General features: G+C 63.7%; 116 protein-coding genes and 4 tRNA genes (3 of these 120 only partly in view). 53 read left to right on the forward strand and 67 right to left on the reverse strand.

The window, feature by feature from the left end:
* The 4 genes in view from BG60_RS16135 to tsaB are tightly spaced (each overlapping or abutting the next) and all read right to left on the reverse strand, a layout consistent with a single transcriptional unit that may run on beyond the window.
* Positions 1-920 carry the 5' portion of a DUF1853 family protein gene (locus BG60_RS16135; RefSeq protein WP_034472011.1) on the reverse strand. 64 nt of this gene lie to the left of the window's left edge, so the window shows 920 of its 984 coding nt (coding positions 1-920); its start codon is at positions 918-920; its stop codon lies beyond the left edge, outside the window.
* The gene (locus tag BG60_RS16140) at positions 920-1,813 is read right to left on the reverse strand and encodes a uracil-DNA glycosylase (protein ID WP_034472013.1); all 894 of its coding nucleotides are present in this window, start codon (positions 1,811-1,813) and stop codon (positions 920-922) included. The genes BG60_RS16135 and BG60_RS16140 overlap by 1 nt, the downstream gene beginning before the upstream one ends.
* Positions 1,800-2,294, reverse strand: coding sequence for a ribosomal protein S18-alanine N-acetyltransferase (rimI, locus tag BG60_RS16145; RefSeq protein WP_008350138.1), 495 nt, complete (start codon positions 2,292-2,294; stop codon positions 1,800-1,802). Before rimI ends, BG60_RS16140 begins: the two co-directional genes overlap by 14 nt.
* A complete protein-coding gene (gene tsaB / locus BG60_RS16150) occupies positions 2,291-3,070 on the reverse strand; it encodes a tRNA (adenosine(37)-N6)-threonylcarbamoyltransferase complex dimerization subunit type 1 TsaB (protein ID WP_174447729.1) in 780 nt (259 codons plus the stop codon). Before tsaB ends, rimI begins: the two co-directional genes overlap by 4 nt.
* A 178-nt stretch (positions 3,071-3,248) precedes the next feature.
* On the opposite strand from tsaB, the gene BG60_RS16155 reads away from it, so the two are divergent.
* From BG60_RS16155 to aceA, 3 genes are all read left to right on the forward strand, one after another.
* Positions 3,249-3,518 (forward strand): acyl-CoA-binding protein, encoded by a 270-nt coding sequence (locus tag BG60_RS16155; RefSeq protein ID WP_008350142.1) that lies wholly within the window; start codon positions 3,249-3,251, stop codon positions 3,516-3,518.
* 474 nt (positions 3,519-3,992) lie between these two features.
* The gene (locus tag BG60_RS16160; protein WP_034472015.1) at positions 3,993-5,639 is read left to right on the forward strand and encodes a DEAD/DEAH box helicase; all 1,647 of its coding nucleotides are present in this window, start codon (positions 3,993-3,995) and stop codon (positions 5,637-5,639) included.
* Between the two features lie 372 nt (positions 5,640-6,011).
* Positions 6,012-7,319, forward strand: coding sequence for an isocitrate lyase (gene aceA / locus BG60_RS16165; RefSeq protein ID WP_034472017.1), 1,308 nt, complete (start codon positions 6,012-6,014; stop codon positions 7,317-7,319).
* Between the two features lie 86 nt (positions 7,320-7,405).
* Here aceA and BG60_RS16170 read toward each other — a convergent pair whose 3' ends face one another.
* Positions 7,406-7,840 carry a universal stress protein gene (locus BG60_RS16170; protein WP_008350148.1) on the reverse strand — a complete coding sequence of 145 codons (435 nt, stop codon included), beginning with the start codon at positions 7,838-7,840 and terminating at the stop codon, positions 7,406-7,408.
* Positions 7,841-7,972: 132 nt separating this feature from the next.
* A complete protein-coding gene (locus tag BG60_RS16175; RefSeq protein WP_034472020.1) occupies positions 7,973-8,875 on the reverse strand; it encodes a LysR family transcriptional regulator in 903 nt (300 codons plus the stop codon).
* A 137-nt stretch (positions 8,876-9,012) separates the two neighbouring features.
* Here BG60_RS16175 and BG60_RS16180 point away from each other — a divergent pair, with 137 nt between their 5' ends.
* From BG60_RS16180 to BG60_RS16190, 3 genes are all read left to right on the forward strand, one after another.
* Positions 9,013-9,852 (forward strand): haloacid dehalogenase type II, encoded by an 840-nt coding sequence (locus BG60_RS16180; RefSeq protein ID WP_051996521.1) that lies wholly within the window; start codon positions 9,013-9,015, stop codon positions 9,850-9,852.
* Between the two features lie 18 nt (positions 9,853-9,870).
* A complete protein-coding gene (gene aceB, locus BG60_RS16185) occupies positions 9,871-11,481 on the forward strand; it encodes a malate synthase A (RefSeq protein WP_034472023.1) in 1,611 nt (536 codons plus the stop codon).
* A 153-nt stretch (positions 11,482-11,634) separates the two neighbouring features.
* Complete coding sequence (locus BG60_RS16190; RefSeq protein WP_008350156.1) at positions 11,635-11,895, forward strand: hypothetical protein; 261 nt, start codon at positions 11,635-11,637, stop codon at positions 11,893-11,895.
* 17 nt (positions 11,896-11,912) lie between these two features.
* Here BG60_RS16190 and BG60_RS16195 read toward each other — a convergent pair whose 3' ends face one another.
* Entirely contained in the window at positions 11,913-12,203 is a 291-nt protein-coding gene (locus BG60_RS16195; protein WP_008350158.1) for a putative quinol monooxygenase, read from the reverse strand.
* Between the two features lie 460 nt (positions 12,204-12,663).
* Positions 12,664-13,872, reverse strand: a complete 1,209-nt coding sequence (gene bamC, locus BG60_RS16200; protein ID WP_034472024.1) for an outer membrane protein assembly factor BamC — start codon at positions 13,870-13,872, stop codon at positions 12,664-12,666.
* Between the two features lie 415 nt (positions 13,873-14,287).
* Between bamC and BG60_RS16205 the strand changes: the two genes are divergently transcribed.
* On the forward strand, positions 14,288-14,749 hold the full coding sequence (locus BG60_RS16205; protein ID WP_008350161.1) for a DUF2844 domain-containing protein: 462 nt from the start codon (positions 14,288-14,290) through the stop codon (positions 14,747-14,749).
* A gap of 10 nt (positions 14,750-14,759) precedes the next feature.
* Positions 14,760-16,046: a DUF3443 domain-containing protein gene (locus tag BG60_RS16210; protein ID WP_034472026.1), complete on the forward strand. Its 1,287-nt coding sequence runs from the start codon at positions 14,760-14,762 to the stop codon at positions 16,044-16,046.
* Between the two features lie 63 nt (positions 16,047-16,109).
* Here the strand turns inward: BG60_RS16210 and pcaC are convergent, their stop codons facing one another.
* From pcaC to BG60_RS16240, 6 genes are read right to left on the reverse strand one after another with little or no spacing between them, the layout of a single operon-like run.
* Positions 16,110-16,493: a 4-carboxymuconolactone decarboxylase gene (gene pcaC / locus BG60_RS16215; RefSeq protein WP_008350165.1), complete on the reverse strand. Its 384-nt coding sequence runs from the start codon at positions 16,491-16,493 to the stop codon at positions 16,110-16,112.
* Positions 16,494-16,495: 2 nt separating this feature from the next.
* A complete protein-coding gene (gene pcaD, locus BG60_RS16220) occupies positions 16,496-17,284 on the reverse strand; it encodes a 3-oxoadipate enol-lactonase (RefSeq protein ID WP_034472027.1) in 789 nt (262 codons plus the stop codon).
* Positions 17,285-17,311: 27 nt separating this feature from the next.
* Positions 17,312-18,667: a 3-carboxy-cis,cis-muconate cycloisomerase gene (locus tag BG60_RS16225; RefSeq protein WP_034472029.1), complete on the reverse strand. Its 1,356-nt coding sequence runs from the start codon at positions 18,665-18,667 to the stop codon at positions 17,312-17,314.
* Between the two features lie 4 nt (positions 18,668-18,671).
* Positions 18,672-19,874, reverse strand: a complete 1,203-nt coding sequence (gene pcaF / locus BG60_RS16230) for a 3-oxoadipyl-CoA thiolase (protein WP_034472032.1) — start codon at positions 19,872-19,874, stop codon at positions 18,672-18,674.
* Positions 19,875-19,896: 22 nt separating this feature from the next.
* On the reverse strand, positions 19,897-20,553 hold the full coding sequence (locus BG60_RS16235) for a 3-oxoacid CoA-transferase subunit B (protein ID WP_034472035.1): 657 nt from the start codon (positions 20,551-20,553) through the stop codon (positions 19,897-19,899).
* A gap of 16 nt (positions 20,554-20,569) precedes the next feature.
* Positions 20,570-21,262, reverse strand: coding sequence for a 3-oxoacid CoA-transferase subunit A (locus BG60_RS16240; protein WP_034472038.1), 693 nt, complete (start codon positions 21,260-21,262; stop codon positions 20,570-20,572).
* 211 nt (positions 21,263-21,473) lie between these two features.
* On the opposite strand from BG60_RS16240, the gene BG60_RS16245 reads away from it, so the two are divergent.
* Together BG60_RS16245 and BG60_RS16250 are read left to right on the forward strand one after the other, a co-directional pair.
* Positions 21,474-22,292: an IclR family transcriptional regulator gene (locus BG60_RS16245; RefSeq protein WP_008350176.1), complete on the forward strand. Its 819-nt coding sequence runs from the start codon at positions 21,474-21,476 to the stop codon at positions 22,290-22,292.
* A 34-nt stretch (positions 22,293-22,326) separates the two neighbouring features.
* Complete coding sequence (locus tag BG60_RS16250) at positions 22,327-23,250, forward strand: LysR family transcriptional regulator (protein ID WP_008350178.1); 924 nt, start codon at positions 22,327-22,329, stop codon at positions 23,248-23,250.
* Here the strand turns inward: BG60_RS16250 and BG60_RS16255 are convergent.
* On the reverse strand, positions 23,230-23,670 hold the full coding sequence (locus BG60_RS16255) for a DoxX family protein (protein ID WP_034472040.1): 441 nt from the start codon (positions 23,668-23,670) through the stop codon (positions 23,230-23,232). The two genes, BG60_RS16250 and BG60_RS16255, sit on opposite strands and share 21 nt — an antisense overlap.
* Positions 23,671-23,773: 103 nt before the next feature.
* Here BG60_RS16255 and BG60_RS16260 point away from each other — a divergent pair, with 103 nt between their 5' ends.
* The 4 genes from BG60_RS16260 to BG60_RS16275 all read left to right on the forward strand — a co-directional run bounded on the left by BG60_RS16260 (position 23,774) and on the right by BG60_RS16275 (position 26,073).
* Positions 23,774-24,664: a LysR family transcriptional regulator gene (locus BG60_RS16260; RefSeq protein WP_034472042.1), complete on the forward strand. Its 891-nt coding sequence runs from the start codon at positions 23,774-23,776 to the stop codon at positions 24,662-24,664.
* Between the two features lie 141 nt (positions 24,665-24,805).
* Complete coding sequence (locus tag BG60_RS16265) at positions 24,806-25,216, forward strand: hypothetical protein (RefSeq protein ID WP_008350183.1); 411 nt, start codon at positions 24,806-24,808, stop codon at positions 25,214-25,216.
* Between the two features lie 89 nt (positions 25,217-25,305).
* Positions 25,306-25,382, forward strand: a tRNA-Pro gene (locus BG60_RS16270).
* Between the two features lie 343 nt (positions 25,383-25,725).
* A complete protein-coding gene (locus tag BG60_RS16275) occupies positions 25,726-26,073 on the forward strand; it encodes a hypothetical protein (RefSeq protein WP_034472044.1) in 348 nt (115 codons plus the stop codon).
* Positions 26,074-26,239: 166 nt separating this feature from the next.
* On the opposite strand, the gene BG60_RS16280 is transcribed toward BG60_RS16275, so the two are convergent.
* From BG60_RS16280 to BG60_RS16345, 14 genes are all read right to left on the reverse strand, one after another.
* Positions 26,240-26,620: a MerR family transcriptional regulator gene (locus BG60_RS16280; RefSeq protein ID WP_008350188.1), complete on the reverse strand. Its 381-nt coding sequence runs from the start codon at positions 26,618-26,620 to the stop codon at positions 26,240-26,242.
* A gap of 89 nt (positions 26,621-26,709) precedes the next feature.
* Positions 26,710-27,114 carry an integration host factor subunit alpha gene (locus BG60_RS16285; RefSeq protein ID WP_008350190.1) on the reverse strand — a complete coding sequence of 135 codons (405 nt, stop codon included), beginning with the start codon at positions 27,112-27,114 and terminating at the stop codon, positions 26,710-26,712.
* Positions 27,115-27,179: 65 nt separating this feature from the next.
* Complete coding sequence (gene pheT, locus BG60_RS16290; RefSeq protein WP_034472046.1) at positions 27,180-29,612, reverse strand: phenylalanine--tRNA ligase subunit beta; 2,433 nt, start codon at positions 29,610-29,612, stop codon at positions 27,180-27,182.
* A gap of 77 nt (positions 29,613-29,689) precedes the next feature.
* Positions 29,690-30,703: a phenylalanine--tRNA ligase subunit alpha gene (gene pheS, locus BG60_RS16295; protein WP_034472047.1), complete on the reverse strand. Its 1,014-nt coding sequence runs from the start codon at positions 30,701-30,703 to the stop codon at positions 29,690-29,692.
* A 203-nt stretch (positions 30,704-30,906) separates the two neighbouring features.
* Positions 30,907-31,266 (reverse strand): 50S ribosomal protein L20, encoded by a 360-nt coding sequence (gene rplT, locus BG60_RS16300; protein WP_008350196.1) that lies wholly within the window; start codon positions 31,264-31,266, stop codon positions 30,907-30,909.
* 25 nt (positions 31,267-31,291) lie between these two features.
* Entirely contained in the window at positions 31,292-31,489 is a 198-nt protein-coding gene (gene rpmI, locus BG60_RS16305) for a 50S ribosomal protein L35 (protein WP_004191477.1), read from the reverse strand.
* 234 nt (positions 31,490-31,723) lie between these two features.
* Positions 31,724-32,251, reverse strand: coding sequence for a translation initiation factor IF-3 (infC, locus tag BG60_RS16310; protein ID WP_075583511.1), 528 nt, complete (start codon positions 32,249-32,251; stop codon positions 31,724-31,726).
* Between the two features lie 47 nt (positions 32,252-32,298).
* Entirely contained in the window at positions 32,299-34,206 is a 1,908-nt protein-coding gene (thrS, locus tag BG60_RS16315; RefSeq protein ID WP_008350308.1) for a threonine--tRNA ligase, read from the reverse strand.
* 293 nt (positions 34,207-34,499) lie between these two features.
* Positions 34,500-34,576, reverse strand: a tRNA-Val gene (locus BG60_RS16320).
* A gap of 99 nt (positions 34,577-34,675) precedes the next feature.
* A complete protein-coding gene (locus BG60_RS16325; RefSeq protein WP_034472050.1) occupies positions 34,676-36,898 on the reverse strand; it encodes a RelA/SpoT family protein in 2,223 nt (740 codons plus the stop codon).
* 32 nt (positions 36,899-36,930) lie between these two features.
* Positions 36,931-37,284: a RidA family protein gene (locus BG60_RS16330; RefSeq protein ID WP_008350311.1), complete on the reverse strand. Its 354-nt coding sequence runs from the start codon at positions 37,282-37,284 to the stop codon at positions 36,931-36,933.
* 73 nt (positions 37,285-37,357) lie between these two features.
* On the reverse strand, positions 37,358-38,278 hold the full coding sequence (locus tag BG60_RS16335) for an alpha/beta fold hydrolase (RefSeq protein WP_034472053.1): 921 nt from the start codon (positions 38,276-38,278) through the stop codon (positions 37,358-37,360).
* A gap of 201 nt (positions 38,279-38,479) precedes the next feature.
* Positions 38,480-39,121 carry a CoA transferase subunit B gene (locus tag BG60_RS16340; RefSeq protein WP_008350316.1) on the reverse strand — a complete coding sequence of 214 codons (642 nt, stop codon included), beginning with the start codon at positions 39,119-39,121 and terminating at the stop codon, positions 38,480-38,482.
* A gap of 2 nt (positions 39,122-39,123) precedes the next feature.
* Positions 39,124-39,828, reverse strand: a complete 705-nt coding sequence (locus BG60_RS16345; RefSeq protein WP_008350318.1) for a CoA transferase subunit A — start codon at positions 39,826-39,828, stop codon at positions 39,124-39,126.
* A gap of 217 nt (positions 39,829-40,045) precedes the next feature.
* Between BG60_RS16345 and BG60_RS16350 the strand changes: the two genes are divergently transcribed.
* Entirely contained in the window at positions 40,046-40,591 is a 546-nt protein-coding gene (locus BG60_RS16350) for a LuxR C-terminal-related transcriptional regulator (protein WP_008350321.1), read from the forward strand.
* A 10-nt stretch (positions 40,592-40,601) separates the two neighbouring features.
* Here BG60_RS16350 and BG60_RS16355 read toward each other — a convergent pair whose 3' ends face one another.
* Together BG60_RS16355 and BG60_RS16360 are read right to left on the reverse strand one after the other, a co-directional pair.
* Positions 40,602-41,039, reverse strand: coding sequence for an acyl-CoA thioesterase (locus BG60_RS16355; RefSeq protein ID WP_008350323.1), 438 nt, complete (start codon positions 41,037-41,039; stop codon positions 40,602-40,604).
* Positions 41,040-41,056: 17 nt separating this feature from the next.
* The gene (locus BG60_RS16360) at positions 41,057-41,836 is read right to left on the reverse strand and encodes an SDR family oxidoreductase (RefSeq protein WP_008350325.1); all 780 of its coding nucleotides are present in this window, start codon (positions 41,834-41,836) and stop codon (positions 41,057-41,059) included.
* A 203-nt stretch (positions 41,837-42,039) separates the two neighbouring features.
* Here BG60_RS16360 and BG60_RS16365 point away from each other — a divergent pair, with 203 nt between their 5' ends.
* Complete coding sequence (locus BG60_RS16365; protein WP_008350326.1) at positions 42,040-43,713, forward strand: electron transfer flavoprotein-ubiquinone oxidoreductase; 1,674 nt, start codon at positions 42,040-42,042, stop codon at positions 43,711-43,713.
* 42 nt (positions 43,714-43,755) lie between these two features.
* Here the strand turns inward: BG60_RS16365 and aroC are convergent, their stop codons facing one another.
* From aroC to BG60_RS16380, 3 genes are all read right to left on the reverse strand, one after another.
* Positions 43,756-44,862 (reverse strand): chorismate synthase, encoded by a 1,107-nt coding sequence (gene aroC / locus BG60_RS16370; protein ID WP_034472056.1) that lies wholly within the window; start codon positions 44,860-44,862, stop codon positions 43,756-43,758.
* A 53-nt stretch (positions 44,863-44,915) separates the two neighbouring features.
* Positions 44,916-46,856 (reverse strand): MFS transporter, encoded by a 1,941-nt coding sequence (locus BG60_RS16375; RefSeq protein ID WP_034472059.1) that lies wholly within the window; start codon positions 46,854-46,856, stop codon positions 44,916-44,918.
* A gap of 183 nt (positions 46,857-47,039) precedes the next feature.
* Positions 47,040-47,492: a CBS domain-containing protein gene (locus BG60_RS16380; RefSeq protein ID WP_008350333.1), complete on the reverse strand. Its 453-nt coding sequence runs from the start codon at positions 47,490-47,492 to the stop codon at positions 47,040-47,042.
* Positions 47,493-47,741: 249 nt separating this feature from the next.
* Between BG60_RS16380 and BG60_RS16385 the strand changes: the two genes are divergently transcribed.
* From BG60_RS16385 to BG60_RS16395, 3 genes are all read left to right on the forward strand, one after another.
* Entirely contained in the window at positions 47,742-49,079 is a 1,338-nt protein-coding gene (locus BG60_RS16385) for an O-acetylhomoserine aminocarboxypropyltransferase (protein WP_034472162.1), read from the forward strand.
* The gene (locus BG60_RS16390; RefSeq protein WP_034472062.1) at positions 49,076-49,918 is read left to right on the forward strand and encodes an alpha/beta fold hydrolase; all 843 of its coding nucleotides are present in this window, start codon (positions 49,076-49,078) and stop codon (positions 49,916-49,918) included. The genes BG60_RS16385 and BG60_RS16390 overlap by 4 nt, the downstream gene beginning before the upstream one ends.
* Before the next feature lie 123 nt (positions 49,919-50,041).
* Entirely contained in the window at positions 50,042-50,362 is a 321-nt protein-coding gene (locus tag BG60_RS16395) for an Mpo1-like protein (RefSeq protein WP_008350338.1), read from the forward strand.
* Between the two features lie 18 nt (positions 50,363-50,380).
* On the opposite strand, the gene BG60_RS16400 is transcribed toward BG60_RS16395, so the two are convergent.
* A complete protein-coding gene (locus BG60_RS16400; protein WP_034472065.1) occupies positions 50,381-51,688 on the reverse strand; it encodes a YihY family inner membrane protein in 1,308 nt (435 codons plus the stop codon).
* A gap of 94 nt (positions 51,689-51,782) precedes the next feature.
* Here BG60_RS16400 and wrbA point away from each other — a divergent pair, with 94 nt between their 5' ends.
* From wrbA to BG60_RS16425, 5 genes are all read left to right on the forward strand, one after another.
* Positions 51,783-52,403: an NAD(P)H:quinone oxidoreductase gene (gene wrbA / locus BG60_RS16405; RefSeq protein WP_034472067.1), complete on the forward strand. Its 621-nt coding sequence runs from the start codon at positions 51,783-51,785 to the stop codon at positions 52,401-52,403.
* Positions 52,400-52,795, forward strand: coding sequence for a DUF2069 domain-containing protein (locus BG60_RS16410; protein WP_034472069.1), 396 nt, complete (start codon positions 52,400-52,402; stop codon positions 52,793-52,795). Before wrbA ends, BG60_RS16410 begins: the two co-directional genes overlap by 4 nt.
* Positions 52,796-52,955: 160 nt before the next feature.
* Complete coding sequence (locus BG60_RS16415) at positions 52,956-54,410, forward strand: FAD-binding oxidoreductase (RefSeq protein ID WP_034472071.1); 1,455 nt, start codon at positions 52,956-52,958, stop codon at positions 54,408-54,410.
* Positions 54,407-55,210: a metallophosphoesterase gene (locus BG60_RS16420; RefSeq protein ID WP_008350349.1), complete on the forward strand. Its 804-nt coding sequence runs from the start codon at positions 54,407-54,409 to the stop codon at positions 55,208-55,210. The genes BG60_RS16415 and BG60_RS16420 overlap by 4 nt, the downstream gene beginning before the upstream one ends.
* A gap of 28 nt (positions 55,211-55,238) precedes the next feature.
* Positions 55,239-55,949 carry an SOS response-associated peptidase gene (locus BG60_RS16425; RefSeq protein WP_034472073.1) on the forward strand — a complete coding sequence of 237 codons (711 nt, stop codon included), beginning with the start codon at positions 55,239-55,241 and terminating at the stop codon, positions 55,947-55,949.
* A gap of 18 nt (positions 55,950-55,967) precedes the next feature.
* Here BG60_RS16425 and BG60_RS38750 read toward each other — a convergent pair whose 3' ends face one another.
* Complete coding sequence (locus tag BG60_RS38750; RefSeq protein ID WP_160172895.1) at positions 55,968-56,126, reverse strand: hypothetical protein; 159 nt, start codon at positions 56,124-56,126, stop codon at positions 55,968-55,970.
* A gap of 124 nt (positions 56,127-56,250) precedes the next feature.
* Positions 56,251-57,189 (reverse strand): LysR family transcriptional regulator, encoded by a 939-nt coding sequence (locus tag BG60_RS16430; protein ID WP_034472075.1) that lies wholly within the window; start codon positions 57,187-57,189, stop codon positions 56,251-56,253.
* A 167-nt stretch (positions 57,190-57,356) separates the two neighbouring features.
* On the opposite strand from BG60_RS16430, the gene BG60_RS16435 reads away from it, so the two are divergent.
* From BG60_RS16435 to BG60_RS16450, 4 genes are read left to right on the forward strand one after another with little or no spacing between them, the layout of a single operon-like run.
* Positions 57,357-58,868: an efflux transporter outer membrane subunit gene (locus BG60_RS16435; protein WP_034472078.1), complete on the forward strand. Its 1,512-nt coding sequence runs from the start codon at positions 57,357-57,359 to the stop codon at positions 58,866-58,868.
* 2 nt (positions 58,869-58,870) lie between these two features.
* Positions 58,871-61,072: an FUSC family protein gene (locus BG60_RS16440; protein WP_051996523.1), complete on the forward strand. Its 2,202-nt coding sequence runs from the start codon at positions 58,871-58,873 to the stop codon at positions 61,070-61,072.
* A complete protein-coding gene (locus BG60_RS16445) occupies positions 61,059-61,262 on the forward strand; it encodes a DUF1656 domain-containing protein (protein ID WP_008350357.1) in 204 nt (67 codons plus the stop codon). Before BG60_RS16440 ends, BG60_RS16445 begins: the two co-directional genes overlap by 14 nt.
* Positions 61,263-61,303: 41 nt before the next feature.
* Positions 61,304-62,167 (forward strand): efflux RND transporter periplasmic adaptor subunit, encoded by an 864-nt coding sequence (locus BG60_RS16450; protein ID WP_034472081.1) that lies wholly within the window; start codon positions 61,304-61,306, stop codon positions 62,165-62,167.
* A gap of 66 nt (positions 62,168-62,233) precedes the next feature.
* Here BG60_RS16450 and BG60_RS16455 read toward each other — a convergent pair whose 3' ends face one another.
* From BG60_RS16455 to BG60_RS16515, 13 genes are all read right to left on the reverse strand, one after another.
* Complete coding sequence (locus tag BG60_RS16455; RefSeq protein WP_034472083.1) at positions 62,234-63,037, reverse strand: ABC transporter substrate-binding protein; 804 nt, start codon at positions 63,035-63,037, stop codon at positions 62,234-62,236.
* A gap of 123 nt (positions 63,038-63,160) precedes the next feature.
* A complete protein-coding gene (gene astE, locus BG60_RS16460) occupies positions 63,161-64,177 on the reverse strand; it encodes a succinylglutamate desuccinylase (protein ID WP_034472085.1) in 1,017 nt (338 codons plus the stop codon).
* The gene (gene astB / locus BG60_RS16465) at positions 64,161-65,501 is read right to left on the reverse strand and encodes an N-succinylarginine dihydrolase (RefSeq protein ID WP_008350361.1); all 1,341 of its coding nucleotides are present in this window, start codon (positions 65,499-65,501) and stop codon (positions 64,161-64,163) included. The genes astE and astB overlap by 17 nt, the downstream gene beginning before the upstream one ends.
* Positions 65,502-65,516: 15 nt before the next feature.
* Positions 65,517-66,989, reverse strand: coding sequence for a succinylglutamate-semialdehyde dehydrogenase (gene astD, locus BG60_RS16470; RefSeq protein ID WP_034472087.1), 1,473 nt, complete (start codon positions 66,987-66,989; stop codon positions 65,517-65,519).
* Between the two features lie 12 nt (positions 66,990-67,001).
* Positions 67,002-68,033 (reverse strand): arginine N-succinyltransferase, encoded by a 1,032-nt coding sequence (gene astA, locus BG60_RS16475; RefSeq protein WP_034472088.1) that lies wholly within the window; start codon positions 68,031-68,033, stop codon positions 67,002-67,004.
* The gene (aruF, locus tag BG60_RS16480) at positions 68,030-69,076 is read right to left on the reverse strand and encodes an arginine/ornithine succinyltransferase subunit alpha (protein WP_033537219.1); all 1,047 of its coding nucleotides are present in this window, start codon (positions 69,074-69,076) and stop codon (positions 68,030-68,032) included. The genes astA and aruF overlap by 4 nt, the downstream gene beginning before the upstream one ends.
* Before the next feature lie 16 nt (positions 69,077-69,092).
* Entirely contained in the window at positions 69,093-70,319 is a 1,227-nt protein-coding gene (locus tag BG60_RS16485; RefSeq protein ID WP_034472090.1) for an aspartate aminotransferase family protein, read from the reverse strand.
* Between the two features lie 110 nt (positions 70,320-70,429).
* Positions 70,430-71,401 carry a GlxA family transcriptional regulator gene (locus tag BG60_RS16490; protein ID WP_235366349.1) on the reverse strand — a complete coding sequence of 324 codons (972 nt, stop codon included), beginning with the start codon at positions 71,399-71,401 and terminating at the stop codon, positions 70,430-70,432.
* A 43-nt stretch (positions 71,402-71,444) separates the two neighbouring features.
* Complete coding sequence (locus BG60_RS16495; RefSeq protein ID WP_051996525.1) at positions 71,445-72,272, reverse strand: ABC transporter ATP-binding protein; 828 nt, start codon at positions 72,270-72,272, stop codon at positions 71,445-71,447.
* A gap of 21 nt (positions 72,273-72,293) precedes the next feature.
* Positions 72,294-73,025 carry an ABC transporter permease gene (locus BG60_RS16500; RefSeq protein WP_008350370.1) on the reverse strand — a complete coding sequence of 244 codons (732 nt, stop codon included), beginning with the start codon at positions 73,023-73,025 and terminating at the stop codon, positions 72,294-72,296.
* Positions 73,026-73,048: 23 nt separating this feature from the next.
* Positions 73,049-73,738: an ABC transporter permease gene (locus BG60_RS16505; RefSeq protein WP_008350371.1), complete on the reverse strand. Its 690-nt coding sequence runs from the start codon at positions 73,736-73,738 to the stop codon at positions 73,049-73,051.
* A gap of 281 nt (positions 73,739-74,019) precedes the next feature.
* Entirely contained in the window at positions 74,020-74,418 is a 399-nt protein-coding gene (locus BG60_RS16510) for a hypothetical protein (RefSeq protein WP_033537211.1), read from the reverse strand.
* Between the two features lie 61 nt (positions 74,419-74,479).
* Positions 74,480-76,066 (reverse strand): EAL domain-containing protein, encoded by a 1,587-nt coding sequence (locus BG60_RS16515; protein ID WP_008350376.1) that lies wholly within the window; start codon positions 76,064-76,066, stop codon positions 74,480-74,482.
* 270 nt (positions 76,067-76,336) lie between these two features.
* On the opposite strand from BG60_RS16515, the gene BG60_RS16520 reads away from it, so the two are divergent.
* The 4 genes from BG60_RS16520 to rpsU all read left to right on the forward strand — a co-directional run bounded on the left by BG60_RS16520 (position 76,337) and on the right by rpsU (position 78,236).
* Positions 76,337-76,876 carry a GNAT family N-acetyltransferase gene (locus tag BG60_RS16520; RefSeq protein ID WP_034472093.1) on the forward strand — a complete coding sequence of 180 codons (540 nt, stop codon included), beginning with the start codon at positions 76,337-76,339 and terminating at the stop codon, positions 76,874-76,876.
* Between the two features lie 54 nt (positions 76,877-76,930).
* Positions 76,931-77,524, forward strand: a complete 594-nt coding sequence (locus BG60_RS16525) for an IMPACT family protein (protein ID WP_051996529.1) — start codon at positions 76,931-76,933, stop codon at positions 77,522-77,524.
* 26 nt (positions 77,525-77,550) lie between these two features.
* Entirely contained in the window at positions 77,551-77,859 is a 309-nt protein-coding gene (locus BG60_RS16530) for a 2Fe-2S iron-sulfur cluster-binding protein (protein ID WP_034472170.1), read from the forward strand.
* Positions 77,860-78,023: 164 nt separating this feature from the next.
* Complete coding sequence (rpsU, locus tag BG60_RS16535) at positions 78,024-78,236, forward strand: 30S ribosomal protein S21 (RefSeq protein ID WP_006999077.1); 213 nt, start codon at positions 78,024-78,026, stop codon at positions 78,234-78,236.
* 329 nt (positions 78,237-78,565) lie between these two features.
* Here rpsU and BG60_RS16540 read toward each other — a convergent pair.
* The 4 genes from BG60_RS16540 to BG60_RS16555 all read right to left on the reverse strand — a co-directional run bounded on the left by BG60_RS16540 (position 78,566) and on the right by BG60_RS16555 (position 82,516).
* Positions 78,566-78,642: transfer RNA gene (locus tag BG60_RS16540), tRNA-Met, on the reverse strand.
* Positions 78,643-78,681: 39 nt separating this feature from the next.
* On the reverse strand, positions 78,682-80,226 hold the full coding sequence (locus tag BG60_RS16545; RefSeq protein ID WP_034472099.1) for a peptide MFS transporter: 1,545 nt from the start codon (positions 80,224-80,226) through the stop codon (positions 78,682-78,684).
* A gap of 421 nt (positions 80,227-80,647) precedes the next feature.
* Positions 80,648-81,280 carry a LysE family translocator gene (locus BG60_RS16550; RefSeq protein WP_034472102.1) on the reverse strand — a complete coding sequence of 211 codons (633 nt, stop codon included), beginning with the start codon at positions 81,278-81,280 and terminating at the stop codon, positions 80,648-80,650.
* A 66-nt stretch (positions 81,281-81,346) separates the two neighbouring features.
* The gene (locus tag BG60_RS16555; RefSeq protein WP_241484860.1) at positions 81,347-82,516 is read right to left on the reverse strand and encodes a porin; all 1,170 of its coding nucleotides are present in this window, start codon (positions 82,514-82,516) and stop codon (positions 81,347-81,349) included.
* Positions 82,517-82,733: 217 nt separating this feature from the next.
* On the opposite strand from BG60_RS16555, the gene BG60_RS16560 reads away from it, so the two are divergent.
* On the forward strand, positions 82,734-83,474 hold the full coding sequence (locus BG60_RS16560) for an SDR family oxidoreductase (protein WP_034472105.1): 741 nt from the start codon (positions 82,734-82,736) through the stop codon (positions 83,472-83,474).
* A gap of 12 nt (positions 83,475-83,486) precedes the next feature.
* On the opposite strand, the gene BG60_RS16565 is transcribed toward BG60_RS16560, so the two are convergent.
* Complete coding sequence (locus tag BG60_RS16565) at positions 83,487-84,158, reverse strand: ribonuclease HI family protein (protein WP_008350393.1); 672 nt, start codon at positions 84,156-84,158, stop codon at positions 83,487-83,489.
* A gap of 110 nt (positions 84,159-84,268) precedes the next feature.
* Here BG60_RS16565 and BG60_RS16570 point away from each other — a divergent pair, with 110 nt between their 5' ends.
* Positions 84,269-84,775 (forward strand): PRC-barrel domain-containing protein, encoded by a 507-nt coding sequence (locus tag BG60_RS16570; RefSeq protein ID WP_008350394.1) that lies wholly within the window; start codon positions 84,269-84,271, stop codon positions 84,773-84,775.
* Positions 84,776-84,825: 50 nt separating this feature from the next.
* On the opposite strand, the gene BG60_RS16575 is transcribed toward BG60_RS16570, so the two are convergent.
* On the reverse strand, positions 84,826-85,068 hold the full coding sequence (locus BG60_RS16575) for a hypothetical protein (protein WP_008350396.1): 243 nt from the start codon (positions 85,066-85,068) through the stop codon (positions 84,826-84,828).
* Between BG60_RS16575 and BG60_RS16580 the strand changes: the two genes are divergently transcribed.
* Entirely contained in the window at positions 85,067-85,378 is a 312-nt protein-coding gene (locus BG60_RS16580) for a hypothetical protein (RefSeq protein WP_372492530.1), read from the forward strand. The genes BG60_RS16575 and BG60_RS16580 overlap by 2 nt on opposite strands.
* Positions 85,379-85,440: 62 nt before the next feature.
* Here the strand turns inward: BG60_RS16580 and BG60_RS16585 are convergent, their stop codons facing one another.
* Positions 85,441-86,178 (reverse strand): DUF2968 domain-containing protein, encoded by a 738-nt coding sequence (locus BG60_RS16585; protein ID WP_034472174.1) that lies wholly within the window; start codon positions 86,176-86,178, stop codon positions 85,441-85,443.
* Positions 86,179-86,476: 298 nt separating this feature from the next.
* Positions 86,477-87,052, reverse strand: a complete 576-nt coding sequence (locus BG60_RS16590) for a hypothetical protein (RefSeq protein ID WP_034472111.1) — start codon at positions 87,050-87,052, stop codon at positions 86,477-86,479.
* Positions 87,053-87,289: 237 nt separating this feature from the next.
* On the opposite strand from BG60_RS16590, the gene BG60_RS16595 reads away from it, so the two are divergent.
* From BG60_RS16595 to BG60_RS16605, 3 genes are all read left to right on the forward strand, one after another.
* Entirely contained in the window at positions 87,290-87,565 is a 276-nt protein-coding gene (locus BG60_RS16595; protein WP_034472113.1) for a hypothetical protein, read from the forward strand.
* 169 nt (positions 87,566-87,734) lie between these two features.
* The gene (locus BG60_RS16600) at positions 87,735-89,192 is read left to right on the forward strand and encodes an esterase-like activity of phytase family protein (protein WP_051996532.1); all 1,458 of its coding nucleotides are present in this window, start codon (positions 87,735-87,737) and stop codon (positions 89,190-89,192) included.
* A 172-nt stretch (positions 89,193-89,364) separates the two neighbouring features.
* On the forward strand, positions 89,365-89,883 hold the full coding sequence (locus BG60_RS16605) for a hypothetical protein (protein ID WP_008350407.1): 519 nt from the start codon (positions 89,365-89,367) through the stop codon (positions 89,881-89,883).
* 11 nt (positions 89,884-89,894) lie between these two features.
* Here the strand turns inward: BG60_RS16605 and BG60_RS16610 are convergent, their stop codons facing one another.
* Positions 89,895-91,481 carry an inorganic phosphate transporter gene (locus BG60_RS16610; RefSeq protein ID WP_034472177.1) on the reverse strand — a complete coding sequence of 529 codons (1,587 nt, stop codon included), beginning with the start codon at positions 91,479-91,481 and terminating at the stop codon, positions 89,895-89,897.
* A gap of 262 nt (positions 91,482-91,743) precedes the next feature.
* On the opposite strand from BG60_RS16610, the gene BG60_RS38755 reads away from it, so the two are divergent.
* Both BG60_RS38755 and BG60_RS16615 read left to right on the forward strand, forming a co-directional pair.
* Entirely contained in the window at positions 91,744-91,884 is a 141-nt protein-coding gene (locus tag BG60_RS38755; RefSeq protein ID WP_160172896.1) for a hypothetical protein, read from the forward strand.
* 85 nt (positions 91,885-91,969) lie between these two features.
* Entirely contained in the window at positions 91,970-92,380 is a 411-nt protein-coding gene (locus tag BG60_RS16615) for a hypothetical protein (RefSeq protein WP_008350411.1), read from the forward strand.
* 635 nt (positions 92,381-93,015) lie between these two features.
* On the opposite strand, the gene BG60_RS16625 is transcribed toward BG60_RS16615, so the two are convergent.
* The 4 genes from BG60_RS16625 to acs form a co-directional block, all read right to left on the reverse strand.
* Positions 93,016-93,105: transfer RNA gene (locus BG60_RS16625), tRNA-Ser, on the reverse strand.
* Between the two features lie 43 nt (positions 93,106-93,148).
* Positions 93,149-95,173: a sodium:solute symporter family protein gene (locus BG60_RS16630; protein WP_034472117.1), complete on the reverse strand. Its 2,025-nt coding sequence runs from the start codon at positions 95,171-95,173 to the stop codon at positions 93,149-93,151.
* Positions 95,170-95,496, reverse strand: coding sequence for a DUF4212 domain-containing protein (locus BG60_RS16635; protein WP_008350418.1), 327 nt, complete (start codon positions 95,494-95,496; stop codon positions 95,170-95,172). The genes BG60_RS16630 and BG60_RS16635 overlap by 4 nt, the downstream gene beginning before the upstream one ends.
* 76 nt (positions 95,497-95,572) lie before the next feature.
* Entirely contained in the window at positions 95,573-97,555 is a 1,983-nt protein-coding gene (gene acs, locus BG60_RS16640) for an acetate--CoA ligase (RefSeq protein ID WP_008350420.1), read from the reverse strand.
* Positions 97,556-97,888: 333 nt separating this feature from the next.
* Here acs and BG60_RS16645 point away from each other — a divergent pair, with 333 nt between their 5' ends.
* The 9 genes from BG60_RS16645 (at position 97,889) to BG60_RS16685 (ending at position 105,416) form a co-directional block, all read left to right on the forward strand.
* Positions 97,889-98,788, forward strand: a complete 900-nt coding sequence (locus tag BG60_RS16645) for a DMT family transporter (protein ID WP_033537208.1) — start codon at positions 97,889-97,891, stop codon at positions 98,786-98,788.
* Positions 98,789-98,991: 203 nt separating this feature from the next.
* Complete coding sequence (locus BG60_RS16650; protein WP_034472119.1) at positions 98,992-99,582, forward strand: TIGR00645 family protein; 591 nt, start codon at positions 98,992-98,994, stop codon at positions 99,580-99,582.
* A 54-nt stretch (positions 99,583-99,636) separates the two neighbouring features.
* Positions 99,637-101,160: a fumarate hydratase gene (locus BG60_RS16655; RefSeq protein ID WP_008350426.1), complete on the forward strand. Its 1,524-nt coding sequence runs from the start codon at positions 99,637-99,639 to the stop codon at positions 101,158-101,160.
* Positions 101,161-101,365: 205 nt separating this feature from the next.
* Positions 101,366-101,842, forward strand: coding sequence for a bacterioferritin (bfr, locus tag BG60_RS16660; RefSeq protein WP_008350427.1), 477 nt, complete (start codon positions 101,366-101,368; stop codon positions 101,840-101,842).
* Positions 101,843-101,846: 4 nt separating this feature from the next.
* Positions 101,847-102,728 carry a glutamate racemase gene (gene murI / locus BG60_RS16665; protein WP_034472121.1) on the forward strand — a complete coding sequence of 294 codons (882 nt, stop codon included), beginning with the start codon at positions 101,847-101,849 and terminating at the stop codon, positions 102,726-102,728.
* Positions 102,729-102,905: 177 nt separating this feature from the next.
* On the forward strand, positions 102,906-103,142 hold the full coding sequence (locus tag BG60_RS36905) for a (2Fe-2S)-binding protein (protein ID WP_008350432.1): 237 nt from the start codon (positions 102,906-102,908) through the stop codon (positions 103,140-103,142).
* Positions 103,143-103,462: 320 nt separating this feature from the next.
* Entirely contained in the window at positions 103,463-104,194 is a 732-nt protein-coding gene (locus BG60_RS16675; RefSeq protein WP_034472124.1) for an energy transducer TonB, read from the forward strand.
* A gap of 34 nt (positions 104,195-104,228) precedes the next feature.
* Positions 104,229-104,975: a MotA/TolQ/ExbB proton channel family protein gene (locus tag BG60_RS16680; RefSeq protein WP_008350435.1), complete on the forward strand. Its 747-nt coding sequence runs from the start codon at positions 104,229-104,231 to the stop codon at positions 104,973-104,975.
* An 18-nt stretch (positions 104,976-104,993) separates the two neighbouring features.
* The gene (locus BG60_RS16685) at positions 104,994-105,416 is read left to right on the forward strand and encodes an ExbD/TolR family protein (RefSeq protein ID WP_008350436.1); all 423 of its coding nucleotides are present in this window, start codon (positions 104,994-104,996) and stop codon (positions 105,414-105,416) included.
* 338 nt (positions 105,417-105,754) lie between these two features.
* Here BG60_RS16685 and BG60_RS16690 read toward each other — a convergent pair whose 3' ends face one another.
* On the reverse strand, positions 105,755-106,717 hold the full coding sequence (locus BG60_RS16690) for a LysR family transcriptional regulator (RefSeq protein WP_008350437.1): 963 nt from the start codon (positions 106,715-106,717) through the stop codon (positions 105,755-105,757).
* 172 nt (positions 106,718-106,889) lie between these two features.
* On the opposite strand from BG60_RS16690, the gene BG60_RS16695 reads away from it, so the two are divergent.
* From BG60_RS16695 to hemP, 4 genes are all read left to right on the forward strand, one after another.
* Positions 106,890-107,762, forward strand: coding sequence for a pirin family protein (locus tag BG60_RS16695; protein WP_034472126.1), 873 nt, complete (start codon positions 106,890-106,892; stop codon positions 107,760-107,762).
* 128 nt (positions 107,763-107,890) lie between these two features.
* The gene (locus tag BG60_RS16700) at positions 107,891-108,289 is read left to right on the forward strand and encodes an OsmC family protein (protein WP_034472128.1); all 399 of its coding nucleotides are present in this window, start codon (positions 107,891-107,893) and stop codon (positions 108,287-108,289) included.
* 40 nt (positions 108,290-108,329) lie between these two features.
* Complete coding sequence (locus BG60_RS16705) at positions 108,330-108,818, forward strand: SRPBCC family protein (RefSeq protein WP_008350440.1); 489 nt, start codon at positions 108,330-108,332, stop codon at positions 108,816-108,818.
* 148 nt (positions 108,819-108,966) lie between these two features.
* Positions 108,967-109,215 (forward strand): hemin uptake protein HemP, encoded by a 249-nt coding sequence (hemP, locus tag BG60_RS16710; protein WP_008350441.1) that lies wholly within the window; start codon positions 108,967-108,969, stop codon positions 109,213-109,215.
* A 260-nt stretch (positions 109,216-109,475) separates the two neighbouring features.
* On the opposite strand, the gene BG60_RS16715 is transcribed toward hemP, so the two are convergent.
* The gene (locus BG60_RS16715) at positions 109,476-109,889 is read right to left on the reverse strand and encodes a GlcG/HbpS family heme-binding protein (RefSeq protein ID WP_008350442.1); all 414 of its coding nucleotides are present in this window, start codon (positions 109,887-109,889) and stop codon (positions 109,476-109,478) included.
* Positions 109,890-109,927: 38 nt separating this feature from the next.
* A protein-coding gene (locus BG60_RS16720) for a 4Fe-4S binding protein (protein ID WP_174447730.1) crosses the window boundary here: on the reverse strand, positions 109,928-111,330 show its 3' portion. It continues 1 nt past the right edge of the window; the window shows 1,403 of its 1,404 coding nt (coding positions 2-1,404); its start codon straddles the right edge of the window (only 2 of its three bases are visible, at positions 111,329-111,330); its stop codon occupies positions 109,928-109,930.
* Positions 111,328-111,330, reverse strand: partial view of an FTR1 family iron permease gene (locus tag BG60_RS16725; protein ID WP_008350446.1) — the end only. It continues 849 nt past the right edge of the window; the window shows 3 of its 852 coding nt (coding positions 850-852); the start codon falls outside the window, past its right edge; the stop codon is at positions 111,328-111,330. Before BG60_RS16725 ends, BG60_RS16720 begins: the two co-directional genes overlap by 4 nt.

Below are 111,330 nucleotides of genomic sequence, written 5' to 3' on the forward strand. Positions count from 1 at the left end.
CGCGATTCCTCCACGAAATTTCCCGCTTCGTCGCGCGCGTAGGCGGCAACCATCGTCGGCGCGATCGTGCCTTCGAGACGCGCGCGAATCGCCTCCGATTCCGCGATCAGCGTTTCGGCGGAATCCGCATCGAGCCGCCGCGACGCGAGCCACGCCATGCGCGGCTGCACGACCCACGCGCGCTCATCGTCCGACGCATTCGAGCGCGCGTCGCGCCATTCCGACGCCGTCAGCCACCATCCGCGCAGATGGTGCTCCCCTATTTCGCGCGCGGGCACGACCTCGTCGCCGCCGTGCCCGTGATAGAAAAGCCGGCCTTTGATGAACAACTGCGCCTGCCACGGACCGTCGAAGCCGAGCAACGCGAACTCGGCGCGCCGCGTCAGCGCCAGTTGATGCGTGAGAAGCCGCTCGTGCTTGATATCGAAGCGATCCTGCAGATTCGGCCCGACGTAGTTCGACAGACGCGCCGCGCGCGCCGCATCGCCGTCGCTATCGTCGATATGCAGGTAGAACTTCACCGCCAGCTCCCAGTGCAGCCGCGCGCCATCCGCCGATTCGAGCAGGAAATCGCATTCGCCGATGGTGCGCCGCTGTTGCCGCAACGGCACGTTCGCCGCGATGAGGCGCGCCGCCGGACCGTGCGCGAGAAAAAAGCGGATGAGGCTCTCGGCGTAGATGCCGAGGCGCGTGAACTTCGGATCGCGCGCGTGATCGTGCAGCGGCTGCGGCGCGGCATCGAGCGCCTTCAGCCACACGAGCGTCGCGTCGCGCTCCGCTGTCGACGCGAACGGATGCGCGAGCGCGGCGTCGCCTTCGCGCAGCAGATCGGGAGCGAACAGAAGCCAGGCGAGATCGCGAACCGTGACGTCGCCGAAACGATCGACGAGACGCGTGAGATCGCTCGCCCGGGCCGTCATCAGACGCCGCCCTTCTCTGCTCCTTGCTCGACGCCGAGCGCGGCGAGCGCCTCGCGATACGTATTGCGCGCGAGGCAGAGATCGGCCCACGCCTTCGACTTGTCCTGCAGGCTGCGCAGCAGATAAGCCGGGTGATACGTGACGACCACCGGCACGCCACGATACTCGTGCACGCGTCCGCGCATCGATGCGATGCTCGCCTCGTTCTTCAGCAGACTCTGCGCGGCGAAGCGTCCCATCGCGACGATGACCTTCGGCTTCACGAGTTCGACCTGCCGTTGCAGATACGGCTCGCAGCGCGCGACTTCGTCGAGCTCGGGATTGCGGTTGCCGGGCGGCCGGCACTTGATGACATTCGCGATATAGACGTTCGTCTGCCGCGACAGCGTGAGCGCGCGCAGCATGTTGTCGAGCAGCTTGCCCGCCTGGCCGACGAACGGCTCGCCTTGCTTGTCCTCGTTCTCGCCCGGCGCTTCGCCGATCAGCATCCAGTCGGCTTCGCGATCGCCGACGCCGAAGACCGTGTTCGTGCGGCGCTCGCACAAACGGCAGCGCTCGCAGTTCGCGACGCGTTCGGCGAGCGCATCCCAGCCGAGCGTGTGGATGTCGCTCGGGGCTTCCGCGGTGGCGGGCTCGACATGGAGCGGCGTTTCGTCGGTCCAGGGGAGATCGTCGTAGGCGTCGAGCGGCGGCGCGTCGGATTCGGGCTGTGCGGACTGGAGCGGCTTCGGCTCCGGCCGCATGTCGACGACGACGGGCGCGGGTGCTTCCGCCATCGTGGCGATCGCTTCAGGCGTGCGCTCTTCCTCGACCTGCGGCGCGGGCGCAAGCCCACGCCGTACCCAGACCGGCCCGATTCCCAACTCTTCGATCAGCATTTCATCGAGCGCCATGCGCAGTCTCCTCCGTAAACGACAGACGCATGACGATTGCGTCCTCGCGCGAGCGATGCCGCGCGGGGTAATAGTTCTTGCGGCGTCCGATGGCCGCGAAGCCGAAACGCTCGTAGAGCTGGATCGCGCGCGGATTGGACGGCCGCACTTCGAGCAGCACGCCTTCGAGCTTCTCCGCGCGCGTGATGCGGACCGCTTCGCGCAGAAGCGTCAGACCCGCCCCCGCCCGCTGCGCAGACGGTGCGACGCACAGATTGAGCAGATGCATCTCGTCGACGACGGGCATCAGCACGCAATAGCCGATCAGCGTGCCGGTCACATGGCGCAGACACACGCCGAAATAGCCATTGCGCAGCGAATCCTGAAAATTGCCGCGGCTCCACGGAAACTCGTAGGCGAGCTTTTCGACCGCGGCGACTTCGTCGAGGTCCGCTTCCGTCATCGGTGTGAGATACCGATCGGCCAGCAGCACGCCGCTCACCGAAGCGCCTCCTCGCGAGCCTGCATGCGTTCGGCCGTCGTCTGGGCGACCTTGTCGCGCACATATTCGGGCGCGGCGTGTTCGGGTGCGACCGCGCGCCCAGCCCGCCAGTCCCGCAAGCCGATGAGCGCGACCGGCAGCGCGTGCGGCAGCGCCTCGCGATCGACACGCGCGGCGGCGGCGAGCGCCGGCAGACGATCGCCGAATGCGGACGCGGCGTTGCCCGCGAGCGCGAACGGCACGTCGGGCAGAGGCAGCGCGCCGGGCGCATCGAGCGCGGCCGGATGCAGCGTGCGCCAGTCGCCGGCGGCGGCATCGAATTCGAAATCGGCCCAGTACGCTTCATCCATGCGGGCGTCCAGCGCCGCTAGCACGCGCGCCGGGATCGACGGATCGTTCAGGCGCGCGTGCTCCGCGCAGGCGAGCAGCGTGCTCACCGGCACGACCGGCACGTTCAAACCGAACGCCAGGCCTTGCGCCACGCCTGTCGCCGTGCGCAAGCCGGTGAACGAGCCCGGGCCCGCGCCGAATGCGATCGCCGCGCAGTCGGCGAGCGCGAGCCCGGCGTCGGCGAAAAGCTCGCGCACGGCCGGCAAAAGGCGCGTGCTCGACACGGCGCCGGTCGCCTCGTGGCGAAACCACACGCGCGTGTCGCCGTTCACGTATTGAGGCGCGGCGGAGTTCGGAGTGGCGGCGAAAGCGCTGTCGGCGAGCAGGAGCGCGACGGAGCAAAATTCCGTCGAGGTGTCGAGGGCGAGCAAAACGGTGCGTGTCATAGCCGGTATTGTAATGCGGGACATGCGCCGGATTCGCGTGATCGGCGATACGCGGTCGACCCAATTCGCGTCCGCAAGGCGTCTGGAAGGCGTCCTCGGTTGGAGGAAAGCCTCGACCGGGCTCGCGCGTCTCGCTTGCTAAGATCGTCCGGTCCATCTCGATAACAACGGAGAACGCATGACCGACATCGATCAGCAATTCGCCCAAGCCCAGTCCGACGTCACTCAACTGCCCGAGCGTCCCGGCAATCTCACGCTGTTGCGGCTTTATGCGCTTTTCAAGCAGGCGAGCATCGGCGACGTGCAAGGCGAAAAGCCGGGCTTCACGGATATCGCCGGCAAATACAAATACGAAGCGTGGGCCGCGCTGCAAGGCACGCCCGCCGACGACGCCAAGGCACGCTACGTCGAACTCGTCGAATCGCTCAAGCGGGGCGAGGCGGCCTGAGGTTCCGGCCGGCGTCGGCCAGTTCCAGCGGACCGGCCGCGCCGTCCGATGCCCGAAGATGGCGCGGCGATGCGTCAAAATGTGGCGCAGTGCAGCAAATTCCGATATACTAGCGGTCAGCGCTCGATTGCGGGTGGCGAGCCTTCCGGCAAGTCCCACGCAGCAAGGCGCTTCGTAGCGTTTCGCTCCAATCCAGTTTAGAAACTGTCCCCTTCCTGCCAGGCCTTTGCGTCGCATTTGCGCGCAGCACGTTTCTCGGCCCGTCATGCATCAGGCTGACGTCAGCGCCCGTCGTTCGCTTCGGAACGATCGAGCCTGCCGTATCCGATACAGCTTCTAACAAAGATACTCGCCGCACGTTCGTGCGAGTAGCCTACGTTTTTCGATTTGCTCGCTGTTTCTTCGCTCGCTGAATCCAACGACCTGGGTATGCCGATTGGCGCCGACGCCTTATTCCTCGTTTCAAGGATCGACATGACTTCGAGCTTCACCGCTAGCCCGTTGGACAATCTCGCAGCAAACATTGGCATCACCCCCTCGGCCGATACCCCGGCCACCGACGCACCCGCCGACAAGCCCGCCGGCCCCACTTTCGAATCGCTCGGCCTTTCCGCCGATATCGTGTCCGCGCTGACCGCTGCGGGCTACGAATCCCCGACGCCCGTGCAGCAGCGCGCGATTCCCGCCGCGCTCGCCGGCCGCGATCTGCTCGTCTCCAGCCCGACCGGTTCGGGCAAGACGGCCGCGTTCATGCTGCCCGCCATCGAAAAATTCGCGCAACTGCAAAAGCTGGAAGCGCAACAGCCGCGCGCGCCGCGCGACCCGAACGCAGCGCGTGGCCGCCGTCCGCAGCCGATCGCGCGCCCGAAGCTGCTCGTGCTCACGCCGACGCGCGAACTCGCGATGCAGGTTTCCACCGCCGCGACCACGTACGGCAAGCATCTGCGCCGCCTGCGCACCGTCAGCATTCTGGGCGGTGTCGCGTACGGCCAGCAGCTCATGCTCCTCGCGAAGAACCCTGAGATTCTCGTCGCGACGCCGGGCCGCCTGATCGACCATCTGGAACGCGGCCGCATCGACCTGTCGGAACTCAACATGCTCGTGCTCGACGAAGCCGATCGCATGCTCGACATGGGCTTCATCGAAGACATCGAGACGATCGTCGACGCGACGCCCGCCTCGCGTCAGACGCTGCTCTTCTCGGCGACCATCGATAGCAAGATCACGTCGCTGACCGGCCGGCTGCTGAAGGATCCGGAGCGCATCGAGATCGTCCAGAAGCTCGAAGCGAAGAGCAACATCGCGCAGACCGTGCATTACGTCGATGACCGCGATCACAAGGACCGCTTGCTCGATCATCTGCTGCGCGGCGAAGGCCTGGATCAGGCGATCGTATTCACGGCGACGAAGAGCGACGCGGATCTCATCGCCAACCGTCTCGCCGACGCGGGCTTCGAGTCCGCCGCGCTGCACGGCGATCTGCCGCAAGGCGCGCGCAACCGGACGATCCGCGCGCTGCGCGAGCGCCGCGTGCGCGTGCTGGTCGCGACCGACGTCGCCGCGCGCGGCATCGACATTCCGGGTATCACGCACGTCTTCAACTATGACCTGCCGAAGTTCGCGGAAGACTACGTGCACCGTATCGGCCGTACCGGCCGTGCTGGCCGCAGCGGCACGGCGGTGAGCCTCGTGCACTACGCCGAAATGGGCGCGTTGAAGCGCATCGAGCGTTTCGTGCGCGCGCCGCTGCCGGTGAACGTCGTCGCAGGCTTCGAACCGCGCAAGGCGCCGCCGAAGGGTGGTTTCGGCGGCGGCCGTGGCCGTCCGGGCGGTAACGGCGGTGGCCGTCGCTTCGGTGGCAATGGCGGCGGCAGCAGCAGTGGCCGTGGTTACGGTCCGGGCAACGCCGGCGGTTATGGCAACAAGTCGAATGCAGGTTCTCGCGAAGGCGGTTATCGCGATGGCGGCGGTTATCGCGGCGGCAACAGCGATGGCGGCTACCGTGGCGGCAACAGCGACGGCGGCTATCGCGGTGGCAATCGCGAAGGCGGCTACGGCTCGCGCGACGGCTACAGCGCACGCCGTAACGACGGCCCGCGCGCCCCGCGCCGCGGCAGCTAAGCTGCTTGCGGGAAGCGGTTCCTGATACCGCTTCCCGTTGCGAAAAGAAAAACCGATGCCTCGTGCATCGGTTTTTTTTCGCCCCGTCGGCATATTTCACCATGCGCAATGCTCTTTTGCGTCGCAAAAGCCGTGCTGCGCGGCACAAAACCTGCGGTTGCAAGATAGAAAACGTCGTTCCGCAATACGATATTCGGATCGTATCTCGTTGATTTTGAACAAGGAAAATAAACCAGAATTCTCTGCCAGAGAGGTGTTTCGGAAAATCGCATTAGCCTACACTCTTATATAAGAGTTGAGCAAACGCAGAACGCCGATTCGGCGCCGCTCATGCGATTCAGGAACATCAGTCCAGTCTCAGGGAGATTCGCCATGACCTCACGTCAACAACAAGCCCAGCAACTCCAGCAGCAATGGGAAACCGATCCGCGCTGGAAGGGCATCAAGCGCGGCTACTCGGCGGATGACGTCGTCCGTCTGCGCGGCTCGGTGCAGCCGGAGCACACGCTCGCGCGACGCGGCGCCGAACGGCTGTGGGCATCGATCAACGACGAGCCGTTCGTCAACGCGCTCGGCGCGCTGACCGGCAATCAGGCGATGCAGCAGGTCAAGGCCGGCCTCAAGGCGATCTATCTGTCGGGCTGGCAAGTGGCGGGAGATGCCAACGTCGCGGGTGAAATGTATCCCGACCAGTCGCTGTATCCGGCGAATTCGGTGCCGCTCGTCGTGAAGCGCATCAACAACACGCTCACCCGCGCCGATCAGATTCAATGGTCGGAAGGCAAGAATCCAGGCGATGAAGGCTATATCGATTACTTCGCGCCGATCGTCGCCGATGCCGAAGCGGGTTTCGGCGGCGTGCTGAACGCGTTCGAACTCATGAAGGCGATGATCGAAGCCGGCGCCGCGGGCGTGCACTTCGAGGACCAACTGGCGTCGGTCAAGAAATGCGGTCACATGGGCGGCAAGGTGCTCGTGCCGACGCGCGAGAATGTGGCGAAGCTGTCGGCCGCGCGGCTGGCCGCGGACGTGTGCGGCGTGCCGACGGTGCTCATCGCCCGCACGGACGCCGAAGCCGCCGATCTCGTCACGTCCGACATCGACGACAACGACAAGCCGTTCCTCACCGGCGAGCGCACGGTGGAAGGCTTCTTCCGCACGAAGCCGGGTCTCGCGCAGGCAGTTTCGCGCGGCCTCGCCTACGCGCCCTACGCCGATCTCGTCTGGTGCGAAACGGGCAAGCCGGATCTCGAATACGCGAAGAAGTTCGCCGAGGCGATCCACAAGGCATTCCCCGGCAAGATGCTGTCGTACAACTGCTCGCCGTCGTTCAACTGGAAGAAGAATCTGGACGACGCGACCATCGCCAAGTTTCAGCGCGAACTGGGCGCGATGGGCTACAAGTTCCAGTTCATCACGCTGGCCGGCTTCCACGCGCTGAACTATTCGATGTTCAACCTCGCGCACGGCTACGCCCGTTCGCAGATGAGCGCGTTCGTCGAATTGCAGCAGGCCGAATTCGCCGCCGCCGACAAGGGCTTCACGGCCGTCAAGCACCAGCGCGAAGTGGGCACCGGCTACTTCGACGCGGTCACGCAGACGGTCGAGAAGGAAGCATCGACGACCGCTCTGCACGGCTCGACCGAAGACGAGCAGTTCTTCGACAAGAAGGTCGCGTAATACGGCTTCAGCAGGCGAATCAGGGAGAGTGGTGAAAAGAAGCGGCGTCCCGGCGCGCGCAGCCACGCGCCGGGGAACGCCGCTCGCTAGCGATACACGATTACCGGAATCTTCGTATGCGTCAGGACGCGCTGCGTTTCGCTGCCGATCAGCAGACTGCCGAGACCGCGCCGTCCGTGCGACGCCATCAGGATCACGTCGCAACCGTTTTGCTCCGCCGCCTCGATGATGCCGATATACGGCGCGGCATCGATGCTCGTCACGCTCGTGCAGGGCACGCCGGCGCTTTCCGCGGCGCGCTCGACCGCGCGCAGATGTTCGCGGGCTTCGTTCTCGGCGCGGGCGTGAAAATCGTCGGGCGGCTCGACGGCGACATCGGCGAATGGCGAATACGGATACTGAGGCAGGCACGCGTAAGCCGTGATGCGCGCACCGACGGATTGCGCAAGATCGATCGCGCCGTCGATGGCCTTTTGCGATAGCTCCGAGCCGTCGGTCGGCACGAGGATGTGTTTGAACATGGCGTCCTCCCCCGTCAGTTGATGGTGCGTGATTCCATTGTAGTAACGGGCGCCGGCGCAGAGCAATTTCGATGTACCCGCGCGGCGATGCGACGCCGCGCATAGGATTCCGAAGCTTTCACCGGCTCGCAGTCAACCCCAATATCCCGTCGCGTTATAGGTATGTTTGAGCAAATCGAGAAACAATCGCACGCGCAACGGCAGATGCCGCCTTTGCGGAAACACCGCGTGAATGCCGATCGGCGGCGCGGCGTACGCATCGAGCACGCTGACGAGGCGGCCAGCGTCGATGTCATCGCCGACTTCCCACCACGAGCGCCACGCGAGACCGCGGCCTTCGAGACACCATTCGTGCAGCACGGCGCCGTCGGAGCATTCCATCGTGCCGGAAACCTTGATCGTGACAACCTTGCCGTCCTGCTCGAACACCCAGCCACGCTGCTGATTCGCCGACGCGCCGAGTGCCAGGCAATTGTGATGCGCGAGCGCGGCGAGATCGGCGGGCTCGCCACGTTTTTCCAGATACTCCGGCGACGCGACGCACACGCGCCGGTTCTCTCCGAGCTTCAAGGAGACCAGCGACGAATCCGGCAGTTCGCCGAGACGCACGGCGCAGTCGAAGCCTTCGTTGACGAGATCGACCATGCGGTCGGTCAGGTCGAGACTCACGGAAACGTCCGGATGCAAGGTCGTGAACTTCGGCACGAGCGGCGCGACGTGACGCCGTCCGAAGCCCGCCGGCGCCGAGACGCGCAAATGCCCGCTCGCCTTCACGCCGCCCGCCGACACGCTCGCCTCCGCGTTCTGCATGTCGTTGATGATGCGCTGGCAGTCCTCGAGAAACGCGGAGCCTTCGAAGGTCAGCGTGATTCGGCGCGTCGTACGCACGAGCAGCTTCACGCCGAGCCGCTCTTCGAGCGCATCCAGCCTGCGTCCGATGACGGCCGGCGCGATGCCCTCCGCCTGTGCCGCCGCCGACAGGCTGCCCTTCGCCGCGACCGAAGCGAAGGTTTCTATCTGCTTGAATCGATCCATGCGCGTTCGTCGTCAATATCGGTGTTGAACGACAGATTAGGTAAGTAAAAGTAAAAGATCAAGTGATGCTGCGGTGCTTTTTCCATCACTTAGATCACGAATACAATCGATCCGACCTCTAAACGGAGCGCAAGGCTATGTCGGCCATAACGACACACGCATCGTCCAGCGAATTTTCCCGCGAGTTGTCCAAGCTCCCCCGCGCAGTCATCTTCGACGCTTACGGCACGCTTTTCGACGTCCACTCGGTCGTCGCGGCGGCCGAGCAGCTCTTTCCCGGCCACGGCGACGCACTCTCGAAGCTCTGGCGCCGCAAGCAGATCGAGTACACGCAACTGCGCACGCTCGCCGATCCGTCGGGCGCGCACTACGAGCCGTTCTGGACAGTCACGATCGATGCGCTGCGCCACGCGGCTGCACGCCTGAACCTCGCCGATGCGCTCACGAGCGCCGCCGAGAAGCGCCTGATGGACGAATACGCGTGCCTTTCCGCGTTCCCCGACACGCTGCCCGCGCTCAGATCGTTGCGCGACGGCCTCGCCATTCCGCTCGCGATTTTGTCGAACGGCAATCCGCCGATGCTCGACATCGCCGTGAAAAGCGCCGGCATGAGCGGCCTCTTCGATTACGTTCTGTCGGTCGATGCAGCGCGCGCCTACCAGCCCGCGCCCGCCGCCTACGCGCTCGGCACCCGAGCCTTCGATGCCAGCGCGCGCGACATCGTATTCGCGTCGAGCAACGGCTGGAATGTCGCCGGCGCAACATGGTTCGGCTACACGACTTTCTGGATCAACCGCGCCGCGCTGCCGCCCGAGGAACTGGGCGTCGCGCCGCACGGCAGCGGCCGCGGCATGGCCGATCTCATCGCTTTCATCGAAGGCGGCGCGACGCGCGCCGTCGCCAACTCTCGCCGGATCACGCAGCCGAAAAGCAGGCAGCGCAACGCTTCACGCACAACCACCAGCAAAACCGTCTGACCGACCAAGGAGAAAACCATGACGCATCCATCGAATCCGCTTTCGCTTCCGAAAGGCATGGCCATCTCAGCCGATATCAAGCCCGGCTACGAGACCATCCTGACGCCCGAAGCGCTCGCGTTCGTCGCGTCGCTGCATCGCCAGTTCGAGCCGCGCCGCAAGCAATTGCTCGCGGCGCGCGTCGAGCGCACGAAGCGTCTCGATGCGGGCGAGCGCCCGAGCTTCCTCGAAGAAACGAAATCGATCCGCGAAGGCGACTGGAAGGTCGCGCCGCTGCCGGCAGATCTTCAATGCCGTCGCGTCGAGATCACCGGTCCGGTCGAGCGCAAGATGATCATCAACGCGCTCAACTCCGGCGCGGATTCCTACATGACCGACTTCGAGGATTCGAATGCGCCGAACTGGGACAACCAGATCGTCGGCCAGGTCAATCTGAAGGAAGCCGTGCGCCGTACGATTTCGCTCGAACAGAACGGCAAGTCGTACAAGCTCAACGACAAGATCGCGACGCTGATCGTGCGTCCGCGCGGCTGGCATCTCGACGAAAAGCACGTCACCGTCGATGGCGAGCGCGTGTCGGGCGGCATCTTCGATTTCGCGCTCTTCCTGTTTCACAACGCGAAGGAGTTGATCGCGCGCGGCAGCGGTCCGTACTTCTATCTGCCGAAGATGGAAAGCCATCTCGAAGCGCGTCTGTGGAACGACATTTTCGTCGCGGCGCAGGAGGCCATCGGCATCCCGCGCGGCACGATTCGCGCGACGGTGCTCGTCGAAACGATTCTCGCCGCGTTCGAGATGGACGAAATCCTGTACGAGCTGCGCGAGCATAGCTCGGGGCTCAACGCGGGCCGCTGGGATTACATCTTCTCGGCGATCAAGAAGTTCAAGAACGACACGGACTTCTGCCTCGCCGACCGCGCGAAGATCACGATGACGTCGCCCTTCATGCGCGCCTATGCACTCGAACTTTTGAAGACATGCCACAAACGCAATGCGCCGGCGATCGGCGGCATGTCGGCGCTGATTCCGATCAAGAACGATCCGGCCGCGAACGACAAAGCGATGGGCGGCGTGCGCTCCGACAAGGCGCGCGACGCCTCTGACGGCTACGACGGTGGCTGGGTCGCGCATCCGGGCCTCGTGCCGGTCGCGATGGAAGAGTTCGTGAAGGTGCTCGGCGACAAGCCCAACCAGATCGATAAGCAGCGCACCGACGTGCAGGTGACGGCGCACGATCTGCTCGACTTCCGTCCGGAAGAGCCGATCACCGAAGCGGGCTTGCGCAACAACGTGAACGTCGGCGTCCACTATCTCGGTTCGTGGCTCGCGGGCAATGGCTGCGTGCCGATCCACAATCTGATGGAAGACGCCGCGACCGCCGAAATCTCGCGCTCGCAGGTGTGGCAATGGATCCGCTCGCCGAAGGGCAAGCTCGACGACGGCCGCAAGGTCACGGCATCGATGGTGCGCGAGATCACCATCGACGAACTGGAGAAGGTGAAGCAGGCGGTCAGCGCGTCGGGCGCGGACACGAAACCCTACGAACGCGCGGCGAAAATCTTCGAGGAAATGTCGACTTCGGCGCACTTCACCGAGTTTCTGACGCTGCCGCTGTACGAGGAAATTTGAGCGTTTCGTGCCGTCTCGCGCACGAACGGAAAACGGCCTTCGGGCCGTTTTTTCGTCTGGCACGCCGCATGGATCGCGCACGGCGTGTGCTACATTGCGCATCGTCTTTTCAACGATTCAACCGTGGAGCGCACTCATCGTGCGAACGACAGCATGAGCAATATCCAGCTCGATATCGAATGGACCGAAGCGGCATCGCGCAAGATCGAAAAACTGATGCCGCGCAACGCGAACAAGGACTCGTATCTGGCGCTGCCGCCCGTCGAATGCCTGCCGATGGAAGGCGACGTGCTGTTCCTCGGACCGTCCGGCAAGCAGCAGCCGTTCATCGTCGCGGAGCGCCAGTATCATCACGACGGCGACGCCGACTGGACCATCATCCTGATCCTCGACGTCCCGCAAGAAACGCATTAAAAGCGCTGTCCGGTCCGTCAGAGAATCTTGCTCGCGACACGGACTTCACCGTGCTCGCACAAGTCCGGCGATTTGGCGCGGAACGTCTGGATGTGCGCCGTTTCGCCGTGCTTCGCGAGCGCGGCCTCGCTCTCCCAGCGCTCGACGAAGATAAAGCGCCGCGGCTCCTTCAGGTCGCGGTGCAAGTCGTATTGCAGCGCACCCGCCTCCTTGCGCGTCGGCTCGACGTTCGCTTCCAGCACTTCCCTCAGTTCCTCTTCCTTGCCCGGTTTGGCAACAAAGATCGCGACGACGGCAACTTCCGACATGAGCTTCTCCTTTCTTACTTGAACGATGGAAGCACGAGCATAACCGCGCATCGCGCATGTCGCCGAAAACGCCCGATCTGCAAGCCAAAGAAAAAGCCCGCGTTCCAAGAGAAACGCGGGCAAAAACCGTCGCCCTACGAGGATAGGCGACGGGGCCATCGGGGTTCGCGCGGGGCGAACCAATCGTCTGTTTGTCAGGTACAACGTGCGTGATACGCGCGCTTCGTGGAACTTCCGGCGGGTGATTTACGCCACTGATGCAATGTACTGTCCGGGCGTTCATTTCTATAAGCTTTTGCGCACATTTCCCGATAGAAAGAATTGTCTGCGCAATATTTACGCGTCGCTCGCATTTCCGTGCGCGCTGAAAAAATCGTTTGCGCGCCCGGCGGCGGCATCGACGGCGCAAAAAAACCGCCTCGCGAAGGAGGCGGTTTCTGCGGATCGGCGCGGAAAACGATCAGCTGATCTGGTCGGCGAGCAGCGCCATGATCTGGCGAGCTTGCGGCGACGAATCGACTTCGCCCTTGTCGTCGACGATCGCCACGCGCGTTTGCTGCTCGGTGACGGCGCGCACGTTGACCTGATACTGCTTCGCCTTCATTTCCTTGCGGCCGTGGAACACCTGGCTCCAGAAGCCTTGTTCCGCCGACGACTTGTCCGTCGGATCGACGTAGCGCACGTAATAGACGCCCTTGCTGCGGTCGCGGTCGTCCACCGTGAAGTTGGCGCGATCGAGCGCGATGCCCACGCGCAACCACGCGCGGTCGTACGCTTCCGGCAAGGTCAGTTGCGACGATGCGGCCTCGGGCACGACTTCGTTGCGGATCGGCGAATTGCCCGCGTACGCGGCGTTCTGCGCCGCGACCGACGCCGCCTTCGCATCGCCGCCCTTCGCGGCTTGCGCGCCCGCAGCACCGGCGGCCGGGGCGTCGAGCGGCGTTGCGCCGCCGGAAGCCGCCCGCTGGTCGGCCAGCGAGAGCGAGGACATCAGGCGCTTGAGGTATTCGTTCTCGAGCGCGGGATCGTTCGGGCGGGCCTGCCACTGGCTCGTGTCATTGTTCACGCCGGTCAGCGCCTCGCGCATGCCCTTCTGGCTGATGAACACATACGTGCCGCCGTTCGGCGCCGCTTCGAGACGCGTGCGGTACTTGTTGCGCTCGGCCGTGACATACGAGTTGCCGGTTGCCTTGGCGAGCGTGTCGCGGATCAGGCCGTCGGAAATCTGCGGATGGGTTTCGTTCCAGTCCGTTTCCATCACGCCCTTGTCGCGCTGATCGACGACGAGCAGAAAGCCCTGCTCCTGCCAGAAACGGCGGACCTGCGGCCACACCTGATCGGGCGTCTTGCCATCGACGACGAGCCAGCGCTCGGTGCCGTCGCGCTGAACGCGCATGCCCGACACCGGCGGAACCACCGTGGGCGCGTTCGGTGCGACTTTCTGAATCTGCTGCAGATCGGACAGCGATGCCTGCCCGCCTTGCGGCGGCAATGAACGCTGATCGGCCGCTTCGTCGAGCAGGTTCGGCGGCACGGCGAGAGACACCTGTTTCGAACGCTGATCGCTCTTGTAGTTGAACGCGTTGGGATTGGACGAGCCACATCCCGCCACGATTCCGGCCACCGCGAAAAGCGCAGCCATCCGCTTCGTTACACGAAAATCTGTCATTTGGAGAAGTCCTTCCGCTACGCCACGGGCGTTCTTCCGTGGATCAACCCGTTATTTTACCGGTCCGCCGTGCGCCGTGACAAAAAAGAGGTCACGACGGCTTCCGGCAAGGCTGCGCAGCGCGCCCATTAAACGTTGCCTTTCAATGACGAAAGCAGACTACGCGCAGCCAAAAGGCGCGCCTCAAACTTCCATTTAAGCCGCTCCGCATCGAATTGACAATTTATGACAATCGCGAAAAGCGGCAATTCGGCTTTTCGATCTGCGTAACCTTTTGATTCATAGAGACTTCTTTTTCTCCTACGCGCATCCGCCCGTTTCGCGCGGAAACATCGACGTGTATCAGTTTTTTCTGACTTCCTCCTAAAATCGCATCTCGAAAATAAGAAGAGTCCTAATTAACGGAGAGAACGTCATGAGAAAAATCAGAATTCCTCACTACGCGACCGCGTGCCTGACCATTCTGGCGATCGGCGCGTCGGCTAATGCCCACGCGCAGCTCGGTGCCGCCGGGCGCGCGTCGAGCGCATCGCAGGGCGATGTCGTGCATCAGGCGCAGAGCGGCCTCGTGAAATTCCACGAAACGACCGATGCCGACGGCATCGTCGTGCGTGAGTATGTCGATTCGAGCGGCACGGTGTACGCGGTGTCCTGGCGCGGCCCGGCGATGCCGGACGTCCGCACGCTGCTCGGCAGCCATTTCGAGACGTTCAGGCAAGGCGCGAGCGCGTCGGTCGGCGATGCGGGCCTGCATGCGGCGCACGTCGCCGCGGGCGATCTCGTCGTCGAAAATCGCATGCGGCTGCGCGAATTCATCGGCCGCGCATGGCTTGCGAGCGCCCTGCCGCCGGGCGTGAGCGCAACGGACATTCAGTAAGAGGCCCGCCATGAACCCACGCGCCCTTCTCTCGATCGCCGCACTCGGCACTTGCGTTCTGCTTCACGCCTGCGGCGGCGGCGGAGGTTCGGACGGCGGCTCGAACGGCAGCGCCGCCGCGTCGCCTCACCAGGCCAGCGCGCCCCAGACGGCCAGCGCCGCGACGCCCGCGAGCGCGGCGTCGTCCCCATCCACCGGCACGACCGTCGCGCAATCGACGACGCCCAACGTCCAGATCATCCATGTTTCCAGCACGCCGACCAACACGCGCAACATGCTGCAAACCAGCGTGACGATCTGCGTGCCGGGCACGGACACATGCCAGACCATCGACGACATTCAGGTCGATACCGGCTCGCACGGCTTGAGAGTGCTGGCGTCCGCACTCAGTCCGTCGATCGCGTTGCCGCTCGTCGCGGGCGGCAGCCAGAGCGCGATCATCGCGGAATGCGCCGTGTTCGGCTCAGGCTATACGTGGGGCGCGGTCCGCACGGCCGATATCCGGCTCGCGAGCCAGGTCGCGCGCTCGACTTCCGTGCAACTGATCGCCGACTCCGCCGCAGGCAACGCGGCGCAGGACTGCAGCCAGTCCGGCCTGCCGATGCTCTCCGCGTCGAGCCTGCGCGGCAACGGCATCCTCGGCGTCGGACCGTTCACCGCCGACTGCGGCGCGGGATGCGCGACCTCGGCGATGCCGCGCTGGTACTACAGCTGCATCTCGGGCAACTGCACCGCGAGCAAGCTGGCGGTCGCGCAGCAGGTGACCAATCCGGTCGCGAACTTCGCGTCGGACAACAACGGCGTGCTGATCGAGCTGCCCGACGTGCCGGATAGCGGCGCATCGGCGGTCACGGGGACGATGACCTTCGGCATCGGCTCGCAGTCGAACAATCTGCTCGGCTCGGCCACGGTGCTCAAGGCGAGTTCGCTGTCCGGCTACGTCACGACGGATTTCGGCGGCAGCCAGTACGGTTCGAGCTTCATCGATAGCGGATCAAACGGCGTCTTCTTCCCGTCGGCGACGCTCGCGAAGTGCGGCGCGTGGTATTGCCCGTCGACGCCGACGACGATCGCCGCGACGATCCGTTCGTCGAGCGGCGCGCAGAGCGCGGTGAGCTTCACCATCGCGCAATCGACGACCTTGTTCGGCACCGGCCACTTCGCCTTCGACAATCTCGCCGGCTCCGCGAGCGGCTTCTTCGACTGGGGCTTGCCTTTCTTCTACGGACGGCGCGTGTTCACGGCGCTCGCAGGACGCCCGACGCCCGCAGGACCGGGACCGTTCTACGCGTTCTGAGTCCGCAAACGAAAAACCGTCTCCGGTTTCCCGGAGACGGTTTTTATCGGTTCCGCGTCGCGACTACGCCTTGCTCTCTTCGTCGAAGATTTTCTGCGCGAGGTGGAACGCCGAATTCGCCGCCGGCACGCCGCAGTAGACCGCCGTTTGCAACAGCACTTCCTTGATCTCGTCTTGCGTGACGCCGTTGTTCTTCGCGGCGCGCAAGTGCAGTGCGAGTTCTTCGCTGCGATTGAGCGCGACCATCATCGCGATCGTGATGAGGCTGCGCGTGTGACGCGGCAGGCCGTCGCGCGTCCAGATTTCGCCCCACGCATAGCGCGTGATGAAGTTCTGGAATTCGGTCGTCAGCTCGGTGCGGTTTGCAAGCGAGCGGTCGACGTGCGCGTCGGACAGCACCGCGCGGCGCACTTTCATCCCGGCTTCGTAACGTTCGTCGTCGGTCATCTTTATTCTCCGAGGAAGTCGAGGACGGCGCGCGTGTAGTCGTCGCGCTTTTCGATGTTCGACAGATGCGCCGCGTCCAGTTCGACGTAGCGCGAGCCGCCGATATAACCCGCGAGCTCGCGGCCCTGCTCGGCCGTCGTCGACAGATCGTGCGTGCCCGCAATCACAAGCACGGGCAATGCGATGGTCTTCGCTTCGTCGCGCAGGTCGGCGTCGCGGATCGCCTCGCAGTTCGACGCGTAGCCTTCGCCGTTGGTGTGGCGAAACACGTCGCGGATATTCGCGAGTTCGAGCTGCTCACGCTCGATGAAGGGCGCGGTAAACCAGCGCGCGATCACGGCGTCGGTCAGCGCGGGCATGCCGCCCGGCTCGCGCGCTTTCGCGGCGCGCGGCGTCCACACGGCGTCCGAGCCGATCAGCGCGGCGGTGTTCGACAACACCACGCGCGAGAAGCGCTCCGGATGACGCGCCGCCAGCCCGATGCCGGTCAGCCCGCCCATCGACAGGCCGCAGTAGTTCGCGCGCTCGATTTTCAGATGATCCATCAGGCCGATCACGTCGCCGATCAGCTGATCGATCGTGTACGGGCCCGGCGGCACGTCCGAATGACCGTGGCCGCGCGTGTCGTAGCGCACGACGCGATAGCGCGCGGCGAACGCCTCGATGTTCGGCGTCCACATCGAGACATCGGCGCCGAGCGAATTCGACAGCACGAGCCACGGCGCGTTGTCGCCCGCCGTCGCGTCGATGCGATAGTGAATCCGTGTTCCGTTGACTTCGGCAAGAGGCATGTTTTTACCGCTCCTGTGTGTTCCTGCTTATTTCGAGTGAGCGTTCGCGATGGCGGCATCGACGAACGCCTGCGCCTGTCCGACGTAATTCGCCGGATCAAGCAGCGATTTCAGTTGATCCTGCGAAACATGACGCGTGACGGTTTCGTTCGAGCAGAGTTCGTCGAAGAGCGACGTGCCGTTCGCCACCGACGCCTTCGACGCGCCTTCGACGAGCTTGTGCGCGTCGAGCCTGCCGATTGCGTCGCCGAGCGCGAGCATCACCGCTTCGCCGAGAATCAGTCCGTTGGTCACGTCGAGATTGCGTGCGAGCCGTTCGACATTGACTTCCATCGACGGAACGATGCCCACGATGTTCGACAACGCGCCCGCCGTCAGACGCGCGAGATCGGGCAGCGCTTCCCATTCGGCCTGCCAGCCGCCGAGCGCGCGCTCGTTCTCCTGGACCATGCCCGCGAAGATCGTCGCGACGAGATTCGGCGCGCGCGTCGCGGCGGTCAGAACGGCCGCGCAGCCGACTGGATTGCGCTTGTGCGGCATCGTCGACGATCCGCCCTTGCCTGCGGCCGCCGGTTCGGCGACTTCTCCGAGCTCGGTCTGCATCATCAGCGAGACATCGCGCGCGATCTTGCCCAGCGTGCCCGTCAGCATGCCGAGAAACGACGCGGTTTCCGCGATGCGATCGCGCTGCGTGTGCCACGGCAACGCGGGAAGCGCCAGCTTCAGGTCCTGCGCAAGCGATGCCGCGACCGGCAAGGCCTTGTCGCGCAGACTCGCGAGCGTGCCCGCCGCGCCGCCGAATTGCAGCACGAGCGCGCGCGACCTCAGTTCGCCGAGGCGCTCGCGATGACGCGTCACTGCATCGAGCCATTGCGCGAACTTCAGGCCGAGCGTGATCGGCAGCGCCTGCTGAAGCCAGGTGCGGCCGATCATCGGCGTGTTTTTGTGGGCTTGCGCCTGCGTGGCGAGCGCATCGGAGAGCGAGCGCAGATCCGCATCGATCAGATCGAGAAACGCGCGCAATTGCAGCACGACGCCCGTATCGATGATGTCCTGACTCGTCGCGCCCCAATGCACGTACTTGGCTGCTTCGGCGTCGCGCGCCTTCACGACGGCCGTCAGTTGCTTGACGAGCGGAATCGCGAGATTGCCGCCCGCCGCGGCGCCGGTCATCAGCGCATCGGCGTCGATGTTATCGGCATCGCAGGCGGCGACGATCGCATCCACCGCGCCCGACGGAATCACGCCATGCCGCGCGGATGCGCGCGCGAGCGCGGCTTCGACATCGAGCATGGCCTGCACGGTCGCGCGCGGCGACCAGATCTCGTTCGCGGCTGCGTTGCCGCAAATGAGATCGGTCAAACGTCCGGTCGATGAAAACATGTGATCAGACGCGCTCGATGATCATCGCGATGCCTTGGCCGACGCCAATGCACATCGTGCAAAGCGCGTAACGTCCGCCCGTGCGATGCAACTGGTAGCTCGCGGTCGTGACGAGCCGCGCGCCGGACGCGCCCAGCGGATGGCCGAGCGCGATCGCACCGCCGTTCGGATTGACGCGGGGATCGTCATCGGCGACGCCGAGCATGCGCAGCGTCGCCAAACCTTGGGACGCGAACGCTTCGTTCAGCTCGATCACGTCCATCTGGTCGATGGTCATGCCGAGACGCGCAAGCAGCTTCTGCGAGGCCGGACCTGGACCGATGCCCATCACGCGCGGCGGCACGCCGGCCGTGGCCAAGCCCAGAATGCGCGCGCGCGGCGTGAGGCCGTTGCGCTTCGCGCTTTCCTCGTCGGCTATCAGCATCGCGACCGCGCCGTCGTTCACGCCCGACGCGTTGCCCGCCGTCACCGAGCCGTCCGGACGCACGACGCCCTTCAGTTTCGCGAGCGCTTCGAGGCTCGTTTCGCGCGGATGCTCGTCGTTGTCGACGACGAGCGCATCGCCCTTTTTCTGCGGAATCGTCACCGCGACGATTTCCTGCGCCAGCGTGCCGTCCTTTTGCGCGCGCGCCGCCTTCTGCTGCGAGCGCAGCGCGAACGCGTCCTGATCGGCGCGGCTGATCTTGTAGTCGTCCGCGACGTTTTCGGCGGTTTCCGGCATCGAATCGACGCCGTACTGCTTCTTCATCAGCGGATTGATGAAGCGCCAGCCGATGGTCGTATCGTGGATTTCTGCGGAACGCGAGAACGCGCTCGTCGCCTTGCCCATCACGAACGGCGCGCGGCTCATGCTTTCGACGCCGCCCGCGATCATCAGGCTCGTCTCGCCCGCCTTGATCGCGCGGGCCGCGACGCCGATCGCGTCCATGCCCGAGCCGCACAGGCGATTGACCGTCGAGCCCGGCGTGCCGACCGGCAAACCGGCCAGCAGCGCCGACATGCGCGCGACGTTGCGGTTGTCTTCGCCCGCCTGATTCGCGCAGCCGTAGATCACTTCGTCGATGGCTTCCCAGTCCACTTCCTTGTTGCGCTCGACCAGCGCGCGCAGCGGCACGGCGCCGAGATCGTCGGCGCGCACGGAGGACAGCGAACCGCCGTAACGACCGATCGGCGTGCGGATGGCATCACATACGAAAGCTTGTTTCATCTTCAATGTCTCCAGAATTCTCTCAGGCTGCTTCGGTCAGCGGCGCGAATTGCAGCGGCACCTGGGCCAGCTTCCGCAACTCTTCGAACGACAGGCCGTCGACGATTTCGCGCACGACGAAGCCTTCCGGCGTCACGTCGAACACGGCGAGATCCGTGTACACGCGATTCACGCATGCGACGCCCGTCACCGGATACGTGCAGGCGTCGACCAGCTTGCTCTCGCCCTGCTTGGTGAGCAGTTCCATCATCACGTAGACCTGCTTCGCGCCGATCGCGAGATCCATCGCGCCGCCGACAGCTGGAATCGCGTCGGGCGCGCCGGTGTGCCAGTTCGCGAGATCGCCCGTCGCGGAAACCTGGAAGGCGCCGAGCACGCAGAAGTCGAGATGGCCGCCGCGCATCATCGCGAACGAATCGGCGTGATGGAAAAACGCGCCGCCGGTCAGCAACGTGACGTGCTGCTTGCCTGCGTTGATGAGTTCGTCGTCTTCCTCGCCTTTGGCGGGCGCCGGTCCCATGCCGAGCAGGCCGTTTTCGCTGTGCAGGAAGATCTCGCGGTCCGCCGCGAGATGATTGGCGACGAGCGTCGGCACGCCGATGCCCAGGTTCACGTACGCGCCTTCGGGAATGTCCGCGGCCACGCGCTTGGCCATTTCGTCACGAGTGAGTTTCTTCATGGCTTTTCGTCCTTCCTTAAGCGGCGAGTTCGGCTTGATGCACGGCTTGCGGTACTTCGACGACGCGCTGCACGAAAATGCCCTGCGTCACGATGTTTTCGGGGTCCAGCTCGCCGAGCGCGACGACCTTCGAGACCTGCACGATGGCCGTTTTCGCGGCGCTCGCCATGATCGGACCGAAGTTGCGCGCAGTTTTACGATAGACCAGATTGCCCCAGCGATCGCCCTTATATGCCTTCACGAGCGCGAAATCCGCGTGCAGCGGCGCTTCGAGCACGTAGTGCCGGCCGTCGATCACGCGCGTTTCCTTGCCTTCGGCGAGCTTCGTGCCGTAGCCCGTCGGCGTGAAAAATCCGCCGATGCCCGCGCCCGCCGCGCGGATGCGTTCCGCCAGATTGCCCTGCGGCACGAGTTCCAGCTCGATTTCGCCCGCGCGATAGAGCGCGTCGAACACATGCGAGTCCGTCTGACGCGGGAACGAGCAGATGATCTTGCGCACGCGCTTCGCCTTCAGCAGCGCGGCCAGTCCCGTGTCGCCGTTGCCGGCGTTGTTGTTGACGATCGTGAGCCCGCGCGCGCCCTGCTCGATGAGCGCGTCGATCAGCTCGGACGGCATGCCCGCCGTGCCGAAACCGCCGATCATGATGGTCGCGCCGTCGTGGACGTCGGCGACGGCCGAGGCGAGCGAATCGAAAATCTTGTTGATCATTGCCGTTCCTGTCTGTCTCGAACTGGGGTTTACCTGCTCGTCAGCACACTTGCGCTGAAATGTTCGTCATGCGAACATGGATTCGTTTAGCGAACATCGGCATGTTAGTCCCGCATTCGTTGTCGTGTCAACGAAGCATGCGCGAAGTGGGGGTTTTCACCGAGCTCGAACTTCGCGTCGACCGTCCGTTCGCGCTTTCATCACACGCCTTATGAAGAATTCAGCCACGCTCAATCCGGATGCCGAGCCGCAAGACGCGCAGGCGCGCCCCGGCGATGCCTACGTGCAGTCGTTCGCGCGCGGGCTCGCTGTCATCCGCTCGTTCGATGCGAACCGCCCCGCGCAGACGCTGACGGATGTCGCGGCGGCTACCGGCCTCACGCGCGCCGGCGCGCGCCGCATCCTTCTGACGCTGCAGGCGCTCGGGTATGTCGAGGCCGACGGGCGTCTCTTTCAGTTGACGCCGAAGATTCTCGACCTCGGCTTCGCCTATCTGACGTCGATGCCCTTCTGGAATCTGGCCGAACCGGTAATGGAAGATCTCGTCGAGCAAGTGCACGAAAGCTGCTCGGCGGCCGTGCTGAACGGCGCGGAAATCGTCTATGTGCTGCGCGTGCCGACGCACAAGATCATCACGCAGAATCTGTCGATCGGCAGCCGTCTGCCTGCGTTCTGCACGTCGATGGGCCGCGTCCTGCTCGCCGCGCTCGACGAAGCGCGCCTCGACGAAGCGCTCGATGCGAGTTCGCTCGTCGCGCGCACGCCGCGCACGATCGTCGACAAGGGCGCGCTCAAGGAAGCCATCGCCGCGGTGCGCCGCCAGGGCTGGGCGATCGTCGATCAGGAACTGGAGGAAGGACTGATTTCGATGTCCGCGCCGATCCGCGACCGGCAAGGCCGCGTGATCGCGGCGCTGAACATCAGCGGCAACGCGCAGCGCAAGAACGCAAAGCAGATGGTGAAGGCGTTTCTCGAACCGCTGCAGGAAGCGGCGCAGCGCGTGTCGGACATGGTCGCGCGGCGCGGATGACGCCGTATCGACGCGAGGAGACGGCGGTTCCGAAATGAACGATCTCGATCTCAACCTGATTCCGTACCTCGTCGCCATCGAGGAGACGCGCAACGTGAGCCGCGCCGCCGAGCGGCTCGGGGTGAGTCAGCCGCGCGTGTCGACCGCGCTCGCACGTCTGCGCGAGTACTTCAACGATCCGCTCTTCGTGCGCACCTCGCGCGGCATGGAGCCGACGCCGCGCACCATCGCGCTCGTGCCCGCGGCGCGCGAGGCGCTGGCGCGCATCGAACGCGGCCTGCTCGACCGGCAGCACTTCGATCCTTCGACGAGCGCGGAGACGTTTTCGATCGCGCTTTCCGATGTCGGCGAGATCGTCTTTCTGCCGCGCCTCTTGCAGGCCTTCGCGAAGGAAGCGCCGAACGCGAATCTGCGCTCGGTGTCGGCGTCGCATGGCGATGTGGAGCGCGGGCTTGAAGCCGGCGATATCGATCTGGCGGTCGGCTACTTTCCGGACTTGCGCGGCAACAACTTCTTTCAGCAGCGGCTTTTCTCGCACCGGTTCATCTGTCTGATGCGGCGCGATCATCCGTTCGCGAACCAGCCGCTCACGCTCGAACGCTTCATGGAATGCGGCCACGCGGTCGTGCGCGCGGAAGGCCGCAGCCAGGAAGTGCTGGAGAATTATCTCGACAAGGAACGCGTGCGCCGGCGCGCGGTGCTCGAAACGCCGCACTTCATGAGCCTGCCGTTCATCCTGTCGCGCACCGATCTGATCGCGACGGTGCCGCATGCGATCGGCTTCGCGTATGTCGCCGAGCATGCGTCGATCACGCTCGCCGAGCCGCCGCTCGCGTTGCCCCGCTTCGATCTGAAGCAGCACTGGCATCGCAAGTTTCACAACGATGCGCGCACGATGTGGCTGCGCGGCATCGTCGCTTCGCTCTTCAACGACGAGCTAGACGAGTGGCCGAAGTAATGCTCGACGTCGCCGGTCGATGCTCCACGCGCCCGGCCCCGCCGCCGCGATGAACAAATAGATGAACGACAGCAGCACGGCCGGCTCGCCCTGATTCAATAGCGGCAGCAGGAAGTTTCCTTTCGGCGCGTGCCCGATGAAGTACGCGAACGCCAGTTCGCCCGACAACACGAACGCCGCCGCCCGCGTGAACAGGCCGATCAGCACGAGCACGCCGCCGATCAATTCGATGACGCCCGCCACGCCGAGCAGCGAGACGAGCGGCAGACCGTCGAACATCGCGATGTGCGGAACATGGAACAGCTTCGCGCTCGCATGCGTGAGCAGCAGATACGAAGCGACGATGCGCAGCAGCGCGTGAGCGTAGCCGGCGAGCGCCGACGCGTTGGCCGCGGATGGTCGAGTGTGTGTCGCAGACATCGCAAAACTCCAGTGAAGGTAGGTTGCCTGCAGTTTAGGCAGACATCGTCGGTCGATAAATCCGGCTAACATTAGCGTTTTGTTTCCCGGCAGGAAATGATCGATGGATGCTCTCACCAGCTTGCGCGTGTTCCGCGAAGTCGTCGAGGCCGGCAGCTTCGTGAAGGCTGCTGAACGGCTCGACATTTCGACCGCGATGACGAGCAAGCACGTCGCCAATCTGGAGCGCCAGCTCGGCGTGCGTCTCCTGAACCGCACGACGCGTCACCTGAGTCTCACGGAAGCCGGCAACGTCTACTACGAGCAATGCAGCGAGGCGCTCGACATCCTGCAGGCCGCGCAAGCTGCCGTCGGCGTGCAGACGGCGGAGCCGCAAGGCGTGCTCAAGGTCACGGCGCCAGGCTGGTTCGCCAATCGCACCTTCGCGGATCTGCTTGTCGCGTATCAGGCGCGCTATCCGGGCGTGCTCGTCGATCTGCGGCTGGAGAATCGCTTCGTCGATCTCGTCGAGGAAGGCTACGACATGGCGATTCGCGCCACGTCGGAGCCTTCGCCCTCGCTGATCGTCAGGCCGCTGTGCAAGATGCCGTTCGTGCTCGCGGGTTCGCGCGCGTATCTCGAACAGCACGGCAAGCTGCGTCATCCGGATGATGTCGCGCGTCATCGCTTCGTGTTGCCGACCTACACGAATATCGATTCCGTCACGTTGACGGGCCCGGACGGCGCGTTTACCGTGAAGAACCAGGCGGTGCTCAAGACCAACGATACGTCGATGGCGCTACAGCTCGTGCGCGCCGGACTCGGGCTCGCATACATTCCGGCGTGGATCGTCGAGTCGGAATTGGCGTCGGGCTCGCTCGTGCGCGTGCTGCCGAGCTATTCGGCGTTCGCGCCGTCCGTGTATGCGGTGTACACGAGCCGCAAATACATGACGACGAAGGTGCGGACGTTCATCGATTTCCTGTCGGAGTCGCTGGCCGATCGGCCAATCTGATTAGGATTACTCTTATTTTTGCGTCGAGACTTGCGTGTAATCATCGCGCTCGCTTCCGGAAGCGGGCGCTCCAGACGCAACATAAATCCATCTTGCGCGCCGCCGGGATCGTCCCTTCTACCCATACGCGAGGCGCGCGACATGCATTTTCCGTGGCTTCCCTTGATTTTTATCCTGAGTTTGCTGGGCGTGACGCTCTTCGTCTGCCGCACGTTGAATGCGAGCGAACGCGCTCTGAAGTGGAACGGCGCCTTGATCTTTCTGTGTCTGTGCGGCGCGGCCATGGTGCTGGACTTCACGTTGACGATGATCTTTGCGTCCGCCGGCTTCGATGAGCGCACGCCGTACGACAGTTTCGGATCGCGCATCGCGTGGACGGAGCGCATCGCCACCTATCTGATTCCATGCGCGATTTCGTTGCTTCTGGCTTTGAGGTTCCGCAGGCGTCAGCGCTTCGCGCTGGAAGTCTCGCCTGAGCGGGCGTCGGCCGAGCGCGAGGATTCGGTGAAGATCCAGACGTCGCCGTACACGCAGTCGGAACTGACGCTCTGACGCATTGCGAGTGAATTTTGTGAGTGCAACAGCGAAATTGTTGGAAGCAGTTCTACTATTCGTTTCTCTCTGATATACTTTCGCTCTTTCGGGGCGTAGCGCAGCCTGGTAGCGTACCTGCATGGGGTGCAGGTGGTCGGAGGTTCAAATCCTCTCGCCCCGACCAGAAATTGAAGGCTCTCCGGCTTCTGCCGGAGAGCCTTTTTTCTTTGGCCCCTCGCGGGTCGTCGATCGAATTCCCGACGACGCATCGCCCGCGTTTCTCCAAGGGCGTGCGCAGCTCGACTACCACCTCGCCGATGCAATGCTTAAAGTCGGCGCCGATGAAGAAGCGCTGACCAAAACGGCCGCGACGATGGGCATGACCGTCCGAAGCCATTCGTCATGGACGACACGCGCGCAAAAACGCGGCGCCGTCCGCCAATATTCAGACGTAAAAGCCTAAAAAACACTTGTGTGTCAGTAATTTAAGCCCTAATCTTAAGGTGACACATAAGGAACGGCGCCCCATGCCTTTGTCTGTCCCAGCGTCCGCCAGAGCGCGGCGCAGCCGATGCGGCCAAACCTGCTCCGCCCTGCGCGCGGAAGTCGCGAGATGGTTCGGTCCGGGAAGCGGCGCGCGCGTCACGCGCTTCGGGCGCATCTATCCCGGCGGCAGCCGCTATGTCTCCGTTCGCGCGTCGAGACCAGGCCGATGCTTCGCGCTTTACTTCTTCCACCATGGCGTCGATGACTGGCGCATCTATCCGCCATGGGGCGTCGGACCGAGCATCGTCTATTGGTCGGTCAAGACCAAGTTGCCGGCCTCGCAAGCAGCCGGTCCGAAAAAACGCTTCCGCGTAGGCGTCAAGTCTTAACCGCGGGCAGGGTCTGTCCGGTCATCGACTCCTCGACGGCGGCTGGTACACCTTCGCTACATCGGCGGCCACGATGCCTTGCGACGCATCCGGTAATTACAGCGTGGGACGGACAAAAAAAATGCCGCGAGAACTCGCGGCATCGGGACTTTGAATCGGACGGCGTTCATCCGCCGAGAAGATCGATCACCTGAAGAATATCCTTGCGCAACTGCTCGACATCGACGCCCGGTTGCGCTTGCGCCGACACTTGCGTCTCGGCCATGTCCGCATCGTCGTCGATTGCACGTCCCTGCGAATCGAGCCGGTTACGCGCACCGTTGATCGTGAAGCCCTGCTCGTACAACAACTCGCGGATGCGCCGAATCAACAAGACTTCGTGATGCTGATAGTAGCGGCGATTGCCACGCCGCTTCACCGGCCTCAGCTGCGTGAACTCCTGCTCCCAATAGCGCAGCACGTGAGGCTTGACGCCGCACAACTCGCTGACTTCGCCAATCGTGAAGTATCGCTTGGCGGGGATCGGAGGCAAGACGACTTTTTCCATCGTCGATCAACCATCGTTATAAGTGATGTCGATTGAAGCGCGGTGGCCAAGCAACGCGACGCGCGAGTCATTCGCGCGCCACCGGGAAATCAGCGAGTGAGATCGGTCTCCGCTCCCGTTTCGACCAGCGCCTTCAGCTTCTGACTTGCATGAAACGTGACGACCCGCCGCGCGGCGATAGGAATGGCCTCGCCCGTCTTCGGATTGCGGCCGGGACGCTGAGGCTTGTCGCGCAACTGGAAATTGCCGAAGCCGGAAAGCTTGACGCTCTCGCCGCTCTCCAGCGCATCGCGGATGACTTCGAAGAAGGCTTCGACCATGTCCTTGGCTTCGCGCTTGTTCAGACCGACATGGTCGAACAGCATCTCCGCCAACTCGGCTTTGGTGAGCGTCGGCGTATCGCCGGGCGCGCTCGAGGTCGGAATATCTCGGGTCATGGCGCTACGCTGCGCCGAAAGAAGGGCTTCGAAATCACTCGAGTTCATTTGGTTCATATCGGTAAAACGGCGCTTGCCATATTTAAGACTTGGCGATTAAGACGGAAAGGGCCAACTGAAGGCTATCCGCGCAACCGCGCGCCGTGTACTCGAGCCAGGCGATCCACCAGCGTTTTGATAGCCGTATCGACCGTTTCGTCCTGAAGCGTGCCGCCAGTATCTTGCAACGTTACACGGAAGGCAAGACTTTTCTCATGCGCTCCCAAGCCACCGGAAGTATTTGATTTTGGACGAAATTCATCGAAAAGGGCAACCTTCGTGACGTACCTGCACGCCGCTTCCGCGCGCGCGCTTTCGAGCTCGTCGAGCAGCGCCTGAACCGCCACGTTTTGATCCACGACAATCGCGATATCGCGACGCACCGGCGGAAATTTCGACACTTCGGACGGCGCCGGCAATGCGCGATCCATCAACGCGTCGGCGTCGATTTCGAAGAGGATCGGCGCGTTCGGCAAGTCGTACTTTTGCAGCCAGCGCGGATGCAGTTCGCCGATCCAGCCGACCGCGCGCCCCGCCACCTCGATGCGCGCGCTGCGTCCCGGATGCAACGCCGGATGCTCCGCCTTAACGAAGCGCGGCACGACGGGCGCGAAGAGCGCTTCGACATCGCCCTTCACGTCGAAGAAGTCGACGTTGCGCGTGGCCACGCCCCACTGTTCCTCGACCACCGGACCATACGCGAGCCCGCCGATCATCTTCGGTTGCGCGAAGCCTTCGACCGTCAGTTCGCCCGCTTTAACCGTTGCGTCGCGATGGAACACGCGCCCCGCTTCGAACACGCGCACGCGGTCTGCGCGGCGATTCAGGTTATGACGCAGCACTTCGATCAGGCTGCCGAACATGGTCGAACGCATGACCGAGAGCTGGCTCGCGATCGGGTTCAGCAGCTTGATCGGATTATCGTTGCCGGCGAAGTCCTTCTCCCACTCGGCGTCGACGAAGCTGAAGTTCACCGTCTCCGAGTAGTCGCGCGCGGCGACTTCGTGGCGCAGCGTATGGATCGAGCGCTTCGTTTCGTTCGTGATGCGCATCTCGCTGCGCGCGACCGGCGGGCGCGCCGGAATCTTCTCGAAACCGTAGATGCGCGCGACTTCCTCGATCAGGTCTTCCTCGATCTCGATATCGAAGCGATACGGCGGCGGCGTGACCTTGAAGGTGTCGCCGTCGCGCTCGAACGCGAGGTTCAGACGCGTGAAGATCTGCGCGATCTCTTCCGCGCCGATCTCTACGCCGATGATCCGATGCGCGCGCGACACGCGCATCGACACCGGATTGCGATCCGGCACGTTGACGATCTGATCGTCGACCGGACCCGCTTCGCCGCCGCAGATGTCGAGGATCAGGCGCGAGATGCGTTCGATATGCTCGACGGTCGTCGAATAATCGACGCCGCGCTCGAAGCGATGCGCCGCATCGGTCGAGAAGTTGTACTTGCGCGCGCGGCCGCGGATCGCGTCCGGCCACCAGAACGCGGCTTCGAGATAGATGTTGGTGGTGTCGAGCGAGACGGCCGTGCTGTCGCCGCCCATGATGCCCGCGAGACTTTCGACGTGACGATCGTCGGCGATCACGCCGACGGTTTCATCGAGCTCGACGGTGTTGCCGTTCAGGAGCTTCAGCGACTCGCCCTTCTTGCCCCAGCGCACTTCGATCGCGCCGTGAATCTTATCGAGATCGAACACGTGCGTCGGACGGCCGAGTTCGAGCATCACGTAATTGGAGATGTCGACGAGCGCGGAGATGCTGCGCTGGCCCGCACGTTCCAGACGCTCGACCATCCATTGCGGCGTCTTCGCGCGGGCGTTCACGCCGCGAATCACGCGGCCCGAGAAGCGCCCGCACAGATCGGGCGCGAGCACCTTGACCGGCAGCTTTTCGTCGAGCTTCGTTTCGACGGCCGGCATGTCCGGTTGCTTGAGCGGCGCGCCGGTGATCGCTGCCGTCTCGCGCGCAACGCCGAACACCGACAGGCAGTCTGCCTTGTTCGGCGTGAGCTTGATTTCGAAGACGGTGTCGTCGAGATTGAGCGCCTCGCGGATGTCCTGGCCGACCTTCGCATCGGTCGGCAGGATCAAGAGACCGCTGTGATCTTCCGACAGCTTGAGCTCACGTGCGGAGCACAGCATGCCTTGACTGTCGACGCCGCGCAGCTTCGTCGGCTTGATCGCGAAGGGCTCGCCGCCCGCTTCGGCCGGCGGCAGCACGGCGCCGATCAGCGCGACCGGCACCTTGATGCCCGGCGACACGTTCGGCGCGCCGCACACGATATTGAGCGTCTCGCCCGTGCCCGCATCGACCTGACAGACGTTGAGCTTGTCGGCGTTCGGATGCTTGGCGACTTCGAGCACTTGGCCCACGACGATCTTCGTGGTCGGCGGCGCGACCGGGCGCAGGTCTTCGACTTCGAGGCCGGCCATCGTCAGCGCGTGCGCGAGTTCGTCGGTGGAGAGCTTGGGATCGACGAAACTGCGGAGCCAGGATTCTGGGAATTGCATGTGTGTCTACGTTCGAAATGTTTGGAGTCTCACGATCGCCGCTTATCGAGAAGCGATCGCCGCGGGCGCTAAGTGCTTTACGCGAACTGGCGCAGGAAACGCAGATCGTTCTCGAAGAACAGACGCAGATCCTGCACGCCGTAGCGCAGCATCGTCAGGCGCTCGAGGCCGCTGCCGAACGCGAAGCCGATATAGCGCTCCGGATCGAGGCCCATGTTGCGGATGACGGTCGGATGCACCTGCCCCGAGCCTGAGATTTCCAGCCATCTGCCCGCGTTCTTGCCGTGTTCGAACATCATGTCGATCTCGGCGGACGGCTCCGTGAACGGAAAATACGACGGACGGAAGCGCACGAGAATGTCGTCGCGCTCGAAGAACTTCTTCAGAAAATCGGTGTAGACGCCCTTCAGATCCGCAAAGCTGATGTTCTCTTCGATCCACAGGCCTTCGACCTGGTTGAACATCGGCGAATGAGTGGCGTCGCTGTCCACGCGATACGTGCGGCCCGGCACGATCACCTTGATCGGCGGCTTGTTCATGCGCGCGTAGCGCACCTGCATCGGGCTCGTATGCGTGCGAAGCAAAAGCGGACGGCCATCCGCGTCCTTGCCGTCGACGTAGAACGTGTCCTGCATCGAGCGCGCCGGATGGTTCTCCGGGCTGTTCAGCGCCGTGAAGTTGTACCAGTCGGTCTCGATTTCCGGACCGTCGGCGACATCGAAACCGATCGTGCGGAAGATTTGTTCGACGCGCTCCCACGTACGCATCACCGGATGCAGCGTGCCCGCACCCGCGCCGCGTCCCGGTAGCGTGACGTCGATGGCTTCCGACGCGAGACGCTGATTCAGCAGCGCGTCGGCCAGCGCCTGACGGCGCGCGTTCAGCGCGGCTTCAACCTGCTGCTTTGCCTGATTGATGCGCGCGCCTTCTGTCTTCTTCGCTTCCGGATCGAGCTTGCCCAATCCCTTCAGCAATTCGGTCAGCGCGCCGGACTTGCCCAGGAACCGTGCCTTCTCGTTTTCGAGCGTGGTGGTATCGGCGGCGTGTTCAAAGGCGCTTTTCGCGTCGGCGACAATCTGGTCCAGATCCATTGATCCCATCTTTTAGCGTCGAAATTCAATCTGAGGTTCGGTTTTGCTCATCCACGCTCCACGATGGGCATGAGATGCGCAAAACCGTCCGACCAACAAAAACGGGGCTCGGTGAGAGCCCCGTTTTCTGCCTTCGCGCCGCCGTCAACGTATTTCTACGATGCGGCGACGAGGAGGCGAACCACGCAGTACTAATTTCGCAATTAGGCTGCAACGGCGGCTTTCACCTGCTTCACGATCGCAGCAAAAGCAGCCTTGTCGAACACAGCCATGTCAGCCAGAACCTTGCGGTCGAGTTCGATCGAAGCCTTCTTCAGGCCGTTGATGAACACGCTGTAGGTCATGTCGTGCTGACGCACCGCCGCGTTGATACGCGTGATCCACAGTGCGCGGAACACACGCTTCTTGTTGCGGCGATCGCGGTAGGCGTACTGGCCTGCGCGCATGACCGCCTGCTTGGCGATGCGATAGACGTTATTGCGACGGCCGCGGTAACCCTTGGCCAGACGGATGATCTTCTTGTGACGGGCCCGTGCGGTAACCCCACGTTTTACTCGAGGCATGTTGCTCTCCTTAAGTTAGATGAGGTTAGGCGAACGGCAGCATTGCGCGGACGGAGTTCAGATCGGAATCATGAACGGCCGTGGCGCCACGCAGATGGCGTTTGTTCTTGGTGGTTTTCTTGGTAAGAATGTGGCGCTTGAAGGCCTGACCGCGCTTGACGGTACCGCCCGGACGCACCACGAAGCGCTTTGCAGCACTCTTCTTGGTCTTCATCTTCGGCATGAAACAACTCCAGTTTATTAGATGGTCATGGGTGTGCGGATGATCCGCCGATACTGCCCGCGAACCCCTTCCCGCCCTTCGAAACCCACGCTCCACTTGTGTGCGAACGGTTCGGTGAGGAACCGCCGCTTTTCATGACCGGCGTCACCGAAATGACGCCGGCCTGAAACCGCCGGCAATGCCGCGCCGACCGCCTTTCGACGGCGCGCGATCCATCGCCCTACTGCTGTTCGGTTACTTGCCCTTCTTCTTCGGGGCAAGCACCATGATCATCTGACGCCCTTCCATCTTCGGCATCTGCTCGACCTGGCCATATTCGTCCAGATCGGACTTCAGGCGCTCGAGCATACGCATGCCGATTTCCTGGTGCGCCATTTCGCGACCGCGGAAACGCAACGTGATTTTCGTCTTGTCGCCGTCTTCGAGGAAGCGCGTGAGGTTGCGCAGCTTGACGTTGTAGTCACCGTCATCCGTGCCGGGGCGGAATTTGACTTCCTTCACCTGCACGATCTTCTGCTTCAACTTCGCTTCGTGCTGCTTCTTCGCTTCCGAATACTTGAACTTGCCGTAATCCATCAAACGGCAGACAGGCGGCGAAGCCTGCGGCGCGATTTCGACGAGATCCACGTCGAGTTGCTCCGATTGACGGAACGCCTCGGCCAGTTTCACGATTCCGAGCGGCTCGTTGTCCACTCCGACCAAACGCACTTCCGGCGCGGTAATCTCACCGTTGATGCGATGTGACGACTTATCAGTAGCGATGTTACGTTTCCTCTAAAAATGAAAAAACAAGCCGCGCTGCGAGTGACTTACTTGAACGCCCGCACTTCCTGCTGCAGACGTTCGAGGAATGCGTCGACCGGCATCACGCCCAGATCGACACCGCCACGAGCACGCACGGCTACGGTTTGTGCATCACGCTCCTTGTCGCCGACGACCAGCAAATACGGCACCTTTTGCAGCGTGTGCTCGCGTATTTTATAGCTAATCTTCTCATTGCGCAAATCGGACTCTACTCTAAGCCCTTGTTTTTGCAACGATTGAGCCAGATTTCCGGCATATTCGGCCTGACTTTCAGCAATATTCAACACAACGGCCTGGATCGGCGCGAGCCACGGCGGCATTGCGCCGGCATGATGCTCGATCAGAATGCCGAGGAAACGCTCCATTGATCCGACGATTGCGCGATGAAGCATCACCGGACGGCGGCGGCTGTTGTCTTCCGCCACGTACTCCGCGCCGAGACGCTCCGGCAGCACCATGTCGAGCTGCAGCGTGCCGCATTGCCACGAGCGGCCGAGCGCATCCTTGATGTGATACTCGATCTTCGGACCGTAAAACGCGCCCTCGCCCGCGAGCTCTTCCCACTGCAGGCCGCACGCGGTCAGCGCTTCGCGCAGGCCCTGCTCCGCGCGATCCCAGGTTTCATCGGTGCCGGCGCGCTGTTCCGGACGCAGTGACAGCTTGATGTCGATGTGATCGAAGCCGAAATCCTTATACACGCTCATCGCGAGCGTGTTGAACGCGATCGATTCCGCGATGAACTGATCTTCGGTACAGAAGATATGTGCATCGTCCTGAACGAAGCCCCGCACGCGCATCAGACCGTGCAGCGCGCCCGACGGCTCGTTGCGATGGCACGAACCGAACTCCGCGTAACGCAGCGGCAAGTCGCGGTACGAGCGCAAGCCGTGATTGAACACCTGGACGTGGCCCGGGCAGTTCATCGGCTTGATCGCGTAGTCGCGCTTTTCCGACTCGGTCGTGAACATGTTTTCACGATAGTTCTGCCAGTGCCCCGATGCTTCCCACAGCGAACGGTCCATCACCATGGGAGTCTTGATTTCGAGATAGCCGGCTTCGTTCACGCGGCGACGCATGTACTGCTCGACCTGCTGCCATAGCGACCAGCCCTTCGGATGCCAGAACACCATGCCCGGCGCTTCGTCCTGCAGATGGAACAGGTCGAGCTGCTTGCCGAGCTTTCGGTGATCGCGCTTCTCGGCTTCTTCCAGCATGTGGAGGTACTGCTCCTGGTCTTCCTTCTTGGTCCACGCGGTGCCGTAGATGCGCTGCAGTTGCTCGTTCTTCGAATCGCCGCGCCAGTACGCGCCCGCGACTTTCATCAGCTTGAAAACCTTGAGCTTGCCGGTGGACGGCACGTGCGGGCCTCGGCACAGGTCGATGAAATTGCCGTGCGCGTAAAGCCGGATCTCGTCGCTTTCCGGAATCGATTCGATGATCTCGGCCTTGTACGCCTCGCCGATGCTCTTGAAGTACTCGACGGCCTCGTTGCGCGAGACGACGCGGCGCGACACCGGCTCGTCCTTCTTCGCGAGCTCCTGCATGCGCTTCTCGATCTTTTCGAGATCTTCGGGCGTGAACGGACGGCTGTACGAGAAATCGTAGTAGAAGCCGTTGTCGATGACCGGCCCGATGGTTACTTGCGCCTCGGGGAACAAATCCTTCACGGCATAGGCCAGCAAGTGCGCGGTCGAGTGACGCACGACATCGACGCCTTCCGGGTCTTTGTCGGTGACGATCGCGAGCGACGAATCCTTGTCGATCAGAAACGAGGTGTCGACGAGTTCGCCGTTGAGCTTGCCGGCGAGCGCCGCCTTGGCGAGGCCCGCGCCGATCGATGCCGCAACTTCCGCGACGGTCACCGGGTGGTCGTATTGTCGGACCGACCCATCAGGCAAACGTACCGAAACCATATCGTTCTCCAAGACGCCGGCACATGCCGGGCGATTCGATTAAGCATTGCCACGCGATTTCGTTTTGAAAATCGCAAGACAAAAAAAATGCGGCCCCGCTATCGAGGGGCCGCATTCACTTTTCACACATACCGCGAAACAATTTGGCAGAAGGCGAATATGGTCCTCGACTAGCGTCGCTCCGAAGTTGTTTCGGTCAACGTTCGACGTGCCATGTTTTTTCGCCTTTTGCGCTGCGCGCTTCTTGCGGTTTGAAACCCCGCGAACCGAAGTCCGCTGAATTTCGTTTTCGTTGGTAGGCTCGATTGGACTCGAACCAACGACCCCCACCATGTCAAGGTGGTGCTCTAACCAGCTGAGCTACGAGCCTGAAAGAAGTGAGATTATATGGAGTGTTTCAGATGTTGGCAAGTGCTTATCTTCAGAAAAATCGAAAATATTCGCCAATCCGTTCAATCCCTTCTAAATGCTACGCGCGACGCGAAGCGCGAATCACGCCCTGCACTTCGCCGAGCAGCGTGCATGCGCGTTGAATCTGCGCTGCACTCGACACTTCCACGGTGAACTGCATATACGCGACATTCCTGCGGCTCTGGCTCTTCACGCCGATCACGTTGATCTTCTCGCGCGCGAACACTTCGGAGATGTCGCGCAGCAAGCCCTGGCGATCCGCCGATTCAACCGAAAGGTCCACCGGATAAACGGACGAGCCACGCCCGTTCATCACCTCGGCGGACCAAGTCGTGTGCAGCACGCGTTCGGGCGAGCGCTCGGCCATGCGCTTGAACGTTTCGCAATCGGTCCGGTGCACCGACATGCCTTTGCCGCGCGTGACGAATCCCGCGATCGGATCGGGAGGCGCCGGGCGGCAGCAACGCGCGAGTTGCGTGAGCAGCGCATCGACACCGACGACGAGCACGCCCGTCGACGCTCCGTGCGCCACGCTTTGCCCGCTGCTGCGCTTCTCGAACTGCTCGGGCGCTTCGGGTTCGGGCTCGGGCGGCGGCGCATCGGAGAGCGCCTGCTCGATGTTGCGCAGACTGAACTCGTCCTTCGCGACGAGTGCGTAAAGCTCCTCGGGCGCCTTGAAGCCGAGTTTGGCCGCGAGCTGTTCGAGACTGACAGATGTCTTTCCCTCGCGCTGCAAGGTCTTCTCGACGATGCTCCGTCCGGCCGCGATGTTCTCCGCCGCATCCGCCGCGAGGAACCACGAGCGCACTTTCTGCCGGGCGCGGGCGCTATGCAGATAGCCGAGCTGCGGATTGAGCCAGTCGCGCGACGGACCGCCCTCCTTCACCGCGACGATCTCGACCGTCTGTCCGTTTTGCAGCGGCGTGTTGAGCGGCACCATCGCGCCATCGACGCGAGCGCCCCGACAACGATGTCCGAGCTCGCTGTGCAGGTGATATGCGAAATCGACGGCTGTCGCGCCTTGCGGCAACGCGATCACGCGCGCCTGCGGCGTCAGCACGTAGATATGGTCGTCGTCGAGCGTCGCGTCGCGCAGATGCTGCCAGCCGGGATGCTCGCCTTCGACGTCGTCCTTCCACGCGAGAAGCTGACGCAACCATGCGATCTTCTCGTCGTATTTCTCGCTCGCGGTCACCTGCCCCGCATAGCCACGCGCGCCCGCTTCCTTGTACCGCCAGTGCGCGGCCACGCCGTACTCTGCGAACTGATGCATCTCGTACGTGCGAATCTGGACTTCGAATGCGCGCCCGTCGTCGCCGATCACGACCGTATGCAGCGACTTGTAGCCGTTGGGCTTGGGACGCGAGATGTAATCGTCGAACTCACGCGGCACCGGCTGCCACAGGTTGTGCACGATGCCGAGCACGGTGTAGCAATCCTTGATGTCGCCGACGATCACGCGAAATGCGCGCACGTCGTTCAGTTCGGCGAAATCCAGCTGCTTGCCGCGCATCTTCTTCCAAATGCTGTAGATGTGCTTCGGCCGTCCGCTGACGTCCGCCTTGATGTGCGCGGTTTCCAGTTCCTTCTGCAGACGAGCGATGGCCTCGGTCACATAGGTCTCGCGCTCGACGCGCTTCTCGTCGAGCAGCTTCGCGATGCGTTTGTACGTGACCGGATCTTCGAAGCGAAACGACAGGTCTTCGAGTTCCCACTTCAGTTGCCAGATGCCGAGCCGGTTGGCGAGCGGCGCGTAAATCTCCAGCGTCTCGCGCGGCACGTCGGGCGACGGTTCGATCTTGTGCGCGGCGTAGTAGCGCAGCGTCTGCACGCGCGAGGCGAGCCGGATCAGCACCACGCGAATGTCCTGCGCGAACGCAAGCAACATCTTGCGCAACGCTTCGACCTGCGCACGGCGCGCGGCCTGCGCGTCGCGCGTGTTTTCAGGCAGTTCCGCGAGCGTCGCGCGCGAGCTGACCGAACCAAGCCGCAACAGCTTGCGTACATCGCCGACGAGCCGCTGCACTTCCGGGCCGAAGCGCTCCGCGATCACCTTCTCCGGATCGTCGAGATGCGGCGCCAGCACGAAGAGCGCCGCGGCGGCGACCGCGTGCGAATCGACGTTGAGCGTCTGCATGATGCGCGCGGTGCCGGCAGCGTGGTCCGCGAGCAGTTCGCCCGTCGAGACGCGCGCGTCCTTCGCGTGCTCGCGCACGAACGCGAGCGCGTCGTCGATGGACGGCTCGGGCAACGTTTCGGTGGGGACGGCGGTCTCGGTCATTCGGGCGATGCCAATACTTCAGACGACTCGATTCAGTTGCGCTGTGCGGCGATCACGACGATTTCCACGAGGCACGCCGGATTGGCGAGCTTCGCCTCGACGGTGGCGCGGGGCGGCGTGTTGCCTTCCGCGACCCACGAGTCCCACACGGCGTTCATGCCGGGGAAATGGATCATGTCCGAGATATAGATCTGCACCGACAGCAAGTGCGACTTGTCGCTGTTCGCCTCTTCGAGCAGGCGGTCGATGTGACCGAGCACTTCGCGCGTCTGACCGGTGATGTCCTGGTCCGTGTCCTCGGCGATCTGGCCGGCGAGATACACCGTGCCGTTGTGGATCGCGGTTTCGGAAAGGCGCGGCCCGACGTGATGACGAATGACTGCCATTGTTTGTTCCTGATCGGTGATGGTGAGAAAAGAAGCGCAAGCGGCGCGCAAGCACCTTATGTTCAGCCCAATATTATGCCCCGCTCGCGTCATCGCCGAGAAAGAACCCCCTGGCGATGGCGATTTGATCTTCGACAAGAAAGGCCGGCGCGTGACCCGCGCCCGGGATCTCGGCGCTCGTCACGGCCTGACCTTTCTCGACCATTTGCGCGACCGTCTCGCGCGACAGCAAATCCGAGCTCTCGCCGCGCACGACGAGCACCGGCGTCCTGATCGACGCGAGCGAGCGCCACAGAAACGCCTCGCCGGCCGCATTCTGCTCATCGGTGGCCGACGTGAACGGCGTCGCGATGCCCGGGTCGTAGCGAAAGCCCCACGCACCGTCGCGCTCGTGCAGGAGCGGCGTGTTGATGCTCGCCCACTCCTCGTCGGTCAGCGGCCCGAACGACGACGCGAGCGCCGCCGCGTGCCGCACGCCTTCGTCGAGCGATGCGAAACGCGCCGGCTTGCCGAGATACTCGCCGATACGCTGCAGCGCGACCGGTTCGATATGCGGCCCGACATCGTTGAGCAGCATCTTTCGGATCGGCGTGTTCGGCAAGCCGCCGAGCGCCATGCCGATGAGACCGCCCATCGACGTGCCGAACCAGTCCACCGTCTCGACGTTCAACCGCGCGATCAGCGTGACCACGTCCGCGACATACTGCGGCACGCCGTAGTAACGCGGATCCGCGAGCCAGTCGGACAGTCCTCGCCCGACCACGTCCGGACACACCACGCGATAGTCCCGCGCGAACGCTTGCGCGAGCTTGTCGAAGTCGCGTCCCGAGCGCGTCAGGCCGTGCACGCACAGCAGCACGCGCGGATTGGCCGGATCGCCCCACTCCGTATAGGCGATGCGATGCAGACCCGCCGGGCTCGCGCATTGCACGAAGCGCTGGCGCGGCTCGCTCAGATCGGAATGCACGGCTTCGGCGACGATGGATGCGGTCATGGAGAGGTCCTCGTGGAAGTGTCGAAACGATTGTAAAGCGCATCTCACCGGATCGAGGGGCCTATGCCGAACGGACGACCCCTTCCCGCGTGCACAGATGCGGGCGAAACCCGCAAAAGCAAAGCGGGCGAAGCTCCGAAAGCTTCGCCCGCCCGTGTTCGCGCTCACGCCGAGAGAACCGGCGTTCGTGTCACGCCGCTATCACTTCACGCTCGTGACATCGAGCGGCGCGCCCGTCTTCTTCTGAATTTCCTCGACCGTCACGCCGTCGGCCAGCTCGACGAGCTTGAGGCCATTGTCGGTGACGTCGATCACGCCGAGATCGGTGATGATGCGATCCACGACGCCCACGCCCGTCAGCGGCAGCGAGCACTCTTCGAGGATCTTGTGCTGGTCGCCCTTCGCGACGTGTTCCATCAGCACGACGACTTTCTTCACGCCGGCGACGAGGTCCATCGCGCCGCCCATGCCCTTGATCATCTTGCCGGGGATCATCCAGTTGGCCAGATCGCCCTTCTTGCTGATCTGCATTGCGCCGAGGATCGCCAGGTTGATGTGGCCGCCGCGGATCATCGCGAACGAATCCGCCGACGAAAAGATCGACGAGCCCGGCAGCGTCGTCACGGTCTGCTTGCCGGCGTTGATGAGATCGGCGTCGACTTCGTCTTCATACGGCGACGGCCCGATGCCGAGCAGACCGTTTTCCGACTGCAGCCACACTTCCATGCCGTCCGGAACGTGATTGGCGACGAGCGTCGGCAAGCCGATACCCAGGTTCACGTAGAAGCCGTCCTGCAGTTCCTGCGCCGCGCGCGCGGCCATCTGGTCACGAGTCCAAGCCATGATTACTCTCCTTTCGCGCGGACGATGCGTTGTTCGATGCGCTTTTCCGGCTGCGCATTCAGCACGAGGCGCTGCACGTAGATGCCGGGCAGATGGATCGCGTCCGGATCGAGTTCGCCCGTCTCGACGATTTCTTCCACTTCGGCCACGGTGATCTTGCCGGCCATTGCGCACATCGGGTTGAAGTTGCGCGCGGTGCGCCGGAAGATCAGGTTGCCGGATTTATCGGCCTTCCATGCCTTGACGAGACCGACGTCTGCCGTGAGCGAATGCTCGAGCACGTAATGGTTCTCGCCGAACTGGCGCGTTTCCTTGCCTTCCGCGATCACCGTGCCGAAACCCGTGTTCGTGAAGAACGCCGGAATGCCCGCGCCGCCCGCGCGGAGCTTCTCGGCGAGCGTGCCCTGCGGCGTGAATTCGAGCTCGAGTTCGCCGGCGAGGTATTGGCGCTCGAACTCCTTGTTTTCGCCGACGTACGACGAAATCATCTTCTTGATCTGGCGCGTCTCGAGCAAGAGACCGAGGCCAAAGCCGTCGACGCCCGCGTTATTACTGATGCAGGTGATGCCCTTGACGCCCGTATCGCGCAGTGCGGCGATGAGCGCTTCGGGAATGCCGCACAGCCCGAAACCGCCGACCGCGAACGTCTGCCCGTCCTTGACGATGTCCTCGAGCGCGGCTTTCGCGCTGGGATAGACCTTGTTCATCTGTGTGTCCCTTCCATGTTGAAACCAACTGAAAATCGGTTTTTTGATGCCGCCGATGCACTGTTCGAGCGCATCGCGCGGCCTTTTGACGTGGCACAAGCGTACTTTGTGCCGATGATCCGGCACAATACGCAAAAATACATAAGTCTTTGCCCGCGCGCGTTGGTTCCCGGCGCTTTTCGCCGCGATACGCAAGGCGCCGCGCGCCCGATCTCACATGCGTGCACTGGATTATCAAACCGCGTTTCAACTTGCGCCCGTCGGGCTCGTGCTTTCGCGCGAGCGCACCATCGAAGACTGCAACGAGCAGCTTTGCGCGATCTTCGGTTCCACGCGTGAGGCGCTCATCGGCAAGTCGTTCGAGGTGCTGTATCCCTCGCCGGACGAGTTCGCGCGCATCGGCGAGCGCATCGCCGCGCATATCAGCAAGGAAGGCACGTACAGCGACGACCGCATCATGAAGCGCAAGAACGGCGAACTGTTCTGGTGTCACGTCACCGGCCGCGCGCTCGACCGGACCGCGCCTCACGCGGCGGGCGTCTGGACATTCGAGGACTTGAGCGCGACGCGGCGGGTCGCGATCGAATTGACGCCGCGCGAGCGCGAGATCGCCGCGCAGCTCGTGACGGGCAAGACGAGCAAGCAGATCGGCCGCGTGCTCGATATCAGCCCGCGGACGGTTGATATCTACCGAGCGCGGCTCATGAGAAAGTACGACACGGGCAATGCGACCGAACTGCTGCAACGGCTGCTCGGCACCTGACCTGCGCGCTTTACGGCGCGACGGGCGCGGCGGTCTCGATGATCTGCCGCAACATGTCCGGCAGCGGCACGGACTTGCCCGCCGCGTAGTCGATCCAGACGATTTTCGCTGCGCCGCGCGCATACAGTGCGGCGGGTTCATCGGCGCGATACAGCTCGAAGCGCGTATCGAGACTGCTGCGCCCCGGCTTGCCGACGGACATGCGCCCGATTACGTCGCCGGGATATTGAAGCTGCTTCAGAAACTCCATCGACGCGTTTACGATCACCGGCCCTTGCCCGTCGCCATTGCCGCCGACGAGACCGATCTCTTCGAACCACGAGATACGCACCTGCTCCATGTAGCGGAAATAGACGGTGTTATTGACATGCCCGAAGGCGTCCATGTCGCCCCAGCGGATCGGCATGGAAAGTTCGAAGACGGTGTGGAAATCGTTATGCGTGGTCATTGCGTGCGCTAAAAAGTTCAAAGCGAAAAACCGTCGTCCGCCGAGATGACCGAGCCGTTCATGAACTGCGATTCGTCGGCGGCGAGCAGCAGCAAAAGACCGTCGAGATCGTTTGGCGAGCCCACGCGGCGGCGCGGCAGCAACGAAATGAGCTTTTGCCCCTGCTCGGTCTTCCAGTGGTGGTGGTTGATCTCGGTATCGATATAACCCGGGCAGATCGCGTTGACGTTGATGCCGTGTCGGCCCCATTCGAGCGCCATCGCCTTTGTCATCTGCACGACGGCGGCCTTGCTCATCGAGTAGAGGCCGATCTGCGGAAACACCCGCAAGCCTGCCACCGACGCCACGTTGATGATGCGATAGGCCGGCTTGGCCGCGCTGTTGCTATTGCCGCGCATGATCATGCGCTTGGCGACCTCTTGCGCGACGAAAAACGCGCCGCGCACGTTCGTGCCGAACACGAATTCGTAGTCCGCGGGCGTGACCTCCGTCAGCTTTTGCGTGGTCGACACGCCCGAGTTATTCACGAGGATGTCGATGGTACCCGCTTCGGTCTCCGCATGCGCGATCGCCGCTTTGATGCTCTGGTAATCGGTGACGTCGAGCGAAACGACGTGCGCTGCGCCGCCCGACGCCTCGATTTCGGCGCGCAGCTCCTTCAGGCGCTCCGTGCGCCGGCTGGCGAGCACCACTTTGGCGCCCGCCTGCGACAGCACTTGCGCGAAACGCTTGCCCAAACCGCTGGACGCGCCGGTAATCAGCGCGACCTTGCCTTCCAGGTTGATCGAACGGCCCATTGTGCTTCCCTTTTTATGGTTGGCTCAGCCCGGGCAGGCACGCGGCGCGCCGATGCGGGCAATAAGCGTCAACACCGATAGCGCGGGTGTCGTGAATAATAGTACGATCGTGCTAAATTAGCGAGCTTTGGTTGCGGCCCGCTTCACCTTCCCTGAAAATACGCGATCCCGAAAGGGCATTCTAACGGCACATAGGAGCATTGATGACCCCGGCGAGCCTCATCGAGCAATACGGTCCCCGCGAATCGATGGAATACGACGTCGTGATCGTCGGCGGCGGACCAGCCGGTTTGTCGGCGGCCATCCGGTTGAAGCAACTGGCGGAAGAAAAAGGCGTCGAAATCGGCGTGTGCGTCCTGGAGAAAGGCTCCGAGATCGGCGCGCACATCCTGTCCGGCGCGGTCATGGATCCGCGCGGCCTGTCCGAGCTCATTCCCGACTGGAAGGAAAAAGGCGCGCCGCTCGACGTCGAAGTGACCGAAGACCGGTTCCTGTTCCTGTCGCAAAACGACGCGAAGCAGGTGCCGAACTGGCTTCTCCCCGACAATTTCAAGAATCACGGCAATTACGTCATATCGCTCGCCAATGTCACGCGCTGGCTCGGCCAGCAGGCCGAGGCGGTGGGAGTCGAGATCTTCCCGGGCTTCCCGGCCGCCGAAGTCTTGTATGCGGACGACGGTTCGGTGCGCGGCGTCGTCACCGGCAACATGGGTGTCGGCAAGGACGGCGAGCCGACGGAGAATTTTCAGCTCGGCATGGAACTGCACGCGAAATACACGCTTTTCTGCGAAGGCGCGCGCGGGCATCTGGGCCGTCAGCTCATCGAGAAATTCAAGCTCAACAAGAATGCCGATCCGCAGGTGTACGGCATCGGCATCAAGGAATTGTGGGAAATCGACCCGGTCAAGCACAAGCCCGGTCTCGTGATCCACACGGCCGGCTGGCCGCTGGAACCCGACACCTACGGCGGTTCGTTCCTCTACCACATGGACAACAATCAGGTGGTGGTCGGCTTCGTCGTCGGGCTCGGGTATTCGAATCCGTATCTGTCGCCATTCGAGGAATTCCAGCGCTACAAGACGCATCCGTCGATCCGCGCGTTCCTCGAAGGCGGCAAGCGCATTTCCTACGGCGCGCGCGCGATCACCGCCGGCGGCCTGATGTCGCTGCCGAAGCTCGCGTTTCCGGGCGGCGCGCTCGCGGGCGACGACGCCGGTTTCCTCAACGCATCGCGCATCAAGGGCAGCCACGCGGCGATCAAGTCCGGCAAGATGGCCGCCGAAGCCGCGTTCGAAGCCGTTCAGGCGGGCCGCCAGAACGACGAACTCACGGCCTATCCCGAAGCGTTCGACAGTTCGTGGCTCAAGACCGAACTCTACCGCGCGCGCAACTTCAAGCAGTGGATGAGCAAGGGTCTGTACCTCGGCACGTTCATGGTCGGTCTGGAGCAAAAGGTGATGGGCGGCAACGTGCCGTGGACGCTGCATCATCAGCACTGGGATCACGAGATGCTGAAGCCGGCGTCGCAATGCAAGCCGATCGTCTATCCGAAGCCGGACGGCAAGCTCACGTTCGACCGTCTCTCGTCGGTGTTCATCTCGAACACGAACCACGAAGAGAATCAGCCCCCGCATCTGACGCTCAAGGATCCGAGCGTGCCGGTCAACGTGAACCTGCGCACGTATGCCGGTCCTGAAAGCCGCTACTGCCCCGCCGCCGTGTACGAGTTCGTCAAGTCGGACGACGGCAACGAGCGCCTGCAGATCAATGCGCAGAACTGCGTGCATTGCAAGACCTGCGACATCAAGGACCCGACGCAGAACATCGTCTGGGTTACGCCGGAAGGCGGCGGCGGGCCGAACTATCCGAACATGTGAGGTCTGAAACGACAAAGGGCGCCAAATCGGCGCCCTTTTCTTTTATTTCGACGGCGCTTGAGCCGCGATCTTCGGCGTTCCGACGACCACATCGCCGCATTGCGCACGATGCCGCAGCGCGTGATCCATCAGCACCAGCGCGAGCAGCGCTTCGGCGATCGGCGTCGCGCGGATGCCGACGCACGGATCGTGACGGCCGAAGGTCTCGACCGTCGCACTGGCGCCGTCCTTGTCGATCGACTGACGCGGCGTGCGGATGCTCGACGTCGGTTTGATGGCGATCGACACCGTGATGTCCTGCCCGCTCGAAATGCCGCCGAGGATGCCGCCCGCATTGTTCGTCGCGAAGCCTTCGGGCGTCATTTCGTCGCCGTGCTGCGAGCCGCGTTGCGCGACGCTCGCGAAGCCCGCGCCGATCTCGACGGCCTTCACGGCGTTCAGGCCCATCATCGCGTGGGCGATATCGGCGTCCAGGCGATCGTAAAGCGGCTCGCCGAGACCGACCGGCACGCCCGTCGCGACGACTTCGATGCGCGCACCGACCGAATCGCCGTCGCGACGCAGGTTGTCCATGTATTCCTCGAGCTGCGGCACGATTGCTTCGTTCGCCGAGAAAAACGGATTCTCGGGCACGTGGCGCCAGTCGACGAACGGAATGTCGATTTCCCCGAGCGCGCTCATGCGGCCGTGCGTTTCGAGACCGAACTTCTCACGCAACCACTTCTTCGCAACCGCGCCGGCGGCGACGGTCGGCGCGGTCAGCCGCGCCGATGACCGGCCACCGCCGCGATAGTCGCGCACGCCGTACTTCTGCCAATAGGTGTAGTCCGCGTGACCGGGACGGAAGGTCTGCGCGATGTTGCCGTAGTCCTTGCTGCGCTGATCGGTATTGCGGATCAGGAGCGCGATCGGCGTGCCGGTCGTCACGCCCTCGAAGACGCCGGAAAGAATCTCGACCTGATCCGCTTCCTGCCGCTGCGTCACGTGACGCGACGTGCCGGGGCGGCGCCGGTCGAGTTCGATCTGAATATCGGCTTCGCTGAGCGCCATGCCCGGCGGGCAACCATCGATCACGCAGCCGATCGCCGGACCGTGCGACTCGCCGAAATTCGTGACGGTGAAGAGCGTGCCAAGGGTATTGCCGGACATGAGCGTCGACCTGAAAAAAAGTGTCGGGGAAACCGCTATTATGCCAGCGCCGTCTACCGCCGCGCGCCGCGCAAGACCGACACGGCTTCCTGCAGATGCGCGGGCGTCGCGTCCTCTGGCGCGATCGGTTCGCCGACCGCGAGCGTCAGCCGCGTCATCGCCCCACGCTGGATCGGACGCGGCCATTGCGCATCTTCGTGGCGCGAGAACACGCTGCCCCACAGACCGCGCAGCGCCATCGGCACGACGGGCGCCGGATGGCGCCGCAGAATCTCCGAGATGCCGTGCCGGAAGGGATTGATATCCCCCGTGCGCGTCAGCTTGCCTTCGGGAAAGATGCAGACGAGATCGCCGTCATCCAAAGCCCGCGTGCAGGCGGCGTACGCGCGTTCGAGCATGTCGGCGTCTTCGTGTGCGGGCGCGATCGGAATCGCCTTCACATGCCGGAACATCCAGCCGACGAACGGCGTGCGAAAGATGCGGTGATCCATCACGAAGCGAATCGGCCGCGGACTTTCGGCCATGATGACGACCGCATCGACGAAGCTCACGTGATTGCACACGAGCACGGCCGCGCCATGCGCCGGGATGCGCTCGGCGTCGACGAGACGGATCCGATAGAACGTGTGCACCAGAATCCACGCGATGAAGCGCAGCAAAAACTCCGGCACCAGCGAATAGATATAGACCGCGACGACGACATTGAGCAGCGCGGTCGTCAGAAAGAGTCCCGGAATGCCGACGCCCAACGACGTAAGCGCGAGCGCCATCAGCGCCGACACGATCATGAAAAACGAATTGAGGATGTTGTTCGCCGCGATGATGCGCGCGCGATGAGTCGGCTGACTGCGCGCCTGGATCAGCGCGTAGAGCGGCACGCTGTAGAAGCCGCCGAACATGGCGAGCAGAAAGAGGTCCGCGAGAATGCGCCAGTGCGGCAGCGTCATCAGGAATTCGCCGACGTTGAACAGATGCCCGGCCGGCGCGATGCGATGGCTCGCGAAGAACAAATCGATCGCGAACACGCTGATGCCGATCGAGCCGAGCGGCACGAGCCCGATCTCGACGCGCCGCTTCGAAAGCCGCTCGCAGAGTAGCGATCCCGTGCCGATGCCGATGGAAAACGTCGCGAGAAGGATGGTCACGACGTCGGGATCGGCGGAAAGCACGTCCTTCGCGAAATTGAAGAACGATGTGAGAAAGGTTGCGCCGACGAACCACAGCCACGAAATGCCGAGCAGGCTCAGAAACACCGTGCGGTCCTGCTTCGCGAGCTTCAGATTGCGCCATGTCTCCGAGACCGGATTCCAGTTGATGCGCAAGTCCGGCTGCGATGCGTCCGACTTCGGCACGAACGCCGAAGCTACGCGCCCGACGATCGCGAACGCGATGCACGCGATCGCGAGGAGCATCGCGCCGTGTTCCGACGCGCCCGCCGCCGCCCCGCCGATGATCGTGCCGATCAGGATCGCGACGAAGGTGCCCATCTCGACGAGTCCGTTGCCGCCGACGAGTTCATGCGAATCGAGATGCTGCGGCAGATACGCGTATTTGACGGGGCCGAAGACGGTCGAATGCACGCCCATCAAAAACGTGCACGCGTAAAGCAGCGGCGCGCTGTGCAGCAGAAAACCCGCGCCACCGATCAGCATCACGACGATCTCGAAGCTCTTCACGAGCCGCGCGAGCACGGCCTTGTCGTACTTGTCGGCGATCTGGCCGGACGTCGCGGAGAACAGCAAGAACGGCACGATGAAAATCGCGGAAATGAGAAACGCGGCGGTCTTCGGATCGACGCCGGAGAAGCGCGCGGCCTGAAACGTCACGAGCGACGTGAAGCCGACCTTGAAGACGTTGTCGTTCATTGCGCCGAGGAACTGCGTCCAGAAGAACGGCGCGAAACGGCGCTCGCGCAACAGGCGAAACTGGCCGTCGCCTTCGGCTTGGGAACGTCGGGAAGCGCGCGGCGAGGCGCGCAGCGGTTTGTCACTCATGTCTTGCGCAATAGTTGAGTTCGGCGTTGATCGCGCAATGTCCGCGGTCGAATCCGAATGGAAGGGAAACCGGGCGAAATGCTAACCCTCCCACTTGGGCCAGACGTAAAAAAGCGCGCCATGAGGGCGCGCTTCGGTGGGTCCGATGCACGCGAAGCGCGACGCCTCGCGACATCGACATGCTCAGCGTGCTTCTTCCTGCTGCTCCGGCCAGTCGCGGATATACGCCTTCAGCATGCGATTTTCGAAACCCTGCTCTTCGACGACCGCCTTGGCGACGTCATAAAACGAGATGACGCCCATCAACTGACGCTTTTCCATGACCGGCAGATAGCGCACGTGATGTTCGAGCATCATGCGGCGCACTTCGTTTACGTCCGTTTCGGGCGTGCAGGTGAGCGGATGGTCGTCCATGACCTTGCGGATGGTCGTCGCGCCGACCGAGCCGCCATTGTTGTGCAACGTCAGGATGATTTCGCGGAAAGTCAGCATGCCGACCAGATCGCCGTACTCCATGACGACGAGCGAGCCGATATCGTGCGCGGCCATCGTGTCGATTGCGTCGGAGAGCGGCGTGTCCGGTGTCACGGTGAACAGCGTGTTGCCCTTAACTTTCAGAATGTCGCTGACTCGCATGACTGTCTCCTAGCGAAATGCCTGTTCGATTGGCCGAACGATGATGAAACCATAGGCCGATGCTATCGGAAAGGCCCGCAAAAGGAAAGCGAACGGGACGACGGTTCGCCCGCATTGGCCGAACGGACAAGGCTTTGCGCGATCGAAGGCCGCGCGTTCGCCCTAGGTTTGGGCGCGCGCATCCGATGTTAGGATGATTGACCCTCATTTTCGCCGCACGCCGGCCGTCTCGCGCGCCGGCCGCCTATGATGCCAGCCAACCGTTTCGACACGCTCGCGCTGCACGCGGGCGCCGCGCCCGATCCCGTCACCGGCGCGCGCGCGACGCCGATTTATCAGACGACGTCGTTCACCTTTCGCGACAGCGATCACGCCGCCGCGCTCTTCAACATGGAGCGCTCGGGGCACGTGTACTCGCGCATCTCGAATCCGACCGTCGCGGTGTTCGAGGAGCGCGTCGCGGCGCTCGAAGGCGGCGTCGGTGCCATCGGCACGGCGAGCGGCCAGGCCGCGCTGCATCTCGCGATCGCGACGCTGATGGGCGCGGGCTCGCACATCGTCGCGTCCAGCGCGCTCTACGGCGGCTCGCACAATCTGCTGCATTACACGCTGCGGCGCTTCGGCATCGAGACGACATTCGTGAAGCCGCACGATCTCGATGCATGGCGCGCGGCGGCACGGCCGAACACGCGGCTTTTCTTCGGCGAAACGCTCGGCAATCCGGGGCTCGACGTGCTCGACATTGCGGGCGTCGCGGAAATTGCGCACGAGCACGCCGTGCCGCTGCTCGTCGATTCCACGTTCACGACGCCGTATCTGCTGCGTCCGTTCGAGCACGGCGCGGATCTCGTCTATCACTCCGCGACCAAGTTTCTCGGCGGACATGGGACGACGATCGGCGGCGTGCTCGTCGACGGCGGCGCGTTCGATTTCACCGCGAGCGGACGCTTCCCCGAGTTCACCGAGCCTTACGACGGCTTTCACGGCATGGTGTTCGCCGAAGAGAGCACCGTCGCGCCGTTCCTGTTGCGCGCGCGGCGCGAAGGCTTGCGCGATTTCGGCGCGTGTCTGCATCCGCAGGCGGCGTGGCAACTGCTGCAAGGCATCGAAACCTTGCCGCTACGCATGGATCGGCATGTCGCGAATACGCGCAAGGTGATCGAGTTCCTGCTGAGTTCGCCGGCAGTGGAAGGCGTGGCCTATCCCGAACTGCCGACGCATCGCGATCACGCGCTCGCCGGACGTCTCTTGCCGCGCGGCGCCGGCGCGGTCTTCAGCTTCGATCTGAAGGGCGGCGTGCCGGCGGCGCGCAAGTTCATCGAAACGCTCACGCTGTTTTCGCATCTCGCGAACGTCGGCGATGCGCGCTCGCTCGTGATTCATCCCGCATCGACGACGCACTTCCGCATGGATGCCGCCGCGCTCGAAGCTGCGGGCATCGGGCCGGGGCGCATCCGTCTGTCGATCGGACTGGAAGATCCCGACGATCTCATCGACGATCTCAAGCGCGCGCTGAAAGCCGCGCAGAAAGCGGCAGAAAGCGCTCCGGACGCGAGCGCCGCCGCGCCGCTCGGGAGCCGCGCATGATCCTCGACGTCCACGGCCGCGCGGCCTATGCCTACACCGGCGGCAAGCCTCTCGACGCGACGCGCCCCGCCGTCGTGTTCATTCACGGCGCGGAACACGATCACAGCGTCTGGGCCTTGCAGACGCGCTATTTCGCGCATCACGGTTTCGGCGTGCTCGCGCTCGATCTGCCGAGTCACGGAAGAAGCGCCGGTCCCGCGCTTTCGACCATCGGCGAGTTCGCCGACGGGGTCATCGCCGTGCTCGACGCGGCCGGCGTGCAGCAAGCGCTCTTCGTCGGCCACAGCATGGGCTCGCTGATCGCACTCGATGCCGCTGGCCGCTATCCCGACCGTGCGGCGGGTCTCGCCCTGCTCGCGACGGCCGCGCCGATGGCCGTCTCCGATACGCTGCTCGACGCCGCACGCGAGCACGAGCCCGAAGCCATCGCGATGGTCAACCAATGGTCGCATTCGACGATCGCCGCGAAGCCGTCGAGTCCCGCGCCGGGCTTCTGGCTGCAAGGCGTGAATCAGCGGCTCATGGAACGCGTGAGCCTGCGCGGCGAAGCGCTCCTGTTTCATACCGATTTCAGCGCCTGCAACACCTACGCCGACGCGCTCGAACGCGCGGCCGCCGTGCGTTGCCCGGTGTGCATCGTGAGCGGCAAGCGCGACCTGATGACGCCGCCGCGCGCTGCCCGTCCGCTCGTCGATGCCTTCAGGAAAGCCGGCGCGTCCTTGAAGACCGTGGAACTCGATGCGGGCCACGCGATCATGACCGAGCAGCCCGACGCGACGCTCGATGCGCTGTTCGCTTTCGCGCTCGCGTGCGCCAGCGCGAAAGCGCCGTCGGCCTGAAAACGCGCGTGCGGCGGGCCGCGCAAGCCCGCCGTGGCTGCTTGCATGGCGCGACTGGCAGTCGCAGAATGATTCTTGCTGGCTAATCTTCAGACACCGGCACGCATCATCAGGGAGGCCGTCATGGCGCACACCGCACATGGTGAACATTTCGCGAATTTCGCCGAGTTTTATCCCTATTACCTCGAAGAGCATCGCAACCTGGTGTCGCGCAGGCTGCACTTCATCGGATCGCTGGGCGTGATCGGCTGCCTCGCGATGGCGATCGCTACCGGCGACTGGCTCTGGCTGCCCGCGGCCGTCGTCTGCGGTTACGGCTTCGCGTGGATCGGCCATTTCTTTTTCGAGAAGAACCGCCCCGCGACGTTTCGCCACCCGATCTACAGCCTGATGGGCGACTGGGTGATGTTCAAGGACATCTGCGTCGGCAGAATCTCGCTTTGATATGCGTCGAACGAAGGCTCAGGCCGGCTGCTCCGGCATGGACGAGCGCGGCACCTCGCGCAGACGCGCGCTCGTCAGCGCAGACGCGCGTGCCGCGATCAGCGAGCCGAGCGTGATTTCCAGCTTCTCGTTATCCAGCGCGTTCATCAGCGCGCCGCAGTCGACCTGCGCCGCATCCAGCTTCAGTTGATATTCGAGTTCCGCGCGATCGATCACGAACTGCTCGAAGAGCATCGTCACCGTGATCTGATTCGGATTGGCGATCAGCAAATAACGCGGCATGCGCGAATCCTCCAGCCTGCCGATCCAGCCGAGCGCGTCGAGCCGCGCGATCAGCCTCGTCGACGTATCGAGATCGCAGCGCGCCAGGGTCGAAAGCTGCAAGGACGTGTAGCCGGGCTTGCCCTCGTCCCGCGCCTCGACGAGCCGCGCGAGGATCTCGAGTGCATCGAGCAGATCGCTGCCCGGAAAATCGCGCCGATGATATTGCCCCGTGCGAATCGCAGGCAGCGCGGATGTGACCATCGCGCCGATGAGCGCGAACATCCAGCACAGATACACCCACAGCAGAAAGACCGGCAGCGCCGCGAACGCGCCGTAGACGGCGGTGTAGGTCGGAATGCGCCGTACGTAATAGCCGAAGCCGCGCTTGCCGAGTTCGAACGCGACGGCCGCGATCAGCCCGCCGACAATCGCATCGCGCCATTCGACCTTGCAGTTCGGCATATAGACGTAGATGAACGTGAAGGCGAGCGCCGTGAGCGGCAGCGAGACGCCTGTGAGCGCCCATTCGACAATCGGCGGCATTAGGTTGTGCGAGCCCGCGAACGCGACCGAATGCGCGAACACGTACGAGGAGATCGACAGGCTGCAGCCGAAGAGAATCGGCCCGAGCGTGATGATCGACCAGTAGACGAGCACGCGCTGCGCGATCGGGCGCGCCTTCTTCACGCGCCAGATCACGTTGAACGCGGACTCGACCGTCATCATCGTCATGACGGAGGTCACGAACAGAATGATCATGCCGACGGTCGTCAGCCCCTTCGCCTTCGACGCGAACTGGTTCAGATACTTGAAGATCTGATCGTTGATCTGCGGCGGCATCAGGTGCACCGCGAGGAAGTCCTGAAGCGACGCCTGGAAGGAGCCAAAGATCGGGAACGCGGTGAAGAGCGCGAACGCGACCGTGGCGAGTGGCACGAGCGACAACACGCTCGTGAACGTGAGGCTGCCCGCCACTTGCGCGACGCGGTCTTCGCCGATGCGCCGCGCGACAAAACTGGCGAGACGCCTGACCGCCGCGAGATCGATAAAAACGTGCTGCAAACGCGTTCTCCCGTCATGGCGTCCCGCGTGCAAAGCCGCTTCTCGCCACGAAAATCACCCAATACCTATAATAGCCGTTCACTAAAAAAGCCTTATGAACGACATCCTCGTGCTTTACTACAGCCGCCACGGCGCGACGCGCGAGCTCGCACTCGCAATCGCGCAGGGCGTCGATAGCGTGGCCGGCATGCAGGCGCGTGTGCGAACCGTGCCGCCGGTTTCCACGGTCTGCGAAGCGACCCAGCCCGACATTCCCGCCGACGGACCGCCCTACGCCGAATTGCGCGATCTCGAAGAATGCGCCGGCCTCGCGCTCGGCTCGCCTACGCGCTTCGGCAACATGGCCGCGCCGCTCAAGTACTTCCTCGACGGCACCACGCCGCAATGGCTGTCCGGCGCGCTTTCGGGCAAGCCTGCCAGCGTGTTCACGTCCACCGGCAGCCTGCACGGCGGCCAGGAAAGCACGCTTCTTTCGATGATGCTGCCGCTGCTGCACCACGGCATGATGATCGTCGGCATCCCGTACACCGAATCGCGGCTCACCACGACGCAAAGCGGCGGCACGCCCTACGGCGCGTCTCATCACGCCCGCGCGGGCGGCGACGAAAATCAGCGGCACGGCATTTCCGCCGACGAGAAGGCGCTCGCAATCGCGCTCGGCGCGCGGCTCGCACGCACCGCGCTGAATCTCGTGCGCGGCGCCCGTTCCGCATGACCACGCCGACCTCCACAGCACGTCCCAACGGCGCGCTCGCATCGGGCGCGCTTGCGAGCCTCGTGGCGCTCGTCGTGCTCGCGCTCGTCTGGGAGCTCTGGCTCGCGCCGCTGCGTCCGGGCGCATGGGCGCTCGCGCTGAAGGCGCTGCCGCTCGCGTGCGCGCTGCCGGGCGTCGCGCGCAAAAATCTCTACACGCTGCAATGGGCGTCGATGCTCGTGCTGCTGTATTTCGCCGAAGGCATCGTGCGCGGCATGACCGATGCGCGCCTCCCCGCGTCGCTCGCCTGGCTGGAAGCAGCGCTCGCCCTCGCGTTCTTCGTCTGCGCGCTCGCGTACGTCGCGCCCTTCAAACGCGCGGCCCGGTTGAACGCTCGTGCGGAAAAAAGCTGAAACGTTCGCTTTTTTCGCCCGCGTTCTGCCCGGACGTGATGCTTTGTAGCATGAAACCTCACGGTGCGCGCGTGCCTATGCCATTCGGACGAGGGTCGCGCGCCGCTCGCCTGCGCGATACTGTGCACTACGCTCTACCGGATCCTTTGCCCATCTGCCCATGACCGCCACTCAAGCTTTCATCGCCGCGTGCGCCGACGCTCTCGGTGCATCGCATGTCCTGACCGACGCCTTCGATACCGAGCCGTACCTCGTCGACTGGCGCAAGCGCTATCGCGGCACTGCGTGCGCCGTGCTGCTGCCCGCCGATACCGCGCAGGTCGCGGCCGTGGTCCGGATCGCTCGCGAGCATCGCGTCGCGATCGTGCCGCAGGGCGGCAACACCGGTCTCGCAGGCGGCGCAACGCCAGATTCGAGCGGGGCGCAAGCCGTCATCAGCCTGAAGCGGCTCAATCGCGTGCGCGGCGTCGATCCGCATAACAACACGATCACCGTCGAAGCGGGCGTCGTGCTCGCCGAAATCCAGGCGCGCGCCGAAGAAGCGCAACGGCTGTTCCCGTTGAGTCTCGCCGCCGAAGGCAGCTGCACCATCGGCGGCAATCTCTCGACGAACGCGGGCGGCACCGGCGTGCTGCGCTATGGCAACACGCGCGAGCTGTGTCTCGGCCTCGAAGTCGTGACGCCGCAGGGCGAAATCTGGGACGGCCTTCGCGGGCTGCGCAAGGACAACACCGGCTACGATCTGCGCGATCTCTTCATCGGGGCGGAAGGCACGCTAGGCATCATCACGGCGGCGGTCATGAAGCTGCATCCCGCGCCGGTCGCGAAGGTCACGGCGCTGGCCGGGCTCGCTTCGCCGCATGCCGCGCTCGACTTTCTCTCGCTGGCGCAGCATCACGCGGGCGCGCTTCTGACCGGCTTCGAGCTGATGTCCGATTTCTCGATGCGGCTCGTCGGCAAGCATTTCCCGCAACTGCGCTATCCGTTCGGCGAACCGCACGCGCAAACCGTGCTGCTCGAACTTTCCGACAGCGAGAGCGACGAGCACGCCCGCGCCCTCTTCGAGCGGCTGATGGAAGAAGCGCTCGAGAAGGGCATCGTGGAAGATGCCGTCGTCGCGGAAAACCTCGCGCAGTCGCAGGCTTTCTGGGATCTGCGCGAGCATATTCCGCTCGCGCAGGCCGAGGAAGGTCTGAACATCAAACATGACATCGCCGTGCCCATTTCGAGCATCGGGCGGTTCATCGAGGAAACCGATGCGATCATCGCGAAGACAGTGCCCGGCGTGCGCATGGTGACGTTCGGCCATCTCGGCGACGGCAACCTGCACTACAACGTGCAGGCGCCCGAAGGCGTCGACCCAAAGCGCTTCCTCGGCGAATTCCAGACGCCGATCAACGCGCTCGTGTATGACCAGGTGCACCGGCACCGCGGCAGCATCAGCGCGGAGCACGGCATCGGCCAGTTGAAGGTGGATGAAGCGATGCACTACAAGTCGCCGGTCGAAGTCCGTCTCATGCAGACGATCAAGGCCGCGCTCGATCCGGACAACCTGATGAATCCCGGCAAGGTCGTGCGCTGGAACGCGACGCTCGCGAAGGAGAACATCGCATGAAGATTCGCGTGCTGTCGGACCTGCATCTCGAATGCGACGAGCCGCTGGCGATTCCGTATGCAGAGGCCGATCTCGTCGTGCTGGCTGGCGACATTCACAACCACGCCGAAGGTTTGCGCTGGGCCGCGGAAAATTTCGATTCCGACGTGCCCGTCGTCTACGTGCCCGGCAATCACGAATACTACGACGCCGAGTTCGGCGCGATGGAAGCGGCAATGCAGGACGCCGCGCGCAGCGTCGACAACGTGCACTATCTGAACAACGCGTCGCTGGTGGATCGGCGCGGCGCGTGGCGCGTGCTTGGCACGACGCTGTGGACCGACTTCGCGCTGTTCGGCTCCGGCGATGCGCAAATCGAAAACGCCAAGGCCGCGTGCACGAAAGTGATGCTCGACTATAAGGGCCTCATTCAACTCGCGTGGCCCGAGCCGGACGGCGAACCGCGCGAATTCGCACCGGACGATTCCCTCGCGCTGCACGAACAGTCGCGCGCATGGCTCGAGAGCGAACTCGCGAAGCCGTTCGCAGGGCAAACGATCGTCGTCACGCACCACGCGCCGATGCGCCAGAGCCTCGCGCCGCGTTACGCGGAAGATCTCGTGTCCGCGGGCTTCGTTAATCATCTGCCGTCGCTCGCGCGCGCGCCCGCGTCGTTGTGGATTCACGGCCACACGCATACATCGTTCGATTACGAAGTGGACGGCACGCGCGTCGTGTGCAATCCGCGCGGCTACTTCAGCCGCCGCGAGCAACGGTGGGAGAATCCGGATTTCGCGTGGGACAAGGTCGTCGAAATTTGAAACGTCGCGGACTTTGCGGAGGAACGCCATGTGCGGCCGAATCAGCCAGTACCGACTGCCGATGCATTACGCGCAGCGTCTGCATTTGAGAAATCCGTTCGTGCTGGTCGATGCCGCCGACAGGCGTCCCGGCTATAACCTGTCGCCCGGCACGCATCCGCTCGCCGTCTATCCCGACGAAACCATCCGCGCGGTGCATTGGGGCTATTGCCCGCCGTGGGCGATTCAGAAGAAGCTGCCGCAGACCATCAACGCGCGCGTCGAGACGGCGGCGACGAGCGCGTATTTCAAGCATTTATGGAAGAAGGCGCGCATTCTCGTGCCGGCCGATGGCTGGTTCGAATGGCGTATCGAGCCACGCCCGGGAGACCCCGCCGCGAAGCCTTTCAAGCAGCCCTACTTCATTCAGCGCGCGGACGGCGAGCCGATGTACCTCGCCGCGCTGACGAGCATCATGCGCGACGACGACGCTGCCGCGCCCGGCGCGGGCTTCGTCATCGTGACGGCGGCGGCGGACGAAGGACTCGTCGACGTGCATGACCGGCGTCCGCTCGTGTTCGCGCCGGCAAACGCGCGCCGCTGGCTCGATCCGGACGCGTCGCCCGACGATCTCGCGGCGCTCGTCGAGTCGGACGGCGTGCCGGCGTCGCACTTCGTCTGGCACCGCGTATCGGCCGATGTGAATCGCGCGACCAATGATGAGCCGCGACTCATCGAGCCGCTCGAAGCCTCGCTGTGAAGGCTGTGTGAAGTTCGTTTAGCGCCGCGGCCGATCGTCGTCGATACGGATCGGCACCAGGCGCCGCTTCGCCTCGCGCTCCGACTGCGCGCGCATGGCGTTGAACAGATCGCGCGACGCCGGAACGGCGAGCAGGACGAGAAGCGCGGCGAGTGCGAGCAAAAGGGGCGTACTCATGTGACTTATCCCGGTCAAAGATGCGTGAGAACCAGTGCAGAAAGTATCAAGCTGCGGACAAATCGTGAGTAAGCAAGTGTTGCGCCGCGGCTTTTTTCGTAACTGAACGCAGCTTCATCCGTGTTCAGGCGACGACGAATCCCTTGAGCGATTCCGCGTCGGCCGCGAGCGTGTCGGGCAGCGCCTCGCGCAGGAACTCGACCCACGTGCGGATCTTGGCATCGAGATACTGCCGCGACGGATAGAGCGCGTACACGTTCAACTCCTGCATCGTGTATTGCGGCAGCACGCGCACGAGCGTGCCCGCGCGCAAGCCCGGCAGCGCGGACGACGTCGGCAGCACGCCAATGCCCATGCTTTCGCGGATCGCGGCGACCATCGCCTCGGCGACGTTGACCGTGAACGTGGACGGCCCGAGACTCACCGTCTCCTGACCGTTCGGGCCGTCGAAAACCCAGCGGTCGGCCGGAAACACCGGCGTCATCAGATGCAGGCAGGTATGGCGCACGAGATCGGAGAGCACGTGCGGCGCGCCGTTCTTCTCGATGTACGCCGGCGACGCGCACGCGATGCTGTACACCGAGCCGAGACGCGCCGACACGAGACCCGAATCCGGCAGATCGGAAGCGAGCACGATCGACACGTCGTAGCCTTCGTCGAGCAGATCGGGCACGCGCTGCGCGAGCGTCAGATCGACCTGCACCGAAGGATGCCGCTGCTGATAGCGCGAGATCATCGGCACGACGTAGTGCTGGCCGAAGCTCGTCATCGAATGGACCTTGAGCTTGCCGGACGGACGCGCGTGCGCATCGCCGGCCTCGGCTTCCGCCTGATCGACATAGGCGAGGATTTGCTCGCAGCGTTGCAGATAGCGCTCGCCCGCTTCGGTGAGCGCGATGCGCCGCGTCGTCCGGTTCAGCAAGCGCGCGCGCAAGTGCGCCTCGAGGTCGGATACGGCGCGCGATGCGTAAGCCGTCGTCGTGTTCAGATGCTGCGCGGCCGCGGTGAAGCTGCCCGCTTCCACGACCCGCACAAATACGCGCATGTTCTGGAGCGTGTCCATGCCGCTAATTCCGTCTTAAAAATCGTTCGTGACTCGGATTGTTACACGCGTAACAACAACGATTATCACATCCCTCGTAAAAATGCTTTGCATCCTTACGGGTTATTCGACAATCTGCGCAAAAATATAATCACTTCTTGGCATCAAATTCATTTTAGGAGTGAATCGTGCGGGGACGACTGTCCAGAAGCGCTGCAGGCGCGGCCGTTCTTGCAGCACTATTAACAATCGGTGGATGCGCAAGCAGGGGCAAAATCGCGCCGCAGGATTCCCTCACGGACGCGGCGACGCTCGATGCCGGCAGCGCCATTCGCGCCGCCAACGCAGACGCCCAATGGCCCGCCGAGCAATGGTGGCGCGCCTATCGCGACCCGCAACTCGACGCGTGGATCGCACGCGCGACCGCCGGCAGCCCCACGCTCGCGATGGCCGCGGCGCGCGTGCGCGAAGCGCAGCAACAGGCGGGCGTCGCGCACTCCGAGTTGCTGCCGCACGTCGACGGCTCGATGAGCATCGCTCGCAAGAACTGGCCCAACAACGATTTCTACGGCCCGGGCACGTACGCCGACACGACCACCTGGGACAACACCGCGGGCCTGTCGCTGTCGTACAACCTCGATCTCTGGCATCGCGACGACAACAACGCCGAGCGCGCGCTGGACGTCGCACACGTTCGGGCCGCCGATGCCCGCGCCGCGCAACTCGAACTAGAAACGAACGTCGTGCGCGCGTATATCGGCTTTTCGCAGTCGTTCGCGCTGCTCGATATCGCGGAGCAGACGCTCGCGCAGCAGGAGCGCATCGCGGATCTCGCGCGGCGACGTTTGAAAGGCGGGCTCGGCACGCAGCTCGAAGTCAGCCAGGCCGAAGCGCCCTTGCCCGAGTACGAACGTCAGGTCGATGTCTACAAGGAAGAGATCCAACTGGCGCGCAACCAGTTGGCGGCGCTCGCCGGCGACGGCCCCGGCGCGGGCGAAGCGCTCACGCGTCCCGACCTGTCGCTCGCCACGCCGCTCCCCCTGCCCTCCGCGCTGCCGGCGGAACTCGTCGGACATCGGCCGGATATCGTCGCGGCGCGCTGGATGGTGGCCGCGCAAGCGCGTGGCATCGATGTCGCGAAGGCCGGGTTCTATCCGAACATCAATCTCGCTGCGTCGCTGACGCAGGCGTTCGCGGGCGGCGCGCTGCTCTCGTTCCTGACGCGCGACGCATCGGGCTACAGCTTCGGCCCCGCGATCTCGCTGCCGATCTTCGAAGGCGGACGCCTGCGCGCGCAGCTCGGCGCGGCATCGGCGCAATACGATCAGGCCGTCGATCATTACAACGCGACGCTCGTCGCCGCGCTCAAGGACATCGCCGATCAGGTCGTGCGCGTGCATTCGCTCGATACGCAGCTCGAAGCGTCGGGCCGCTCCGTCGCCGCCGCGCGCAAGAACTACGATCTCGCGAACGAAGGCTACAAGCGCGGCCTCACCGATTATCTGAACGTGCTGATCGCGCAGACGCAATTGCTCAAGGCGCAGGACGGCGAGGCGCGCGTGCGCGCGCAACGCCTCGCGTCCTACGCGACGTTGACGTCGGCGCTCGGCGGCGGCATCGACGATCCGTCGAACGGGCCGCAGCAGACCGCGCTCGCGCCGTCGAAGCATATCGGGCCGTTCAGCAAGGCACGGGATTGAGCATGTCGACGCCCGCTTCTCTCATCGGACGACAGCCGCTCAAGGAGGTCGTGCTCGACTGGGCGCGCACCGACGGCCTCGCGTGGATCTACATCTTCAAGGCGGTGCTCGCGGCGCTGCTGTCGCTGTGGATCGCGATGCGCCTCGACATGGCGCAGCCGCGCACCGCGATGACCACCGTGTTCGTCGTGATGCAGCCGCAAAGCGGCATGGTGCTCGCAAAGAGCTTCTATCGTTTCTGCGGAACGATGGTCGGTCTCGTCGTGATGATGATCTTCATCAGCCTGTTCTCTCAGCAGCCGGTGCTGTTCCTCTCGGCGACGGCGCTGTGGGTCGGCGTCTGCACGGCGGGCGCGGCGCGCAATCGCAACTTCCGCTCGTACGGCTTCGTGCTCGCCGGTTACACGGCCGCGCTGATCGGCATTCCGGCGGCGCAGCATCCGGAGGCCGCGTATCTGTCGGCGCTCACGCGCGTCGGCGAAGTGACGCTCGGCATCGTGTGTTCCGGCGCGGTGAGCGCGCTCGTCTTTCCGCAGCACGCGGGCGAGCAGGTTCGCACGACGGTGCGCCGCCGCTTCGCGCAGTTCGTCGATTACGTGTGCCGCGCGCTGTCGGGCAACATGGAACGCGCGCAGATCGAGCGAACCAATCTCGCGTTCGTGTCGGATATCGTCGGCTTCGAGGCCGCGCGCAGCGTCGCCGTGTTCGAGAATCCCGAATCGCGGATGCGCGGCGGGCGGCTCGCACGTCTCAACAGCGAGTTCATGAGCGCGTCGACGCGCTTTCACGCGCTGCATCAGTTGATGAACCGGCTGCGCGAGAACGCATCGGCGACGACGATCGCCGCGCTGGAGCCATTCTTTCGCGAAGTGCCGCCGCTCTTCTCGGTATCGGGCGAACCGGTGAAAAACGCCGCCGATGCCGCGCACGCCGCCGCGCAACTGCGCGACTACAAGGCCGCACTGCCCCGGCGCGTGCGCGCGACGCGTGCCGCGCTCGAAGCGGATCCGGACTTCGCGCAACTGGAGTTCGATACCGCGACGGAACTGCTGTATCGCTTCGTCGACGACATGCTCGCCTATGCCGAAACGTATGCGTCGCTGAGCTCGCCGTCGCACGAACGCGAGCGCTGGATCGCGCGCTACGTGCCGAAGACGAACCTGCTCGCCGCGGCGATTTCGGGCCTGCGCGGCGCGATCGTGATGTTCGTCCTGTCCGCGTTCTGGATCGCGACGGCGTGGCCGAGCGGCGGCACGATGGTGCTCAACGCGGCGGCCGTGTGCGCGCTCGCGTCGTCGTCGCCGCGTCCGACGCTCATGTCCGCGCAAATGGCGCTCGGCACGATGCTCGCGGCCGTCGCCGGGATGATCGTCGTGTTCGGCGTGTTTCCGCATATCGAGGGCTTCGCGATGATGTGCGCCGCGCTCGCGCCCGCGCTTTTGCTCGGCGCGTATCTGAGCACGCGGCGCGCGCTCGCCGGCGTGGGCATCGGCTATTGCATCTTCTTCTGCTTTCTCGCGGGGCCGGACAATCTCGTGCACTACGATCCGACCAGCTACATGAACGATGCCCTCGCGCTCGTGCTGTCGATGATCGTCGCGGCGGTCGCCTTCGCCGTCCTGCTGCCGACCGATGCGCCGTGGCTGCGGCGTCTCCTGCTCAGCGATCTGCGGCGCGAAGTCGTGAGCGCGCGCCATGGGCGTCTCACGCGTCTCACGACGCACTTCGAAAGCCGCACGCGCGATCTGCTCGCGCAAATCAACGCGCTCGCGACCGGACGTCCCGACTTGCAGCGCGATGCGTTGCAATGGCTCTTCGCCGTGCTCGAATTCGGCAACGCGGTGATCGATCTGCGACGCGAGATCGCAGGGCTGTCGAACGCGCCGCAGTACGCGGCGTCGATGCCGTGGCGCCGCTCGATCGACGCGACGCTCGACGCCATCGCGCGCCTTTTCGATCGCCCGAATGCGCAGCGCTTCGACGCCACGCTCGCCGCGACCGAACGCGCGATCGACGATACGCGGGATGTGCTCGCGCGGTTCGATCTGCCGCGCGAGGAAAAGCATCGGCTGCAGCGCATCGCCAGTCATCTTCATTTTGTCCGGACCGCGCTGCTCGATCACGAATCGCCGTTCGCGCCCTTCGTGCACGGTGCGCCGGTTCGGAAACACACGCCAGAAGGAGCGGACCATGTTCCCGCGTAACGTCGCGATCCTCGAAGCCTATGTGCCGACGATCCTGCTGCTCTTCATCGCCGGCGCGATGATCACATGGGTCGTCGACCGCGCGCTCGCGCTGACGGGCCTTTATCGCGTGGTCTGGCATCCGGCGCTGTTTCGCGCGAGTCTGCTCGTCTGCATTTGCGGGACGCTCGGGCTCATCGCGTATCGCTGAATCGACATCACCTTCATACAAGCTGAAAAAGAGTTCGCATCATGATTCTCAGGAAAATCATCGGGCTGGTTTTGACGATCGCCATTTTCGCGGTCGCGCTCGTCATCGGGCGCGTGCTGTGGGTGCATTACATGGACGAGCCGTGGACGCGCGATGGCCGCGTGCGCGCGGATGTCGTCAACGTGGCGCCGGACGTGTCGGGCGCGGTCGTGCAGTTGCCGGTTCGTGACAATCAGTCCGTGAAGAAGGGCGATCTGCTGATGGAGATCGATCCGTCGCATTACCGGATCGCGGTCGAGCAGGCGCAGGCGAACGTCACCGCGCGCGCGGCCGAATTGCGCATGCGCCGTGCGGACGCCGCGCGCCGCGCCGACATGGACAGCCTCGTCGTATCGAAGGAAGCGCGCGAAAACGCGATGCAGACCGCATCGACCGCCGAAGCGCAGTTGCAGCAGGCGCAGGCCGCGCTCGATGCCGCGAAGCTCAATCTCGAACGCACCAAAGTGTTCTCGCCGGTCGACGGCTACGTCACCAACCTGAACGTGTTTCGCGGCGACTACGCGACGGCGGGCGCCGCCAAGCTCGCGATCGTCGACAGTCATTCATTCTGGGTCTATGGATACTTCGAGGAAACGAAGCTGCCGCATGTGCGTATCGGCGACAAGGCATCGATTCGCCTGATGAGCGGCGGCGAGCTGAAGGGGCACGTCGAGAGCATTTCGCGCGGCATCTATGATCGCGACAATCCGCAAAGCCGCGAGCTGCTCGCCGACGTGAACCCGACGTTCAACTGGGTGCGGCTCGCGCAGCGCGTGCCGGTGCGCGTGCATATCGATGAAGTGCCGGATGGGGTGCTGCTCAGTGCGGGGACGACGGCGACGGTGATCGTCACGCCGTCGATGTGACCTAAAAAAAGCCCGCTCCCGGGACCACTCCCGAAGCGGGCTTCTCACATCCGGCAAACCGAAGCCTTACTTCAACACCACCTTCACATCGAAATACTTCTGCGCGAAGCGATCGATCGTCCCGTCGTCCTTCAGCTCCTTCAGCGCGCGATTGAGCGCATCTTTGAGCGCCTTGTCGTTCTTGCGCACGCCGAAGCCGACGCCCGAACCCAGCAGCTTGTCATCCGCCACGGCCGGGCCAGCGAACGCAAAGCCCGCGCCCTGCGGCTGCTTCAGAAAGCCCTTCGACGCCGCTTCGGCATCCTGGAACGCCGCATCGAGACGGCCCGACGCCAGATCGGCATAAATCTGGTCCTGCGCCTGATACGACTCGACATCGATGCCCGCCGTCGCCCACTTCGCCTTCGCGTAGGTTTCCTGGATCGAGCCCTGCAGCACGCCGACGCGTTTGCCCTTCAAACCGTCGACCGTGGGCTGAATCGCGCTGCCCTTCTTCGCGATCAGCTGATTCGGGATCGTGTAGATCGGATCGGTGAAGTCGATGGCGAGCTTGCGCTTGTCGGTGATCGTCATGTCCGAGTTGATGCCGTCGAACTTGCGCGCCTGCAACGCGGGAATGAGACCGTCGAACGAATTCTCGACCCACACGCACTTCATCTTCAGCTTCGCGCACACCGCGTTGCCGATGTCGATATCGAAGCCCTGCAGCTCGCCGCTCGGCGACTTCGATTCGAACGGGGCGTAAGACGCTTCGACGCCGAAGCGCAGTTGCTTCATGTCATCGGCCGCTTGCGCGTTCGACGCGACGACGGCGGCGCCCAGCACCGCCAGCGCGGCGAGCTTGCGACCGATCAGATGCGATTTCTTCAACTTCCATCTCCTTCCATTGCGGTTCGATACAGGTGTGATGATCCGACACCGGGGCGCGATTGTAGCGCGCACCCGCGGTGCGTCGGATAAACATCGGGAAGTGAATCGATGAACCGTTGCCGGTCAATCGAGAGAGGCGAGCGTCGAATCGGTCGTATCGACGACCATCAAGCCGGCGCGCAGGCCCGGCTTGACCTTCGGATTCGGAAACACGATGCGCTCTTCGTCGTGCGACACGCGATAACGATAATCGCCGTCGCGCGCGAGCTCGGTGCCGGCGGAGAACGCGGTGAAGTTGGGCACGTCGCTCGCCACGTTCAGCACGAATTGCTCGCTCTGCTTGTCGATTTGCGCGACGACCGTGAACACGCGCAGCGGCGCGCTTTCCTTCGCCGCCTCGCCCGCAATCAGGCGACGCAACGCCGCATCCGATGCGGCAAAACGCGCGAGATCGTTCTGACCGAACGGGCGCACCTTGCCGAGTTCGAGCGTGCAGGCGAGCGCCCCCGCGTGCTGCGCCGTGAAGTGCGTGAACGTGTTGCCCTTCTCGCGATGCAGGAGCACCGCCTGCAGACGCGCATCGCGCAGCCAGTCGAACATCGCGCGGGCGAGCGGCGCGCCGGTGTGCGGCAGTAACGCGAACTGCTCGAACACCGACGCGCGAATCGCCGTATGCATGTCGATGTGCCATTTCGGATGCGTGACGCCATCGAAGAACTTCAACGCGGCGTCTTCCAGTTCAGCGGCGCGCGGTGCTTCGCGGCTGTCGCGCAAATCCGCATGACGGCCGCTGAACAGGCGATTCAGGTCGTCGTCGAGATAGCGGTCGGCGGCACGCATCGCGTCGATGTTGCCGAGGATCACGAGCATGCGCGCGACGAGCGGCGCGCGGCCGTTCGCGATATCCGCGACAAGCGAGCACAGCATTTCGATCGGCGCGGTTTCGTCGCCGTGAATGCCCGCCGACGCGAGCACGCTATGCGTCGGTTCTGTCGCGGGTTCCAGCAGCAACACGCCCTCGCCCTGCCAGGTCCAGCGCACGCCCGAAGGCGCGACGCCCTGTGCGACGGAAGGGCGCCCGCCGTTGAGCGTGAAGGCGAGGAAGTCTTCGAGCAAGGACGAATCAGCGCTGAAAGTCATAGACGGCACCGAGTCCGAGGATGGTCGTCAGTTCGTCGAGCGCGCCGCGCGATTCGGCGAGCAGTTTCGGATCGGCGAGATCGGCGGGCGCGAGGCGATCGCGGTAATGCCTGTCGATCCACGCGTCGAGTTGCGTGAAAAGCGCGTCGTTCATCCACACGCGCGGGTTCACCGCGGCGCGCTCGGCGTCGTTCAGCACGACGCGCAGACGCAAACAAGCCGGCCCGCCGCCGTTCTTCATGCTTTCGCGCAGATCGAAGACGAGCACTTCGTCGATCGGCGTCTTGCGGCCGCCGAGGGAATCGAGATACGCCGCCACGCGCGCGTTCTCGCGGCATTCCTGCGGCACGACGAGCACTTGCCTGCCGTCCTCGCGCGACAACAACTGGCTATTGAAGAGATACGACGAAACCGCATCCTCGACGCTCACTTCGCTGTCCGGCACTTCGAGCGCGTGAAACGGCGTGCCTTGCGCGCCGAGCTTCTCGCGTAGCTCGTCGTAGACCTTGTGCTGATCGACGAACGCGCGCTCATGGCAAAAGAGCGTCGTGCGATTGCCGACCGCGATGACGTCGTTGTGGAACACGCCCGCATCGATCACATCGGGCGATTGCTGCGCGAACACGGTCGCATCGGCGGATAAACCGTGCAGGCGCGCGACCGCGCGGCTCGCTTCGAGCGTCTGACGCGCGGGATAGCGCTGCGGCTGCGAACCCTGGCCGTACTCACTGCGCCCGTACACGAAGAACTCGACGCCCTTCTCGCCGTACTCGCGCGCAAAACGCGTATGGTTCGCCGCGCCTTCGTCGCCGAGCGCGGGCGTGCCGGGCAGCGCGTGATGAATGCGAAAGCGCGCTTCGTCGGCGAAGATCGCGCCAAGCGAGCGGCGCGTTTCGCCATGCTCGATCGCGCGATGCAGCTTGGCCGCGAGATTCGCCGGCGTGAAGTGGACGCGCCCGTCTTCCGTATCCGCGGACGGACTCACGGTCGCCGCATTCGCGGTCCACATCGCCGATGCGGAGCTCGCCGCCGCCAGCAGTTCCGGCGCTTCACGCGCGGCGCGGGCGATCACGCTGGCGTCGTCGCCGGAAAAGCCGACGGCGCGCAACAGCCTGATCGACGGGCGTTCGAGCGGCGGCAACACGCCCTGCCGAAAGCCGAGATCGGCGAGCCGCTTCATCTTGCGCAAGCCCTGCTTCGCGGCGGCCTTCGGATTGGCCACCGACTTCTCGTTGTTGCGCGACGCGACGTTGCCGAACGAGAGTCCCGCGTAGTTGTGCGTCGGGCCGACGAGCCCGTCGAAATTCGCTTCGGTTGCAAGCATGTTCATTTCCGCCGCTTAGAACGTAAGTCCCGGCGATACGCTCGCCGGCATCTGCAATTGCGCGCTTTCCACCGAGGCCATCGGATACGAGCAATAGTCCGCCGCGTAGTACGCGCTCGGCCGCTGATTGCCCGAACGTCCGATGCCGCCGAACGGCGCCGCCGACGATGCGCCGTTGGTCGGCCGGTTCCAGTTGACGATGCCCGCGCGGATCGTGCGCTGGAAATGCTTCCACGCGGATTCGTCGTCGGCGAGCAGGCCCGCGGACAAGCCGTAAGCGGTGTCGTTCGCGCGCTCGATGGCTTCGTCGAACGTGTTGTAGCGCGTGACCTGCACCATCGGGCCGAAGTGCTCTTCGTCGGGGACGTCGCGCGCGTTCGTCACGTCCAGGATCGCGGGCGAGACAAAGCCGAGATGCGCCGCGCGCTGCTTCATTTCGAGCGCGGGCTTCGCGCCGGCTTCGATCAGACGCGTCTGCGCATCGACGAGACGCGCCGCCGCGCGCGCCGAGATCACGGCGCCCATGTACGGCTGCGGCTCATCGTCGTATTTCCCGACGCGAATGTTCGCGCTCACTTCGATGAAGCGCTGCATGAAGCGCTCGCCGACGGCATCGTCGGGGACGAAGAGACGGCGTGCGCAGGTGCAGCGCTGGCCCGCCGACAGAAACGCCGATTGAATCGCGTGATGCACGGCGGCATCGACATCCTCGACGTTCGCGACGACGAGCGGATTGTTGCCGCCCATCTCCAGTGCGAGCACGATTTCGGGACGTCCGCCGAACTGCTTGTGCAAGAGCGTGCCGGTATCCGAGCTGCCGGTGAAGAAAAGCCCGTCGATCTGCCGATGATTCGCAAGCGCGACGCCCGTGTCCTTTTCGCCTTGCACGAGATTGAGCACGCCTTCGGGCAAGCCAGCCTGAATCCACAGCGCGACGGTTGCGGCCGCGACGCCGGGCGCGAGTTCGGACGGCTTGAACACGACCGTATTGCCCGCGATGAGCGCCGGCACGATATGTCCGTTCGGCAGATGCCCCGGAAAGTTGTACGGCCCGAACACGGCGACGACGCCATGCGGACGATGCCGCAGCACCGCGACGCCATCGGCCATCGGCGCGCGCTTTTCGCCGGTGCGCTCGTGATACGCCTGCACGGAGATATCGACCTTCGCGGCCATCGACGCCACTTCCGTGCGCGCTTCCCACAGCGGCTTGCCGGTTTCGCGGCCGATCGCGTTTGCGAGCGCTTCCTTGTTCTCGTTGAGCAAGGCGGCGAAGCGTTTGGCGACCGCGACGCGCTCGTCGAACGACAGCGCCGACCACGACGCGAACGCGCGCCGCGCCGACGACACCGCGCGATCCACGTCTTGCGCGGATGCGCTCTTGCCCTGCCACACGGTTTGATCGGTGCCGGGATTGCGCGATGCAAACGCCGCGCCCTTGCCGTCCTGCCACTCACCGCCGATATACAACTGGTTCGAAATATCCATGTCGTGTCTCATTTACTTGGCGCGCGGATGAGAAGTCAGCACGCGCACCTGATCGCCTTCCTTCACGCGCAACGCCGCGGCTTCTTCCGCCGTCAGCAGGAACGCGCCGTCCTCGATCGCGCCCGTCGTCGCGCCGCAGCGGAAATCTTCGAGCAAGGTGTTCGATACGAGGCTTTTGGCATCGCTGCCCGTGTCGCTTCGATCGCCGATACGCACGCGCGCGATCACGCTCTCGCGCACCGTGCGCAAGTCCGCGATGTGGCATTCAAGCACCGGACCGGCATCGAAGATATCGACGTGATTCTCGTAACGCAGCCCTTCCGCCTCGAGCATCTTGCGTGCGGGCGCGGTGTCCCTGTGCGTGACGCCGACCGCCTGTTGCGCGGTCTCCGGCAGCAAGTCCAGATACACCGGATAGCGCGGCATCAGTTCGGCGACGAACGACTTCTTGCCGTGCGAGCTCAGGTAATCCGCTTCGTTGAAATCGATCTGATAGAAATGCGAGCCGACCGCGTTCCAGAACGGCGACTCGCCGTTTTCGTCGAAGTGGCCGCGCAATTCCGCGCACAAACGCTGCGGAAAGCGATCCGCGAACTGCGCGATGAACATGAAGCGCGAGCGCGACAACAGGCCGCCCACGCCCGCCGTGCGATAGCGCGGGCTGAGAAAGAGCGAACAGACTTCCGCATAACCCGTCAGATCGTGCGAGATATTGAGCAGCGACATGCGTGTCCACACGCGCATGTCCTGGCTCGCGTGCACGACCGTCGATACGCGATAGTTGTAGAACGGCTGCTCCAGTCCGACTTCCGTTTCGATGCCGCACACGCCCGCGACATCGCCGGTCGCGGTGTCTTCCATCACGAAGAAATAGCCTGCTTCGAAGGCTTGCGCTTCACCGGTCAGCGTGCGGCGCGCGCGTTCGACGCGTGCCGCGAGCGCGCCGCGATCCGGCTTGAACGTGGTGAGGCCCGGGCCCGTTTCCTGGGCGAGCGCGACGAGCGCGTCGACATCGCCCGGCTGCGTGCATCGCACGACGATCATTGCAATTCTCCCGATGCCTGATGCAACGGCACGCAACGCACCGTGTCCTTGTCTTCGACGCCGAGCGCATCGCGCGCCTGTGCGGTCAATTCGGCGCCGTCCGCGCGCGTGCCCGCGAGTCCCGCGACGATGCAACGGAACGCATGCGCGCCGCCCGCCGCGACGAGATACGGCGCGCCGCTTTCGACGGCGGCATCGCGCACGGCGCGCAATTCGCCCGAACTCGCCGACGCGCTTTTGTCGACGGCGATCGTCAGCACCGGACCGGCATCGAAAATATCGACGTAACGATCCGGCTCGAAGCCTTCCTCGAGATGAATGTCGTAGGCGAGCAGCGTGCTTTCGTTCGGCTCGCCGAGCACGCGCTGCGCATCGCCGGGCAGCAGCGGCACATAGAGCGGATAGCTCGGCATCACTTCCGCGATGAACGTGCGGCTGCGTCCGCCCGATTCCGATTCGACCTGTTCGAAGTCGCGGCCGAAGAACTTGCGTCCGACCGCGTCCCAGAACGGCGACGCGCCTGATTCGTCGGTGACGCCCAGCATCAGCGAGAAGACTTCGCTGGAGAAGCGCTTGCGATTCGCCGCGATGTAGATCATGCGTGCGCGCGACAAGAGATGCGCGGCCGCTTCGTTCGCTTCGTCGCGCAACGACGGATCGATATAAAAGCCCGTCAGACGGCTCTTGCCCGTCAGTTCGTGCGACATCGTGAGCGCGTGGATTTTTCGGTTCACCTTGAGTTCGCGCGAGGCGTGAATCAGCGCATCGTTGCGAAACGCGTAGAACGGCTCGGAATACCCCGCCGACGCGACGATGCTCGACGTGCCGAGCAACTTGCCTGTCTGCGAGTCTTCGAGCACGAAGAGATAGAACTCCTCGCCGGGAAATTCCACTTCGGCGCGAAACGAGTCTTCCGAGAGCGCGACGCGCGTTTCGAGCGCGCGCCGGTCGCGCGGCAACGAGTGCAGCACGGGCAGCGCGGCGCGCGCCATGCGTTCGAGCTCGTCGAGATCGGAGAGTCTTGCGGGGCGGACGAAGAGCATCATCGGATTCCGTTGGTCACTTGACCGCAACCGTGCCGACGACCTGCTCGATCGCCTTTTCGATGCGCGCGAAGCCTTCGTCGAGATCGGCCATCGGCATGATGAGCGACGGCGCGAAGCGCAGCACGTTCGGCCCCGCGATCAGCATGATGACGCCGTTCGCGGCCGCCGCGTTGAGTACGTCCTTCGCGCGGTCTTTGTAGCTGTCGTTCAGTTCCGCGCCGATCAGCAGGCCGCGTCCGCGAATCTCCCTGAACATGCCGAAGCGCTCGTTGATGCGCTCCAGATGCGCCTTGATCGCTTTGCTGCGTTCGGCGACGCCTTCGAGCAGCTTCGGATCGCTGATGAGTTCGACGACTTTCTCCGCGATCGACGCGCCGAGCGGATTGCCGCCGTAAGTCGTGCCGTGCACGCCGACCTTGAAGTGCGCGGCGATGTCGTTCGTGGTCAGCATCACGCCGATCGGAAAGCCGTTGCCCAGCGCCTTCGCGCTCGTCAGGATGTCCGGCGTCACGCCGTACTGCATGTACGCGTAAAACGTGCCGGTGCGGCCGACGCCGGTCTGCACTTCATCGAAAATCAGCAGCGCGCCGTGCTTGTCGCAGGCTTCGCGCAAGCCCTTCAAAAACGCGGGATCGGCGGGCAGCACGCCGCCTTCGCCTTGCACCGGCTCGACGATGACCGCGCACGTCTTCGGCCCGATGGCTTCCAGCGCCTTCGGCAAATCGTTGTACGGCAGATGACGGATGCCCGCCGGCTGCGGACCGAAGCCTTCCGCATACTTCGGCTGTCCGCCGACGCTCACCGTGAAGAACGTGCGCCCGTGGAACGACTGGGTGAACGAGATGATTTCGATCTTGTCGTCGCCGTGATTGTCGATTGCGTAACGGCGCGCGAGCTTCAGCGCCGCTTCGTTGGCTTCCGCGCCCGAATTCGCGAAGAACGCGCGGTCGGCGAAGGTGAGATCGGTCAGGCGTTTCGCGAGGCGCAACACCGGCGCGTTCGTGTAACCGTTGCCGATGTGCCAGAGCTTCTCGCCCTGCTCGTGCAGCACTTTCAGCAGTTCCGGATGACCGTGGCCCAGCGCCGTCACCGCGATACCGCCGGCGAAATCGACATAATCGCGGCCTTCGGTGTCCCAGACGCGCGAGCCGCGGCCCCGGTCGGGCACGAAATTGGCCGGCGCGAACACCGGAACCATTACTTCGTCGAACGTACCGCGATTCACATTGATGTCGGTCATGAGCCACTCCTCGGTTTGAGCATTACGTCGATATTAGGCAATCGCCCGCGTTCCGTCTTGCGCGTTCGCGACATGCTTCGATGAGCTTTTCCGCAGATACCGTGCAGCTTCTATGCCGCGCCGGGCGGCTCGATCAGCGCGCCGCCGCGCGGTTCGTCGATCGCGCCGCCGCGCTGCTTTTCGATCCAGTTACGGCGCTCCTCGCGCGGCGTCACGCCGAAACGGTCGCGATACGCATTGGAAAAATGCGCCGCCGATGAAAACCCGCACGCGAGACTGATCTGCACCACCGATTTGCTCGTGCGCTGCAGTTGCGTGCGCGCCTTCGTGAGACGCAGATTGAGGTAATACTTCGACGGCATCGCGCCGAGATACTGACGAAAGAGCCGCTCAAGCTGCCGGCGCGAAATGCCGACGAGATTCGCGATTTCATCGGTGGCGAGCGGGTCTTCGATATTCGCTTCCATCAGTTGAAGCGCGTCGTTCAGGCGCGGATGCCGCTCGCCCGGCGCCGTGACGAACGGAATGCGCTGACGCTCCGTGCCCGCGCGCAAGGTGCCGATGCCGAGCGAATCCGCGATGCGCTCCGCGAGGTCCGGGCCGTGATCGCGCGCGATCATCGCGAGCATGAAATCGATGGCCGCTTGCCCGCCGGAACAAGTAGCGCGATCGCGGTCGATTTCGAAAATCTGCTGGCTGACGATCGCGCGCTCGAACTGCTCGGTGAACTGCTGATACGTTTCCCAGTTCACCGCGACGCGATATTGCGAAAGCTGCCCGGCCATCGCGAGCCACCATACGCCGTGATGAATGCCGGAAACGAGCGGCGTACGCGGCGCGACGCGCGCGAGGCTCGCGAGAAAGAGCCGGTAATCGGCGAACTGCTGATAGCGCTCCGACACGACGATGAGCCAGTCGCAACGCACGGCGTCGTTGAACGCGCAATCGGCGGGAAGCTGTGCGCCGCCCGAAAGCGGCACCGGACGGCCGTCCCACGAACAGATGCGCCATTCGTAGAGACGATGCCCGTCGATTTCATTGGCGAGCGAAAGACTGTCGATGATCGGCCCAATGCCGCTCATCGACACCGGCGGCAGCGCGACGATCGCAACTTGCAGCGTCACGTTACTTGAGGCTGCCCGACAGGAACTGGCGCAGACGCTCGCTCTTCGGCGCGCTCAGCACTTCGGACGGCGCGCCCTCTTCTTCCGTGCGTCCCTGATGCAGGAACATGACGTGATTCGACACGTTGCGCGCGAAGCCCATTTCATGCGTGACGACGATCATCGTGCGGCCTTCTTCGGCGAGACGCTGCATCACCTTCAGCACTTCGCCGACGAGCTCGGGATCGAGCGCGGACGTGGGTTCGTCGAAGAGCATGACATCCGGATGCATCGCGAGCGCGCGCGCAATCGCGACGCGCTGCTGCTGACCGCCCGACAGATGCGACGGATACTGCTTCTCGACGCGCGGCGGCAGGCCCACTTTCTCGAGATATTCGCGCGCACGATCCTCGGCTTCCTTCTTCGATATGCCGAGCACATGCAGCGGCGCTTCCATCACGTTCTCGATGGCCGTCATGTGCGACCACAGGTTGAAGTGCTGGAAGACCATCGCGAGCTTCGTGCGTACGCGCTGCAACTGCTTGTGATCCGCGACTTCGAGATTGCCGGATTTATCGGTCTTGGTGCGAACGGCTTCGCCATCGACGATGATCTGCCCCGCGTTCGGCCGCTCCAGGAAGTTGATGCAGCGCAGAAACGTGCTCTTGCCCGAGCCGCTCGCGCCGATGATGCTGATCACATCGCCCGCTTTGGCCGCGAGCGAGACGCCCTTCAGCACTTCGTTGTCGCCGTAGCGCTTGTGAATGTCCTCGGCGACGAGCTTGGTCGCGACGTCTTTGGCGGTTGGCTGCAACGCTTTCTCCTCGGGTGATGACAGGGTGTGACGCATGGCTTCGAATTTTACCGCTCGTTAATGACGCACAGCGCGCACCGCGCCCGCCGGCCGCAGATACGCGAGCCAGCGCCGCTCGGCGCGCCGGAATGCCGCGACCAGCGCGAACGAGATCGCGACATACAGCAGCGCCGCGATGCCGAACGATTCGAACGACTGATAGGTCGCCGAATTCGCATCGCGCGCGACCTTCAGGATGTCCGGCACGGTCGCGGTGAAGGCGACGGTCGTCGCGTGCAGCATCAGGATCACTTCGTTGCTGTACAAAGGCAAGGCGCGCCGCAGCGCGGACGGCAGGATGATGCGGCGATACATCGTGAAGGTGCTCATGCCGTAAGCGCGCGCCGCTTCCACTTCGCCGTGCGCGATGCCGCGAATCGCGCCGGCGAAGATTTCGGTGGTATAGGCGCAGGTGTTGAGCGCGAACGCGAGGATCGCGCAATTGAAGCCGCTTTTGAAAAAAGCTTCGAGCAAGGACTGCGTGCGCACGAATTCCAGGCTGTACATGCCGGTGTAGAGCAGCAGCAGTTGCACGTAAAGCGGCGTGCCGCGAAACACGTACGTGTAGAGGCGCACGGGCGTCGAAAGCCAGCGGTTGCGCGATACGCGCGCGCAGGCGAGCGGCACCGCCGCGCAGAAGCCGAGCGCGATCGACGCCGCGAGCAGCCACAACGTGACGACGAGGCCCGACGCGCGCATGCCGTCGGAATACAGGAACGGACGCCACCATTCGGCGAAGATCTGGATCATGGCTTTTTGCTCGCTGGCAGGAGTCAGAGTTCGGCGTGCCGCACGCCGATCGAATAGCGGCGCTCGAGCGCCATCAACACGAGGTTCGATGCGCTCGTGATCGCGAGATAGATCAGCGCCGCGATCAGGATGAAGAAGAACATGTTGAACGTGCTCTTGCCCGCGTCCTGCGCCGCCTTGACGACATCCGCGAGACCGATGATCGACACGAGCGCCGTCGCCTTCACGAGCACCTGCCAGTTGTTGCCGATGCCCGGCAGCGCGAAACGCATCATCTGCGGAAAGAGAATGCGGCCGAACACGCGCATGCCGCTCATGCCGTACGCACTGCCCGCTTCGAGTTGCCCGCGCGGCACCGCCAGAAACGCGCCGCGAAACGTCTCGGTGAAATACGCGCCGTAGATGAAGCCGAGCGTGAGCACGCCGGCCGTGAACGGATCGATGTCGAACTGACTCCAGCCGAAGGCATCGGTGACATTGTTGATCGCGATCTGAATGCTGTAGAAGAGCAGCAGCATCAACACGAGGTCGGGAACCGAGCGGATGAGCGTCGTGTATGCGGTCGCGACGGCGCGCAAAGGCGCGTGACGCGAAAGTTTCGCGGATGCGCCGGCCAAGCCGAGCAGCACCGATACCGCGAGAGACAGCACCGCGAGCGCGAGCGTCTCTTTGGCGCCCGCCCAGAGGAGCGGGCCGAAGCCGTACAGGATCAAGAGTCGCCTCCATCGTCTTCGTTGAAAGAAGCGGAGCGCGACTACGAGCGCTCCGGCGATTGGCGGCGATACTCGCAAGCGAAAATTAATCGCTCAATTGTGATGAAACGTCTTTGCTGCGATGCAGCACGACGACGCGGTGAGCCGTCACGCGGCCACGGGCCCGCCGCGCAACGCTGTTCGCACGCGACAGACAGGAAAACCCCGATGCGCGCGGAATCCGGAAATTGCGGTTTTCAGGTCGCATTTTCGATAGACCGCGCGCCCGTCGATCACGCCATTTACGCGCGCGCGACGTCCCGCACGCGTTGCGCGACCTGCCCGTTCGCCACGGCGATCTCCGGGCTGTCCTGCAGCAAAGGCAGGAATTGCTCGGCGAATGCCGGGTCGCGCGTGCCGGCGCTGAACATGTCGACGACGGCTTGCGCGTGCGCGATGCGCGCGTCGGCGGTGGCTTCCTCGTCGTCGAGGACGTCGTCGATGGCGGCGATGAGCGTCGAGAACGGCGTAAGCCAGCGATACGCCGATCCGTTGATCACGATCTGCAGGAATTCGCCCGGCGACGTCGGCCCGAACTCGGCCTCGTGGCGCGCGCGCAAATGCGCAAGCACGCTGCGATGAAGCACGAGCAGCGGATGCCGCACGTCGCGCAGGAAAGCGGTGGCGGTCGGGTCGTTCATCGGAGTGGTCATGATCGGGCCTCGTCAGGAAACATCGTAGATAAGGACGAATCGAGGCCGATCAAGCGGCGCGCGTCTTGCCCGCGTAGCGGATGAATTCCGCGGCCGTGAGCGGCGCCGAAAACAGCCAGCCCTGCCCGAACCGCGCGCCGCGCGCGAGCAGATACGCAGCCTGTTCCTCACGCTCGATGCCTTCGGCGATCACCTGCACGTCGAGCGTCGCGGCCATGTCGATGATGTGCGACGCGACGCTGCTCGACGCCGCGTCCTGCCCGACGGTATCGACGAACGACTTGTCGATCTTCAGGCCGTCGATGCGAAAGTTTTGCAAGTGCGAGAGGCTCGAATAACCGGTGCCGAAATCGTCGAGATAGACGGCATGGCCCGCTTCGCGAAACGCGCCGATGACTTCCTTGGCGGCATCGGCGTCGAGAAAGCTGCGCTCGGTGGCCTCGATGTGAATCTGCTCCGGCCGCACGCCCTGCTGCGCGATCGCGGGGCCGAGCACGTCGAGAAAGCGATGCGTGGTGAGATCCGGCGCGGACAGATTCACCGACACGTAGTACTCCGGGTAGCGCTTAAGAAAGTCGCCGAGTTCGAGCAGGATCGTGTCGAGCACCTGATCGGTGATCGCCTGGATCAGCCCCTGATGCTCCGCGAGCGGGATGAAATGATCGGGCCGCACGATGCGATCGTGATACTTCCAGCGCACGAGCGCCTCCGCGCCGACGCAGCGCCGCGTGGCGAGATCGACGATCGGCTGATACGCGACGATGAACTGATGCCGCCGCACCGCATCGCTCAACTGGCCGCGCGGCGAGAGCCGTCGCACGAAGAAGAACGCCGCCCAGCTCGCGAGCGCGAGCCCGACCACGACGCCGCCGAGCAGCCAGCCCCACGGCAGCGTGCGCAGGCGCTGGCGCAGCGTCTGATGCGGCGCGCTCACGACGACCGCGAGCGGCATCGACACGGAACGGCGCACGACGTACGGCGAGTCGTCGCGCACGGGCGGCTCGGTGCGATAGACGGCGAGGATCGCGTTGGCGTCGGTGGCGGGCGTGGTCGCGATCACGCGGCTCACTTCCGTGTTGATGACGGCGACGCCGCTCGCGACCTCGTCGTTCGCGTCGAGCGTGTCGACGTAAAGCGATGGATCGGCGGCGACGTAGAAGCCGTTGCGCCCCATCACGAGCGAAGACTTGCCGCCCGGCAGACGCGACAGCCCGTACCACGCCATCACGCCGTCGCGGGAGCGCCAGTCGGGCGGCGGCAGCGTGAGGCCGTCGAGCACGCCCGCCGACACCGCGCCCAGGAGCGACGAACATTGCCAGCGGCCGTCGCGATCGTAAGCGCCGGCGTCGCGCACCTGCTCGTGCGTGAGCGCGATGCGTCGCAACTCCTGCAGATACGGCGTCGAACACGGCACGGCCGCCACTTTGCCGATTTCCCCGAGCGCGCCCGACAGCCGCCGCGTGACATCTTCGGCGCGAAAGAGCGCGGCGGCCGCGACCGTGTTCAGGCGCGCGGTCTCGTCATGCCGCTGACTGCGCTGCGCGAACAAAAAGCCGATCCCCGCCGGCGCCAGCGCCGCGATTCCCACGATGACGATCAGAAGCGCCGCCAGCGCCCCACGTTGAATTTTGTTCATTGCGTCTTATGGACCGCGGCGCAAAGACTGTCGCGCGCGCGTTGTGTATTTCCTGCCCGACGTGGCCGGCGTGCGTTGCGCCGCGCCCGAGTCTCGGACAAACGACTTAGTGTAGGGGTCGCGCATCGCTCGATTCAACGTTTTCTTTGCCCGAAAACGCTGCCTTTTGGTGGTCTTCCGCACGGCCCGCGCAAGCTTTTTTTGCCGCCGATGCACCGTGCGAAAATGGCCAGACCAGAAACCGCGTTTTCCTTGCATCGAACGACAGACATGGCCTCCGACGTTTCCTCCCGACCGCTCGTGCGCGACGCCGCGCAAGGCGACTTCGACGCCATCGCGCGCATTTACTCGCACTACGTCGAAAACGCGCTCGCGACTTTCGAAGAGATCGCGCCGTCGGTCGACGACATGCGCGCGCGTCACGCGGCCATCGCGGCGGCGGGCTTGCCGTATCTCGTCGCGGAGCTGGACGGACGGCTGGCGGGCTATGCGTATGCGTCGGCATACCGGCCGCGCTCGGCTTACCGGCATACGATCGAAGATTCGGTCTACGTCGCCGATGGTTTCGGTCGCCGCGGCGTCGGCCTCGCGCTGCTCACGGCGCTCATCGAACGATGCGAGCGCGGACCGTGGCGGCAGATGATCGCGGTGATCGGCAACAGCGGCAACGCCGGCTCGATCGCGCTGCATGCGCGGCTCGGGTTCGAACATGTCGGCGTGTTGCGCGACGTCGGCTTCAAGCACCGGCGATGGGTCGATACAGTGCTCATGCAGCGCGCGCTGAAAGACGGCTCGGACGTTGCGGCATGACCGGCCGCGTCGAGCGGCTATGATTCGATATTTGCCTCCCGCGCGTTTTCCGCTTTGCCAACGTACACCCTCGCCGCTTCCGTCAGCGCTGAAATCGACATCCGCAAGAGCCGCTTCATCGCGCTCGCGATACCCGTCGCGGATCGCGACGAAGCCATGCGCGAGCTCGAGCGCCTGCGCGCCGAGCATCCGGGCGCGACGCATGTCTGCTGGGCGCTGCTCGCGGGCGGCCAGTCGGGCATGTCCGACGACGGCGAGCCTTCCGGCACCGCCGGACGGCCGATTCTCGAAGTGCTGCGGCATCACGAAGTCGATGGCGTGCTGGCCGCGGTCGTGCGCTATTACGGCGGCATCAAGCTCGGCGCGGGCGGCCTCGTGCGCGCCTACACCGATGCGATCGCAAGCGCGATGCAGTCGGCCGAGCGCGTCGAGCGCATCGAACGCGGGCTGATCGGCATCGACATCGACTATGCCGACGAAGCGCGCGTGCGCCGATGGATCGAGCAGCACGACGCCGAACTCGTGCAAAGCGAATATGGGATGACCGTGCGCCTCGTCGTGCGGATGGCCGCGATCGCGCGCGAGCCGGCCGTCGCCGAATTGCGCGATCTCACCAACGGCCGCGCGAACGTCGAGGTACAGGCGTGAATGACGACGAGCCGCGCGCCTTCGCGATGGTCATCGAGCCTGCCGGACACTTCGTCGCAGTGAAAGGCGGCGAGACGCTGCTCGAAGCCGCGCTGCGGGCGAATCTGTCGCTGCCGCGATCGTGCCGCAACGGCACCTGCCGTGCGTGCATCTGCCGGATCGTCGAAGGCGAGATCGCGTATCGCGTGGAATGGCCGGGACTCACCGCGGAGGAAAAAGCCGAACGCTGGATTCTGCCGTGCGTCGCGCTCGCCCTGTCCGACGTGACGATCGAGCAGCCGGACGCGCGCCGAGCCGAGCCCGATCGAAGGCGTCCTCGCTCCCGCGGATTCTGAGCGCGGGTATTCCGGGATTGTCGTCTCGATTCAACGACCTACGATGTGATTCCCGAGTCCGCATATGCATGCTTTCGTACAAAGTGCGTGCAGGGTCACGCTCAAAAAGTGTACAATTGCGTTTTGCCCTAAATTCTGGCAGGGCCAGATCAACCGAGATTTCAATGACTAAAGTACTGTTGAAAGAGAACGAGCCTTTCGACGTCGCCATGCGTCGTTTTCGCCGTACCGTCGAACGCACGGGCCTGATTCAAGAGCTCAAGTCGCGCATGGCTTATGAAAAGCCCACCACCGAGCGCAAGCGCAAGAAAGCTGCTGCTGTCGCTCGTCTGCGCAAGCAGATCCGTCGCGCGCAACTGCCGAAGAAGTTCTATTGATCGACGCAGGGCATCGCGCCCTCGTCTGCTTAGGCAAGATCGGCATCGCAACCTGAGATCGATCGGGTCGCGGTTTCACGCGCAGGTCGCGTGAAAGCTCGCGGATTCGCGCACTATCGTAGCGCCCCAATCGATTAAAGCTGGCAAGATCGCACAAAGCCTGCATGAGCACACAGCTCATGCAGGCTTTTCGTGCTTGGGAAGGAAATTTTCGGTCGGATGAGCGGTCGCGCTTTTTCGCTGCCGGACCTGCGCCATTGAGAACGAAGAAGAAACGAACGCACAAAAGCGAAGAGCCCGGCTGAACCGGGCTCTTCGCTTTTTGAAACTGGTTGCGGGGGTAGGATTTGAACCTACGACCTTCGGGTTATGAGCCCGACGAGCTGCCAGACTGCTCCACCCCGCGTCTGAAGAATTAAATTATAGACCGAAGCATTCCCCGAAGTCAAACGTTGTTTGTACTCAACGTTGCTGCCGGCGTCGCGCGTTCGTTCGCGGCGGCGTTGACGGCCTGCTCCACCGCCTGCTGATGCGCCCGCGACAGTCTGCCGAGCACCGGCAGGAGCGCCATGGCGACCGCCGCGCCGCCCGCTGCCAGCCAGCCGAGCCCGAAAAAGAGATGCGTATAGAGCGGCAGCGATTGCACCGGTTCGAGGTTGCCGGACGGCATGCGCGCAAAATTGGCGACGACGCTGCCGAGATACTGCGACACGCCCGTCGCGACGAAATACGCGCCCATCATGAAGCCGCTCATGCGCGCCGGGACGTAGCGCGCGATCATCGCGAGGCCGAGGCCCGACACGAGCAGTTCGCCGAGCGAATAGAGACCGTAGCCCGCCACCATGAACCACGACGACACACGCCCATCCACCGCGTAACGCCCGCTCAGACCGAACACGAAGAATCCGATCGCCACGACGACGAAGCCGAGCGCGTACTTCAAGGCCACCGACATGCCGCGGCCGCGCTGTGCCTGTCGCGTGTAAAGGAACGCGAGAATCGGGCTCAGAAGCATGATCCAGATCGGGTTGAGCGCCTGAAACTGCGCCGCGCTCCACGTGAACAGCTCTGCGTTGCCGATCGAGAACGACGGATCGACGTTGCGCAGCGCGAACAGCGTGAGCGATGTCGACATCTGCTGGTAGAACACGAAGAAGAGAATGACCTGCAGCGTGAGGATCAGCGCGGCGACGAGGCCCGCGCGCTCGCTGCGGTCGCACTTGATCAACATGTAGCCGAAGATCGCCAGAATGGCCACGCCCGCCGCGTAGACACACGCGACCGCCACGGTTTTGTGCTGCAGGATGAATACGGTCGATGCCGCCAGCGCGATGCTCCCCGCCGCCACCGCGAACGCGTGCTTCCAGCGAATCGGCTGGTCGTCCGGAGCGGAACCGATGTGCGCGAGCGTGCGGCGCATCACCGCGAAATTCAGCAGGCCGAGCACCATGCCGCCGCAGCACACGGCGAACGCCGCGTGCCAGCCCCAGTGATCCTTGATCCACGGCGTCGCGAGCATCGAAAACGTCGAGCCGATATTGACCGCCATGTAATAGATCGTGAACGCGCTGTCGATGCGCGCGTCATCGCCCTCGTAGATGCGGCGCACGAGATTCGCCGCGTTGGACTTGAAGAGCCCGTTGCCGACGACGATCACGCCGAGGGACGCATACATGAAGCCGAGCGTGTCGACCGGAAGCGCGAGCATCAGATAGCCGAGCGCCAGCACGAAAGCGACCGCGGTCATGGTGCGGCGCGCGCCCAGTATCTTGTCGCCGATCCAGCCGCCGATCGACGGCGCCGAAAACACGAGCGCGGTGAACGCGCCCCAGGTGAGATTGGCCTGCTCATCGGCGAAACCGATCTTGTCGACCATGAACAGCACGAGCAGCGCAGCCATGCCGTAATAGCCGAAGCGCTCCCACATTTCGATCAGAAAGACGGTCGTGAACGAGCGCGTCTGCGAGGCGCGGGACGAGTGAGTTAGCATCGGAAAAAATCCTTCAAACGGCGTGAGCGAATCGGCGCATTTCGAGATACCGATTGCACGTAATGACGAAACGAGCGAATAGTCCGCGAAATGGTCAGATGAATAGCTGGGCGATTATCCGCGGCAAACACGCGATTATCGCAAATCGGAGACATTCGATTGCTATCGAATCCTGAATCAGCGGCGCACGCGCGGCGTTCGCTTTCCTCGACGCGCGAGGCAAGGAAGTATCGGGTAATCGGCAAAATCCGGGCGCGCGACGTTTCGTCGCCGCTTTCTCGCATGGCGGGTAAATCAAGCGAAACGCAAAGTTCTCGGATTCTGCGATTGGCGTAATTTGTCGCGAGAATTAATGCGCAGTTATCGACTATGACTCAATGTAATAATTCGCGCGATTAATTCGATCCCGAAAGTCGCTGAATCAAGTCGCGGGCCGCCGCACGAACGCGAGCATCACGCCGAAGCCGATCATCAGCGCCCCGCTCGCGCGATTGAACCATGTGAAACCGCGCGCGCCGCGCGAAAGCGAGCCAAGGCGCGCGCCCAGCGCGGCGTAAATAAAGATCGCCACCAGTTCGAGCAGCAGGAACGTCGCGCCGAGAATGGCGAAGCTCGTCGCGTACGCGCTGCGATCGACGAATTGCGGGAAGAAGGCCGTGAATACGAGGATCGCCTTCGGATTGCCCGCCGCGACCCAGAATTCCTGTTTGGTAAGCCGCGCGAGATTCATCGGACCGCGCGCCGCGCCCTCTTCCTTGACGACGAGCGAAGGTCCGGAGCGGATCAGCTTCACGCCGATCCACACGAGGTACGCCGCGCCGGCGAACTTGATCGCCGTGAAGAGCGTCTGCGATGCGAGCAAAAGCGCGCCGAGCCCGAGCCCGGCGATGGCGATCATGATCGCGAAAGCGACGATCCGCCCGAACGACGCCAGCACCGACGCGCGAACGCCATCGCGCGCGCCGTTCGACAGCGACAGCACGTTGTTCGGCCCGAAGGCCATGTTGATGGCGAAGCACGCGGGCAGGAACAGCGAGAAAGTCTGGAGCGACATGGGACACCTGCGGATCGGCGCAAACTAAACCGCAAAATTAGCACGCGCGCGACGCCCGCAGAATGGTCAGAAACGATGACGGATGCCCGTGCTCAACATCAGCTGATTGCGGCCGCTCGACGGATCGTTGGTGTTGATCACCGCCGGCGCGCCCGACGAAGCCCGCTGATAGATCGACTCCAGATACACGTCCGTGCGCTTGGAGAGCAGATAGTCCACCTGCAGCGCGCCCTCGTGCCAGTGCGCGCCGCCGCCGTTGGTGTACACGTACATTCCGGAGATCTGAATCGCCGGCGTCAGCTTGTAGATGCCGTTGATCTCGTAATTGTTGAGCGCGAGCGATGGCATCAGCTCGCCGGTGTCGGCATCGGTGACGCCGGAATTGATCGCGCGGGAAAATGCGCCGCCCAACGTGAATTCGCCGATCTCGTAGCTCATGCCGACGCCGAACGTGTTCTGCCGCTGCACGTTGGCGTTGAATATCGTGTTGCCCGGGCCGGGCAGCGCGAGCGAATCGTATGCGCCGCTCGTCGTGTTGCCGCGCCCGTTGTTGTGCAGATAGGCGGCGCCCGCGTTGAAGGAGCCCGCCGAATAGTTGGCCCCGACGCTGTACGCGCGATTGTCCGAAAATCCGCCCGCTTGATTCGAGAACGCGTAGAGACCGCCGAAACTCAGGCCGCCATAGTTTCCACTGGTGTATTTGACGGAGTTCGCCGCGAGGAACGAGTTGTTCGCGTTGTCGTTGTCGAGCAGATGCGCGAACGCCGTGCCACCCGTGTTGCCGGTCAGCGTGAAGGTCTGGAAGTAATCGTGGATCGAGTCGTATTGATGGCCGAAGGTGAGCGTGCCGAGCGTATCGGTGCCGATGCCGACATACATCGGATGATCGTTCAGCCCCTCGCCCGTCGCGACGGACAAGCCGCGCTCGAGCCGGAAGATCGCGCGCGCGCCGCCACCGAGATCCTCGGTGCCTTGCAGCCCCCAGTAACTGCCGTCGATGGTGCCGCTCGTCAGGCGATATTGCGAGTGGCCGCCGACGTTGTTCGTATAAGCGATGCCCGCGTCGAGTTCACCGTAGAGCTGCACCGAGCTCTGAGCCCACGACGCCGCAGGCAAGCCGATGAAGGTCGCGCAAGCCGCGATGCAGCAAGTCAGCGAGCGATTGTTGCGCGCGGCAAGGCGATCGGACTCGGAGATCGACGACGCAGCTCGGGATGCTTTGCGGCGATTCGGCATGGCAGGCTCCGATGATTCTTGTTTGAGATCGATTGTCAATTTTGTGAAGAAGCTTGTCAGTCAAAAGAAGATGCCCGATCGCATCTGTGTCCAGGAACCAACGAACGACCGTATTCCCCGCTCGCTCCTGTTGCGGGGATGACGCGTTTTGGCGTAGCCGGCGCCCCGCCGCGCTTGTCGATAGAATCGGACGACTTCAGCCAACCCGACCACGCTCATGTCCGAACCGATTCGCGTCATCCTCACCGGCCACACCCGCGGACTCGGCGCCGCGCTCGCTTCGCTGCTGCTCGAGCAAGGCGCGCAAGTGCTCGCGATTTCCCGAAAGCGCAACGACGAACTCGCCGCGCGCCATCCCGGTCAGTTGCACGAAGTCGAGCTCGATCTCGCCGATCTCCCGAAGCTCACCGAATGGCTGTCGGGCGACGCCCTGTCCCGCTTCGTGTCCGGCGCGCAACGCGTGGTGCTCGTCAACAACGCGGGCCTGCTCGCGCCGGTCGGCAGTCTCGCGGATCAGAAGCCGGCCGACGTCGCGCGCGCGGTCAGTGTGAACGTCGCCGCACCGCTGATGCTTGCGTCGGCGGTGGCGCAGGCGGCCGGGCCGTCGATCGACAGGCGCATCGTGCATATTTCGAGCGGCGCGGCGCGCAACGCTTACCCCGGCTGGAGCATCTACTGCGCGACCAAGGCGGCGCTCGATCATCACGCGCGCGCGGTCGCGCTCGACGGCAATCGCGCGCTGCGCATCTGCAGCGTCGCGCCGGGCGTCGTCGACACCGACATGCAGGCCGAAATCCGCGGCACCGCGCTCGAACGCTTCCCGATGCGCGAGCGCTTCGACGCGCTCAAGCGCGACGGCCATCTCGCAACGCCCGAGGCGTCGGCGCGCAAGGTCGTCGATTATCTCCTCAGCGACGCATTCGGCGACACCCCGACGGCGGACGTCCGCGATTTGTAATGATTCCGCAAGTCAGGCCGCTTCGACCGACGCGCGCGCCGCGTCGAGCGCCTGACGCGACAGCGCATCGGCGCGGGCGTTGCGCGCACGCGGAATCCACTGCAGACGCACATCGCCGATCTGCGCGATGAGCGAGCGCACGCGCGCGGCGTGATGCGCGAGCGAGCGGATGCCGGCGTTCTCCGGTGCGCTGACGTCGTCGATGACGACGCGGCTGTCGCCGTAGATCACCACTTCCGCTGCACCTTCGCGCAGCGCCGCTTCGAGAAGCGCGATCAGCGCGAGATATTCCGCCGCGCTGCTGTCGCCGATGCCCGCGGCGATGCTGATCTCGACCGTCTCCCCGAGCGGACCGACGAGCACCCCTCCCATTCCCAGCCGCCCGGGATTCGGCAGCGCGGAGCCGTCGAACCAGCCGCGCCATCCTGTCGCTTCGGGCTCGGTCCTACGCGGCCTGCTCCGTTCGGCGCGCCGGGCGTCGCGTGAGCGCAGCGCATCGGCGTTTCGGATTTGCTCGGCGCGGCGCGCATCGACGAAATCTCGCAAGGATTGCTCGCCCGCCGCCTTCTGCAACGTCCTGACGAGCGCCGCGTGCTCGGTGAGCGCCGCGCCTTTGGCGAGACGGCGGCTCTGCATGCGCTCCTTCTTGTAGGCGACGGCCAGCAATTCCTCGAAAGCGATCATGGGCAGCGGACGGAATGAACGAATTCCGAGCTTAGCAGAGCGCGATGACACGCCATGGGTACGGCCGTTGCTCACCATAACGTGTCTCACGATGGTCAAAGGAGCGGATCATGAGTCAATCGATGGAACCGGCTTCCGCGGGCGCGAAGATCGTCGGCAAGGGCGCGGCGACGGCCGCCGGCCCCGGACCCGATGTCATGGCGGCGAGCACGCTCGACGGCAATTCGGTCAGAAGCAGCGACGGCCAGGATGTCGGATCGCTGAAGGAAATCATGCTCGACGTGACGAGCGGACGGATCGCTTATGCGGTGCTGTCGAGCGGCGGCTTTCTGGGCATCGGCGACAAACTGCTCGCCGTGCCGTGGAGCGCACTCACGCTCGATACGGACAACCACTGCTTCCGGATCGACGCGACGGCCGAGCAGGTGCGCAACTCGCCGGGCTTCGACAAGGATTCCTGGCCTTCGATGGCGGATCGCGTCTGGGCGAGCACCGTGCATCAGCACTACGGACGCGAGCCGTACTGGTCGAGCGACCGGACGAGCGACGTCGGCCCGGGCGGCGCGATCCCGCCCGGCGGTGTGGATGCGCCCGAAGCGGGCGGCGTGAAGCTATAGCAAAGGGGAATCGCCGCCGATGGGCGGCGTTTAAGACGCGCGGCGCGCGGTCAGTCGAGCGGCCGCTCTCCGACCTGAATGTTGACGCCTTCGGTTTCGCCCATCAGCGCGCGCAGGACATCGCCTGCGAAATCCTCGATGGCGAAGTGCCATTCGAGCGAGCCGACCGGGAAGTCGTTGGGGCTGCACTTGCCTTGTGCACGGCGAATCGCACCGACCGAGAGGCTCAGCGCGCGAGCGTGCTGAAAGTGCGGATCGTCCGAGTCGAGGAACGGGAATTGGTCTTTATCCATGACATCCTTAACGGTCCCCGCCGACGAAACTTTAGGCCTGCTACGAGCGCGCAATCGTTTGCGTACGTTCGAGTTTGAAGACACCATGCAGCCTTATCGAAATATTGCCGGCAATTCGGGCGTCGAAGCATTCGACATCCTGCACGACGGCATCAAAGTGCGCTTCGTCAACGGCGGGACATACCTGTATGACTATCGCGTGCCCGGTCGCGCGCGCGTCGAGGAAATGAAGCAACTGGCCCGCGCCGGACGCGGGCTCAGCACATACATTGCGAAGTTCGGTGGGGAGTATGCCGAAAGAATCGACTAGCTGCCCGAAGGGGCGATTCTACGCGAGATCGGGAAGTTTTCTTCGGACGATTGAATGTGGCGTCATCGAACGACAGGCAGATTCGGCACGTTCTCGTTGACCGCCGTGTTGAGTTGGTGAAGCTGGCGCTGCAGTTTGTTGAGTTGCGCCTGCGCCGCGGCGCGCCGTCCTTCGAGTTGCGCCAGCTCCTTGCGAATTTCCTGCTGCTTGAGCGCAACCTCCTGATCGTGCCGCCCGCCTCGCTGCAGATCGACGCGCACGCGCTCGATCTGCGCGTCCGATTCCGCGGTGAGACGTTCGATCTGCTCGTTCTGCGCTTCGAGATGCGCGCGCCGCATTTCGGCGTCGGCAAGCCGCATCGCCTGTTCGACGAAATGACGGAACGCCGATTCCGCCGCGCCGAGGTCGCCGGCCTTGAGCACGCGCCAGACCGCATCCTCATGATGGAGCACGGCGTAATAGATCAGATCGCGCGGATAAAACAGCAGGCTCGCGGAATAGGCGAAGCTCTGAAACGTGCGAAACGTCGAGAGCGCACCTTGCTGAACGAGCCATTCGACTTCCGCGAGATGCGCGGCCTGCACGGCTTCCTTGCCGGATTGCTGGGTGGCGGGAACGACCCCGGGCCGCAGCGGCGTGACGCGCGTCGAAAGCTGAACCGGGACGGACTCCTCCCCGGACAGGTCTTCGGCGTGGATCTCCGGCGCGGTGAAGCCGCGTGGAATGTTGGCTTTTTGACGCACGAGAAACGATGGTGCGTTGTCGAGCAAGCTCCCTCTTCTGCTCAGCAGGCTTTTCACGATGGCTCCCTGGCCAGTCTTTTCCAGCACTGGCTGTCATGCATTGAGGTTGGTTTAAATTCGGTACCGCGACACGCGTTATTCGATTCGAATGAATACCGGCGCAACCATTCTGCATGACGAACGGAATCTGCTTTCTTTCGCTCGAATAAGCTATCGGATCAAGTATAGGCGAGACGTCCGGCGATTCAAACGATGCAGAAAATGCCGCCGACGCAGTGCGCGGATTCCGTGAGAAAGAGGATAAAAATGTAACGCGATGAAAAAATCGGAATGCGCCGAATGCAACGATCGAAAATCAAGAGTGGCGATAAAACGCTTGCGTCCCGTTCATCCTCATCCTGGCGATTTGAGCGGAGCGCGCTTTCGACATCAAGGCGACCATACGCATGATCCTGATGCCCTGAAGACCGCACGCAATGCCCGGCGTCTCAGCGACGCGCGACTCGAGCGAACCCATGACTCCATGCAGATTGACGACAGGCGTCGGCAATCCGGGCATGCCGATCTGCGTCGCGGGCCTGTGCAGCGGCGCGTGCGTCAGTGCGGCCTCGCGCCGATCGTCCGCGAAGAAATCTGACAGAACCTCTGGCGTTTCGACATGAGGCGCGCCTTCGTTTCGATTCTGAAAAAATTCGTCAATCGATACCAAATAACGAACCGGCGTTTCTTCGACACGCCGTGCAATCGCCGCGCAGCGTTGCAGTTTCCAGTTTTCGCGCTGACTGACTGCCGCGATCGAATCCGCGATACGCGCGCGCATTTCCGCTTCGCGACGCGCAATCAATGCGTTCAGCATGTGCGCTTCCTCGCCCGACTCCTCGGGCAATTGATCGCGCCATTTCAATAATTCGCTCAGTGCGATGATCGACATGAAGTACTCCGTGGCGTGCAGACTTTCGAACGGGAAACAGGCAATTCGATATTGTTTGGATCGCGAATTGTAATAGACCCGCGCCCTGGATCGCCTGTCAAATATCCTATCCGTTTATCGGCCATTTAGCGTCGCTTAAGACATAAATAAGGACAGTCCTAATCGCGGCGCACGCGGCACGTTCGATGCTGACGGTTCTGTAAGCGGCGCGCCTGGCGCCGGCTCAAGGAGACAGATATGAAAACCACTACCGCGATCGCTGGCGCGCTCCTCGCGCTGGCCAGCACCAGCGCGCTTTCGCAGGAAATGTCGCGCGATCAGTTGATGCAGCGTCAGCAGCAGATGCAGCCGGGCAAGAATGAACCGATGCCCGCCCCGCGCACGGGCGACTCGTCGCAAGGCGGCGTGCAGTCCGGCACCTCCGGCGGCGGCACGCTGATGCAGCAGCGCGAGCAAGGGATGTCGCCGGCTCAGCCGGGTGACTCCAAATCGACCGGGACGATCAAGCAGTAGCCGCGCACTTTCGTCCACGACGCCGGCCTTGCGCCGGCGTTGTCGTTTCGGGATCGCGCGCTCGCATCGGTCGGATATGGCTCAAAGTAAAGGATCGCTTCCTTAGTCATATGAACGTCACTTGCCGCTCGTAATAATGCGCGGGCAATTCCATAGAAAGGAGACGTTCATGGTTCTAGCGCGTGCATGTGCCTTGTCGTTCGGTTTTTTAGCGTTGACCATCGCGGGTTCGTCCGCTTGGGCGAGCGTCGATCTCATCGCGATCGGTCAGTTGAGCGGCAATGCCGTCGATCGCTCGAAGGCGACGGCCGCGCCGCTCGAAAACGGCGCGCCGGGCAATCTGCTCGGCGGGCTCGGCTCCGGACTCGCGTATGCCGGCTGCGACACGTTTCTCGCCGTGCCCGATCGCGGCCCGAACGCGATCTCGTACAACAAGGCCATCGACGACACCGCGTCGTACATCAACCGTTTCCAGACGCTGATCCTGCGCCTCCAAGCCGGCGCGAAAGGCGGCACGTTGCCCTACACGCTCGATCCGACACTCATCGACACGACGCTCCTCCATACGCGCGAGCCGCTCGTGTACGGCGACGGCGCCGCGGCGAACGTCGGCAACGGCGCGCCCGCGTTCAACGCGAAGAAGCACACGCACTACTTCACCGGCCGCTCCGACAACTTCGCGCCGACGCGGCCGTCGACGTATCCGCGCGACGCGCGCTTCGATCCGGAAAGCATCCGCGTGGCGCGCGACGGCGCGAGCGTCTTCATCTCCGACGAATACGGCCCGTACATCTATCGCTTCGACCGGCAGAGCGGCGAGCGCATCGCGGCGTACGCGGTGCCGGCGTCGTTCGCGGTGACGGCGCTCTCGCCCGTCGGCAGCGACGAGATCGGCGCGAACGCGTCGGGCCGCGTCGCGAACAAAGGCATGGAAGGCCTCGCGATCTCGCCGGACGGCGACGCGCTCTTCGGCGCGATGCAAAGTCCGCTGCTGCAGGACGGCGGCACCAATGGCGCGTACACGCGCATCCTGCGCATCGATCTGCGCACCGGCAAATCGACGCAGTTCGCCTATCCGCTCACCAACATGGGCACGGCCGACAAACCGAACTATCCGACGATCAGCGATATCGTCGCCGTGAACGACCACGAGCTTCTGCTCGACGAGCGCGACGGCAAGGGCCTCGGCGACGATTCGAGCGCGGCCGTCAAGCGCGTGTATCACGTCGATATTTCGGGCGCGCAGGACGTGAGCCAGACGAGCGGCGCGAGCGGCCTCGCGCCTTTCGCGCTGCAGAAGACGCTGTTCCTCGATGTCGTCAAGGCGCTGAACGCGCACGGCATCGCGTCGACCGACATTCCGGCGAAGCTCGAAAGCCTCGCGTTCGGGCCGGACGTGCGCGTCGGCGGCGCGCTCAAGCACACGTTGTTCATCGCGAACGACAACGACTTCGTCGGCACCGTGACGGACACGAACCATCCGGACGGCATCGATAATCCGAACCAGTTCTTCGTCTTCGCGATCGACGATGCCGATCTGCCGGGCTATGTCGCGCAACGTCTCGACGACAAGGCTTGCCGCTCCCGCCACGACGACGATCACGGCCATCGCGGTCATGACGATTGACGCGGCCCCTTCGCGCGCTTATCCACAGTTTCGGTGGACAAGCGTGTAGATAAGTCGAGGGCCGCGCGTCTATCCCGTTGATGCGACACGCGTTTCGCGGATGCGTCCGGCGAACGCGCGCCTCCTTAAACCGTATATACTGTTTTCTCCACATACGACGGGAGAGAACGGGATGAGCACACCGCAAGTCAAGGCGCCGACGAAGAAGGCGTTTCATTTCCCCAAGGGCGCAACGGAAGCCGCGCCCGCTCCCGCGAAGCGCGGGGCCAAGGCCAGCAAGAAGACGGCTAAACCCGCAGAGCAGACCAAGGCCGCGGCCACGACGCCGAAGACCGCGAAGAAGCCGGCCGCGAAAGCGCCCGTCGCAAAGAAAGCCGGGAAGACGCCGACAGTCGAAGCCGCTGCCGCGAAGAAAACGGAGAAGACCGTCGCGAGCCAGCCGAACGCCGACGCGAAAGCCCGCCGCGTGAAGAAGGAAAAAGTCGTGCGCGACAGCTTCACGATGCCCAAGTCCGACTACGCGAAGATCGCCGCGCTCAAGGAGAAGTGCCAGAAGAACGGCGTGCGCGTGAAGAAGAGCGAACTGCTGCGGGCCGCGCTCGCGATGCTCGACGCCGCGCCCGAGAAACGCCTCGTCGAAGCGATCAAGGCGCTCGAAACGGTCAAGACCGGCCGCCCGGCGAACGCCTGAACGTCACGCACTCAGAAGAGATTTCTGAACGCCCAGTAGAGACCGGCGGCGAGCGCGATCGACGCCGGCAACGTCAGCACCCACGCGAGCACGAGGCTGCGCACGGTGTTCCATTGCAGCCCCGAGCCGTTGGCGGCCATCGTTCCGGCGACGCCCGAAGACAGCACGTGCGTCGTCGAGACCGGCAGGCCGTAGGCATCCGCCGCACCGATGGTCAGCATCGCGATCAGCTCCGCCGACGCGCCCTGCCCGTACGTCAGATGCTGCTTGCCGATCTTCTCGCCCACGGTCACGACGATGCGCTTCCAGCCGACCATCGTGCCGAGCCCGAGCGCGATCGCCACCGCGACCTTCACCCACGTCGGGATAAACTTCGTCGCGTGATCGAGCTGCTTCTTGTAGTTGTCGATCACGGCGCGGTCCGCGGGCGCGAACGCGGGCGCGTTCGCCTTCTCCATCAGGCGGATCGCTTCGGACGCGAGATACATGTTGTTGCGCACGTTATCGACAAGGTTCTGTGGCACCGCCGCGAGCGATCCCGACGCGCCGACCTGGTTCGCGATGATGTCGGTCAGTTGCTTCAGCGCGGGCAGCGTCGCGGGCGAAAGCTGGCGCGTACGCACGTAGGATTGAACGTCTTCGCGTGCATCGGCGGATGGTGGCGCATCGTTCAGATATTTCGCGAAGCTCGCCGATGCCTCGTGCGCCACGGCTACGAAGTTCTGCGTTTCGGCGGGGCTCACCGCCTTGTTGAGCGCGTAGGCAGTCGGCACCGTGCCGATCAGAATCAGCATGATGAGACCCATGCCTTTCTGCCCGTCGTTCGAGCCGTGCGCGAAAGATACGCCGGTGCACGTCAGAATCAGCAGTGCGCGAATCCAGAACGGCGGCGGATGATTTTTCTTCGGTTCCTTATAGAGCGCCGGCACGCGCACGAGCGCCTTCAGCAAAAGCAAGAGGAGTCCCGCGCAGATGAAGCCGACGATCGGCGAGAACAGCAGCGACTTGCCGACGCCCGCCGCCTGCGACCAGTCGACGCCGCTCGTGCCGTTCGGCCCGCGCAATAGCTGATTCATGAGACCGACGCCGATGATCGAGCCGATCAGCGTATGCGAGCTCGACGACGGCAGGCCGAAATACCACGTCGCGAGGTTCCAGATGATCGCGGCGATGAGCAACGCGAAGACCATCGCGAAGCCTGCGCTGCTGCCGACCTGGAGTATCAGCTCGACGGGCAGCAGTTGCAGGATGCCGAACGCGACCGCGCCGCTCGAAACCAGCACGCCGATGAAATTCCACGTCCCGGACCAGACCACCGCGAGGTTCGGCGTCAGCGAGTGCGTGTAGATGACGGTCGCGACCGCGTTGGCGGTGTCGTGGAAGCCGTTGACGAACTCGAATCCGAGCGCGATCAGCAGCGCGACGGCGAGCAGGAAATAAGGCAGTGCGGAACTCAGCCGGACGGATTCGAGATCGTTAGCCAGATGCAATCCGACATAACCGATACCGCCGAGAAGTATGAGACCGAAAACGATGAGACCGGTCCGGCGCGTGCGTTCGCTCACGCCGCCCTGCTGAGGAAATGCGATATCCGGCATGGTTGCCTCGCGTTCACCGTAGCGCAGCAAAGGATACGGTCCGTCGACCTTTCCGACTGTGAATCTTTTGTGTCAACAGTTCATGTAAAACTTTCGCTGCGCGCATGCTGACGCGCGTACCCCTCCTTTCGCCCATGTCCGCATGCAAAGCGCGCTCCCCGCGTCATGCGGGTTTTGCGCTCGCGGAAGCATCGGCATCCTGAACGCATCGGAGTCGCGCACGTGACGCCGTTCGCCATCGATATCCGCAAAGGGGGCTGCCATGTACTTCGGGACACTCGTCGCTCGGTCGCGCGACGATCAGGAAAATGCGACCTGGCAGCGCGACATGGATGCATCGCGCGTCGTCACGGCCGGCCGTTGCCGCGCGTTCTGGCGCTGGCTCGCACGATGCTTCGCGTGAGCGGAAACATCCGAAAGTAAAGGATCGTCGCGCACCCGAGGTAATAGGATTCGTCCGAGCGTTTCCAAGCGCCGGAGCGGCTTAAATGCAGGCCTTCCGTTATTACAAGAGGCTTTTCAAGATGAATGACCTGCATATTTCCGTCGATCCGAACGGCCACGCGACGCTCTCGCAGTCGGTGCAGATCAGCGAACATTGCAACAATCGCGCGCGACTGCTTACGTCGCTCGTGAACATCGTCGCTGCGCCGGGTGGCTTCGAGCACTTCTGCGCTTATCCCGAAGCGATGCGGCGCGACATCCTGAATTTGCTGCGCTCGGTGGCAGAGGAGCAATTGCCGCTTATCGCCGCACTCGAGGAGCACGCGACGAAGGCCGGTTATGAGCGAGGTGCTCAGGCGGCGCGCGAAGTGCTCATTCAGGAACAGCAGGCGGCGAACTCCGCGCTGCACTACGACGCCGAGAATCACGCCGCTCAGATGATTCTCACGCACTGAGCTTGCAATGCGATGCCCCGTGTCTTACGCGGGGCGTTTCTTTCTCGGCGGATCGGCCGCCGCGCGCAACCGTCCAAAGTCCGTTGCACCGCCGCAAAGCAAGAAGGCGACGCGCGAAGCGGCGGCACAATCCGCAGTCACCACGACGGAAACGGATCGAATTGCAGCGTTTGCCGGCAAGCCGGCGCATCGTTGAACGATTGCCGCTTACATAACGCGATTAATCCGATTTCTTTCCTGGCCGCATCGTCTATCCTTCTGAATGTCGTAAGAGATGGGCTGCATGGGCCGCTGCGCCCTGCCATGTGCGAGAGTTCATCGAGCATTATTAGAGGCGCAACCGTACCAGCGCTCATGACTCTTACGACAACTCTTCTCGCTCCCCTCCACTTGTTGTCCGCATGCTCGACGCTCGATCGATTGCGCGCCGCCATGTTCAATCAGTTATCCGAATCTATGATGTCGAAGCGCGAGGAAAAGGACGAAGCTTCCTCATTTTCGATTTGAACCACTTGAGATTCGAAACAACGACGGGCCGCGTTTCGGATTTTTTCGGCATACGGGCCTTTTACAGCGCCCGCGTCAATTCTGAGAACAAAAAAGAAAAGCCCTTGAAGATCAAGGGCTTGATATTCTGGCGGAGAGAGGGGGATTCGAACCCCCGATAGGTTTTACCCTATACACGCTTTCCAGGCGTGCGACTTAAACCACTCATCCATCTCTCCGGAAGTCCGCGATTATACCAAGTTCCCACGCCTGCGCCAGCCCCTACGGATGGCGAATGTAATCGACGAGCGCGCGCGTGTACGCATCCGGCTTCCGATCGAACAGACTCACAACGATCGCCACCGCGAATCCGGCCGGCACCCCGAACACGCCCGAGCTGATCGGCTCGATGCCGAACCAGCGCGGCCCGGCGAAACCCGTCAACTGCACGAAGAACGGATACGTCGACACGATGTAATACACGCAGACGACGAGCCCCGCGATCATGCCCGCGACGACACCCCGCTGCGTCGTGCGCTTCCAGAACACGCCGAGTACGAGCGCCGGAAAGAGACTCGACGCTGCAAGCGAAAACGCCGCGCCGACCAGAAACAGAATGTTGCCCGCATTCAGCGACGCCACATACGACGCGAGCAGCGCCACGCCGAGCAACAGAATCTTCGAGATCGTCACGCGCCGCTGGCTCGTCGCGCGGCGATCGACCATGCAGTAATACACGTCGTGCGAGAGCGCATTCGCGATCGTCAGCAGGAGCCCGTCCGCCGTCGACAAAGCCGCCGCGAGCGCGCCGGCGGCAATCAGCCCGGAAATCACATACGGCAATCCCGCGATTTCAGGCGCCGCCAGCACGACCATGTCCGGCTGCATCTGAATGCCGGCCCAGCGCACGATGCCGTCGCCGTTCAAATCGCCGATGCGGATCAGATACGGCTCCACGCGCCGCCATTGCGTGACCCACTGCGGCAGATCGGCAAAGCGATGCCCGACGAGCCCCGTCAATATTTCATGCTTGATGAGCACCGCGAGCACCGGCACCGTCAAATAGAACAACGCGACGAAGAACAGCGTCCATCCAACCGAGCGCCGCGCCGACGACACCGACGTCGTCGTGTTGTAGCGCGTGAGGATGTGCGGCAGGCTCGCCGTGCCGATCGACAGGCACAGGAGCAGCGACAGAAAGTTGATCTGATGCACGCGCGGGCTCTCGTCACCGGCCGAGCCGGGCGCGAACGCCTCGGCCATCGGCACGGGCGCGGCGACGCGCTCGATCAACGCATCGCGTTCGCGCGACCATTTGGCGTGCGCATCGGCGGCATCGCGTGGAAAAGCCGCGAGTTCGCGCTCGCGCTCGTTGATCTCGCGCAGCGGCCCGTTGTGCCGGCGCAGTTCCGCGATCTCCGCGGCGAGGCGCGCGTGCTCGGCATGGAACGACTGCGGCAGCGCGTCGATGCGTTGCTGAATCAGCGCGGCCTGCCGCTGATAATCGGCGCGCACGCGCGCTTCGTCGGGCGACACGGCGACCGCGCGTTCGAGCGATTCGACGCGCTCCATCACGCGCCCGTAGTTGAATTGCGGGAACCACCCGAGCCCTTCGCGATGCGCGATCATCGACACGGGAATCAGCATCGCGCTGATGAGGATGATGTATTGCGCGACCTGCGTCCACGTCACCGCGCGCATGCCGCCGAGAAACGAGCACACGAGAATGCCCGCGAGACCGCAGAAGATGCCGATCGAAAACTCGATGCCGATGAACCTCGACGCGATCAGCCCGATGCCCTGGATCTGCGCGACGAGATAGACGAACGAACAGAGAATCGCCGCGAACGCCGCGAGCCCGCGCACGAGGTTGCTGGAGAAGCGCGTGCCGAGAAAATCCGGAATCGTGTAGCGCGCGAGTTTGCGCACGTACGGCGCGAGCAGGAACGCGACGAGGCAATAGCCGCCGGTCCAACCCATCACGTACGCGAGGCCGTCGTAACCACTTGCGTAGATCGACCCGGCAAGCCCGATGAACGATGCCGCCGAAAGCCAGTCGGCGGCCGTCGCCATGCCGTTGAACGCGGACGGCACGCGCCGTCCTGCCACGTAGTATTCGACGAGATCCGACGTGCGCGACAAAAGACCGATCACCGCGTACACCGCGATGGGCACGAACAGGAACACATAGCCGATCCACGTTCCCGGCCCCGTCGTGCGCTCGATGCGCTCCATCAGAAAGATGAACAGCAGGAAGCCGACCGTATAGAGCGCGTAGGAGAGGATCAGCCGGTTCGTGAGCTTCATGCGGCGTCGCCCTGTTCGGCGCGGGCGGCACGGGCAAGACGCGCATCGGCCATCTGCATCAGCACGATATAGATGAGGATCAGCGCGATGTAGACGAGAATCGCGCCCTGCGCGCCGAAATAGAACGGCAGCGGAAAGCCGGCGACGCGGGCATGCTGGAAGCGTTGCGCGAAGAGCGGCAGGCCGAAGGAGACGACGAAGCCGATGGTCATCAGCACGCCGATCAGCGCGATATTGAAGCGCCAGTAGCGCCGATGCGCGCGCGCCATCGCCGCCGATACGGGCGGCGGCGAGGCAGGCGTCGGGTTGGAAGAATCGGACATGCGGTTTTTTAACAAAACCGCATGTCATCGGCAATAAGGATCGACCGCTGCCGCGCGAGGCAGCGGTCGCGGACGATCAGCGCGCTTCGCCGAGCTGATCCAGAATCGCGGGATTTTCCAGCGTGGAGACGTCCTGCGTGATCTCCTCGCCCTTCGCGAGCGAGCGCAAGAGCCGCCGCATGATCTTGCCGGAGCGCGTCTTCGGCAGGTTCTCGCCGAAACGGATGTCCTTCGGCTTCGCGATCGGACCGATCTCCTTGCCGACCCAGTTGCGCAGTTCGGTGGCGATCTGCTTCGCTTCGTCGCCTTCCGGGCGCGCGCGCTTCAGCACGACGAACGCGACCACGGCTTCACCCGTCGTATCGTCCGGACGGCCGACGACCGCGGCTTCCGCGACGATCGGATTCGCGACCAGCGCCGACTCGATTTCCATCGTGCCGAGGCGGTGGCCGGAGACATTCAGCACGTCGTCGATGCGGCCCATGATCGTGAAGTAGCCGGTTTCCTTGTCGCGCACCGCGCCGTCGCCGGCGAGATACAGCTTGCCGCCGAGTTCTTCCGGGAAATAGCTCGTCTGATAGCGCTTGGGGTCGCCCCAGACGTTGCGCAGCATCGACGGCCACGGGCGCTTCACGACCAGAATGCCGCCTTGCCCGTTCGGCACGTCCTGGCCGGTTTCATCGACGATCGCGGCCATGATGCCCGGCAGCGGCAGCGTGCAGGAACCCGGCACGAGCGGCGTCGCGCCCGGCAGCGGCGTGATCATGTGGCCGCCGGTTTCGGTCTGCCACCACGTATCGACGATCGGACATTGCCCACGGCCGACGTTCTCGTGATACCACATCCACGCTTCCGGATTGATCGGTTCGCCGACCGTGCCGAGGATGCGCAGCGTCGACAGATCGAAGCTCTTCGGATGAACCTTCGCGTCCGCTTCCGATGCCTTGATGAGCGAGCGGATCGCCGTGGGCGCCGTGTAGAAGATCGTGACCTTGTGGCGCGCGATCATCTCCCAGAAGCGGCCCGCGTGCGGATACGTCGGCACGCCTTCGAACATGACCTGCGTCGCGCCGATGGCGAGCGGCCCGTACGCGATATAGCTATGCCCCGTGATCCAGCCGATATCCGCCGTGCACCAGAAGATGTCGCCCGGCTTCATGTCGAAGGTCCACTTCATGGTCTGCGCGGCCCACAGCAGCGTGCCGGCCGTGCTGTGCTGCACGCCCTTCGGCTTGCCCGTCGAGCCGGACGTGTAAAGGATGAAAAGCGGATGCTCCGCGCTCACCCATTCCGGCTCGCACTTCGCCGATTCGTTCTCGACGATTTCATGCAGCCACGCGTCGCGGCCTTCGGTCCATGCGACCTTTCCGCCCGTGCGCCGATACACGATGACGTCCTTCACCTTCTCGCAGCCGCCCGCGGCGAGCGCTTCATCGGCGATGCTCTTCAGCGGCAGCGCCTTGCCGCCGCGCATCTGTTCGTCGGCGGTGATGAGCGCGACCGCGCCGACATCGACGAGACGTTCGTTGAGCGACTTCGACGAGAAGCCGCCGAACACGACCGAATGCGTCGCGCCGATACGCACGCACGCCTGCATCGCGACGACGCCTTCCACCGACATCGGCAGATAGATCACGACGCGGTCGCCCTTTTTCACGCCGCGCTTCTTGAGCGCATTGGCGAGACGCGAGACGCGGTCCAGCAGATCCTGATAGGTGACGTTGGTGACGGTGCCGTCGTCGGCTTCGAAGATGATCGCGTTGTCGTTGCCGCGGCCCGCTTCCACATGACGGTCGAGACAGTTGTACGACGCGTTGAGCTCGCCGTCCTCGAACCACTTGTAGAAAGGCGCCTTCGATTCGTCCAGCACCTGCGTGAAGGGCTTGTGCCACGTGAGCGTCTCGCGCGCAATGCGCGCCCAGAAGCCTTCGTAGTCACGTTCCGCTTCCGCTACAAGCGCCTTGTAGGCGTCCATGCCGGAGATTGCCGCACCCGCGCTTGCCTTGGCTGACGGCGGGAACACACGTTTTTCCTGAAGAACCGATTCGATCGCAGACATCGACAACCTCTCCTGATGGTGTTTCCGAAATCCGGCGGCGCGCGCATCGCTGAATGGGTTGCGCGCGCCGCATGTTTATGAGGTTCGAAAGCGGCGAACGCGCGGCGTTCCCGGCTTCGACCTTGTCTCCTTTCTACCGTACCGGAGCGGCACGGAACAATGTCACGGCACATTCGCATGCCGGCGACATCCTGCATTGAATTCAAGATAAGCCGCTCAACTTACCCGCTTCTTACGTGGCCGGGCCAACAGGCACGGGGTATACACGGAGTCCGCGCGGCTTCTACAATGCGTCCCCACAATCGTAACTGAACTCCCAGCGCGGTATCCAGCTTGAATCGCTACGCCCTTCTTTTGATTGCAGCGATGCTGCTCGTCGGAAGCAACGTCGGCATCGGCAAATCGATCGTCGCATTCGTTCCCGTTCCGCTCTTCGCGCTGCTGCGCTTCGTGATCGCGCTCGCGGTGCTCTGGCCGCTTCTGCGCTGGTCGAAGATGAAGCGCGTCGCGCGCGGTGAATGGCTCAACCTTTTCCTGCAGGCATTCTTCGGCACGTTCGGCTTCACCTTGCTGATGTTGAACGGCGTCGCGCGCACGAGCGCCGTCGCGGCGGGCGTCATCACGAGCACCATTCCGGCCGTGGTCGCGCTCTTCGCGTGGATCTTGCTCAAGGAGAAGCCGGGTCCGCGCGCGCTCGCGTCGATCGGACTGGCGATCGCGGGCGTGCTCGTCATCAACGTCGCGCAGGCCGGGGATGCGGGCGCGAGCTCCCTGCCCGGCAATCTGATGGTGCTCGGCGCCGTGTGCTGCGAATCGCTCTATGTGATCCTCTCGCGCCGTCTCACGCAGACGCTGCCCGCCATCGACATCTGCGCGTACACGCACGCGATCGGCCTGTTGCTCATGCTCCCGCTCGGCGCAACATCGCTCGCGCACTTCGACTGGACGAGCGTCGCCTGGAACACGTGGGCGCTCGTCCTGTGGTACGGGCTTTCGGCGAGCATCTTCTCGTTCTGGCTGTGGATGAAGGGCATCCGTCACGTCGACGGCAGTCTCGCCGGCGTCTTCTGCGCCGTGCTGCCGGTCGCGGCGGCGCTCTACGGCATCGCCTTTCTCGACGAACGTCCGACGCTCGCGCACGGCATCGCGCTCGCGTGCGTCGTGACGGGCATCGCGCTCGCAAGCTTGAAGGCGCGCGCCCGGGCTTCCGTTTCGGGCGAAACCGGCGCCTAGGACGGGTTCAGCGGATTCTGAAAGCATTTGGGAAGTCCGCGCGACGACACGCTACAATAGCGGGCTTCCCGACACCGCGAATGCGCCAATACCCGCCGCTCGCCGGCGGATTGCAAACGCTCCGCACGCACTTTGAACGTTCCGGTTCGTCATATTCGCCAGTCATCATTCCGGTTCGACCCGCCCCGACTGAAAAGCCGCCCATGTCCGCTCCCAAGCATTCTCCCGCCTCGCCCAAGCAGCCCGGCTCGATGAAACTGCTGCCGAAAGTCATCTTCATGAGCCGCTGGCTCCAGGTGCCGCTCTATCTGGGCCTGATCGTCGCGCAAGCCGTGTACGTCGTCCTGTTTCTGAAGGAAGTCTGGCATCTCGTCACGCACGCGATGACGCTCGACGAAACCAATATCATGCTCGTCGTACTCGGCCTGATCGACGTGGTGATGATCTCGAATCTGCTCATCATGGTGATCGTCGGCGGATACGAGACGTTCGTGTCGAAGCTCGGCGTGGAAGGCCATCCCGACGAGCCCGAGTGGCTCGATCACGTCAACGCGGGCGTGCTGAAGGTGAAGCTGTCGATGGCGCTCATCAGCATCTCGTCGATCCATCTGCTGAAAACCTTCATCAACCCCGACCAGCACACGTTTCACACCGTGTTGTGGCAGGTGATTATCCACGTCGCGTTCCTCGTTTCCGCGCTCATCATGGCGTATGTCGACCGGCTGACCACGCATACGCATCCGCGCCATTTCCACGACGAGTCCTTTGCGCCGCCGAAAAGCGCAGTCGAGTGAAGCGTCCTTCAGAACGCCCGCAGGAAAAAATTCAGTCCCCCAGAGCCCAAAGCCATGACAGTCATCAAGCAGGAAGACCTGATTCAGAGCATCGCTGATTCGCTGCAGTACATCAGCTACTACCATCCGCTCGACTATATCCAGGCGCTCGGCCGCGCCTACGAGCTGGAAGAAAGCCCGGCCGCGAAGGACGCGATCGCGCAGATACTGACCAACAGCCGCATGTGCGCGGAAGGCAAGCGTCCGATCTGCCAGGACACGGGCATCGTCACGGTGTTCGTGAAGGTCGGCATGGACGTGCGCTGGGACGGCGCGACGATGTCGGTCACCGACATGATCAACGAAGGCGTGCGCCGCGGTTATCTGAACCCGGACAACGTATTGCGCGCATCGATCGTGAGCCCGCCCGAAGGCGGCCGCAAGAACACGAAGGACAACACGCCGGCCGTGATCCACTACGAGATCGTGCCGGGCGACAAGGTCGACGTTCAGGTCGCGGCCAAGGGCGGCGGCTCGGAAAACAAGTCGAAGTTCGCGATGCTGAACCCGTCCGATTCGATCGTCGACTGGATTCTCAAGACCGTCCCGACGATGGGCGCGGGCTGGTGTCCGCCGGGCATGCTCGGCATCGGCATCGGGGGCACGGCCGAAAAGGCGATGGTCATGGCGAAGGAATCGCTGATGGACCCGATCGACATTCAGGATGTCATCGCGCGCGGCCCGCAGGACTGGATCGAAGAACTGCGCGTGGAACTGCACGAGAAGGTGAACGCGCTCGGCATCGGCGCGCAAGGTCTCGGCGGTCTCTCGACCGTGCTCGACGTGAAAATCATGGCCGCGCCGACGCACGCGGCATCGAAGCCGGTCGCGATCATCCCGAATTGCGCGGCGACGCGCCACGCGCACTTCACGCTCGACGGCTCGGGCGCGGCGAAGCTCGAAGCCCCGCCGCTCGACGCATGGCCGAAGGTCACATGGCAGCCGAACACGGAGACGAGCAAGCGCGTCGACCTGAACACGTTGACGCCGGAAGAAGTCGCATCGTGGAAGCCGGGCCAGACGCTGCTCTTGTCGGGCAAGATGCTGACGGGCCGCGACGCCGCGCACAAGCGCATCGCCGACATGCTGGCGAAGGGCGAGAAGCTGCCGGTCGATTTCACCAATCGCGTGATCTATTACGTCGGCCCGGTCGATCCGGTTCGCGACGAAGCGGTCGGTCCGGCTGGCCCGACCACTGCCACGCGCATGGACAAGTTCACCGAGATGATGCTCGCGCAAACCGGCCTCATCTCGATGATCGGCAAGGCCGAGCGCGGCCCCGTCGCGATCGAGGCGATCAAGAACCACAAGGCGGCGTATCTGATGGCGGTCGGCGGCGCGGCGTATCTCGTGTCGAAGGCGATCCGCGAGGCGAAGGTGCTCGCGTTCGAAGACCTCGGCATGGAAGCGATCTACGAGTTCGACGTGCAGGACATGCCCGTGACGGTGGCAGTCGATTCGAGCGGCACGTCGGTTCACAAGACGGGCCCGGCCGAATGGCAGGCGAAAATCGGCAAGATTCCGGTCGCGACGGCTTGATCGCCGCTTAATGGCGGTTTATCACCGTGACTGAATGACGAGAGCCGGGCGATGCGCCCGGCTCTTTTCTTTGAACCGCCGCCAGTCGAGAAGCGTTTTCATTCTCAGTTTCGTCTGAAACAAAAAATTTCTACCTAGCCTTGGCATCGGCACACTCAAGGTTTATCTTTCCAACAGCCCCACGTTACGAACAGGAAACAAAATCATGCAAGGCGACGCGAAAGTCATCGAATATCTAAACGCGCAGTTGAAAAACGAACTGACCGCGATCAACCAATACTTCCTGCACGCGCGGATGTACCAGCACTGGGGCCTCGAAAAGCTCAACAAGCACGAATACGACGAATCCATCGGTGAGATGAAGCACGCCGACTGGCTCATTCAGCGCGTGTTCATGCTCGACGGCCTGCCGAACCTGCAGGACCTGCACAAGCTGCTGATCGGCGAAGAGACCAAGGAAATCCTCGAATGTGACCTGAAGCTCGAGCAGATTTCCCAGTCGACCTGCAAGGAAGCCATCGCGTATTGCGAGTCGGTGCGTGATTTCGTCTCGCGCGAAATCTTCGAAAAGATCCTGCACGACACCGAAGAGCACATCGACTGGCTGGAAACGCAGCTGGATCTGATCGACAAGGTCGGCATCCAGAATTACCAGCAGACCATGATGGGCGATCACGAATAATCGGATGTCCCGCGTAGCGCCCTTCCCGATGCAGAACGAGCGTGCCGCGTCTGACGCGAGCGCGCCGGTCGGCATTTTCGATTCCGGCCTCGGCGGATTGTCGGTGCTGCGCGCCGTGCGCGCGATTCTGCCGCACGAGCGTCTGATCTACGTCGCCGATTCACTGCATGCGCCCTACGGCGAACGCGACGACGATTTCATCGTCGACCGCACGATGGCAATCGGCGAGTGGCTCGTCGGTCAGGGCGCGAAGGCGCTCGTCGTCGCGTGCAACACGGCCACCGCGCAGTCGATCGCGCTCGTGCGCGAGCGTCTGCCGATTCCGCTCGTCGGCGTGGAACCGGGCGTGAAGCCGGCGGCGGCGGTCTCGAAGTCGCGCGTGGTCGGGGTGCTGGCGACCGCCGTCACGCTGCGCTCCGCGCGCTTTCAGTCGCTGCTCGACCGCTACGCCGGCGACTGCCGCTTCATCTGTCAGGCGGGACATGGGCTGGTGCAGGCTGTCGAGCGCTGCGACACCTCGTCGCCCGCGCTGATGGCGCTGCTCGAACGCTATATCGCGCCGATGCTCGATGCCGGCGCCGACACGCTCGTGCTCGGCTGCACGCACTACCCTTTTCTTGATCGCGCAATCCGCGACATCGCGGGCGAGCGGCTGCAGATCGTCGACACGAGCGTCGCCATCGCGCGGCAGCTCGATCGTCTGCTCGACGCGCACGCGCTCAAAAATCTCGGCGCGCCGTCCGACGATATGCCGCGCTTCTGCTCCACCGCCGACGGCGAATCGCAGCGTCAACTCGCCGCCGCGCTCCTTCAGCTCGATGCCAAAGTCGAGCACGTCGACATCCCCTCGCGCCGAACGCGCCTCGCCGAACCCGACATCGTCTGAGGGTTTCTCACGCGCGTTGGCAGTTCCATCGCGCGCTTTGCCCCGTCAGACAAGGCTCTCCTAGCAATAAACCCGCTAACTTTCGCCCTCTGTTACAAAAAACACCGTCCTGCGCTTGCAAAGGCGCCAATACCGAATGATAATAATTCGCATTAACGCTAACTATTGCGAACGATCATGATTGTCTGCGTCTGCAAATCAGTGTCCGACCGAAAGATTCGAAGCGCCATCGCCGAAGGGGTGGACTCCTTTGATGAACTGCAGTTCGAACTCGGCGTCGCGCTGTGCTGCGGCAAGTGTGAAGAAAGCGTTCGCGACGTAATGGCACAAAGCGGCGTCTGCGCGTCGCGATGCGGCGTTCAGCAGCGCGAGCACGTTGCGCCGCTGACGTTCTACGAGCGCCAGGCTGCCTGAAGCAATTCGCGCGGCGTCGCCGCGCTCAACCGGCGACGCCGATGCTCCGGATGCGCCGCCCAGTCGTTTTATCGCCTCCAGCAAGCCAGGTTACCTTCGTATTTCCGGTCACTTTCAGCCAGCCGCGCAACCCTTACCCCTGGAGGGAAAGATGGAATTGCTGATTGGTTTCGTGACTATCCTGTTCATCTCCCTGCTGATTTTCCGAAAATGACGTCGTCTGGTTTCTTCCGCACCGTGCCTGTGCGCTCGTTGGACAGCGAACTCGAGGGCAGCGTCATCAGCAAGCATTCACGCAGCATCACAAGCAGCCAATAACGATGCAGTCCCCGACCACTTCTCCCGCCGCATTCCAGACCGCGCCGACAGCGAATGCGAATCCGCGCGTGATCGCGGCGTGCGTCGCCGTCGTCGCCATTCACGCTGCGTTGCTGGGCGTCGCGCTGACGATGAAGAACGAGCCGCCGCCCCGCCCGATCGAAGCCAAATCCATCACCGCGCAACTGATCAGCGAGACACCGCAGCCCGCGCCGCAGCCGGTCGCCGTCGAAACGCCGCCGCCGCCCAAGCCGGTGCCGCAGCCCGTTCCGAAGCCGCAGCCCAAGCCGAAGGTGAAACCGAAAGTCGAGCCGAAGCCGACGCCGATGCCGGTCACGGAAGCGCCTTCGCAGATCGCCGCGCCCGCGCCGGAACCCACGCCGCCCGCTCCGGCTCAGCCTGCGCCGCCGCCGGCCGCGCCCGCGATCGGCAAGCCGAGCATGGATCTCGCCGCGCCGAAGAACGTCGCGCACCTGAGTTGCAACATCGCGCAGCCCGACTATCCGGCGATGTCCAAGCGCCGCGGCGAAACGGGCACGGCCGTCATCCGTCTGACGGTAGGCCTGTCGGGCAAGATCGAAAATGTCACGCTGCAAAAGAGCAGCGGCTCGTCGCGCCTCGATGACGCGGCGCTCGACGCGGTGCGCGGCAGCGCGTGCAGCCCTTACAAGGAAAATGGCGAAGCGATTCGTGCTAGCGCCACGGTGCCATTCGTTTTCAGTCTGAACGACTGATCGTTTATTTTTAGATACAAGGAAGGAAACAGGAATGGAAAACTACGGGATTGCGCACGTCTGGGCGCAAGGCGACTTCGTGACGCGGGGCATCGCGCTCGCGCTCGTCATCATGTCGGTGCTTTCGTGGACGGTGATCGTCGTGAAGGCGTGGAACGTCGTGCGCCTGAAGCGCCTCACCAAGAACGCCGAACAGGCGTTCTGGCACTCCGACGACTTCAACGACGGCATCAAGAAGCTCGGCAGCCAGTCGTCGAGCCCGGCGGACAACCCGTTTCTCGCGCTCGCGCTCGCCGGCCAGGAAGCCGCCGACCATCATCATCAGACGCAGCCGCATCTGCACGACCGCATGGACGTGTCCGACTGGATCACGCGCTGCCTGAAAGACGTCATGGACGAAGGCGTCGGCCGCATGCAGGCGGGCCTCGCGATCCTCGCGTCGATCGGTTCCACGTCGCCGTTCGTCGGCCTCTTCGGTACGGTCTGGGGCATCTATCACGCGCTCTTGACCATCGGCGCGACGGGACAGACGTCGATCGATCAGGTCGCCGGTCCGGTCGGCGAATCGCTCATCATGACGGCGTTCGGCCTGTTCGTCGCGATTCCCGCCGTGCTCGGCTATAACGCGCTGACCCGCGCGAACAAGGGCATCGTCACGAAGCTGAACCGCTTCGCGCACGGCCTGCACGCGTTCTTCGTCACGGGCTCGAAGCTTTCGTCGACCAAGCGCGCGACGAACGCCGCGTCGGACAACCTGCGTCTCGCGACGCGCGCGTCGTAAGCCGGGGAGGTCCGCATCATGGCCATGAGCCCTTTCGCCGGAGACGAAGACGACGGCATGATGAGCGAGATCAACATGACGCCGCTCGTCGACGTCATGCTGGTTCTGCTGATCATCTTCCTCGTCACGATTCCGGCCATGCATCACGCGGTCAAGATCGACCTGCCGCACGCGAGCAGCCAGCCGCAGGACGAAAAGCCCGCGCACGTGAACATCGCGATCAAGGCTGACGGCACCACGCTCTGGGACGATCAGCCGATCGACGAAGCGGCGCTCAACGCGCGCATCGCGCAGGCGGCGCAGCAGAACCCGCAGCCGGAGATTCATCTGCGCGCCGATCGTCAGGTGGCGTACGAAAAGGTCGCCGATCTGATGTCGGCGGCGCAGGCAGGCGGATTGACGAAGATCGGTTTCGTCACCGAGCCGAAGAGCGGCAAGTAACAGCTCGACGCGCCCTCTTCCGGGCGCACAAAGTAAAAGGCCTTCATCGTCGGATGAAGGCCTTTTTTCGTGCGCGCTCGGCGCATTCGGGTGAGGCGGTCACTTTGGGTTCGAATAGCCAGAACCGGAAGTTCCGTCGCATGCAGCAGCCGTGGTCGACACGGACAGTGCAATCAACCCTATCAGGCTAACTATCAGAGCAGCCGTCAGTTTTCGCATAAGGAGCTCCTTAGCGAAGGAGGCTTCAATATACCGCCACAAATTGTGACGATCAATTGAATCTGTCCATCGCAAGCGCGCGCTTCAATGCCATAAACCAATGACAAACGCCGATGCGGTCAAACTGTTTCCCGTTCCGGCTGTTCGTGAACAGGACATTCTCCCGGAAAGCGCTGGCCGCTACCGATCGACTCGACGAGAAAATCGACGAATGCGCGGACGGCCGGGACCATGCCCTGACGCGACAAAAACACCGCGTAGAGTTGCGGCGACGGAAACGTCCAGCCGGGCATCACCGGCGATAGCTGCCCGGAGCGCAGCGGCGCGCCGTACATCATCTCGGGCAGCGCCGCGATGCCGACGCCGCGCATGACGGCCTCGCGGATCATCGACAGATCGGCCGTGACGAGGCGCGGCTCGTGCTCGAACTCATGGCGCGTGCCGTCCGGCGCGATCAGGCGGTAGACGTGGCGGCCGTCCGCCGACGGCGTGTCGATCGTGTCGTACTGGGCGAGTTCGGCGGGTGTCATCGGCGGCGCATTCGACTTCAGCAGCGATGGCGCCGCGACCAGCATCTGCTCCGTGCGCCACAGCGGCCGCGCGACGACGTTCGAGCTCGCGGGCGGCTCCGAGCGCACGCGCAGCGCGACATCGACGGCATCTTCGAACAGATCGACGACACGGTTCGTCACGCGCATGACGACGCGCACTTCCGGATAGCGGTGCATGAAATCCGGCATCACGGCGGACAGGAACGTCTGCGCGATCGTGACCGGAACGCTCACGCGCACCGTGCCGCGCGGCGAATCGCGCAGGCTTTGCACGACGTTGACGGCCGCCTGTGCCTCGGCGAGCATCGCCTGACAATGCTGATAGAAAAGCTGCCCGGCCTCGGTCAGCGCGAGCTTGCGCGTCGAGCGCTGCAACAGACGCACGCCGAGCGACGCTTCCAGCTCCGACACGCGCCGCGACAGCCGCGACTTCGAGATGCCGAGCACGCGCTCGGCGGCGGAAAACCCGCCGTGCTCGACGACGTGCGAGAAGTACATCAGATCGTTAAGGTCATGCGAGTCGGCTTTCATGAGTCGCCCGGTGGGACTGGAAGAGATGAACATCGACGCGGTTCGTTATCCCCAGCGGGACAATCCATTGCGCCGCGACGGCTTTTACCGCGAAATGCGGCCCATATAATAGCTCTGTGTTTCAAATTTATCGCTATTCCCCTCTTTTCCGTATTCCCGACGCGAGGCAATAATGTCCACGAGCCGCAGCATCGAACGCATCATTCCGGCGACCCGCACTGTCGAAGGCGGCGGATTCGTCGTGCATCGCCCTTTCCCGACCCGTCTTCTGATGGATTTCGATCCGTTCCTCCTTCTCGACGAGATGGGCCCAGCCGACTACGCACCCGGCGAGGCTAAAGGCGCGCCGGACCATCCGCATCGCGGCTTCGAAACCGTCACGTACATGCTCGAAGGCGAGTTCGGTCACAAGGATTCGGCCGGGCATTCCGGCACGCTGCGTCCCGGCGACGTGCAATGGATGACCGCGGGCGCGGGCGTCGTGCATAGCGAGATGCCCGCCGAGGAATTCACGCAACGCGGCGGCCGCGTGCACGGCCTGCAGCTTTGGGTCAACCTGCCGCAGCGCGACAAGATGATCGCGCCGCACTATCAGGAGATTCCGTCCGTGCAGATTCCCGTCGCGACGAGCGAGGACGGGAAGGTCAGCGTGAAGGTCATCGCGGGCGAGGCGCTCGGCGTGAAGGCCGCGATCGAGACGCGCACGCCGATTCTGTATCAGCACTTTTCGCTCAAGCCGGGCGCGAAGGTCGAACTCGCCGTGCCGCGCGATTACCGCGTGTTCGCCTATCCGCTGTCGGGCACCGCGCTGTACGGTCCGCAAAGCCAGCCGGTGCGCGCGCAGCAGATGGTGATTTTCCGCGACGACAGCGATACGATCGCGCTCGCCGCCGGCGATGAGCCCGTCGAGCTGCTGCTGATCGGCGGCGTGCCGCTGAAGGAGCCGGTCGTGCGCTACGGCCCGTTCGTGATGAACACCGAGGACGAGATCCGCCAGGCCGTGATCGACTATCAGGCGGGCCGGATGGGCGCCATCGCGCATTGATCTGGTCACAGCGAAAACCGCGAAACGGTGCGGCACGAACGGACACATTGCGTCACAATGACCGTTCTTGCCGCGCCGTTTCGCCTTTGTCGTCAATCTTGCAGTCTCAACTTCAACCAGGAGCACGCATGGCCGGACCTTCCGTGACCGCCAGCATCGGCAACATCGACTATCAGGTCCGTCTCGGCGACGGGACGCATTCGTGGGTCGCGGACGAGCCGGCGGGCATCGGCGGCGGCGATACCGGACCGGAACCCGCGTCGCTGCTGCTCGCGAGCCTCGGCGCATGCACGTCGATCACGTTGAAGATGTACGCGAAGCGCAAGGAGTGGCCGCTCGAAGGCGTACACGTCGAGTTGTCGATGACAAGCACCGCCGACGGCACGAACATCGACCGGCGCATCGCGCTCACGGGCGCGCTGTCCGATGAGCAGCGGGAACGGCTCTTGCAAATTGCCAATGCGTGCCCGATGCACAAGGTCCTGTCCGGCGCGATTCGCATCGAATCCGGACTCGCGCCGCAGTGACGCATCGCGGGCACCACGAACGTCCAAGGGAAACGTCGTCTTGAATTTCGAACACCTGATCCAGATCAACGATCCGCTCAATCCGCTTCTCGAATCGCTGACGCGCGAGCAGCTCTGGGAAGGCCTCGTCCTGCGCGCCGAGCAGCCGCAACTATTCGTGATCGGCCTGGATAGCTGCGACATCCTCGCGCGCGATGGCGACACGATGGAACGCGAACTCCACTACGGCCAGGCGACCGTGCGCGACCGCGTGACGCTCACGCCCGGCACCAGCGTGCGCTACGACATTCTGCCGACCGCCGATTACGTCGGCGGCTCGCTCACGATGGCGATCGAGCAGCCCGATGCGGTCCAGCTCTTCCTGCGCTTCACTTACGCCACGACGCTGCCCGAGAACGAAAACGCCACGCCCGATGAGCGTCAGACGCAGGAAATCGTGAAGTCGGCGTATCGCGAGTCGGACATCGACACCGTGCGGCTCATTCGCCAGTTCGCGCACGGCCGCAGGGACGAGAGTCCGCTGCATTGAGCCTCTGACGGATGCGGTGGCGAATGTTTCGCGGCCGCATCGAGACTGGCTATCGAAAGAGGCGCTTCAATCGGAAAGTCTAGTTGCAAATAGGAATAGTTATCATTTACTATAGACCCATCGAATCAACGAACGCACATTTTCCGACATGACCGATACGCCGCGATCCTCCACGCTCAGGCTGCGCCGCCCGGCTGTCCGCGACGCCGCGATCACCCGCCCGAAGGCGACGACCGTGACCACGGTTCATGTCGCGCACGCGGGGGACAGTACCGGCGAGCGATCGCTGAAAAGCGACGCGCTGCTGCAGGGACGCAGTCACGTGAGCATCGTGCATAACGGAGAGACGTACCAGTTGCGTGCGACGCGTTTGGGCAAACTGATCCTGACGAAATGACGCGCAGGCAACAACAGCCGTAGTACCGGGTATTGTGGGGACCACCTCGCCAAGAGGTGTTTGGCCTTAGCCAGCGAGGACGACTTGCACGCGAGAAATTAGACCCCTTCGTGCAAACACCAGCCAGTCGTCGATAGCAAGCGAAGCCGCTTTTTTTTGGTTCCTGCTTGGGTCACGATGCATGCCGACGAGCGCTGCATCCGAAAACAGAATGGCACGTCTTCGTTACGAGGACGTGCCATTTTTATTGCGCGAATGCTTCAGACGTTCTCGATGCCGAGCGCCGCGATGCCCGCCTTCGCGATCTGCGCATCCTGATCCGATTTCACGCCCGACACGCCGACGGCACCGACGATGTCCGTGCCCACGAAGATCGGCACGCCGCCTTCGAGCATTGCGGTCATCGGCGCGGAGAGGAACGCCGTGCGGCCCTGCTTGATGGTGTCTTCGTAGACCTTGGTTTCGCGACGGCCGAGCACGGCGGTGCGCGCCTTGCCCGTCGCCATTTCGGCGGTGCTCGCGCCTGCGCCGTCGAGACGATGCAGATGCAGCAGATGTCCGCCATCGTCGACGATCGCAATCGTCACGTTCCAGTTGTGTTCTCTCGCATGCGTCTCGGCGGCCGCGGCCATCGCCTTGACGTCTTCGTCGGTCAGTACGGGTTTGGTTCTCACTTCTCGCTCTCGTTGCCGCGCTTGACGGCGTGGACGGTTTATCGGCTGAAGCCCCAGAACATCAGGTACCACGCGCTGTCCGCAACGGCCAGCGCAGCGACAAACCATACCATCGCAAGAAGGCGCGGAACAAGTGACGATGCATGGCGCCCCGTCACGCGCCACGCAAGCCACGCGCTCCAGAGATTCGCGGCCGCGAGCAAGCCGAGCCGCAGACCCGGCACCCACCACAACGGCAGATGCTCGGCGCGCAGCAGCGATACCGTCGTCGCAGACAGGCCCAGGAACACGCCGACGCCCGCAATCGGGATCAGGGCGAGCGTCAGGTGATGCAGGCGCGTCGCGTTCATCTTGCCGAGCATGCGCGTGCCGATGGCGAGCAGCCCGAGCAGCGCCGTGCCGTACACGAGCCCAGTGGCGACGATATAGCCGATGACCATGGTGCCGTCGAGCCACGAGAAGACGTCGTTCTGTTCCGGGTAATGCGTGAACAGGAACCACGGCGCGTTGGTGTCGAGCGGCCAGAGGATGTCGTGATCGATCAGCCAGGCGGCGAGAAATTGCTTCAGATCGACGAACCAGGTGCTCACGGTCCAGTGGAACGCGCCGATCGCGATGCCGAGCAGGCCGTACAGAATGAGCGCGGTGTCCCACGGATTCGCGGCCTTGTCGCCGAGCTTCACGACTTCCTCGGACGGCGAGCGCCACGTGAGCGCGATGGCGTCGCGATGGCCGCTGCATCGGCCACACATGTGGCAGTCCTGTGCGCCCTTCATGTTGCGCAGCGGGACGAGCGGCGCGCAGTTGATCGGAATCACGCGATGGCCGTGCTCGCCCTTCGTGTACGAACGGCGCCACGCTTCTTCGTCGACCTTGTAGTGAAACGGCGCGAGGCGCGCGAGCAGCGAAAACACGCCGTTGACCGGGCACAGATACTTGCACCACACGCGCTTCTCGCGGCCATACAGCACGCCGATGATCATCGCGCCGACGGTCGAGCCGCCGAGCACGAGCAGCACCGCCTTCGGATACTGATAGACGCTGACCATCTGCCCGTAGATCGTCGTGAGCCCGAATGCGACGAACGGCCAGCCGCCCCAGCGCATCCAGCGCGGAATCGCCCAGCCGCGGCCGAATTTGCTCGCGAACTCCGACAGCGCGCCTTCGGGACACAACACGCCGCACCAGACGCGCCCGAGCATGACCATCGACAGCAGCACGAATGGCCACCAGATGCCCCAGAACACGAACTGCGCGGCGAGCGTGAGATTGCTCCACAGATGCGCGGCGCCGTCCGGCAGCGGCATCACGGCGGGAACGATGATCAGAAATGCATACACGGCAACGACGACCCACTGAATCATGCGGATCGTGCTGCCGTGACGTTGCATCCAGTGGCCGGCTTGTTGAAGCCGGCCCGGTCTACGCATTACGGAACTCA

Source organism: Caballeronia zhejiangensis (assembly GCF_000698575.1).
In the GTDB taxonomy this organism is placed as follows: domain Bacteria; phylum Pseudomonadota; class Gammaproteobacteria; order Burkholderiales; family Burkholderiaceae; genus Caballeronia; species Caballeronia zhejiangensis.

What these genes read in the sequence shown, in the direction of transcription:
- BG60_RS16495 (WP_051996525.1), bottom strand. Translation starts at nt 72,272, where the DNA reads ATGCGTCACACCCTGTCATCACCCGAGGAGAAAGCGTTGCAGCCAACC.
- BG60_RS16570 (WP_008350394.1), top strand. Translation starts at nt 84,269, where the DNA reads ATGAGTCAATCGATGGAACCGGCTTCCGCGGGCGCGAAGATCGTCGGC.
- BG60_RS16195 (WP_008350158.1), bottom strand. Translation starts at nt 12,203, where the DNA reads ATGTCGGAAGTTGCCGTCGTCGCGATCTTTGTTGCCAAACCGGGCAAG.
- BG60_RS16355 (WP_008350323.1), bottom strand. Translation starts at nt 41,039, where the DNA reads ATGACCACGCATAACGATTTCCACACCGTCTTCGAACTTTCCATGCCG.
- BG60_RS16450 (WP_034472081.1), top strand. Translation starts at nt 61,304, where the DNA reads ATGATTCTCAGGAAAATCATCGGGCTGGTTTTGACGATCGCCATTTTC.
- pcaF (WP_034472032.1), bottom strand. Translation starts at nt 19,874, where the DNA reads ATGAAACAAGCTTTCGTATGTGATGCCATCCGCACGCCGATCGGTCGT.
- BG60_RS16205 (WP_008350161.1), top strand. Translation starts at nt 14,288, where the DNA reads ATGAGAAAAATCAGAATTCCTCACTACGCGACCGCGTGCCTGACCATT.
- BG60_RS16515 (WP_008350376.1), bottom strand. Translation starts at nt 76,066, where the DNA reads ATGAACAAAATTCAACGTGGGGCGCTGGCGGCGCTTCTGATCGTCATC.
- BG60_RS16335 (WP_034472053.1), bottom strand. Translation starts at nt 38,278, where the DNA reads ATGACCGCATCCATCGTCGCCGAAGCCGTGCATTCCGATCTGAGCGAG.
- BG60_RS16650 (WP_034472119.1), top strand. Translation starts at nt 98,992, where the DNA reads ATGTCCGCTCCCAAGCATTCTCCCGCCTCGCCCAAGCAGCCCGGCTCG.
- BG60_RS16260 (WP_034472042.1), top strand. Translation starts at nt 23,774, where the DNA reads ATGGATGCTCTCACCAGCTTGCGCGTGTTCCGCGAAGTCGTCGAGGCC.
- BG60_RS16680 (WP_008350435.1), top strand. Translation starts at nt 104,229, where the DNA reads ATGGAAAACTACGGGATTGCGCACGTCTGGGCGCAAGGCGACTTCGTG.
- BG60_RS16390 (WP_034472062.1), top strand. Translation starts at nt 49,076, where the DNA reads ATGATCCTCGACGTCCACGGCCGCGCGGCCTATGCCTACACCGGCGGC.
- BG60_RS16190 (WP_008350156.1), top strand. Translation starts at nt 11,635, where the DNA reads ATGAGCAATATCCAGCTCGATATCGAATGGACCGAAGCGGCATCGCGC.
- BG60_RS16375 (WP_034472059.1), bottom strand. Translation starts at nt 46,856, where the DNA reads ATGAGTGACAAACCGCTGCGCGCCTCGCCGCGCGCTTCCCGACGTTCC.
- BG60_RS16385 (WP_034472162.1), top strand. Translation starts at nt 47,742, where the DNA reads ATGCCAGCCAACCGTTTCGACACGCTCGCGCTGCACGCGGGCGCCGCG.
- BG60_RS16415 (WP_034472071.1), top strand. Translation starts at nt 52,956, where the DNA reads ATGACCGCCACTCAAGCTTTCATCGCCGCGTGCGCCGACGCTCTCGGT.
- bamC (WP_034472024.1), bottom strand. Translation starts at nt 13,872, where the DNA reads ATGACAGATTTTCGTGTAACGAAGCGGATGGCTGCGCTTTTCGCGGTG.
- BG60_RS16655 (WP_008350426.1), top strand. Translation starts at nt 99,637, where the DNA reads ATGACAGTCATCAAGCAGGAAGACCTGATTCAGAGCATCGCTGATTCG.
- BG60_RS16675 (WP_034472124.1), top strand. Translation starts at nt 103,463, where the DNA reads ATGCAGTCCCCGACCACTTCTCCCGCCGCATTCCAGACCGCGCCGACA.
- BG60_RS16410 (WP_034472069.1), top strand. Translation starts at nt 52,400, where the DNA reads ATGACCACGCCGACCTCCACAGCACGTCCCAACGGCGCGCTCGCATCG.
- wrbA (WP_034472067.1), top strand. Translation starts at nt 51,783, where the DNA reads ATGAACGACATCCTCGTGCTTTACTACAGCCGCCACGGCGCGACGCGC.
- BG60_RS16510 (WP_033537211.1), bottom strand. Translation starts at nt 74,418, where the DNA reads ATGAACGACCCGACCGCCACCGCTTTCCTGCGCGACGTGCGGCATCCG.
- BG60_RS16350 (WP_008350321.1), top strand. Translation starts at nt 40,046, where the DNA reads ATGCGTGCACTGGATTATCAAACCGCGTTTCAACTTGCGCCCGTCGGG.
- BG60_RS16590 (WP_034472111.1), bottom strand. Translation starts at nt 87,052, where the DNA reads ATGTCGATCATCGCACTGAGCGAATTATTGAAATGGCGCGATCAATTG.
- BG60_RS16605 (WP_008350407.1), top strand. Translation starts at nt 89,365, where the DNA reads ATGAGCACACCGCAAGTCAAGGCGCCGACGAAGAAGGCGTTTCATTTC.
- aruF (WP_033537219.1), bottom strand. Translation starts at nt 69,076, where the DNA reads ATGCTCTTCGTCCGCCCCGCAAGACTCTCCGATCTCGACGAGCTCGAA.
- pcaD (WP_034472027.1), bottom strand. Translation starts at nt 17,284, where the DNA reads ATGCCTCTTGCCGAAGTCAACGGAACACGGATTCACTATCGCATCGAC.
- BG60_RS16500 (WP_008350370.1), bottom strand. Translation starts at nt 73,025, where the DNA reads ATGATCCAGATCTTCGCCGAATGGTGGCGTCCGTTCCTGTATTCCGAC.
- BG60_RS16690 (WP_008350437.1), bottom strand. Translation starts at nt 106,717, where the DNA reads ATGAAAGCCGACTCGCATGACCTTAACGATCTGATGTACTTCTCGCAC.
- tsaB (WP_174447729.1), bottom strand. Translation starts at nt 3,070, where the DNA reads ATGACACGCACCGTTTTGCTCGCCCTCGACACCTCGACGGAATTTTGC.
- BG60_RS16695 (WP_034472126.1), top strand. Translation starts at nt 106,890, where the DNA reads ATGTCCACGAGCCGCAGCATCGAACGCATCATTCCGGCGACCCGCACT.
- BG60_RS16180 (WP_051996521.1), top strand. Translation starts at nt 9,013, where the DNA reads ATGTCGGCCATAACGACACACGCATCGTCCAGCGAATTTTCCCGCGAG.
- BG60_RS16280 (WP_008350188.1), bottom strand. Translation starts at nt 26,620, where the DNA reads ATGGAAAAAGTCGTCTTGCCTCCGATCCCCGCCAAGCGATACTTCACG.
- BG60_RS16380 (WP_008350333.1), bottom strand. Translation starts at nt 47,492, where the DNA reads ATGCGAGTCAGCGACATTCTGAAAGTTAAGGGCAACACGCTGTTCACC.
- BG60_RS16330 (WP_008350311.1), bottom strand. Translation starts at nt 37,284, where the DNA reads ATGGCAGTCATTCGTCATCACGTCGGGCCGCGCCTTTCCGAAACCGCG.
- aceB (WP_034472023.1), top strand. Translation starts at nt 9,871, where the DNA reads ATGACGCATCCATCGAATCCGCTTTCGCTTCCGAAAGGCATGGCCATC.
- BG60_RS16360 (WP_008350325.1), bottom strand. Translation starts at nt 41,836, where the DNA reads ATGGGCCGTTCGATCAACCTGGAAGGCAAGGTCGCGCTGATTACCGGC.
- BG60_RS16615 (WP_008350411.1), top strand. Translation starts at nt 91,970, where the DNA reads ATGCAGGCCTTCCGTTATTACAAGAGGCTTTTCAAGATGAATGACCTG.
- BG60_RS38755 (WP_160172896.1), top strand. Translation starts at nt 91,744, where the DNA reads ATGTACTTCGGGACACTCGTCGCTCGGTCGCGCGACGATCAGGAAAAT.
- BG60_RS16340 (WP_008350316.1), bottom strand. Translation starts at nt 39,121, where the DNA reads ATGGCTTGGACTCGTGACCAGATGGCCGCGCGCGCGGCGCAGGAACTG.
- BG60_RS16635 (WP_008350418.1), bottom strand. Translation starts at nt 95,496, where the DNA reads ATGTCCGATTCTTCCAACCCGACGCCTGCCTCGCCGCCGCCCGTATCG.
- astE (WP_034472085.1), bottom strand. Translation starts at nt 64,177, where the DNA reads ATGACTTTCAGCGCTGATTCGTCCTTGCTCGAAGACTTCCTCGCCTTC.
- BG60_RS16580 (WP_372492530.1), top strand. Translation starts at nt 85,067, where the DNA reads ATGACATCCTTAACGGTCCCCGCCGACGAAACTTTAGGCCTGCTACGA.
- BG60_RS16700 (WP_034472128.1), top strand. Translation starts at nt 107,891, where the DNA reads ATGGCCGGACCTTCCGTGACCGCCAGCATCGGCAACATCGACTATCAG.
- acs (WP_008350420.1), bottom strand. Translation starts at nt 97,555, where the DNA reads ATGTCTGCGATCGAATCGGTTCTTCAGGAAAAACGTGTGTTCCCGCCG.
- aroC (WP_034472056.1), bottom strand. Translation starts at nt 44,862, where the DNA reads ATGTCCGGCAATACCCTTGGCACGCTCTTCACCGTCACGAATTTCGGC.
- BG60_RS16140 (WP_034472013.1), bottom strand. Translation starts at nt 1,813, where the DNA reads ATGGCGCTCGATGAAATGCTGATCGAAGAGTTGGGAATCGGGCCGGTC.
- thrS (WP_008350308.1), bottom strand. Translation starts at nt 34,206, where the DNA reads ATGGTTTCGGTACGTTTGCCTGATGGGTCGGTCCGACAATACGACCAC.
- BG60_RS38750 (WP_160172895.1), bottom strand. Translation starts at nt 56,126, where the DNA reads ATGAGTACGCCCCTTTTGCTCGCACTCGCCGCGCTTCTCGTCCTGCTC.
- BG60_RS16485 (WP_034472090.1), bottom strand. Translation starts at nt 70,319, where the DNA reads ATGACCGACATCAATGTGAATCGCGGTACGTTCGACGAAGTAATGGTT.
- BG60_RS16245 (WP_008350176.1), top strand. Translation starts at nt 21,474, where the DNA reads ATGAAGAATTCAGCCACGCTCAATCCGGATGCCGAGCCGCAAGACGCG.
- rpmI (WP_004191477.1), bottom strand. Translation starts at nt 31,489, where the DNA reads ATGCCGAAGATGAAGACCAAGAAGAGTGCTGCAAAGCGCTTCGTGGTG.
- BG60_RS16610 (WP_034472177.1), bottom strand. Translation starts at nt 91,481, where the DNA reads ATGCCGGATATCGCATTTCCTCAGCAGGGCGGCGTGAGCGAACGCACG.
- BG60_RS16225 (WP_034472029.1), bottom strand. Translation starts at nt 18,667, where the DNA reads ATGTTTTCATCGACCGGACGTTTGACCGATCTCATTTGCGGCAACGCA.
- bfr (WP_008350427.1), top strand. Translation starts at nt 101,366, where the DNA reads ATGCAAGGCGACGCGAAAGTCATCGAATATCTAAACGCGCAGTTGAAA.
- astA (WP_034472088.1), bottom strand. Translation starts at nt 68,033, where the DNA reads ATGATCGTCGTGCGATGCACGCAGCCGGGCGATGTCGACGCGCTCGTC.
- BG60_RS16155 (WP_008350142.1), top strand. Translation starts at nt 3,249, where the DNA reads ATGACCGACATCGATCAGCAATTCGCCCAAGCCCAGTCCGACGTCACT.
- aceA (WP_034472017.1), top strand. Translation starts at nt 6,012, where the DNA reads ATGACCTCACGTCAACAACAAGCCCAGCAACTCCAGCAGCAATGGGAA.
- rplT (WP_008350196.1), bottom strand. Translation starts at nt 31,266, where the DNA reads ATGCCTCGAGTAAAACGTGGGGTTACCGCACGGGCCCGTCACAAGAAG.
- BG60_RS16210 (WP_034472026.1), top strand. Translation starts at nt 14,760, where the DNA reads ATGAACCCACGCGCCCTTCTCTCGATCGCCGCACTCGGCACTTGCGTT.
- BG60_RS16560 (WP_034472105.1), top strand. Translation starts at nt 82,734, where the DNA reads ATGTCCGAACCGATTCGCGTCATCCTCACCGGCCACACCCGCGGACTC.
- BG60_RS16490 (WP_235366349.1), bottom strand. Translation starts at nt 71,401, where the DNA reads ATGAGCGGCATTGGGCCGATCATCGACAGTCTTTCGCTCGCCAATGAA.
- rpsU (WP_006999077.1), top strand. Translation starts at nt 78,024, where the DNA reads ATGACTAAAGTACTGTTGAAAGAGAACGAGCCTTTCGACGTCGCCATG.
- BG60_RS16575 (WP_008350396.1), bottom strand. Translation starts at nt 85,068, where the DNA reads ATGGATAAAGACCAATTCCCGTTCCTCGACTCGGACGATCCGCACTTT.
- BG60_RS16170 (WP_008350148.1), bottom strand. Translation starts at nt 7,840, where the DNA reads ATGTTCAAACACATCCTCGTGCCGACCGACGGCTCGGAGCTATCGCAA.
- BG60_RS16175 (WP_034472020.1), bottom strand. Translation starts at nt 8,875, where the DNA reads ATGGATCGATTCAAGCAGATAGAAACCTTCGCTTCGGTCGCGGCGAAG.
- BG60_RS16425 (WP_034472073.1), top strand. Translation starts at nt 55,239, where the DNA reads ATGTGCGGCCGAATCAGCCAGTACCGACTGCCGATGCATTACGCGCAG.
- pheS (WP_034472047.1), bottom strand. Translation starts at nt 30,703, where the DNA reads ATGGATCTGGACCAGATTGTCGCCGACGCGAAAAGCGCCTTTGAACAC.
- BG60_RS16420 (WP_008350349.1), top strand. Translation starts at nt 54,407, where the DNA reads ATGAAGATTCGCGTGCTGTCGGACCTGCATCTCGAATGCGACGAGCCG.
- BG60_RS16550 (WP_034472102.1), bottom strand. Translation starts at nt 81,280, where the DNA reads ATGTCGCTCCAGACTTTCTCGCTGTTCCTGCCCGCGTGCTTCGCCATC.
- BG60_RS16520 (WP_034472093.1), top strand. Translation starts at nt 76,337, where the DNA reads ATGGCCTCCGACGTTTCCTCCCGACCGCTCGTGCGCGACGCCGCGCAA.
- BG60_RS16395 (WP_008350338.1), top strand. Translation starts at nt 50,042, where the DNA reads ATGGCGCACACCGCACATGGTGAACATTTCGCGAATTTCGCCGAGTTT.
- pcaC (WP_008350165.1), bottom strand. Translation starts at nt 16,493, where the DNA reads ATGACCGACGACGAACGTTACGAAGCCGGGATGAAAGTGCGCCGCGCG.
- BG60_RS16430 (WP_034472075.1), bottom strand. Translation starts at nt 57,189, where the DNA reads ATGGACACGCTCCAGAACATGCGCGTATTTGTGCGGGTCGTGGAAGCG.
- pheT (WP_034472046.1), bottom strand. Translation starts at nt 29,612, where the DNA reads ATGCAATTCCCAGAATCCTGGCTCCGCAGTTTCGTCGATCCCAAGCTC.
- BG60_RS16440 (WP_051996523.1), top strand. Translation starts at nt 58,871, where the DNA reads ATGTCGACGCCCGCTTCTCTCATCGGACGACAGCCGCTCAAGGAGGTC.
- BG60_RS16555 (WP_241484860.1), bottom strand. Translation starts at nt 82,516, where the DNA reads ATGCCGAATCGCCGCAAAGCATCCCGAGCTGCGTCGTCGATCTCCGAG.
- BG60_RS16630 (WP_034472117.1), bottom strand. Translation starts at nt 95,173, where the DNA reads ATGAAGCTCACGAACCGGCTGATCCTCTCCTACGCGCTCTATACGGTC.
- BG60_RS16160 (WP_034472015.1), top strand. Translation starts at nt 3,993, where the DNA reads ATGACTTCGAGCTTCACCGCTAGCCCGTTGGACAATCTCGCAGCAAAC.
- BG60_RS16240 (WP_034472038.1), bottom strand. Translation starts at nt 21,262, where the DNA reads ATGATCAACAAGATTTTCGATTCGCTCGCCTCGGCCGTCGCCGACGTC.
- BG60_RS36905 (WP_008350432.1), top strand. Translation starts at nt 102,906, where the DNA reads ATGATTGTCTGCGTCTGCAAATCAGTGTCCGACCGAAAGATTCGAAGC.
- BG60_RS16345 (WP_008350318.1), bottom strand. Translation starts at nt 39,828, where the DNA reads ATGAACAAGGTCTATCCCAGCGCGAAAGCCGCGCTCGAGGACATCGTC.
- BG60_RS16255 (WP_034472040.1), bottom strand. Translation starts at nt 23,670, where the DNA reads ATGTCTGCGACACACACTCGACCATCCGCGGCCAACGCGTCGGCGCTC.
- BG60_RS16235 (WP_034472035.1), bottom strand. Translation starts at nt 20,553, where the DNA reads ATGAAGAAACTCACTCGTGACGAAATGGCCAAGCGCGTGGCCGCGGAC.
- BG60_RS16545 (WP_034472099.1), bottom strand. Translation starts at nt 80,226, where the DNA reads ATGCTAACTCACTCGTCCCGCGCCTCGCAGACGCGCTCGTTCACGACC.
- BG60_RS16685 (WP_008350436.1), top strand. Translation starts at nt 104,994, where the DNA reads ATGGCCATGAGCCCTTTCGCCGGAGACGAAGACGACGGCATGATGAGC.
- BG60_RS16275 (WP_034472044.1), top strand. Translation starts at nt 25,726, where the DNA reads ATGCCTTTGTCTGTCCCAGCGTCCGCCAGAGCGCGGCGCAGCCGATGC.
- BG60_RS16250 (WP_008350178.1), top strand. Translation starts at nt 22,327, where the DNA reads ATGAACGATCTCGATCTCAACCTGATTCCGTACCTCGTCGCCATCGAG.
- BG60_RS16365 (WP_008350326.1), top strand. Translation starts at nt 42,040, where the DNA reads ATGACCCCGGCGAGCCTCATCGAGCAATACGGTCCCCGCGAATCGATG.
- hemP (WP_008350441.1), top strand. Translation starts at nt 108,967, where the DNA reads ATGACCGATACGCCGCGATCCTCCACGCTCAGGCTGCGCCGCCCGGCT.
- BG60_RS16445 (WP_008350357.1), top strand. Translation starts at nt 61,059, where the DNA reads ATGTTCCCGCGTAACGTCGCGATCCTCGAAGCCTATGTGCCGACGATC.
- BG60_RS16285 (WP_008350190.1), bottom strand. Translation starts at nt 27,114, where the DNA reads ATGAACCAAATGAACTCGAGTGATTTCGAAGCCCTTCTTTCGGCGCAG.
- BG60_RS16530 (WP_034472170.1), top strand. Translation starts at nt 77,551, where the DNA reads ATGGTCATCGAGCCTGCCGGACACTTCGTCGCAGTGAAAGGCGGCGAG.
- BG60_RS16565 (WP_008350393.1), bottom strand. Translation starts at nt 84,158, where the DNA reads ATGATCGCTTTCGAGGAATTGCTGGCCGTCGCCTACAAGAAGGAGCGC.
- astD (WP_034472087.1), bottom strand. Translation starts at nt 66,989, where the DNA reads ATGGATATTTCGAACCAGTTGTATATCGGCGGTGAGTGGCAGGACGGC.
- murI (WP_034472121.1), top strand. Translation starts at nt 101,847, where the DNA reads ATGTCCCGCGTAGCGCCCTTCCCGATGCAGAACGAGCGTGCCGCGTCT.
- BG60_RS16265 (WP_008350183.1), top strand. Translation starts at nt 24,806, where the DNA reads ATGCATTTTCCGTGGCTTCCCTTGATTTTTATCCTGAGTTTGCTGGGC.
- astB (WP_008350361.1), bottom strand. Translation starts at nt 65,501, where the DNA reads ATGCTTGCAACCGAAGCGAATTTCGACGGGCTCGTCGGCCCGACGCAC.
- BG60_RS16325 (WP_034472050.1), bottom strand. Translation starts at nt 36,898, where the DNA reads ATGACCGAGACCGCCGTCCCCACCGAAACGTTGCCCGAGCCGTCCATC.
- BG60_RS16600 (WP_051996532.1), top strand. Translation starts at nt 87,735, where the DNA reads ATGGTTCTAGCGCGTGCATGTGCCTTGTCGTTCGGTTTTTTAGCGTTG.
- BG60_RS16595 (WP_034472113.1), top strand. Translation starts at nt 87,290, where the DNA reads ATGAAAACCACTACCGCGATCGCTGGCGCGCTCCTCGCGCTGGCCAGC.